The organism is Arthrobacter sp. lap29, assembly GCF_032458965.1.
In the GTDB taxonomy this organism is placed as follows: Bacteria; Actinomycetota; Actinomycetes; order Actinomycetales; family Micrococcaceae; genus Specibacter; species Specibacter psychrochitiniphilus.
Map to the genome: position 1 here is coordinate 114240 of NZ_JAUCEK010000007.1, position 115343 is coordinate 229582.

General features: G+C 57.9%; 85 protein-coding genes, 1 tRNA gene and 1 pseudogene (2 of these 87 cut by a window edge). 38 read left to right on the plus strand and 49 right to left on the minus strand.

The features are described 5' to 3' along the window. Together RY113_RS13095 and RY113_RS13100 are read left to right on the plus strand one after the other, a co-directional pair. Window positions 1–2236 carry the 3' portion of a phosphoketolase family protein gene (locus RY113_RS13095; RefSeq protein ID WP_315914908.1) on the plus strand. 221 nt of this gene lie to the left of the window's left edge, so only the last 2236 of its 2457 coding nucleotides appear in the window; its start codon lies beyond the left edge, outside the window; the stop codon is at window positions 2234–2236. After that, window positions 2236–5529, plus strand: a complete 3294-nt coding sequence (locus RY113_RS13100; RefSeq protein ID WP_315914909.1) for a beta-phosphoglucomutase family hydrolase — start codon at window positions 2236–2238, stop codon at window positions 5527–5529. The genes RY113_RS13095 and RY113_RS13100 overlap by 1 nt, the downstream gene beginning before the upstream one ends. 524 nt (window positions 5530–6053) lie before the next feature. Here the strand turns inward: RY113_RS13100 and RY113_RS13105 are convergent. Together RY113_RS13105 and RY113_RS13110 are read right to left on the minus strand one after the other, a co-directional pair. Then, window positions 6054–6848, minus strand: a complete 795-nt coding sequence (locus RY113_RS13105) for a hypothetical protein (protein ID WP_315914910.1) — start codon at window positions 6846–6848, stop codon at window positions 6054–6056. Then, a complete protein-coding gene (locus RY113_RS13110; RefSeq protein ID WP_315914911.1) occupies window positions 6841–7536 on the minus strand; it encodes a helix-turn-helix domain-containing protein in 696 nt (231 codons plus the stop codon). Before RY113_RS13110 ends, RY113_RS13105 begins: the two co-directional genes overlap by 8 nt. Window positions 7537–8400: 864 nt before the next feature. Here RY113_RS13110 and RY113_RS13115 point away from each other — a divergent pair. The 3 genes from RY113_RS13115 to RY113_RS13125 all read left to right on the plus strand — a co-directional run bounded on the left by RY113_RS13115 (window position 8401) and on the right by RY113_RS13125 (window position 12325). Next, window positions 8401–10815 (plus strand): TOTE conflict system archaeo-eukaryotic primase domain-containing protein, encoded by a 2415-nt coding sequence (locus tag RY113_RS13115; RefSeq protein WP_315914912.1) that lies wholly within the window; start codon window positions 8401–8403, stop codon window positions 10813–10815. A 126-nt stretch (window positions 10816–10941) separates the two neighbouring features. Continuing rightward, window positions 10942–11610 (plus strand): helix-turn-helix domain-containing protein, encoded by a 669-nt coding sequence (locus tag RY113_RS13120; protein WP_315914913.1) that lies wholly within the window; start codon window positions 10942–10944, stop codon window positions 11608–11610. Next, entirely contained in the window at window positions 11600–12325 is a 726-nt protein-coding gene (locus tag RY113_RS13125) for a hypothetical protein (protein ID WP_315914914.1), read from the plus strand. Before RY113_RS13120 ends, RY113_RS13125 begins: the two co-directional genes overlap by 11 nt. 1300 nt (window positions 12326–13625) lie before the next feature. Here the strand turns inward: RY113_RS13125 and RY113_RS13130 are convergent. The 4 genes from RY113_RS13130 to RY113_RS13145 all read right to left on the minus strand — a co-directional run bounded on the left by RY113_RS13130 (window position 13626) and on the right by RY113_RS13145 (window position 20949). After that, window positions 13626–15422 (minus strand): P-loop NTPase fold protein, encoded by a 1797-nt coding sequence (locus RY113_RS13130; protein ID WP_154604946.1) that lies wholly within the window; start codon window positions 15420–15422, stop codon window positions 13626–13628. A 792-nt stretch (window positions 15423–16214) separates the two neighbouring features. Continuing rightward, window positions 16215–16904 (minus strand): hypothetical protein, encoded by a 690-nt coding sequence (locus RY113_RS13135; protein WP_315914915.1) that lies wholly within the window; start codon window positions 16902–16904, stop codon window positions 16215–16217. A gap of 1086 nt (window positions 16905–17990) precedes the next feature. After that, window positions 17991–18476, minus strand: coding sequence for a hypothetical protein (locus RY113_RS13140; RefSeq protein ID WP_154604945.1), 486 nt, complete (start codon window positions 18474–18476; stop codon window positions 17991–17993). A 1273-nt stretch (window positions 18477–19749) separates the two neighbouring features. Then, window positions 19750–20949: an ROK family protein gene (locus tag RY113_RS13145; protein ID WP_315914916.1), complete on the minus strand. Its 1200-nt coding sequence runs from the start codon at window positions 20947–20949 to the stop codon at window positions 19750–19752. Between the two features lie 144 nt (window positions 20950–21093). Here RY113_RS13145 and RY113_RS13150 point away from each other — a divergent pair, with 144 nt between their 5' ends. The 5 genes from RY113_RS13150 (at window position 21094) to ppgK (ending at window position 26943) form a co-directional block, all read left to right on the plus strand. Next, window positions 21094–22374, plus strand: coding sequence for an ABC transporter substrate-binding protein (locus RY113_RS13150; RefSeq protein ID WP_230085456.1), 1281 nt, complete (start codon window positions 21094–21096; stop codon window positions 22372–22374). Window positions 22375–22437: 63 nt separating this feature from the next. Then, window positions 22438–23376: a carbohydrate ABC transporter permease gene (locus tag RY113_RS13155; RefSeq protein WP_110502032.1), complete on the plus strand. Its 939-nt coding sequence runs from the start codon at window positions 22438–22440 to the stop codon at window positions 23374–23376. Then, the gene (locus RY113_RS13160) at window positions 23376–24326 is read left to right on the plus strand and encodes a carbohydrate ABC transporter permease (protein ID WP_154604943.1); all 951 of its coding nucleotides are present in this window, start codon (window positions 23376–23378) and stop codon (window positions 24324–24326) included. The genes RY113_RS13155 and RY113_RS13160 overlap by 1 nt, the downstream gene beginning before the upstream one ends. A 67-nt stretch (window positions 24327–24393) precedes the next feature. Continuing rightward, window positions 24394–26067: an alpha-amylase family glycosyl hydrolase gene (locus RY113_RS13165; RefSeq protein ID WP_315914917.1), complete on the plus strand. Its 1674-nt coding sequence runs from the start codon at window positions 24394–24396 to the stop codon at window positions 26065–26067. Window positions 26068–26172: 105 nt separating this feature from the next. Further along, on the plus strand, window positions 26173–26943 hold the full coding sequence (gene ppgK / locus RY113_RS13170; RefSeq protein WP_154604941.1) for a polyphosphate--glucose phosphotransferase: 771 nt from the start codon (window positions 26173–26175) through the stop codon (window positions 26941–26943). Between the two features lie 355 nt (window positions 26944–27298). Here the strand turns inward: ppgK and RY113_RS13175 are convergent, their stop codons facing one another. The 8 genes from RY113_RS13175 to RY113_RS13210 form a co-directional block, all read right to left on the minus strand. After that, window positions 27299–28345: a LacI family DNA-binding transcriptional regulator gene (locus tag RY113_RS13175; protein ID WP_170133202.1), complete on the minus strand. Its 1047-nt coding sequence runs from the start codon at window positions 28343–28345 to the stop codon at window positions 27299–27301. 643 nt (window positions 28346–28988) lie between these two features. Further along, a complete protein-coding gene (locus RY113_RS13180) occupies window positions 28989–29153 on the minus strand; it encodes a hypothetical protein (RefSeq protein WP_154604940.1) in 165 nt (54 codons plus the stop codon). 365 nt (window positions 29154–29518) lie between these two features. Further along, window positions 29519–30781: a glycoside hydrolase family 32 protein gene (locus tag RY113_RS13185; protein WP_315914918.1), complete on the minus strand. Its 1263-nt coding sequence runs from the start codon at window positions 30779–30781 to the stop codon at window positions 29519–29521. 47 nt (window positions 30782–30828) lie between these two features. Next, a complete protein-coding gene (locus RY113_RS13190) occupies window positions 30829–31722 on the minus strand; it encodes a carbohydrate ABC transporter permease (RefSeq protein WP_315914919.1) in 894 nt (297 codons plus the stop codon). A 9-nt stretch (window positions 31723–31731) separates the two neighbouring features. Next, complete coding sequence (locus tag RY113_RS13195) at window positions 31732–32676, minus strand: carbohydrate ABC transporter permease (protein WP_110502040.1); 945 nt, start codon at window positions 32674–32676, stop codon at window positions 31732–31734. Then, entirely contained in the window at window positions 32676–34070 is a 1395-nt protein-coding gene (locus tag RY113_RS13200) for an extracellular solute-binding protein (RefSeq protein ID WP_110502041.1), read from the minus strand. Before RY113_RS13200 ends, RY113_RS13195 begins: the two co-directional genes overlap by 1 nt. Window positions 34071–34623: 553 nt before the next feature. Beyond that, window positions 34624–35289 (minus strand): hypothetical protein, encoded by a 666-nt coding sequence (locus tag RY113_RS13205; protein ID WP_211320874.1) that lies wholly within the window; start codon window positions 35287–35289, stop codon window positions 34624–34626. A gap of 216 nt (window positions 35290–35505) precedes the next feature. Continuing rightward, window positions 35506–38763: a hypothetical protein gene (locus RY113_RS13210; protein ID WP_315914920.1), complete on the minus strand. Its 3258-nt coding sequence runs from the start codon at window positions 38761–38763 to the stop codon at window positions 35506–35508. Between the two features lie 601 nt (window positions 38764–39364). Here RY113_RS13210 and RY113_RS13215 point away from each other — a divergent pair. Next, entirely contained in the window at window positions 39365–40681 is a 1317-nt protein-coding gene (locus tag RY113_RS13215; protein WP_110502044.1) for an RES domain-containing protein, read from the plus strand. Between the two features lie 334 nt (window positions 40682–41015). Then, a complete protein-coding gene (locus RY113_RS13220) occupies window positions 41016–42002 on the plus strand; it encodes a hypothetical protein (RefSeq protein ID WP_110502047.1) in 987 nt (328 codons plus the stop codon). Between the two features lie 261 nt (window positions 42003–42263). On the opposite strand, the gene RY113_RS13225 is transcribed toward RY113_RS13220, so the two are convergent. From RY113_RS13225 to RY113_RS13260, 8 genes are all read right to left on the minus strand, one after another. Further along, window positions 42264–43103: a hypothetical protein gene (locus RY113_RS13225; RefSeq protein ID WP_110502048.1), complete on the minus strand. Its 840-nt coding sequence runs from the start codon at window positions 43101–43103 to the stop codon at window positions 42264–42266. Between the two features lie 1081 nt (window positions 43104–44184). Next, window positions 44185–44257 (minus strand) — tRNA-Ser (locus tag RY113_RS13230). Window positions 44258–44427: 170 nt separating this feature from the next. After that, window positions 44428–44892, minus strand: coding sequence for a hypothetical protein (locus RY113_RS13235; protein WP_315914921.1), 465 nt, complete (start codon window positions 44890–44892; stop codon window positions 44428–44430). Next, a complete protein-coding gene (locus RY113_RS13240) occupies window positions 44882–45421 on the minus strand; it encodes a hypothetical protein (RefSeq protein ID WP_315914922.1) in 540 nt (179 codons plus the stop codon). The genes RY113_RS13235 and RY113_RS13240 overlap by 11 nt, the downstream gene beginning before the upstream one ends. Before the next feature lie 84 nt (window positions 45422–45505). Next, the gene (locus RY113_RS13245; RefSeq protein ID WP_315914923.1) at window positions 45506–46162 is read right to left on the minus strand and encodes a hypothetical protein; all 657 of its coding nucleotides are present in this window, start codon (window positions 46160–46162) and stop codon (window positions 45506–45508) included. Window positions 46163–46829: 667 nt separating this feature from the next. Continuing rightward, window positions 46830–46976 carry a hypothetical protein gene (locus RY113_RS13250; RefSeq protein ID WP_315914924.1) on the minus strand — a complete coding sequence of 49 codons (147 nt, stop codon included), beginning with the start codon at window positions 46974–46976 and terminating at the stop codon, window positions 46830–46832. A 291-nt stretch (window positions 46977–47267) separates the two neighbouring features. After that, window positions 47268–47894 carry a hypothetical protein gene (locus RY113_RS13255; protein ID WP_315914925.1) on the minus strand — a complete coding sequence of 209 codons (627 nt, stop codon included), beginning with the start codon at window positions 47892–47894 and terminating at the stop codon, window positions 47268–47270. Between the two features lie 359 nt (window positions 47895–48253). Further along, window positions 48254–48664, minus strand: coding sequence for an integrase core domain-containing protein (locus tag RY113_RS13260; RefSeq protein WP_396334244.1), 411 nt, complete (start codon window positions 48662–48664; stop codon window positions 48254–48256). Here RY113_RS13260 and RY113_RS13265 point away from each other — a divergent pair. Next, window positions 48588–48900: pseudogene (locus RY113_RS13265) on the plus strand (IS3 family transposase); the annotation flags it as partial. The gene RY113_RS13260 and the pseudogene RY113_RS13265 sit on opposite strands and share 77 nt — an antisense overlap. A gap of 525 nt (window positions 48901–49425) precedes the next feature. Here RY113_RS13265 and RY113_RS13270 read toward each other — a convergent pair. The 5 genes from RY113_RS13270 to RY113_RS13290 all read right to left on the minus strand — a co-directional run bounded on the left by RY113_RS13270 (window position 49426) and on the right by RY113_RS13290 (window position 52029). Further along, window positions 49426–49566 carry a hypothetical protein gene (locus tag RY113_RS13270; protein WP_315914926.1) on the minus strand — a complete coding sequence of 47 codons (141 nt, stop codon included), beginning with the start codon at window positions 49564–49566 and terminating at the stop codon, window positions 49426–49428. A gap of 563 nt (window positions 49567–50129) precedes the next feature. Continuing rightward, entirely contained in the window at window positions 50130–50363 is a 234-nt protein-coding gene (locus tag RY113_RS13275) for a hypothetical protein (RefSeq protein WP_315914927.1), read from the minus strand. 14 nt (window positions 50364–50377) lie between these two features. Continuing rightward, window positions 50378–50929 (minus strand): hypothetical protein, encoded by a 552-nt coding sequence (locus tag RY113_RS13280; RefSeq protein WP_315914928.1) that lies wholly within the window; start codon window positions 50927–50929, stop codon window positions 50378–50380. Between the two features lie 366 nt (window positions 50930–51295). After that, window positions 51296–51541 (minus strand): hypothetical protein, encoded by a 246-nt coding sequence (locus RY113_RS13285; RefSeq protein ID WP_315914929.1) that lies wholly within the window; start codon window positions 51539–51541, stop codon window positions 51296–51298. A gap of 152 nt (window positions 51542–51693) precedes the next feature. Further along, the gene (locus tag RY113_RS13290; protein ID WP_315914998.1) at window positions 51694–52029 is read right to left on the minus strand and encodes a tyrosine-type recombinase/integrase; all 336 of its coding nucleotides are present in this window, start codon (window positions 52027–52029) and stop codon (window positions 51694–51696) included. Window positions 52030–52255: 226 nt separating this feature from the next. Between RY113_RS13290 and RY113_RS13295 the strand changes: the two genes are divergently transcribed. After that, window positions 52256–52882, plus strand: a complete 627-nt coding sequence (locus RY113_RS13295; RefSeq protein WP_315914930.1) for a hypothetical protein — start codon at window positions 52256–52258, stop codon at window positions 52880–52882. Between the two features lie 358 nt (window positions 52883–53240). Here RY113_RS13295 and RY113_RS13300 read toward each other — a convergent pair whose 3' ends face one another. From RY113_RS13300 to RY113_RS13345, 10 genes are all read right to left on the minus strand, one after another. After that, the gene (locus tag RY113_RS13300) at window positions 53241–54317 is read right to left on the minus strand and encodes a serine hydrolase domain-containing protein (protein ID WP_315914931.1); all 1077 of its coding nucleotides are present in this window, start codon (window positions 54315–54317) and stop codon (window positions 53241–53243) included. 427 nt (window positions 54318–54744) lie between these two features. Beyond that, a complete protein-coding gene (locus tag RY113_RS13305; protein ID WP_315914932.1) occupies window positions 54745–55200 on the minus strand; it encodes a hypothetical protein in 456 nt (151 codons plus the stop codon). Between the two features lie 368 nt (window positions 55201–55568). Further along, the gene (locus RY113_RS13310; RefSeq protein ID WP_315914933.1) at window positions 55569–56792 is read right to left on the minus strand and encodes an ABC transporter permease; all 1224 of its coding nucleotides are present in this window, start codon (window positions 56790–56792) and stop codon (window positions 55569–55571) included. A 2-nt stretch (window positions 56793–56794) separates the two neighbouring features. Further along, window positions 56795–57724, minus strand: a complete 930-nt coding sequence (locus RY113_RS13315) for an ATP-binding cassette domain-containing protein (protein WP_315914934.1) — start codon at window positions 57722–57724, stop codon at window positions 56795–56797. A 46-nt stretch (window positions 57725–57770) separates the two neighbouring features. Further along, window positions 57771–58526 (minus strand): CPBP family intramembrane glutamic endopeptidase, encoded by a 756-nt coding sequence (locus RY113_RS13320; RefSeq protein WP_315914935.1) that lies wholly within the window; start codon window positions 58524–58526, stop codon window positions 57771–57773. Between the two features lie 185 nt (window positions 58527–58711). Next, complete coding sequence (locus RY113_RS13325) at window positions 58712–58873, minus strand: hypothetical protein (protein WP_315914936.1); 162 nt, start codon at window positions 58871–58873, stop codon at window positions 58712–58714. Between the two features lie 562 nt (window positions 58874–59435). Next, a complete protein-coding gene (locus RY113_RS13330; RefSeq protein ID WP_315914937.1) occupies window positions 59436–60185 on the minus strand; it encodes a type II CAAX endopeptidase family protein in 750 nt (249 codons plus the stop codon). Between the two features lie 372 nt (window positions 60186–60557). Beyond that, on the minus strand, window positions 60558–62876 hold the full coding sequence (locus RY113_RS13335) for an HAD-IC family P-type ATPase (RefSeq protein WP_315914938.1): 2319 nt from the start codon (window positions 62874–62876) through the stop codon (window positions 60558–60560). Window positions 62877–63169: 293 nt separating this feature from the next. Then, the gene (locus RY113_RS13340; RefSeq protein ID WP_315914939.1) at window positions 63170–64618 is read right to left on the minus strand and encodes a wax ester/triacylglycerol synthase domain-containing protein; all 1449 of its coding nucleotides are present in this window, start codon (window positions 64616–64618) and stop codon (window positions 63170–63172) included. 64 nt (window positions 64619–64682) lie between these two features. After that, window positions 64683–66404, minus strand: coding sequence for a GAF domain-containing protein (locus RY113_RS13345; protein ID WP_315914940.1), 1722 nt, complete (start codon window positions 66402–66404; stop codon window positions 64683–64685). A gap of 193 nt (window positions 66405–66597) precedes the next feature. Between RY113_RS13345 and RY113_RS13350 the strand changes: the two genes are divergently transcribed. The 3 genes from RY113_RS13350 (at window position 66598) to RY113_RS13360 (ending at window position 69009) form a co-directional block, all read left to right on the plus strand. Then, window positions 66598–67080, plus strand: a complete 483-nt coding sequence (locus RY113_RS13350; RefSeq protein WP_315914941.1) for a pyridoxamine 5'-phosphate oxidase family protein — start codon at window positions 66598–66600, stop codon at window positions 67078–67080. Between the two features lie 40 nt (window positions 67081–67120). Then, on the plus strand, window positions 67121–68200 hold the full coding sequence (locus RY113_RS13355) for a zinc-dependent alcohol dehydrogenase family protein (protein ID WP_315914942.1): 1080 nt from the start codon (window positions 67121–67123) through the stop codon (window positions 68198–68200). A gap of 314 nt (window positions 68201–68514) precedes the next feature. Next, on the plus strand, window positions 68515–69009 hold the full coding sequence (locus tag RY113_RS13360) for a VOC family protein (protein WP_315914943.1): 495 nt from the start codon (window positions 68515–68517) through the stop codon (window positions 69007–69009). Between the two features lie 255 nt (window positions 69010–69264). Here the strand turns inward: RY113_RS13360 and RY113_RS13365 are convergent, their stop codons facing one another. Continuing rightward, entirely contained in the window at window positions 69265–70065 is an 801-nt protein-coding gene (locus RY113_RS13365; RefSeq protein ID WP_315914944.1) for a beta-phosphoglucomutase family hydrolase, read from the minus strand. 1208 nt (window positions 70066–71273) lie between these two features. Here RY113_RS13365 and RY113_RS13370 point away from each other — a divergent pair. Both RY113_RS13370 and RY113_RS13375 read left to right on the plus strand, forming a co-directional pair. Further along, entirely contained in the window at window positions 71274–72815 is a 1542-nt protein-coding gene (locus RY113_RS13370; protein ID WP_315914945.1) for a DUF4389 domain-containing protein, read from the plus strand. Window positions 72816–72827: 12 nt separating this feature from the next. Beyond that, the gene (locus RY113_RS13375) at window positions 72828–74459 is read left to right on the plus strand and encodes an AarF/ABC1/UbiB kinase family protein (RefSeq protein WP_315914946.1); all 1632 of its coding nucleotides are present in this window, start codon (window positions 72828–72830) and stop codon (window positions 74457–74459) included. 40 nt (window positions 74460–74499) lie between these two features. Here RY113_RS13375 and RY113_RS13380 read toward each other — a convergent pair whose 3' ends face one another. Further along, complete coding sequence (locus tag RY113_RS13380; RefSeq protein WP_315914947.1) at window positions 74500–74754, minus strand: SHOCT domain-containing protein; 255 nt, start codon at window positions 74752–74754, stop codon at window positions 74500–74502. A gap of 194 nt (window positions 74755–74948) precedes the next feature. Here RY113_RS13380 and RY113_RS13385 point away from each other — a divergent pair, with 194 nt between their 5' ends. From RY113_RS13385 to RY113_RS13405, 5 genes are all read left to right on the plus strand, one after another. Continuing rightward, the gene (locus tag RY113_RS13385) at window positions 74949–75419 is read left to right on the plus strand and encodes a pyridoxamine 5'-phosphate oxidase family protein (RefSeq protein WP_315914948.1); all 471 of its coding nucleotides are present in this window, start codon (window positions 74949–74951) and stop codon (window positions 75417–75419) included. 71 nt (window positions 75420–75490) lie between these two features. Then, window positions 75491–75967: a pyridoxamine 5'-phosphate oxidase family protein gene (locus tag RY113_RS13390; RefSeq protein ID WP_315914949.1), complete on the plus strand. Its 477-nt coding sequence runs from the start codon at window positions 75491–75493 to the stop codon at window positions 75965–75967. A gap of 62 nt (window positions 75968–76029) precedes the next feature. Continuing rightward, window positions 76030–76671, plus strand: a complete 642-nt coding sequence (locus RY113_RS13395) for an NAD(P)-binding domain-containing protein (RefSeq protein ID WP_315914950.1) — start codon at window positions 76030–76032, stop codon at window positions 76669–76671. 46 nt (window positions 76672–76717) lie between these two features. Further along, window positions 76718–78307 (plus strand): heavy metal translocating P-type ATPase, encoded by a 1590-nt coding sequence (locus RY113_RS13400; RefSeq protein ID WP_315914951.1) that lies wholly within the window; start codon window positions 76718–76720, stop codon window positions 78305–78307. A gap of 450 nt (window positions 78308–78757) precedes the next feature. Next, window positions 78758–79456, plus strand: coding sequence for a response regulator transcription factor (locus RY113_RS13405; protein WP_315914952.1), 699 nt, complete (start codon window positions 78758–78760; stop codon window positions 79454–79456). A gap of 220 nt (window positions 79457–79676) precedes the next feature. On the opposite strand, the gene RY113_RS13410 is transcribed toward RY113_RS13405, so the two are convergent. From RY113_RS13410 to RY113_RS13435, 6 genes are all read right to left on the minus strand, one after another. After that, window positions 79677–80615 (minus strand): carbamate kinase, encoded by a 939-nt coding sequence (locus RY113_RS13410; protein WP_315914953.1) that lies wholly within the window; start codon window positions 80613–80615, stop codon window positions 79677–79679. A gap of 3 nt (window positions 80616–80618) precedes the next feature. Then, the gene (locus RY113_RS13415; RefSeq protein WP_315914954.1) at window positions 80619–81557 is read right to left on the minus strand and encodes a universal stress protein; all 939 of its coding nucleotides are present in this window, start codon (window positions 81555–81557) and stop codon (window positions 80619–80621) included. Between the two features lie 31 nt (window positions 81558–81588). Continuing rightward, window positions 81589–82482: a slipin family protein gene (locus RY113_RS13420; RefSeq protein ID WP_315914955.1), complete on the minus strand. Its 894-nt coding sequence runs from the start codon at window positions 82480–82482 to the stop codon at window positions 81589–81591. Between the two features lie 277 nt (window positions 82483–82759). Then, window positions 82760–85249 carry a glycosyl hydrolase family 65 protein gene (locus tag RY113_RS13425; RefSeq protein WP_315914956.1) on the minus strand — a complete coding sequence of 830 codons (2490 nt, stop codon included), beginning with the start codon at window positions 85247–85249 and terminating at the stop codon, window positions 82760–82762. Further along, window positions 85246–87891: a magnesium-translocating P-type ATPase gene (gene mgtA / locus RY113_RS13430; protein WP_315914957.1), complete on the minus strand. Its 2646-nt coding sequence runs from the start codon at window positions 87889–87891 to the stop codon at window positions 85246–85248. Before mgtA ends, RY113_RS13425 begins: the two co-directional genes overlap by 4 nt. Beyond that, window positions 87869–88402 (minus strand): universal stress protein, encoded by a 534-nt coding sequence (locus RY113_RS13435; RefSeq protein WP_315914958.1) that lies wholly within the window; start codon window positions 88400–88402, stop codon window positions 87869–87871. Before RY113_RS13435 ends, mgtA begins: the two co-directional genes overlap by 23 nt. A gap of 247 nt (window positions 88403–88649) precedes the next feature. Here RY113_RS13435 and RY113_RS13440 point away from each other — a divergent pair, with 247 nt between their 5' ends. Both RY113_RS13440 and RY113_RS13445 read left to right on the plus strand, forming a co-directional pair. Continuing rightward, on the plus strand, window positions 88650–91160 hold the full coding sequence (locus RY113_RS13440; RefSeq protein WP_315914959.1) for a phosphoketolase family protein: 2511 nt from the start codon (window positions 88650–88652) through the stop codon (window positions 91158–91160). Further along, window positions 91157–91612 (plus strand): universal stress protein, encoded by a 456-nt coding sequence (locus RY113_RS13445; protein ID WP_315914960.1) that lies wholly within the window; start codon window positions 91157–91159, stop codon window positions 91610–91612. Before RY113_RS13440 ends, RY113_RS13445 begins: the two co-directional genes overlap by 4 nt. Window positions 91613–92051: 439 nt before the next feature. On the opposite strand, the gene RY113_RS13450 is transcribed toward RY113_RS13445, so the two are convergent. Continuing rightward, window positions 92052–92474 (minus strand): hypothetical protein, encoded by a 423-nt coding sequence (locus RY113_RS13450; RefSeq protein WP_315914961.1) that lies wholly within the window; start codon window positions 92472–92474, stop codon window positions 92052–92054. A gap of 145 nt (window positions 92475–92619) precedes the next feature. On the opposite strand from RY113_RS13450, the gene RY113_RS13455 reads away from it, so the two are divergent. From RY113_RS13455 to RY113_RS13510, 12 genes are all read left to right on the plus strand, one after another. After that, on the plus strand, window positions 92620–93159 hold the full coding sequence (locus RY113_RS13455; RefSeq protein WP_315914962.1) for a hypothetical protein: 540 nt from the start codon (window positions 92620–92622) through the stop codon (window positions 93157–93159). Window positions 93160–93239: 80 nt separating this feature from the next. Continuing rightward, the gene (locus RY113_RS13460; RefSeq protein WP_315914963.1) at window positions 93240–95021 is read left to right on the plus strand and encodes a molybdopterin-dependent oxidoreductase; all 1782 of its coding nucleotides are present in this window, start codon (window positions 93240–93242) and stop codon (window positions 95019–95021) included. A gap of 542 nt (window positions 95022–95563) precedes the next feature. Further along, a complete protein-coding gene (locus tag RY113_RS13465; protein WP_315914964.1) occupies window positions 95564–96067 on the plus strand; it encodes a hypothetical protein in 504 nt (167 codons plus the stop codon). Window positions 96068–96338: 271 nt separating this feature from the next. Further along, on the plus strand, window positions 96339–96815 hold the full coding sequence (locus RY113_RS13470; RefSeq protein ID WP_315914965.1) for a hypothetical protein: 477 nt from the start codon (window positions 96339–96341) through the stop codon (window positions 96813–96815). Then, the gene (locus RY113_RS13475) at window positions 96815–97783 is read left to right on the plus strand and encodes a hypothetical protein (protein ID WP_315914966.1); all 969 of its coding nucleotides are present in this window, start codon (window positions 96815–96817) and stop codon (window positions 97781–97783) included. Before RY113_RS13470 ends, RY113_RS13475 begins: the two co-directional genes overlap by 1 nt. Window positions 97784–97807: 24 nt before the next feature. Further along, window positions 97808–98941 carry a DUF4192 domain-containing protein gene (locus RY113_RS13480; RefSeq protein ID WP_315914967.1) on the plus strand — a complete coding sequence of 378 codons (1134 nt, stop codon included), beginning with the start codon at window positions 97808–97810 and terminating at the stop codon, window positions 98939–98941. Between the two features lie 377 nt (window positions 98942–99318). Beyond that, window positions 99319–101856 (plus strand): exonuclease domain-containing protein, encoded by a 2538-nt coding sequence (locus RY113_RS13485; RefSeq protein WP_315914968.1) that lies wholly within the window; start codon window positions 99319–99321, stop codon window positions 101854–101856. 369 nt (window positions 101857–102225) lie between these two features. Next, entirely contained in the window at window positions 102226–102597 is a 372-nt protein-coding gene (locus RY113_RS13490; protein ID WP_315914969.1) for a hypothetical protein, read from the plus strand. Next, window positions 102594–104090 carry a MobF family relaxase gene (gene mobF / locus RY113_RS13495; RefSeq protein ID WP_315914970.1) on the plus strand — a complete coding sequence of 499 codons (1497 nt, stop codon included), beginning with the start codon at window positions 102594–102596 and terminating at the stop codon, window positions 104088–104090. Before RY113_RS13490 ends, mobF begins: the two co-directional genes overlap by 4 nt. Beyond that, window positions 103991–106138 (plus strand): AAA family ATPase, encoded by a 2148-nt coding sequence (locus RY113_RS13500; RefSeq protein ID WP_315914999.1) that lies wholly within the window; start codon window positions 103991–103993, stop codon window positions 106136–106138. Before mobF ends, RY113_RS13500 begins: the two co-directional genes overlap by 100 nt. A 1-nt stretch (window position 106139) precedes the next feature. After that, entirely contained in the window at window positions 106140–106688 is a 549-nt protein-coding gene (locus RY113_RS13505) for a hypothetical protein (RefSeq protein WP_315914971.1), read from the plus strand. A 68-nt stretch (window positions 106689–106756) separates the two neighbouring features. Then, complete coding sequence (locus RY113_RS13510) at window positions 106757–107740, plus strand: GIY-YIG nuclease family protein (protein ID WP_315914972.1); 984 nt, start codon at window positions 106757–106759, stop codon at window positions 107738–107740. Between the two features lie 443 nt (window positions 107741–108183). Here RY113_RS13510 and RY113_RS13515 read toward each other — a convergent pair whose 3' ends face one another. The 3 genes from RY113_RS13515 to RY113_RS13525 all read right to left on the minus strand — a co-directional run. Then, window positions 108184–109335, minus strand: a complete 1152-nt coding sequence (locus RY113_RS13515; RefSeq protein WP_315914973.1) for a TRAFAC clade GTPase domain-containing protein — start codon at window positions 109333–109335, stop codon at window positions 108184–108186. A 252-nt stretch (window positions 109336–109587) separates the two neighbouring features. After that, window positions 109588–114393 (minus strand): type ISP restriction/modification enzyme, encoded by a 4806-nt coding sequence (locus RY113_RS13520; protein ID WP_315914974.1) that lies wholly within the window; start codon window positions 114391–114393, stop codon window positions 109588–109590. 123 nt (window positions 114394–114516) lie between these two features. Next, window positions 114517–115343, minus strand: the 3' portion of a protein-coding gene (locus RY113_RS13525; RefSeq protein ID WP_315914975.1) for an ArdC-like ssDNA-binding domain-containing protein. The gene runs 352 nt beyond the window's last position; the window shows 827 of its 1179 coding nt (coding positions 353–1179); its start codon lies beyond the right edge, outside the window — the gene reads right to left on this strand; it ends in the stop codon at window positions 114517–114519.

The following is a 115343-nucleotide window of genomic DNA, read 5'->3' on the forward strand; positions in this document are numbered from 1 at the left end:
GATCTACGCGCACCTGAACCGTGTCATCAAGGCCGGGGACCTGAACGCCATCTACGTGACGGGACCAGGACACGGCGGTCCAGGGCTGGTGGCCAACGCCTACCTCGACGGAACCTACAGCGAGGTCTATCCAGACATCAGCACCAACGAGGAGGGGCTTCGACGTCTGTTTCGCCAGTTCTCCTTCCCGGGCGGGATCCCCAGTCATGTAGCACCGGAGACCCCAGGGTCCATCCATGAAGGCGGAGAGCTGGGGTATTCGTTGATGCATGCCTACGGTGCGGCCTTTGACAATCCAGATCTCTTGGTGGCCTGCGTTATTGGGGATGGGGAAGCGGAGACCGGACCGCTGGCTGCCAGCTGGCACTCCAACAAGTTCTTAGATCCGGTCCATGACGGTGCGGTGCTGCCGATCCTGCACCTTAATGGTTACAAAATCGCCAACCCCACCGTTTTGGCGCGCATCCCCGATGAGGAACTGATGGCCCTGATGAAGGGGTATGGGCACCAGCCGTATCTAGTCAGCGGTGACGATCCTGAGCAGGTGCATCAGCAGTTCGCCGCGGTTCTGGATCACGTTGTAGCCGAGATCGATCGCATCCAGCACGATGCCCGGCACGGTGCCGTGACGCAACGGCCTCGCTGGCCGATGATTGTGTTACGCACCCCCAAGGGATGGACCGGACCTAAGGTAGTGGACGGGCTGCCTACCGAAGGCACATGGCGCTCCCACCAGGTGCCACTGTCCGGCCTCCAGGACAACCCGGAACACCTGCGTCAGCTCCAAGACTGGCTGGCCTCCTACCATCCGGAGGAACTCTTCGACGCCGAGGGTGCGTTGCGGCCCGAGCTGGCCGATCTTGCCCCTAAAGGTGTCCGCAGGATGAGTGCAAACCCGGTAACAAATGGTGGTCTGGTCCTGGAACCACTCCACCTACCGGACTACCGCGACTACGCCGTCGCGCTTGAATCGCCGGGGACAACCGTCGCAGAGGCAACCCGGGTCTTGGGCACCTACCTGCGTGAAGTCATCGCCAACAACCCCTCCACGTTCCGCCTGATGGGACCCGATGAAACAGCCAGCAACCGGCTCGGCGCCGTCTTCGAGGCCACCAACCGCGTCTGGCAAGGAGAAACGTTACCCACAGACGAGGGCCTAGCCCGGTCAGGGCGGGTGATGGAAGTCCTTTCTGAGCACCTGTGCCAGGGCTGGCTAGAAGGCTATCTACTCACTGGACGGCACGGCATGTTCTCCTGCTACGAGGCGTTCATCCATATTGTGGACTCAATGGTGAATCAACACGCCAAGTGGCTCAAAGTCGCCAACGAAATCCCGTGGCGAATGCCGATTGCCTCATTGAACTACTTACTGACTTCCCACGTTTGGCGCCAAGACCACAACGGGTTCTCCCACCAAGACCCAGGCTTCATAGACCACCTGATCAACAAGAAATCCGAAATTGTCCGCGTCTACCTGCCCCCGGACGCCAACACGCTGCTCTCGGTGGCAGATCATTGCCTGCGCAGCCGCAACTACATCAACCTCATCGTTGCCGGCAAGCAGCCGGCACTGTCCTACCTCACGATGGACGAAGCGGAACTGCACTGTCAGCGCGGGCTGGGCATCTGGGATTGGGCAGGCAACGAAACCCTTGCCACTGGTCCAGGAACGGGCCCTGCCGGGGTGATACCCGATGTGGTCATGGCGTGTGCCGGGGATGTTCCAACCCTGGAAACGCTTGCCGCCGTAGACCTGCTGCGCCAACACTTGCCGGAGTTGACTGTCCGGGTGGTCAACGTGGTGGACCTGATGCGTTTACAGCCGGAGACTGAGCACCCGCACGGGCTCCCGGAGGCAGAGTTTGACGCTGTCTTTACTGTCACTGCGCCAGTGATCTTTGCTTACCACGGCTATCCTGCACTGATCCACCGTCTGACCTACAGCAGGAATAACCACCAAAATTTCCATGTACGCGGTTTCCGTGAGGAGGGCACCACTACCACTCCGTTCGATATTGTCATGCTCAACAGTCTGGATCGATTCCACCTGGTGATGGACGCCATCGACAGAGTCCCGGGCTTGGCCGAACGGGCGGCCGGGCTGCGTCAGCGGATGGTTGATGAACGTGTCCGCGCCCGCGCTTGGACCCGGGCCTACGGAGAGGACGATCCGGCCATCAGCGGCTGGAGTTGGCCCCATGCCCAGACTGCTGCGCCGGCGGTGGATGGCTCCTAATGCACCGAGGGAACTTGCACCGCCTGCCGCCGGCACCAGAGCCTGAGCATGGGCATGGGAGCGCCGGTAGTGTCTGCGGCTATGCAGCGGTCATTTTCGACATGGACGGTGTGGTCACTGACACCGCCGGGGTCCATGCGGCGGCGTGGAAGGCGCTCTTCGATCAGGTCCTTCCTCGGATCGATGACACGCAAGTACCCTTTGACGCGGAGCAGGACTACCGTGCCTTCGTTGATGGGCGGTCCCGGGAGGACGGGGTGAGAACGTTCCTGGCCTCCCGGGGGATTAGCCTGCCTGAGGGCAGTGCTGAGGATACGCCCGAGCATCTCACTGTCAACGGATTGGCTACCCGCAAGCAGGATTTCTTCGCCGCCGAGCTGAGCGAGGGTGGGGTGACGGTCTTTCCTGATGCGATGAAGCTGCTGCAGGACCTGGCCGCGGGGCAGGTGCCCGTTGCGCTGGTGACCTCAAGTCGCAACAGCGCAGGGGTCCTTGATGCCGCCGGGATTACAGACCTATTCCCTGTCCGGGTCGACGGCACGGATGCATTGGTGCTTTCCCTGCCAGGTAAACCAGATCCTGCCATGTTCTTGGAGGCCGCCCGCCGCCTCCAGGTGGCACCGGCCGATGCCGCGGTGATCGAGGACGCCGCGGCCGGGGTCAAGGCAGCCGTCGTCGGCGGCTTCGCCCTGGTAGTGGGAGTGGACCGCACCGGCACCGGTGAGCAGCTGGCCGCCGCTGGTGCGGACGTGGTGGTCCGGGACCTAACCGGCCTACAGTCTGGACTTGCCGGTGCTGCAGCGGACCCGGATGCTTCCTGGAGCGGGGGCGCCAAGACAGGCACTCCAGGGGTGTGGAACCTCGTTTATGACAAGTTTGATCCAGAGCAAGAAAGCACACGGGAGGCGCTGTGCACCCTGGGTAACGGGTATTGGGCCACCCGCGGTTCAGTGCCGGGTAGCACGGCGGATGGCGTGCACTACCCGGGGACTTACTTGGCCGGTATCTACAACCGGCTCATCAGTGACGTGGCCGGTCGGAAGGTCGAAACCGAGCACCTGGTCAACGCCCCTGACTGGTCCTTCCTGACCGCCCGGCCGCAGGACGGGCCCGTCCTCCGTCCAGGCATTGCGGAGATGCTCAGCCACCACCAAGACCTGGATCTGCGCAGTGGGGTGCTGACCCGTATCAACTGCTACCGTGATGCAGCTGGACGGAAAACCCGGATCACCTCCCGGCAGTTTCATTCTTTGGATGACCCACACTTGGCGGCCTTGGAAGTTACCCTCGAGGCCGAGAACTGGTCAGGCGAAGTGGTCGTTGAATCGGTAGTTAATGGCGCCGTGGCCAACCGCAACGTGAGGGCCGACTTTGTTCTTGCCCATGAGCATCTGGTCCCGTCCGGGTCTGTGGTACCGGACGCTGAAACGGTGATCTACGAGGCTGCAACCAGCCAGTCCGGTATCAAGATCGCCACTGCTACGCGCACGCGAATCGGAGCCGACGGCGGCGCCACCCACCGCCGGTTGATCCAAGAGTCAGCGCGCGCCGGGCACCAGATCACGCTGCGCCTAGCACGTGGAATACCAGTAACAATTGAGAAGATTGCCGCGGTAGCGACCTCTAGAGACCGGGCTGTCTCCACTGCTGCGCTCGACGCCGGTCACAGGATCGACCGGGCTCCGGGGTTTGGGGTTCTGCTGGTCGCCCACGCCAGCAAGTGGGAGGAGCTGTGGAACCGGTTTGGAATCCAGCTGCAGACCAGACCCAGGCAGTCGTTGGCCCTGAACCTGCACGTTTTTCACGTGTTGCAGACCGTCGCTGCCGCCAGTCCTGACTTGGATGCTGGTCTTCCTGCCCGGGGCCTGCATGGGGAGGGCTACCGCGGTCACGTTTTTTGGGACGAGCTATTTGTCTACCCGATGCTGACTCTCCGGCGGCCGGAGCTGACCCGAGCACTGCTGCTTTACCGGTTCCGTCGCCTGGACTCTGCCCGGGACGCTGCCCGTGCCGAAGGCCTTGCCGGAGCGATGTTCCCCTGGCAGTCCGGCAGCGACGGCCGCGAGGAAACACCGGCAGAACTCTTCAACCCCCGTAATAGAACGTGGATGCCGGACAACTCTCACCGGCAACGTCACGTCGGCCTGGCGGTGGCCTACAGTGTCTGGCAGTACTACCAGGCCACCGCCGATCTAGGCTTCCTCACCGACTACGGGGCAGAGATTCTCGTGGAGGTGGCCCGGTTGTTCGCCTCCCTTGCCGTCCATGATCTAGGTGATGACCGTTTTGACATCAGCGCAGTGATGGGCCCGGACGAATACCATGATGGCTATCCTGATGCCCCAGGACAGGGACTGCGCAACAACGCCTACACCAATGTGCTGGCCGCGTGGGTATTGGCACGTGCCGCCGAGACGGTGCAGCTGCTGGCTGGCCATGATTGTGACCTTTTCCAGCACCGGCTCGGCGTGGAGCCAGAGGAAGTTGCGCACTGGGAAAGGATCAGCCGGCGGTTGCGCATCCCCTTTCATGAAGGAGTGATCAGTCAATTCGAGGGCTACGAGCATCTGCAGGAATTCGACTGGGACACCTACCGGAGCCGTTACACGAACATCGGCCGGCTGGATTTGATCTTGCAGGCCGAGGGTGACACCACTAACCGGTACAAGCTCTCCAAACAGGCAGATGTCTTGATGCTGTTCTACCTTTTTTCCGCTGAGGAACTACGCGAAATTTTTCTCCGCCTGGGATATCCGCTGCCGCCGGATCTCATCCCGGCGACGGTCCGCTACTATCTGGCCCGTACCAGCCACGGCTCGACCCTGAGTAGGCTCGCCCACGGCTGGGTGTTGGCCCGTACCAACCGTGCCCGGTCTTGGTCACTGTTTGAACAGGCCTTGGAAGCGGACCTGGCAGACACTCAGGGTGGAGCCACCCGAGAAGGTATCCACCTCGGGGCCATGGCCGGGACCGCTGACATGGTGATGCGCTGTTATGCCGGTGTGGAAACTCGGCAGGACGCTCTCTGGCTGCACCCGGTCCTTCCCACCGAACTGACTGCGGTCTCGTTCCAGCTCAGCTACCGAGGTCAACCTGTCAGCATATGCCTAACCCACGACCTGCTGAGCCTGCGGCTAGCTCCATGTGCCGCCGATGCCATCGATGTCTGTGTCCAGGACACCCGGAAAACTCTTCGCCCCGGACAGATTTGGGACGTGATTTTAAGGCCTGTAGCTGCGCGTACCTGGCCCCGCTCTCCCAACGGCCACGGAACGTCGAGCATTGGAGGATGACGCGGTGGCTGGCTGGCAGGGCACCTCCGCATGACGCTGAACTGCGAAGCCATCCAACACAACCGCATTCCGTGGACTAGCCTCAGACGAGTCGCCTGAGGCCGAGCCCGTTGCGTTTGAACACCAAAGCCATTTGAACGCGAATAGACGGGGCTGAAACCGTCCCCGTCACTGCCAAAAGCCCCGTAAATCCGTACTTTTGGTCTTCTAAAACTCCAGGGCCTCCTGTCAGATTCGTACCGACGCCCCCGGCTTGCTGATCAGCGGTCAATACAAACCTGGCCCGCGGGAATTGTGGGATAAACCGCAAATTTCACGGAACGGATCGTCAGCGCACCGACGCGGGATTTTGCTGACCGTCACACCTGACGCTGATCTTGAGCACCTTTCTGCCCTCGATCGCATCGGGTCGGATAGGTGTGACGGCGACGCCACTAAAACGTGGCTTGATTCGCGGGACGGTTCACGATTTGCTGCCAGCTTTACGAGGTGGCCGACAAGACTAGATGGCTTCGTAGCCTGACTCAGGTCGGGCCGCCCAATCGGCCGATCGGAGGCAGCCCAGGCAGTTTGTCGACGGTTGCCAGGATTCGCAGCACGTCGTGTGCCGCTTGTCGGTTTGACTCTTCGAGCTGCAGCCATCCGTGGTGCGTCGGAGACTCAAGCGCAGAAAACAGGGCGTTGAACCTCTGCCTATCAGAGCCCTGACGCGCCTCGACGATGGCGTAGGGATCTTTGATACATGCGCACAGCACGGCTGCGTCGTCCAAGTGCCGGCCGCGGTCCCGTGAATCCGTCATGTAGGCAGCACCTTTAAGAACGAGGGCGCCGTGCAGGTTGGGGATGCTCAGCCGCGTCTGGCCACCGTCATCGCCTGTGATCATCACGTTTACCGTGCGCTGGAGAGCCTGGGTACCGCCCTCGATCTGGAACGGCTCCCTGCCGGCCATCTTCGTGATGTTCCGCGGTGCCGTGTGGTCTGCGATCATGACGTCGACCTGCTGCTTACCGCGAAGGAAGCGGTGGGCTGGTGCGCCCTTGTCTATGGAGTGTTCGATCTCGTAGCCCAGGGCGCCGAGTGCCTGTTGCATCTTGGGAGCAGTGGTCGCCTCTGTCTCGATGTGCAGCACCATGTCCACGTCCGTGGTGGCTCGGCTAACGGGCAGACCAGCTGCTGTTGCGTGTAGCTGAACCATGAGTCCGCCGACAAGAGTCCACTGTTCTGAGGGGATCGCGGCGGCCAACTCCATGCATTGTGGCCAAGGTGACGTCCACCCTCGGACCGGTGTCTCAACAGTCCAGGTTTCGCGGTCAACCACGATTTACTTCTTTCCACTGTGTGAGGATTTCCTTGAGCATTTTCTCGCCGGCAGCCCTCTCCCGGGAGTTCAGTGATTCCATCAGGTCCACGGCAATGGCGGCATCTGGGGTGCCGGACCCCTCGAAGCCGTACCTAACATCGACGACGTGCATGATGATATTCCCGGCAGGGTCCTCCACCAAAGAGAGGCCGTTGACAATCATCGGCGCCCTGATTGTGTCGAGGTAGCCTTCCAGAACATCAGTCCGTCCGGCGGCCAGCCCGAAGCGTTCCGCAACCATTGAATCGTTCAGGGCAGTAGTTCCGGTAGGCAGGAAGTAATCTGCAGCGCGGGAAATGCCAGAAGGTGCAATGCGGTAGCGCTTCACCTGGTCTTTGGTGCCTACAGCGGCGGCCAGTTCGTCAGTGTCCATTATTTTGAGGCGTTGCTTGAGTCGGTAGCGGGCCGTCGCGTCAATCCAGCGCGGAATTCCGCCTTCGATGATGTTGAGCGCGGCCCAAGCCGTCGCGGCATTCCAGCTGCGCCCCTTCAGGGTGCGCCGGTTTTTGTACCGCTGGACTGAGGCGCTATCGATAAGAATCGAGCGTCCAGCCCGGCCAGCGACAAGCAGACCTCCACTCTTCAAGAGCTTATGGACCATAGCCCGTGTGGCCACCAGCTCTTGGGCAGCTTCCTCTGTAGTCATCCACGATTGAACCATAGGCATAATGGTATACCAGCATGAACCATTATGAATAGATGTATTGGTGCATAACGATCTACCAATACGCTCATACCTAAGCGAGGCAGTCGCGCAGTCATGGGCGGCACCATAGAACGGAAGTATGAACGCATGCCTCCTCCACGCCACCACACATCAAGAAAACGTTCCCAGAGTGGTCGCCTCTCAGAACAAGAGACGTAGATCGGAGCTTTCATCCCCGTGGCACCAAGGCCAGGCTATCCACCCGATCAGACCCAGTCAAAATACGTTGTCACCGCGATCAGGCACTTCATTCGAACCGAAACAGCTGGCGTTGGAGGATCGGAATTCCAACCGTGCGCAAACACCAACGAAATCTATAACCGCAAGTCAGAGCATGTTGAGCACTAAAAAACGATCGTCAGTTATCAAAACTTATGAACCCCGCTGTCCTACCAAAGGGCCATTTGGGTCTGTCAATAGGGTGTTTTGGCGTTTTCCTGCATGGCCCGATTGCAACAACGAGTGATACTAAATACTCTCCACTTTGCGCTGATAAGGATGAGTTTTGTATGACGTGGTGGAAACTCCCGGCCTGGCCGCTGAACGTCGTCGAGCAGAGTCAATCAGACGCCAAGGCTGCGCTTCTCATTCTACTCTTAATTCATCCTGCGGTTCCCGGGTGATCTCTCAGTCTCGGATGAATATCCTTTGAAGCGGCACCTATCCAAAGACTGTTCTCAACTGTAAAAGGTCGCTGTCGTTGGTGTCAGCGATCCTGTGGCGGGCAGCTCCAGCCGAGGAAGCAATGCCTGCAAGACGGGATCGGATTCAGGTTTTCGCACTTTGTCACGACAGAATGGTGTTGTGAGTGACGACACTTCTAAGTTGCCGGAACAGGATCCGCTGCCAGGCCTCAACACTGGCCGAGAACCTGCACTGGCCCGTGAGCTGGCAGAGCTGCGGCTGGACAACGCCCGGCTTCGTAAACTGCTGGAGCTGAGTGAGGAGCAAGCCGCGGCGGCCCATGCCGACCAGCCGGTGTTCGCCGCGACCATGCCGTCCGGCCCGGTAACCATGCACTCCACGCCGGAAACCAAGGTCCTGTTCTTTGAGAGCCTGTTTCGCTGCCGCAACGACGTGTACGCAACGCGTTGGGAAAACACCCAGGACGGGCGATCGGGCTGGGTACCCGCCGTCGTCGGTGGCTGGCACAAGGGAAAGCCACGCGACAGCGCCTCCTTCCTCAAGCTCACACCTGCCGTCGTCGCAGACCATCTGACTGGCGCAAAACACATCGGCCTATACCCGCTCACTGAAAAGGACACCTGCTGGTGGATCGCAGCGGATTTTGACGGCAGCGCAGCCATGATGGACGCATTGGCCTACGTCAAGGCCGCCCGGTTCCGAGGCATTCCCGCCGCACTCGAAATTTCCCAGTCGGGCCGTGGCGCGCACGTGTGGATCTTCTTCACGGAGGCCGCTCCCGCAGCATCGGCCCGGCAACTGGGCACGGGCCTCATCCATGAGGCCATGGGACTGCGGGGCAGCATGAGCCTGTCCAGCTACGACAGGCTGTTCCCTTCGCAAGACGCGCACACAGGAAAGGGCATGGGGAACCTGATCGCGGCCCCGCTGAACGGAAAGCGGCGTAACAACGACGGCACCACCCTGTTTTTGGACACCACCACGTTGGAGCCCTTCGAGGACCAGTGGGCGTACCTCTCCAGCCTGGACCGGCTCACGCCGTCGGCCATGAACGGCCACATCCGACGCCTGCCCTCAGTTCGATTGGGCAAGGACGTGCGTCAGCTTGAATTGCCACCGTCGTCCAAAATTGTTCCCCGTCCGGCCATGGTCGTGCAAGCAACGTTCGACTCGCGCCTGACCATCCGAGCCATTGACCTCGGCCCGGCCATGATCTCCGCCATCAAACATGCCGCGTCCATGGCCAACCCCGATTTCTACGACCGCCAACGGCAGCGGCGATCCACCTGGAACATTCCCCGCTACCTGCGCTTTTACGACGAGACCCTCGAAGGGGACCTCATCATTCCGCGAGGCTTGCTGTCCTTGTTGCAGGGGTTGGTGAAGTCCGCCGGCAGCACGCTACGCGTCGACGATCAGCGAGCAGCGGGCACCCCGGAGGACCTTGAATTCCTTGGCGAACTGCGTCCCGAACAGAAACAGGCGATGCATGCCATCGAAAACATCGAGCACGGCATCCTCGTCGCTCCACCAGGCGCCGGCAAAACGGTCATTGCCTGCGCAGCGATAGCCCACCGTGGCGTTTCCACGCTGATCCTGGTCGATCGGAAAGCGTTGGCAGACCAGTGGCGGAAGCGAGTCCAAGAACTGATGGGAGAAATACCCGGCCAGATCGGCGGCGGTAGGGCTAAGACCACCGGAAGGATCGACGTCGCTCTTCTTCCCACGCTGGCCCGCCGCGACAACGTGGCCGAGTTGACGGCTGGCTACGGCTTTGTGATCGCTGATGAGTGCCATCATGTGCCGGCTGCGGCTTTTAGCCATGTTATGAATCAGATGCCGGCCAAGCATTGGCTCGGCCTGACGGCAACGCCCTACCGGCGCGACAAGCTCGATGCGTTGATGTATCACCAGCTCGGCGATGTGGTCCACACGATCACTGCGACGCCGGACCAGCAGCTGCCTCGCCACGAGTTCGAGATCCCCTCCCCCGCTTTAGCACTGGAGCTGCATCGCACCAAGTACGCCTATGCTGGCGACGCCGATCCCAGCGTGCCCGGCGGCATCGCCAAAATCTACCGGGACCTCGTGGCCGATGATGAGCGGCTGCAGCAGATTTACGACGACGTCATGGCCACTTACGCGGCCAACTCACGTATCTTGCTGCTCACCACATGGAAGGCACATTTGGAACAATTCCGCGTCAAGTTTGTCGAGGCCGGCTTGTCGCCGGTGATCCTTTCCGGTGGGATGAAGAAGGCCGAGACGCGCACGGCTGTGGAACTGATAGAAGCAGCCGATCCGGATAAACCACTGCTGGTGTTGGGAACGGGAGCGTTCATTGGCGAAGGCTTTGACGCGCCCAAACTGGACACACTATTTCTTGCTGCACCGATCTCTTTCAAGGGACGCCTTGTCCAATACGCGGGGCGCGTCACACGGCCATTTCCCGGCAAGAACCGTGCCACAGTCCATGACTACCACGACGAGCTCACCCCCGTCCTGGCAGCTTCACTTTCCCGGCGGGCTCCCGGCTACGTCTCACTCGGCTTCCCGGACCCCCGGCGAATGTGACATTGCAGGTTGGTGAGTCAAATCAAGGCCCAACCTTCCATTCCTACTCGGCGGCTTATTAAATTACCCAAGACTGAATCTCGTTTCATGATTTCACAATGATACTGAGCCGAGTACGATTGTGTAATGATCCTTGGAGTGCACGACGTAGCGAAGCGAATGGGCGTCCGCCCGGAGCGGGTACTCAAACTCATTCATGACGGACGCCTGGAAGCTCAAAAAGTGGGCAGCCGTTGGGTTATCGACGAGAGTGCCCTCGCCAGCAAAGTATGGGTCAAATCTCCCGGGCGACCCATGTCAGCCAAGAACGCCATGGTCCTAGCCCAAGCCATAGAAGGCAAAGAGCCTTCTGATCTGAGCGCCGTCGAGAAACTTCGCCTGCAGAAACATATCAGGAACCTCCTTGTCCACAGTGACCCAAAAAGCCAACTTCAGTCATGGTTTGCAGCCCGGGCGCCAGTGCTGAGCTTCTCGGTCAGTGACTCTGACATCTCCGAGCTGCGGGAAGACCCCAGGATCAAGCTTTCAGGCATCTCCGACCCGAGGGCCGGGCTGCTGCCAGGCAACGAACTCGAAGCCTACATTTCAAAAAGCGAGCTCGGCCGGCTCCGATCAGAATGGTTTCTTGTGCCCGCAAACAACCGCCAGAAAGCCAACGTCATCCTGCACGTCCTCGACAAACTCCCCGCAGAGATTCCAGCACTGTTTGCCGCCATGGACTTGGCCGAATACCCAGGACCCCGCGAACAATCAGCCGCCAATTCCATCATCAGGAGCGTCCTCAATGGCAATTAGACTTCCAGCAATGCTTCCCGAACAAGAAGAATCATGGCGCGCCATCTTCGAAATCTACGAAGCACTCCCCCTTGGCTGGGTTCTTGTAGGAGGCCAATCGGTATACCTTCACGCAGTCGAGCGCGGCGCGACAACACCTCGACCTACCAAGGATGCAGATTTTGCACTGGACATCCGCACCTACCCCCACCACCTCAACACATTCACAGCAACGCTCCTTCAGCTGGGATTCACCTCAGCAGGGGAATCACTGACGGGCCACCAACACCGATGGCTACGAGAGAAGGCAGTCGTCGACGTACTCATCCCTCGCTTCACGGGAGAACGCAGCGAGAACCGCCCGGGCGCTACCGGAGGAACCACGATCGCAGCCCCTGCCGTCCAACAGGCTATCGATCAGAGCGAAGTCGTAGAAGTTGAAGCCGGCGAGTCAGTCGGCAAAGTGAACCGCCCCTCGCTCATGGGAACCCTTATCGGAAAAGCCGCCGCCCTAGCAATCATGGACGACCCCGGCCGCGAACGACACGTCACCGACTTCCTTACTCTGGCTACGGTAGTAACCGCGCGCGACCTTCGCGGCTACCACTACCAGCCAGCTTCCCGGAACCACATGGCCAACATGCTAGGAAACCTGGCGACCAAGCCAGAGTGGATGGCACTGCTACCCGAAGCAAAAGACGGAGTCGAACGACTGAAAATGTCACTGCAAGACTGAATCCGGGCATAACAAAGCACTCTCCAACCACGCGTTCCGCGGTGACATCCGGTGTAATAGCAGGCAACTGACACGTACGTTCAGGCCCAATTATTCTCAACTTCACAGCACGCCACTTGACGACGATAGGTGGCAGGCACGTAGCCACAATTCCTATCGACCTCACCCAAATGAGCGCCTCAGCGCCGAAGACCGCTCCTCATCAGGATTTCCCACTTGAATGAGTTACCCCACCGCGGGCTCCGTCCGGCGCCCACGGCGCAACGCATCAGCCCATGTCAGAGCAACATTCAACCGCCGGGAACCACCGAGCATTCGAACCGTTATTGCTTCATGCGATAGACGGGTGAAATCATGCGATCCAGTTCAAGCTGAAAACTATCGCCGCAGGTCAGAGGCATGTTCAGCACCGCACACTTATCAGGTGTTATCAACGTTTATATCCCCGCTTGCGAAGCGTCGATCCATTCGGTGTTGCCAATAAGTCGTTTTGGCCTGTCCCTGCATGATGTGATTGCAATAATGCAAGATACTAAATAGTCGCTGTTGCGTGTTCAAAAGTATGAGTTTTGTATGACGTGGTGGGAACTTCCGCCTGACCGATGGACAACCCGAGCATAGCCAATCAGCCCCAAATGCTGTATCGCTCATTTTACTCTTGATTCATCATATTCAGCTCGCAAGCCGCAATGTTCACGGATCCGTTCGTTGTTGCACCGACGCTGGTACTGACTTGTTGGCACACTACACGCTGATCCTGGCCGCGTTGCGACCGTCAATCGGAACTGTTTTATGGCCCGACGGTCACCCTTGACCCCCTGCCAGCACGGCGGGCCGCCCAAGCCATCGCCGAGCTCTGCGAACACCTCCAGCATCCCATAGAGATAACCAAGAACCAGCCGCACCCTGCGCTACATCATCAGAACCCGCGGCTGGCACCCCACACCAGTTACCTCACCGGTCAAAAGACCTGGTCCTTAGTAAGAATGTGTACAGTGCCCTGAGGGAGCACGGGTCATCAACGTGGACTTTCAATACAAACTGGGGCTATCACCACGCTCGGGCGAAGAATGTCTCTAGGGTTTCCGGTGTACATCCCGGTGAGTCTTCACTGGCGGGCGGCCCTTCGATGACAAATTGTGCATTTTCGTTCGACCAGAGATTTTCGCCAGGGACACCTGCAGGCGCAACGCACTTAACGCCGTCGGGAAGCTGCACCCAGTCAGGGGCCATCCGTACGAGGCAATGGCGGCCATTCGATTGTCACTGTGACCTCATTCCCCCGCCGATGACTCATTGACTATGCTGTAACTTCTTGCGGGTAGTATGCCCTCAATGCTTGCGCGATTAGCGTCACGTGTTCGGCCGCGGTGATCTTTTCGATGGTTACGTAAAAGTACTTCCCGTCCCTCGTTGCAGGTTCACGGATGATTGGTCCAACCAGATGATCCGAACCTGACCGGGCACCCAGTGCTTCTACCAAAGCTGCGTGGATGCCGCCAGCCATCTGCTCAGGCGTAGAGCCGGGGGTGATTCCGTTCTTGAGCTCGACTACCAGCCGCAAGCCCTTGGCCCGGATGGATAGAAGCCCCAATCGCCTCCCCTTCTGGATCAACCGTACGGTCCACTCCAGCGGATTCGTCTGGGCGGCAAATGCGTCGTCCCTGCCGCTGAACTCCCGCTCAAACTGGAAGGCCAAGTCAACCAACCACGGTGAACTCTTGCTCAGGGCGTTGGTTCGTCGCTGTGCGGAGTCGAAGGTTCTTGCATAGGGGCTTTTGGTCATGGTCCCGGCGGCAATACTGGTGATGGTTGACTGGCTAAACGTTTTGTTGAAGGCTTCTGCAGAGAATTCAGTTCCGACTGTAAACGCCTGTTTCAATTCTTCCAAGAACCGCTCCAGCAGGGCAATTTCACTTTCTGGAATTCCCCAGTTGAGGAACTTTCCGTCGTCGTCTCCTTCAAATACCCGGATGAATTCTTCAGCAGGGTCGGAAGTGATGTTCTTTTCTCCCAACGCGCTGTAAGCCTCCGGAAACGCGGTCTGCAGGCACAGCACACCAAAGAGGTGCAGGTACGCATCAGCCTGTGTCCCGTTCTCGGCTTGCCCAGAACCCGTGGAATCCAGAATTGATATGAGAAGCATGAAGGTGTTCAGGAGCCTCTTGGTGGAACGCGGGTTTGAGCCCACTGAAACTTCGGACAGCTGGAGGTAGGTCGCCATCTTTTCCGGCCCAGCATCTATCCCTGCACGCTTAAGTCCCTGCTGGAAAAACTTGGTCATTTCATACCGCGCAACGGGCATGTGGAAGGGCACCTGAATGATCTTGTCAAAGAAGGAACGGGCCTTCCGCTCAGAGACATCCTTGCCATACTTTTCCTGCACGCCCATCTTGACAACGTCGAAGTCGATGGCCAGCACAAAGACACAATCGGGCACATCTAGGAAGACCTTGATGGCTTCCATTACCTCAATGGCTCGGCCTGGGGCAAGCCTGTCTAGGTCATCAATAAAGACCACAAGTCGTTGCCCGGACTCTTTGACAGCCGCCGCAAACTCCTCACGCAGGGAGGACAACACTGCTACGCCGTCGAGCTCTTCAGGCTCCTGTCCTTGGCTTACCATGTCTGTTCCGGTCGCCACGGCCGCACGAACCGCTGTGCCAGCTATGCCGCCACCCACCAGTTCTGCCGCGGCGGGGATGAGATTGATGGCGTAAAGTTTCCCCATTTTCCTAATTGAACTAAGGAAAGGCGCGAACTTTTTTGCCTCCTCCCCCGTTGTTCCCTTGGTCATCCCGTCCGCGATCACCTTGAGCATGCTAATGGCAAGATTCTCACCAAGATCAAATTGCGAGTATTGCCATGTATTGAAGAAGATGGTTTTGATGCGCGAACTCGGATCATCGAGTTTCCGCTTGATCTGGAGCATGGCACTGGTTTTGCCGGTTCCCCAGCTGCCCTGAACAGCAACGGTCATGGGCGACGGGCATTTGTTGATGAATTTGACCAGTCCGTTGATATACGAGGAAATGGACAATAAATCTTCCTCGGCAGGCACATCATCAAAACCATACGCTTCAAGCACCAAAGTCATTCATTCCCCCATAGTTGCAGTCTTCTGCAGCACCAAATTTTTGCTTGGCCACGGCAACGAATATAGCACTCTTGAGCGGACGCCCGTACCCCCAGTTACCGGGCAGATTTGCGGTAGAACGCGGCCAGCTTCGGACCGCTGCTGCTATTCAGGTCATGCAGTGCGCCTGCCTCTGAGGCGAAGATTCCAAGTAGCGGGACGAAAGACACCGTGGCTTCCTCTTGCATACATGCAATTCGTAAGGATTGGTGAAACTTTACGGCCTAGGGAATGACAAGGCGGTGTCAACTAAACCTTGGTCAGACCCTACGCTTCCCAGAAGATTCTGAGGGAAGGGGCTTCGAAGTCAGCGAGTTGAATGATCAGCGTCATAAGCGTCAAGAACAGTTTGTATTGGGGATGTTAAACGCGGCTAGCTACTCGTCTGCCATCAACCCAGTTGCACAAACACGCCCGGTAGCCCTTCCCCCTGCAAGACTTGGTGCGTTCCCATCAGGGTGGGTTCTGTCGCTGTGGAACGACTTAGAGAATTTCCGAGCGAATCTTCCTTGGACCCCGATTAGCGTTCAATCCTGTTCCACTACTACCGAGACCCCTACGTCGTGCCTTGCTTCCGGATGCACCCGAGAACCGTTCAACCGCCAGACCATTTTTCTGGGGCGAATGTTTAGATGCCGACCAAGACATTGATGGGCGCAGCCTCGGCAGCTTCTACACCGGTGTCAGAGACCCTGCAGTTCCACCATACCCCCATTCAATGGTGGCGGGCCGGAGCTGGTCGGGCCAGTTAGTTCATGAGGTTTCGTTGATCTCACTGAGCTTTCCGGCCCAGTCTCGCTTCCATTTTGCACCGGCTGAGTCGCGGAATGTGAGACTAACGACGAGGCCCTTTGTTGCGGGCTTACCGTCCCAAGCAACCCAATCGCCCGGAGACTCTAACGGTGCGCCCGTCATCGTGCCGGCAAGGCTGATTCTCTCACCCTCTCGGATCTGGTCGAGCACATAACCAGGGCTATAAAGCGTTTCCTGCTTGTCCTTTGCGCCAGCCGATTGTGCCGGTGCCACAGCCATACTCACCCACCGATGAATCTCAGCCGTCGGCGTCGAGCTCGTGTCATTAGGCTTGGCTTCTATCAGGCAAGTCACATCGTAGACAGGACCAGCATTGCCGTTTCGAACGTAGATATCCATGGCTGTTCCATCAAAGGCAAGCCAGGCTGATACATTGTCGGCTTCTTCCTGATGACGGGCGGTCTTGGCCAAAGCCAGTTGTGTTGTTGCAGCTTCGAGCTGTCCCTTAGTTGATAGCCAGGTGAGCAAGGCAAAGATGGCCGCGATTATGGCACCAGCCAGCAGTCCGAAGGTTCCTATGGCCAGCCAAAAGGTCCAGTCTGCGGTTCTTTCGGTAGCTACGGCGCTGCGGAGAGCAATCTGGTCTGGGTCGGTTGCTAATAGAAGGCAGCCTTTGAGAATTGTCATCATGAGAATAACTACAACACATAAAATTCAGGCGTTTGCACGTAAGGTCATAAAGCTTCGTCCTGCCCACACGGCCGCAACACGGCTCCCTATACTTCTGCTCGCACTCCTGTCTTTCGCTGCCTAAGGGGAAGCTTGAACTGTTGATGTATGCGTTCTGGCGCGTAATCAAAGACCTACGCAGGACTTTGGTACTGCCGTCTTTAATGTGTGATGTCAGGACATAGTTCCCATATGAGTTATGTGCTTGTCTCTAGTACGTGCTTTTGACCAGAGTGGAGGCGGCTATGGTGCTGGTCTGGCATCTGGTGACGGGCTGCTGCGCCTAAAAGCTTGTGGGGCGCGGCATGGGGATCCAGGACGTGGTCCCTGGGACTTGCATAAGAAGCGAAATCAAAAAAAGAAACACCCCAGTCCGAAGACCGAGGTGTCACTATTTCGTCCCCACAACAAGTGGGAACTATGACCCGAGACATCACAGGATGGAAACACAGAGCATTCGAACCGAAACAGCCCGCTCCTATCGCTCAGAATTACAAACGCACCGAACTAACAACGATAACTATCACCGCAGCTCAGAGCATGTCGAGTTCTCAATACCTCTCGATAGTTATCAACATTTAATAGCCCCGCTTGCCGATCATGGGTCGATATCGAGCTGCCATTAGGCCGTTTAGGCCTATTCATTCGTGACTTGCTTGCAACAATGCAAGATACTAAATAATGGCTAGTCTGCCTTCAAAAGTATGAGTTTTGAGTGACGTGGTGGGAACTGTCATCAAACTGGTGAACATCTTCGTTCATGAACCGTAAATCGTCCTACTTTGCTTTCCATTTTACTCCTGATTCATCGCGGGCAGTCTTCACGCCGCCTCACTCGCCGAAAGGGTGCCCAAGACCCCGATGCGTACATTGGCTAATTGGCACAATTCACGCTGGTCATGGACGTTTTGTAACCGTCGAAAACGTCACTGAGGGATACCCGCGACGCCAGCGATAAGACGCGTCGGTGACTGTTTCAACCTCTGCGCTATAGACACCGAACAGCACATCCTGCGCCGACCGATTTAGTTGATCACCTCCAAGTGACTACGCCGAGCGCAGTTCCCCCAGCCTTTTCACTTCAAGCTCGAGCATGTTGACCTTTGTTGTCAACTCCTGGATGAGAAAGAGCAATTGGTTGCTATCAGGTGCCCCTTCCTGGACAGCCTGACGAGAGGAGCCGCTTTTCTTGGCGCGAGGAGTTACAGAAACCCTGCGAGCCTTTAGTTCATCTCTGAGATTCTCAGTTACCGACACCAGTCCACCGTTTTGTTCGATAAATTCAGACATCGCGGGGATGAGAACTTCGGCGTCCCACAAAAGGCGAACGAAGGGAATACCCTTCCCATCGAGATCAGGTTGCTCACGGGCCAGCCCCATCTCCAATGCAGGTGCCGCACCAGGGCCTTCTGCGTCGCGAAGGCCCATAAATCGTAGGCAGAGGCCGACCTCATTCGAATTCCAGCCAAACCGTATACCCAAGTCAGTCATGACCAGCCAAGACTCCGAGACGTGACTACTTCCATCAACCATTCCTTTTCCTTTCCTTAAACACCGATGAGGTCCCTCTCAACTTATCCGAGCACACCGACATTCCTCCGGGTAGTGGCAGGTAGGACTGTGAATCAGCAGCCCTCTATACGCAGAATCATGCTTGCCATGCGATCCCTTGTCCAGTGACATCAGATGATTGATCCCAGGCGCATCTATCTGAAATACCGCGTTAAACCTGTCATTTGCACAAGGTCATTTGGTCCCCAACCGCGACAATATCTCAGCCGGAGAGCATCCTCTTGGCCTTGAAGGAGCCCAATTTCTGGGATACCACCCCTACTCGCTTCTCAGATAGAGCTGCGGACGCGGGCATGGCCAACTTTGCAGGATGCGGGCAGCTAGACGCAAGCTTCTTCCCTTCCCTCCGGGAAGAGCGATGAAGAATGAAAAGAGCTCCCTCGTGGCCATACCTGATGACGGAGACAAAACATCTAGCTCCAACCAAGGTGATGAAAGGCCAGGCGGCAACCTCAACAGCTAGGACCAACCTAGATTGGCTTGCGGAAGAGTGGATCCCCCTTGCTACAGGAATTCCTTTGCTCTTTCGACGGGACTGCCCCGGGTTTCGCTGACTCTTTAATTCAAACCTTGGGCCGACCCAGCAGAACAACAGAAGTCCAAGAATGTGGCACCAACAGCAAACCGGGCCGCAGGGCATTCGAACCGATACTGCCGCATGGGATAGTCAGTCGATATTGTCCGCTCCAACGAATCTGAAAACTATCGCCGCAGGTCAGCGGTATATTTGGCCCCTAACACCTCCTGACAGTTTTCAGCGCTTATACCCCCGTTGTCGTCTCGATCGCCTATTTCGACTTTTCAAAAGCCATTCCTGGCCCTCATTACCGCGGCAGGAGCATGACAATGCATGCTGCTGAGGAGTCGCCACTTGTCGTCCAATTTAATGCGTTTCTAATGAGTCGGTTACATTCATCGGCCGTTTGAGCCCAAAACCCGTCTGAAGGTCACGGCTTGGATGCTGGCAAAGACTTTTTGTTCTAATCCCGTGTTTTCGAACTCTCAGAAACAGACATACGGATCATCGTGCGATCTGATTTGGCGCAACTGATTCGCGACTGCACTACGGTCCCAAAGTGGAATACTGACTCACGGCTGACACCAAGAGTCAGCTGAACATTCCGCAATGCGCCGTGGGTGCAACTCGTGCGGCGCGCCCGCACGAGTCCACTTTTTCTCTGAGGAAATTCGCGGATCGTCTACAACCAATGGGTGCTGGCGCCATGACGGCGCATCAACGCATGGCGAGCTCGAATGCGAGTGGGTCTAACCGTACGGACGCGAGTCCTTGGTGTATCGCACCTAGCCCGACGGCCTCGCTGCCGAGCGGGGACGCAATGAGCGTCGGCGCTGGACCGTGACTCAAATCCTTCAGGTGCAGGGCGGCGTCGTCGAGTATGCCAGCGGCGGCAGGGGCAACAGCACCTCCGATAATGATGCGTTCTGCGTCCAATATCCCGCCGACTACCACGCAGACACGGGCCAGCAAGAACGCCAAGCGCGCTGTGATGGCAAGAGCTTCGGCGTCACCGGCCCGCGCTGCGGCGAAAACGTCTTCAGCTTCGAATGCCTTCTCGAGAGCTGTGCTCGCCAACGCCCCGGATGCACGAGCCTCTTCAGCCCAGGTTCGGGCGAGCCGCGCGAGCCCGTCGGCGGAGCCTACACCGTCGACGTAGTCCAGCAAATGTAGTTCCCCCGCACCACCGTGTGCGCCTCGAACCAGCGCCCCATCTGCGATGATACCGGCACCAAACCGCTCACCGGCCAGTAGGCACACAAATGACGACGCCCCAACACCAGCACCCACGGCACCCTCGGCGATCGCAGCGAGGTTCGCATCGTTTTCCACGATGACCTTCCAGCCGCGCCGCGCGAACTTCTCGGCGAATCCTGGGTTCATCCGCGCCCAGAAACCATCAGCACCCTGGGGCGAGGCGCCGATAACGTCAGTCGGCGCTGGCACTCCGAGCACAATGATCAGTACTGCATCCACCCTCACACCTGCGGTCGCGAGGGCCGCATCGACGGTCGTTTCAGTCAATGCCAACCGATTGTCTGCAGTGTCTAGCACTGCACCGATTTCGCGACTCTCGCGGGCGAGTTCGGTGCCGCGCAGATCAGTAACACGGGCCGTAACTCTGTGTTCACCGGAGTCAACACCAACGAGCGCGCCTGCACCGGGACGGAAGGCATAGCGCCGCGCTGGCCGACCCAGACTGTACTGGCCAGCCGTGCGGGCATCCGCGAGCTCCTGCAACCAACCACGCTCAACGAGATCGGCACACACGCTCAGCACGGTTGAGCGAGTGAGCCCAGTTTCTTCTATAGCGTCACTAGCGGTGAAAGCGTCAGCTTCCCAAGCGTATTGAAGCAGTCGACCGGCATTGAGAGTACGTACGAGGTGAGGGGACACTGCCGGAGAAATCTGCTGCATGCTCTTGACCATATCGAGGATAAGGGGATATTGTCGAGAACACTAAATCTAGTACCTAAATTTAGTATTGCAGTTACCACTCCACGCCCTCAACCTCGCTCGCATCGGCATCCGCGCGCACCACAACACACAGGAGACAACGACGTGTTCTTGCAATCCCCTCTGCCGCGCGAGCTGACGCGCAGATCCCTGCTCCTTGGAGCGGGGTCGATCGGCCTCGGACTCGGCCTCGGCGCGTGCTCGAGCCCCCGCTCGGGCGGCACCACTGAGATCACTTTCTTCCAATCCAAGCCCGAAGTTATCGGCTACTTCGATGATCTGATCGAGCAGTTCCATGCCTCGCAGGACCGGGTTCGTGTGGTGCATGACTTTTCATCGAACCTGTCGGCAGGCTTCGTGCGCAACAATCCGCCAGACGTCGGCTGCATCAACTACAACTTCGAGATCGCCCGGTTCGTGGACCGCGGCGCTCTGAGCGACCTCTCAGACCTGCCGGCCGCGAAGCGAATCAATCCAGCCCTACAACCGATTATCGATCAGACCGCGAGCTACCCCGATCGGACGAGTGTTCTGCCGTACTCACTCATGGTCGCCGCTGTTCTCTACAACCGCGAGATTTTCGCCGATCTTGGCCTCAGTGTACCCACCACTTGGACGGAGTTCCTCGCGGTTTGCGATAGCCTCACGGCCGCCGGGATCACTCCGATCTACAGCACATTCAAAGACCCCTGGACCATCGCACAGGGCCTGTTTGATTACTCCGTAGGGGGTTCGGTAGACCTCGAGGAGTTCTTCACCCAGTTGAAGAAGCAGGGTACCGATGTCGGACTGAACTCCGCCGCCTCGTTCGAAAAGGACTTCTCCAAGCCCTTGGAACAGATGCTTGCCATCGCAAAGTATTCGCAGCCAAACGCCGCAAGCCGTGGCTATGGCGACGGGAACCTCGACTTTTCAAAAGGCAACGCTGCAATGTATTTCCAAGGCCCTTGGGCCCTGAGCGAGATAGCGAAAACCGCGCCAGACTTGGACGTAGGCGCCTTCCCACTGCCGATGACCGAGGACCCCGACGAGCGCCGGGTGCGGGTCAACGTAGACCTCGCCCTCTGGATCCCGGAGGCCTCACGCAAGAAGGAAGCAGCACGAGAGTTCGTGTCGTTCCTCATGCAGCCAGAAATCATCGATGCCTACAACGCCGACAACAACGCCTTCGGTGTAACGACGGACGCACCAGCTGTTAGTCAGCCCACTCTTGTTGAGCTGCAGAAATTCTACGACAAGGCCTCGTTCTCGCTCGGTGCATCGCAGCTACTGCCGCAGAATATACCGCTTCAAAATTATGTACAGGGCATCGTGCTGGGCTCCGATCCTGATAACACGCTGCGCACCATCGACGCCGACTGGGCACGTCTGGCCTTTCGGTCCTGACCGAGCACCCCAAGAACTTCTCCCTCTCAGTCTGATAAACCCACTGTTCACGAAAGGTCACTCATGGCCATCTCGACCCCCACCCTCCCGGAGGCACGCGGAGTTGCGTCGTCGACGGCGCAAGTGTCGGGTACGACGAAGCGCAAACGCCGCGTCGATCCAATGTTTCATCTTTTCCTGCTGCCGACACTCATCCTCTTCACGCTCGCAATCACACTTCCGGCCGGCATGGGTATCTTCTACAGCTTCACTGACTCCATCGGTTTCGGCGAGTGGTCGTTCGTTGGCCTCACTAACTACGCCGCGATGCTGACCGACCCGGCAATTCTGACCTCGTACTGGTTTACCATCGGATTCGCGTTGGTTACCGTTATTACTGTCAATGTCATCGCTTTCCTGCTCGCTATCACCCTTACCTCAAGGATCAGAGGCAAGATCGCGCTGCGAGCCGTGTTCGTGCTCCCGATGGTCGTGTCAGGCATCATCATCGCGTTCGTGTTCAACTTTTTGTTCTCTAACTCGCTTCCTGCCTTCGCCGAATCAATCGGATTTACACCACTGGCAAGCAGCGTGTTGTCCAACCCCGATCTTGCCTGGATTGCGATTGTGGTGGTCACAGCTTGGCAAGCCGTACCATCGGCGCTGCTCATCTACATCGCGGGAGTCTTGTCAGTGCCTGGTGACGTCTATGAAGCCGCCTCGCTCGACGGGGCCTCCCCGTGGAAGCAGCTGCGCCTGATCACGTTGCCGCTCGTGGCGGGCTACGTCTTGATCAACCTCGTGATCGGTTTCAAGAATTTCCTCAATACCTACGACATCATCGTTGGTTTGACTGACGGCGGTCCTGGCACTTCCACCCGCAGCGTTGCCATGACCATCTTCTCCGGCTTCTCCAGTGGTGACTACGCCTACCAGATGGCCAACGCCACGGTCTTCTTCCTCATCGCGCTCGTGATCGCACTCATTCAACTGCGTATCACGCGCGGAAAGGCGACATTCTGATGACCAACCAAGTACCCAACTCACCCGCCCTACAGGGCAGCCCCGGCGCCGAACATGAGAACACGATTCCTGGCATTGGCAACTCTCGCAACACCGAACTCGGATCCACCACTACCCGGCGGCGGATAGGGCGCCGCCGACCCGGCCTACTTTTGACCATCGTGCTGATCGTGTGCTCGCTTACCGTCATCGCTCCGCTGTTCGTGAGCGTCACTATGGCGTTCAAAACGGGTGCACAGTCAGTCGACGGCAATGCATTCTCCTTGCCGGCTCCTTTCAGCTTGGAGGGTTTCACCACAGCATGGACCCTCACCAACTTCCCACGCGGCTTCACCATATCGTTGGTAGTAACCGCGATCACCGTGGTTGGCACAATCATATTGAGCGCCCTCGCGGCATTCGCTATCGCACGCAATTGGGACCGCAAATTTTTCCGCTGGTCTTTTTTCTATCTTCTCGCCGCAATGTTTTTGCCATTCCCGGTACTCGCGCTTTCACAGGTCAAGCTCACCGGAATAGTCGGCCTTGATAATCCAATCGGTGTAGCTATCCTGCACGTCATGTTCCAGCTATCGTTCAGCGTCATGCTGTTCACCGCGTTCCTTCGCTCTTTGCCACAAGAACTCGAAGAAAGCGCACGGATTGATGGCGCGTCAACGTGGCAGGTGTTCTGGCAATTGGTATTTCCGCTGCTGGCGCCCATGAGTGCAACGGTCGGCATTTTCGCTTTCCTCGTCTCATGGAACGACTTCATGATGCCCTCGCTCATCACCTCCGATGCCGCCATGCAGACACTGCCAGTCCTGCAAAAGATCTTCCAAACCCAGTTCAGCAATAACTACAACGTCGCCTTCGCGTCCTACCTTATGGCGATGGCACCCGCAATCCTGGTCTACCTGTTCACGCAACGTTGGGTGATGTCTGGCGTTACCCAAGGCGCAATCAAGTAGACGCATTTACCCACGTGCACCTTTCCCTCAGCTACCACCTGAACACCATCAACAATAAAAGGACACCATGACCGAGATACTCCATGCCCTACCCGCCACCTCACAGCCCCTGGATGAAGCCACTTGGTGGCGTCAGGCCGCTGTTTACCAGATCTACCCTCGCAGCTTCTACGATGCGAACGCTGACGGACTCGGCGACATCAAAGGCATCACCACCAAGGTTCCCTATCTGACGGAACTGGGTGTGGACGCCGTCTGGCTCAGCCCCTTCTACCCCTCCGAACTAGCCGACGGCGGCTACGACGTGGCCGACTACCGCAACGTTGATCCCAGGCTGGGTACCCTGGCTGACTTTGACCAGATGACAGCAGCCTTGCACGCCGCTGGCATCAAGCTCATCGTGGATATCGTCCCGAACCACTCCTCCGACCAGCACGCATGGTTCCAAGAAGCACTTGCAGCTGACAAGGGCTCCCCCGCCCGGGCACGCTACATCTTCCGTGACGGCCAAGGGGTCAACGGCGAGCTCCCACCCTCCGATTGGGTCTCAGTCTTCGGCGGACCCGCCTGGACCCAGGTTGATGACGGTCAGTGGTACCTGCATCTATTCGCCTCCGAGCAACCCGACTTCAACTGGGACAACCGGGAGATCCGCGACGATTTCCTCAAGACACTGCGCTTCTGGTCAGACCGAGGTGTTGATGGCTTCCGCATCGACGTGGCACACGCGTTGATGAAGGACCTGAGTGAACCACTGCCGTCCCAGGCCCAAATTCTCGAACTCGAGAAGCTGAACAACGGCACAAATCCATTGTGGGACCGCGACGACGTCCACGAAATTTATGCCGAATGGCGGGCCCTGTTCAACGAATACAACCCCCCACGCACCGCAGTCGCTGAAGCATGGGTGGACCAGTCCCGCCGCGCCCGTTACGCCTCCACCGAAGGCTTGGGCCAGGCGTTCAACTTTGACCTGCTCATGGCAGATTTTGACGCAGAATCCTTCGCCTCGATCGTAACGAAAAATCTGGCTGAATCCGCCGCCACCGGAGCATCCTCCACTTGGGTATTCTCCAACCACGACGTGGTCCGCCACGCCACCCGTTACGGGCTACCGAACCTGCCAGATCCAGAAAAGACCCAAGACGGCAAGGACTGGATCCTGGCAGGCGGAGCTGAGACGGAGCTCAACCGCGACCTCGGCCTGCGTCGCGCCCGCGCAGCAACCCTCTTCATGCTGGCCCTGCCCGGTTCTGCTTACCTGTATCAGGGAGAGGAACTGGGCCTGCATGAAGTGGCTGATGTCCCCGACGCCGACCGGCAGGACCCCGCGTTCTTCCGCAACACGGGTATTGAAAAGGGCAGAGACGGCTGCCGCGTACCATTGCCCTGGACCAGCTCAGAGACATCGTTTGGCTTCAGCAACTCCCAGCCACACCTGCCACAGCCTTCATGGTTTGCCCAACACGCCGTGTCCGTCCAAGACTCACATGAGGGTTCCACCCTGAACTTGTACCGCAACGCCCTGGCCCTGCGTCGATCACTACAAACAACCGAGGAACTGATCTGGCTGACCCATCCCGACCCTGACGTACTGCACTTCCATCGCCCCAACGGCTGGAGGGTCCTCACTAACTTCGGCACCACCGCCGTCGAACTTCCCGAAGGGACAGTAGCTCTAAGCAGCGTACCGTTGGAAGGCCGAATGCTGCCGGCAGACGCCACGGCCTGGCTCGTCTAAAACCGCCAACTCATCAGCTACGCACTGCCGCTCACCCAAAATCTGCGCGAGCGGCAGTGCACGTTACCCATCCAATGAAGAACTGCGTCAAGGAACGGAACACCCATGGAGAAAACTAACCACAACACTCTCCGGATCGGTATTGATATTGGCGGCACGGCCATCAAATATGGTGTTGTAGATACGTCTACAGGGATCCTCGTCAGCCCGATTGCACAGCAGCCTACACCCCAGCCAGCCACCCCCACTGCCATTGCTAATACCCTGCGCGCTGTGATGACGGATATTCAATCCTGGGAAACCGCTCCATCACCACTGACTGCCGCTGGAGTCGCTTTCCCTGCCATCATTCGCCAGGGAACAGTATGCTCAGCGGCCAACATCAGCGATGAATGGATTGGCCTCAACGTGGAGCGTCTCCTAAGCACGGCACTCCAACGACCAGCCAAAGTCCTCAACGACGCTGATGCCGCAGGCCTAGCAGAATCGAGTCATGGCGCAGGAAAGGGACAGCGCGGGATGGTCCTAGTCCTCACCCTAGGCACAGGCATTGGTTCGGCACTGGTGGTCGACGGGAACCTTGTGCCCAACCTTGAGCTGGGACACCTGCAGTTGAATGGGCTCAAGGCCGAAACCACAACCTCAGCCCTCGCTCGCGAAAAAGAAGGACTGAGCTGGAACGAATACTCCTCACGCCTCCAGCAATATCTATCGCATGCAGAGTATTTGTTCTCCCCCGATCTGATCATCATAGGCGGCGGAATCTCAGTCCGGCATGGAGAATTTCTACCGCAGATACGTCTAACCACGCCCATCGTCCCAGCACACTTGCACAATTCTGCTGGTGTCATTGGTGCGGCACAGACTGTTGGCTGAAATTGCCGAGATCCGGCGTCTAGAAAGTGACGACCTTTCATACCTGATCGCCCCACACCTGCTAACTAAAGCCCCGTCCAAGCGAATGCAACCCGCGAAGACGAATTTCGCGCTGCCTCTGGCCACGTCAGAGCCTTTGCTTCATCCAACCTGATGATCGCTGGCCCGGCGTTGACCAGCCCCACCGTGCGAATGAACGATCTAGGCCAAGCTGACTCCTTTCGGCGCCAACTGAGCAACGCGCCCCAAAACCAGGGCCGCATTCAGTGGGCTGAGAACCCTGGACATTCAGGACGGCTCCTAGAGCTTAGATCATCCTTGAGCGTGGGCTTCCCAGGGTGAAGGCAGGCCTGGTTTAACGAGCCGCCGGGGGCGCCACTGAACCGCGGATGACCACGGGGCACTCCATCATGATGGGTTCACCATGCTCGGTACTGATCCCCCGGTCAAGATCCTGGCACAAGAGCTCGATGGCTTTCTCACCCATTTCGCTGTGGGGCAGCGCCACCGTTGTAAGACCGGGCACTGCTGTTCTGGCGAGTGGCTCGTCGTCGTCATAGCCCACGATACTCACGTCTTGAGGGATCCGGAGCCCCAGCTGGCCACAGGCAAGCAAGACCCCCATCGCGACGCGGTCATTGGCGCACACAATGCCCGTTGGTTGGAACACGCCTCTCGTGGGCTTAGCACCGGTGTTGAACAAGCGCATGGCGGCGTGGAATCCATCATTGATCTCCCAGCCTGTCACGGTCGTTGCGGCAGGTGGTAGGCCCGCGGCGGACAGGGCCTCAGTAACACCCTGCGTGCGGCGTTCGGTTGCTATCAGTTCACCGCTGCCGGAGAGGTAAGCGATCTGGCGGTGCCCGGCGTTGAGCAGTGTTTGGACTGCAGTCCGACCGCCGGAGACCTCATCGGGAATGATGGATCGAAAGGTGCCGGCAGGATCAAAACAGTTCGCAAGCACAGATGGCACGCTGCCCATGGCTGAATGTGGAGAATGCGCCCGCAGACTCATGGTGGCAAAGACCATGGCGTCGACTTGGCGGTTAAGAAGGGTGAGGAACGCTTTGTCTTCGCGGATCTCGTCACCTTGCGTGTCAATAACGAGCAGCAGATAGCCAGCAGCAAAGGCTGCATTGTTGGCGCCTTGGAGCAACTTGCCGGCAAAAGCACCTCCGGCAATTGAGTCCGTGACTACGCCTATCGTGTGGGTGCGCTGGCTCTGCAGGGAACGTGCCACGGCATTTGGTGTGTAGTTGAGTTCCTTGGCCGCCGCCAGAATCCTTTTCTGCTTGTCCTTGGCGATGTTACCGTCGGCCCGACCGTTGAGAACAAAGCTGACAGCGCTGCGGGATACTTGTGCGCGGTCCGCAACATCTTGAGACGTGGCCTTTCTTGCCATGGCAATTCCTAACTCGTGTGAGGTCATCGTAACCCATTGAAGGATACTCAGCAGCGCTTCCCGTGTATGCAACCAGGGGTCACAGTCTTGCCCAAGTCTGTGCTGCAAAATATGATCGTACACAGTCTGGCCGATTGGCCGGCCAGATCGATGATCTCCAATCAATGGTTTGTAAAATTCACTGCGGCGTTTGCATGGAGTTCGTGAAGGATAACCGTATCCCTACCGGTGAAGATTCGTCTCTGGCATACCTCATATACCCTCCGAAATAGGAGTGTTCGCGGATTCCGTACAAGGAATCACTGGGAATGTCACGGCTGAGGGACCACCCTCAGCAAAACGGATCATCAATAGCGATCTCAGGAAAGCCTTCTCCGCTGACCAAGCGCCAGAAATCCCCCAACGAGCCCTCTGCCGCGGCACCTACAGCAACTCTCGCCCGTGAGTAGGGCATCAACTGCGCCACTGTCACCAGTATTTTCGCCCAAGGCTCCTGGTTGTCTTCTTCGGAGGTGTCCGTCCCCTCAAATCCGCAGTCCCGTTTGGCTCAGCCCTAGACCGCTATTTCATGACTGTGTGAGCACGTGCAATCTTTGCTGCGCGACTTGGACGGCCGCAGCCAAAGCGAGCGTGGCCGAGCGTATTAAAGCACCGTTATTGTGGCCCGACGGTCCAGGACGGTGATGCGTCCGCCTACCACGGTGAACACCTTGGACGGGCTCTTCATCGAGCCGAAAGCGGTGTTCTGTTTCAAGACAGGTAAGCGCTCGAGCATCTTCTGCTCGATGACAAGAACGCCAGCTGTCAAGATAATCGGGTCGGGTCCGGTTCCTGCTTGGCCCCTGTAGTTATGAGAATGACCTCGGCATCGCTTACCAGTCCAACTTCACCGCCGCCTGCGAAGGGCCAATCTTGGACGAACGGCGTGCCGTTGGCCAAGGTCGATTATTGGGTCTCGACCTTGGCCGTAGCGATCTCGTGCAACCCCACGTTGCGCTCCAAACGGCGGACGGTGCGGCCTGACAAAGTGAGCTGTCGACGCCGGCAATATTGGGTTTGGTGTAGCGGACGCGAGTCGTTTCTCTAGCAAACCCGATCTATTTCTGCCTCATGGTTTACTTCTCGTTGTATTGCTGCCCTCTGGCGGTTTTGTTGCGATGCGCGCTGGGGCTGCTACAAGCTCAGGCGGTGGACCGCGACCCGGGTGGATTCAGCGGCGTGGATCTCGAACCGGGACGTTGCCGTGGGATAGACCCGCTCCGTGGCGGGGGCTGCGTTTGTGCCAAATATCTCGATGAGGGAGCCATCCACTAAAATCTGTCCGGCATCCACGGAGGCCACAACAGTCTGCGTCTCGCCGTCGACAATGACGAGCTCCGCAGTGCCGGCAGTGACTACTTCAAACGCACGTTCGTCGACGGGCACGTCTGCACCGCCCTCGTCGTCGTACAAGACGCCCGCACGCAGGCTGGCCACCTCTGCCACGGGCTCGGAGATAAGTACGCCGTTGCGAAAGGAGAGCTGACGGGCGTAGGTAAGCACGCCGGCCCACCCTGCCGCATGGACGTCGGCCTCGGGCCGGGACTTTTCCCAGCTCCAGCCCCACATCAGTGTGCGCGGCTCCGCCGTCGTGGCGGCCACGACCTGTGGGGCGTAGAAGGCGGCACCCGAGTCCACGAAGCCACCAGCGGTGGGGAGGAACTTGAGCCCGGCACCGCCCTCGCTAAGCTCGCCGGAGAGGTAGATCACTCGGTCTAGTGCGTGGTCGTCGCGGTTCCATAGTGAGAGCATCAGGATCCACTGCTCATCGACTTCGAAAAGTTGGGGGCATTCCCATATTTCGGCAGGGGCCCAGTCTTGGGCAATGCCGGCACCGCCCGTGACCAGCGGCCCCAAGTATTCCCACTTGGTCATGCTGTGGCAGCGGTAGAGCAGGATCGCTGGGGTCCCGTCCTCATAGCCGGCACCCTGAATGGCGTATTGACTGCCGTTGAACGTGAATAGGAAAGGGTCGCGCACATCTCCGATGCCTGGCTCATCCGGCATACCTAGAATCCCCTGGGATTCCTGCTTCCACTTCTGGAGCGTCCTGTCAGACGTGGCTGTCATGACCTGTGAATCGTGCTCACTTTCGGCAATACCCGTGTAGAAGGCCGTAGGCACCCCTCCATCCAAGGCCACGACGCCGGACCATGCACCTGCCGCGTCGGCCGCACCCTCGCGGGGGTACAGCGCGATGGGTTGCTGGGTCCAACGGACCAAATCGGTCGAGGTGGCATGGCCCCAGTGAACGTTTCCGTGAATAGGAGCGTCCGGGTTGAATTGGAAGAACAAATGGTGGACGCCGTCCACCTTGATGCAGCCGTTGGGGTCGTTGATCCAGCCCTGGTCCGGGCGGCCGTGCAATGCCGGGAAGGCGGGGTCGATGTTACTCACAGGTATATCTCCTTGATGGTGGGGTGGTATTTTGCGACAGAAGGATGTCACTTGTTAATTCCTGCTGTCAGACCTTCACGCAGGTAGCGTTGGCCAAAGAGGAAGACGACCAAAGCCGGAATCATGGACAGCACCACGCCGGCAAGAACTGTGGCGACAGATCCTGTTCCCATGTTGCCCTGCAATGAGACAAGCCCCAGCGGCATGGTGAAGTTCTCTTCACTGATGGTCATGATGAGGGGTCGGAAGAATTCATTCCAGTGGAAGTTGAAGGCGAGGATGCCCACAATGGCCAGCCCCGGCCAGGCCAGCGGCAGGTAAACGGAACGGAACGTGCGGAAGGGGGATGCGCCGTCGATCGCTGCAGCCTCAGCCAGCTCACCGGGCAGGCCCATGAAGAACTGGCGCATGAGGAAGGTACCAAATGCGGTCGGTATGGCTGGCAGAATCAGCGCCAGCAGGGTGTCTGAAAGACCCATTCCACGGATCAGCATGAATACGGGAACAATCGTGACCTGCACGGGGACCATCATGGTTGCCAGCACCAGACTGAACAGTAAACCGCGGCCTTTGAAGTCGATACGGGCAAACACATAGCCGGCCAGTGCCGCAGTGAACATCTGTCCCGCTGCGATGATTCCGGTGACAAGTGCGGAGTTCCAGATCAGCAGCCACATGTTGACCTGTTGGAACACATCCGTGTAGGAGCTGAAGTCTAAGCCGCCGGAGAAGATGGAGCCACCGGCGCCCAATGATTCGGTGGGTGGACGCATGGAGGTCAATACAGTCCACACGACGGGGCCAAGTGTCACGAACGTGGCGACAACGAGGATGGCGACGCGTCCAGCGGTGCGTCCGGAGACACGGCCCTTCCTGCTCGGAGCCGGTGTTGTTCCACGGCCGCGGGCAGCGGTACTTTCGTTCTCGGTAAGAGTAGTCATGGCACTGTCCTAGTTGTAGTGCACGAAGCGTCGTGAGAGGCGGAATTGGACGGCTGTCACCAGCATGATGAGCAGCGTCAGCACGATGCCGATGGCAAAGGCACGGCCGAAGTCCAGCTGCTTGAAAGCCGTTTCATAAATGACCATGACGGCGGTGCGGGTGGAGTCCCCGGGACCCCCTCGGGTGATGACATACGGTTGGTCAAAGATTTGCAATGCCGAGATGATGGCCATGACGCTCGCAACCAGCAGGGTTGGGCTCAGCAGCGGAAGTGTTATGTTCTTGAACTGCTTCCAGCCGGTGGCACCGTCAATGGAGGACGCTTCATACATCTCGACGGGGATGGAGCTCAGGCCGCCAATGATGAGCAGAAAGGTGAAACCGAAGTTCTGCCACACGTACACCAGGATGATCACCACCATGGCCCCTGCCTGGGATGTCAGCCAGGGCACTGCGGGGATGCCTACCAACCCAATGATCTGGTTGACCAGACCAAAGTTCTGATTGAACAGGTAAGACATGATGATGGACACGCTGGCGGCTGAGAGAACGAGCGGGAAGAAGAACGCTGAACGAAAGAAAGTACGCAGCCAGCTCGGCATCTTTGACTGGATCAGAACTGCCAGCCCGATGGATACCGTCAGCTGTAAGCTCACGGCCACCGCTACGAAGCCGATCGTGTTCAGGAATGCTCTGCGGATGGTGGGGTCTGCACCGATGGAAACGAAGTTGTCCACACCAACGAATTCCGGTGTGCTGATGATGTCCCAGCGGAAGAACGCCAGCGTCAGTGAGGCGACGATGGGGACCAACGTGAAGATCGTAATGCCAATGATGGTCGGTGCCAAAAAGAGCGCGGCGAGACGTCTGCCACCCTTTTCCTTTCCACGGCCTTTTGCATTGGGCACTTGCTGCAACGCAATAGCCGGGGATGATTTGACTGTGGTTGACATTAGTTTCTCCTCAGCGCCAGCTCGAGGTCACGCTGCAGCGTGGACATGGCGGGTTTAATATTGGCTGCGGATCCGGTCACGGCACCCAGGACATTCTTGATCAGTGCACTTTCAACCGCGGCTTGCTGAGGCGGGGCCGGAATGGGCCCGGAACTGGGAAACTCGTCCAATGTGTCGTAGAAGACCTTCCAGTGGGCTGGCCCCTTACCCGCATACAGGGCCTCGTTCACCATGGACCGTCGGGTCGGGGTCGTGGTGGGCAATGGCATGGCCAATTCCATGGCTTCTTTGGTGGCGCAGAACTTGATCCATTCCCAGGCCTCGTCCTTGCGGGTGGAGGTCTTCATGATGGCATAGCCGGCCGCACCGAATTGGTGCCGCTGGGTGCGCCACTTGGGGAAGAACTGCACGTCGAAGGCATCTTCTGCCATACCAGCCTCATGCAGCCCCTCGACCCAATAGCCGCCTGCAGGAGTTGTGCCAATGAGTCCGGAAGCGAACTGCGCCACCAGCTCGTTGCCGCCGCCTTGGGCCGGGCTGGTACCCAGGCCTTCAGCCACCAAGGTACGCAAGAATTCGAAGCTCTCCGCAACACGCGGGTCCTCGGCGTTGGGTTCCAGCCATTGATAGCCTCCGGAGCGCATGCCGCGAGTGGGATCGTTCGCGTAGAACTTGTCCCAAAACCAACTGCCGCCGGTACTGCGGGTTTCCTTCAGGAAGCTCGTGTCATTGACGTACAGCCACGGCACCACTCCTCCGAAGAGCCTGTTGGTCCAGTAATACGGAACAAACTGCTTACCACCGGTTTTCTTCATGGCCGTTAGTGAATTGTAGAAGTCGTCGTGCGTCCAGTGGTCCCCCGGACGCGCCAAGCCTGCCTTTTCAAACGCTCCCGTGTTCATGTACATGTTGGCGCTGTTGAAATCCATCGGGAGTTGGAACAAGCTGCCCTGATACATGAACGCTTCAATCAACGAAGGATGCACATCATCGAAGTAGTCCTGTATTTCTTGCTGGTCCCGCTGTACGAACGCGTCCAGCGGTTCGGCCAGCCGCTCCGCAAACAGCTGTGCACCTTCGGTCGCCACCAACACCACATCCGGGGAGGTCCCTGCCGCAACCATGGTGAGGATCTTCGCAAAGAAGTCCCCCCAGTCAGCACCTTGGATAGCCTGGATCCTGACTTTGATGTTTGGGTTGGCTGCCGAAAACGCCTTCACCAAATTGACTCGACTCGCAGCATCTTGGGCATTGCCAAGGATGGCAACATTGAGGGATTCCGATCCTCTTCCGGGGATGTCAGCCCCAGTCAGTCGGGGCCAGCTTGCCCCGACGGCACCGACCGCTCCAACACCTAGCAAACTCAATGCCAGTCGTCTTGATACGTCACTCATGTTGCCTCCCTGCAACTACCTAACTCGTGTTAGGAAGCATGACAGGGGAACCTAACACGTGTCAAGAGTGAGTCACATCTCAATTTTTTGGTTACCGCCAATCAGCCGGCCATTCCAACCGATATTGCTTCGTCGGATAAGCGGTCTAAATTCTCCGACCCAATACATCCAGGAAACTATCGCCGCAGGTCAGCGACATATTCGATGCCGGACAGTCATCAAGAGTTTTCAACGTTTGTCACCCCGCTGTCGACGTTATCGACCAATTCGAGTTGTCAAAACCCCTTCCTGGCTTTCGTTGTCGCGACACGTGCATGACAATGGATGGTACTGAAGAGTCGACAATTGTCACTCAATTTAATGCGTTTCTAATGAGTCGGTCGGATTCCATTCTTGTGAGGAATCCGTTGCCTCCCGCCTCTGAATAATCTATCTGTCCAGCCAGTTATGAATGGTTGGCCATCGCCGATTGTTAGCGGGCTTGAGTTCCGTGGCAACTTCAACAACGAGAATATGATTTACATTCTTATTCTGCCCCCAAGCTATGTTCCATTCAAGGTTTAGTCTGCAGAGAACGACTGACCTTCTCATTTGCCCGGACCCAGGCAGCAACTTCAACCGAACGCAGTTCAATGAGATCCAGAATCTGCTCCAGTTCGGCGCTGAGGTTTCTGGCGAAAATCGGTTCGTGATGAGCCATGCGATTCCGCAGCTTTCTGATGACTTCCAGATCCGAGTAGATTCGAGCTCGGAGGTCCGAGTCAGCTGTCGCTGTCGAGTTAGGGAACAGCGAGAGTATATGGCCATCCCAAAGACGTGCATCGAACCTTTGCGTGAACATCTTTTGCCAAAACACGAACTTCAGTTCGGCAACGACTTTGCCAGTCGTGGTTTCTCTGGAGCGGACTGACACTAGTTCACTGCGTGGATTGAACCCACGTTGTGGAGACGGGAGACTGAATTCAAAGCTGTGATTCCATGGCCATCTGGTCCCATATACCGATTCCAGTGCATCAGCTACCACGTTCCTAGTCGAGACCTCGGCAAAGTGCATTGGTAACATGAGCGACGACGCTGCGGCCGCATTCCACAGATAGAGCTGCACCGCAGTGTCGGAATCACCACTGCACGCTGCGAGGTAGGTTGAAAGCCTTGGAACGGACAGGACAGCCTGCATCTCAGTCAGGGTGGGTGATGATCCTGAAGTTGCGGAAGGCATAACTCAACCGTACTATGGTTGTACGAGCTGTTGGACTAGTGGGCTTCGGCCTCCCCCATCAGACAATTGAATTCTGGAAGGACCCGTCACTTGGCGGGTCCTTCTTTTGTCGCCGTCACCCCGCATTGGGAGTTCAGGCCTTTACGGTTGACTGTCCGGAATCAACTCTCGGGCAGCTCATCGTCCGCCGTGGCGGCGAGGTCACCTGTGTTGCGGCTAGTCGGTTCGGAAGCCGCGGACAGCCTTTTGTCGTGCCTTGACGAGGGCTTCTTTGAGCAACGGCTCATAGATCTCTACGCCACGTCGGCCCAAACGGGCGATGTCGTCGTCTTTGAAAGTAGCGAGGTCGCGAAGGTTGTCGAGGGTAGCTGCATACCGTTCGTGCTCCTCGCCTGAGAAGGAGCCGGCTTCAAGGGTGCCGAGGAGGTCGTCGGTCTCTGGGCTGAGGGGCCGAAGCATCGTCGAGAGGGTTTCCAGCGGATAGCGGTAACCGAATTGAAACTGGAGAGCGCCGAGGAGGTCATGGATGGAGATGTTGAATGTGGATTCGCTGACCGTTTTGCGGATCCAGTCGGCGTCTTTTCCTGCGATGACCCAAAAGAGTTCGCCTGCTATTTCGGTGTCTGTGACTTGCTGCCAGAGCTCGCTCCGTTCAGCGGGTGTGAGGAGCCGGACCGGCTCTTTCCATTGCCCGAGGTCCCGGTGGCTACTGCGCGTCGGGGCCGTGGCGTGCATGGTAAAGACTTCGATGAAGATCTTTGGTGACGCCTTTGCGAGCGTATTTAACGCTTGGGTGTGGATGTGTTCATGTCTGCTGTTCTCAGGCACGGTGTAGGACTTCATGGCGTTGAGCCAGTCGGGGTCATCCGGCATGGGGTCGTTGTCGTAGAACCATTCGGCAGCCCAGAGCGCTGCCGCGGTCCCGCGAACTCGATCGTTTGGGTGCGTGAAGAGCGCATGTCTAGTCGGTTCGGGGGCTTCTTTGAGTACGAATGCTGACTCGAGTTGCTGGACGTCGCGGGGAGCTAGTTGGTCAACGACCTTTTGAACAAGGGCCGGGTTCGTCGAATCTTCGATGACTGCGCTGATGATTCCGTGTCGGCTGTTCGGGTCCGCGAGTAGTTGGTCGGCGATCTCGGGGGTGAGTTGGTTGGTGCGGACGCATACGTCGATGAGCGGTGTTGTTGATCCTGCAAGGCCATGGTCGATGGCCGCGGTGAGCCACTTGGTTGGTTCCGGGTTCGGCTGGTAAGCGAGACGTCTGAATACTTGCCAGATCCCGGTGGTTGCGTGGCTGGCGGTTGCTAGCTCCGGCTCGTGGGCGGTCAACCACCCCATAAGCACTTCAGGAGCCTGTTGTTTATACCAGGCGAGAGCCGTGTCCAGTGCAGCTTCTTTGCGGCGTCTGTTCTCCTCGTAGCCGGTCACACGCTCGTGTTCATTTGTAAGGGCTGCGAACAGTTTGTCAGGTTCATCGAGTCGGATATTGAGCGTTTTTGCCGTCTTGTTGAATCGGGCACGGGCGCCAGGTGTGACGACGAATGGAGCAAGGGTGTTCGCAATGCTTGCCGCAATGCGTTTGCCGGCGCGCACTTGGGTGCTATTGGCTTTGCCACCGAACGGGAGGGCCCAACCGTTCGCGATCCGCACCCATTGGTCGAGCAGATCGATTAGCTCGAGTTGAATCACAGGACTTAAATCGGGGAGACGCGGTGCGAATGTGGGCTGGATGGCGCCGTACAACTTTTCCATATGGGGAGCGGCCCAAGTGAACGACTGGAACACAACCTGGTTCACGACCTCAGGGCTCATGTAGTTGCCGTCAAACGTCGGTGTGAGCACTTCGCAGGTGAATGCTGCCCAGATACTGTCGGTCAGTTCGGCGTCGGGAACAGACTGGAGAGCTTCGACGAGTTCCATGAGATCAGCGAGCTGGGGTTGGTCGCCGTTGCGCGCGTCTCGGACTTCTTGGACGAGTTTCCTAACCACCGGCTTGATGTCATGTCCTGTAGATTCAAGCGCCGAGAGCGTTTTGACGAAGATATCAACGACACCGGAGACTTGGCGTTTCACGGCATCAGCGACGCGTGCGGCTAGCAGCTTGGCTTCATTCTCGAGGGTTGCGGAATACCCGTTATTGAGTGCTGTAGTGACGCAGGCTCGATGGATTTCTACGACGGCTTTCGCTTGTTCAGGGCCGAGCTGACCGAAGCTTCGTAAGAGTTCGACGTCCTTCTTGGTATTGGGCAGCACGGCGATAAGTTCGCTCGTGGTCGGCACTCTTGGGCGAGTTGCGCCAAGGAGTTTCGTGTAGATCTGGGTCTGCATGATGTCGGCAGCTAGTTCAGGGAATGTATCTTGGACATCACGCAGTCGCACAGGTGAGGCTGCCCCGGAGAAATAAACCTCGGAGGCAACGCTGGCGGCGATGAGTCGCGGTTGGACCCGGTAGGTCTGGGTGTGCTCGATTTGTTCGGACTCATAGTTGTAGAGCTTGTGGTCCTGAACATCGATGAGACCGGCGATCGCGACAGAACTTATAAGGCGCATCAGGTCAGGCTGCCGGATCTCGAGGAGGCCGGCCAGGCGGCGCAGCTGGTCATCGCTGACCTGGCCAAGCAGTGCCAAAGTGCCAAGCACATAGACTGCATCTGCCGATGCGTTGGACCTGCGCAGGAAGGCGAAAATGTGGCCTCGCAGTGCGTTACCCGTCATTACGGAATCCCAGTCACCGTCGCGTACGAGCAAGTCGGCAAGGTTCAACGCCCAAGCTGGGCACCCGTCTGCTTGTGTAAGGAGATGCACGATCACCGAAAGTCTGGTGATGCCGTGTTCGCGGAGCAACGCTCCAAGTTCCTCGCGGGTGAGGAGGTCGACCTCCAGCTGGATTGAATTTGGGAGATGGTCCGAGACCTGGTCTCTTTCGTGCGGCCAGCACGTTGCGACGATGCGGTAGTTCAGTTTCTCCGCGTCGCGCAGTTGTATGAGCAGGTCAACGTCTTGGGGTCGTGTACCTGAGTCGTCGACCACGACCAGTGCAGGCCTAGCTTCGATGAGGTCGTCAAGAAGTCGTTCCGGCGTAGGATGCTGTTCGAGGAACAGGGCGCCGTCCAGTTTGCTGGCTACGTGGCTCTTTCCGACGCCTGGAACTCCGAATAAGATCACGTCGGAGTCAGACTCGTCAATGTCGGTGATGAGGGCGTCACGTCCGATGGACGACAGTTGTTGTTCGTCAGGGCGAGCTCCACGGGGTTGGCGCGAAAAGCTGAACGGTCCCCCTTCAATGTTGAGGATTTTGCGTCGCCAGTCGGGGTTCTCTCGGAACTGGTTCGCGAACCATGCTCGATCGTAGACCTGCACGAGTTCGCCGTCGAACTCTTTAGCAATACCTCTGAGCTTCTCGCGCTTCGACCTGTTCGCTTCGGCGAGGTTGACCACGACGACGCGCTGGACGGGGACTTGGTTCTTCCGCATCGACCGTAGGCTGTCTCGCAGGCTCCTTTGCGCGCCGCTCCAACTCCGAGAGGACGTGATGATGAGACCGGTTGTCCGCGAGCCTTCAGTGATCTCAGCGTCAAGCCCGAAGTCCGTACCTCCCGTGATCGGTACAAGCCCGGGGTGTATAGGACTGAGTAAGGAGGTCGCACAGTCTTCAAAATCGTGAGGATTGATCCGTGCACGCATATCGGATAGGCGTTGGTCGATACGGTCGAGCAAGTTCACCTCAACCAACTCCGCGCTGACCCGCATTTGAAGTTGTCCTCACGTCGGGCCCGGCCACCAGTTCCTCTCCCAGCCAAGGGAATAGAGCGTCAGTAAGGGCAGCCGATGTCGGCGGGCGCAGGTGGTGCAGGAACATGCGGGGTCTCCATACATCTCATAGGAGTGATGTGCTGTGGTCGTGCCAATGTACGACACACGTCCAGCCTATGTGGCCCCCAGCATGGTTTGTGTACCTCAGCCATTTACGTCCATGCACCAAGCACCAAGCACAATGCTGCAGATGATGACGGCAGGTTCAGGCCCGATATGAGTCCTTGCCAATTGTTCGCTTGCATATGGCAGAATTCAACGAATGAGCCAAATGGACGATATGGAGGCAATGTACGCGCGTGGATACAGAGAAGCCGAAGGTGGCATCTGCTTAATCCATATCTTGGAACCATTCATCGTGGCTGATCTAGAGTCCCAATCCGTCGACGGCAAGTGCCAGATCTGCTCAGAAGTATCTTCAGCGGCAAACCCAATCGTGGAATTTCAGGCCGTCCAGTCCATCGTCATGGAGCTCATAACAAGCCACTACCAGCCCGAAACTGACTCCGGGGCCATTTGGGATGGTCAACGCTACGGACCAGAGGTTTACGACCCCCCAGACATCACATATGACTTCTGTACCGATGTTTTCCAAAGCGAAGTTGAAGACGAAATTATTGAGCTTCTAGTGGAGGCGTTCGTTGTCGATGAATGGACGACGTCAGATTCCGAGTCCTTGGAGACAGCTCAATTCGGATGGGAACAGTTCGTTTCGGATGTCCGGTTCGAGTCCCGATTCGTCTTTCTACGTGAGTTCTCGCTCGACTCCGTTGGCGCTCCGCACAGATCGGCGGATTTCCTGTGGTCACTTCTTCCCTATGTCGACGATCCAAGTCTTTCGCTAGTTACTGAGATTCCGGCGGAAACGGCGTTTTACCGAGGTCGGCTGGTCAAGGACAGATGGTCGACACTTGCGGGGGCCAAAGCGCTGGGCCCTGCTCCTGCTGAGAAAGCTTCGCCCAACCGGATGAGCCCCGAAGGCGTCCCCATGTTCTACGGATCGGCTACACCTGAGACCGCCATCCGAGAAATCGCGGCGCATGGAACTCTCGAATTTGCGCGGATTGGCGCATTTCGAAACCGCCGGGCTCTCACCGTTCTAGACCTCACAAAGCTGCCAGTGTTGCCAAGTCTCTTCGACAAGAGTCAGCGAAGAACCCACGGCGTAGCGCGGTTCTTCAAACAATTCACGGAAAATGTTACCGAACCAGTTCGACCCGATGGACGCGCACACCTCCACTACGTTCCTACACAGGTAGTGACAGAATTCTTCCGATGGGTTCCCAAGACGAAGATTGACGGCATCAAGCTACCTAGCGCCCAAGATCAATCTGAAACGTTCGTACTTTTTCTGACGGCCGACCATGTCTCAGATTTCGAAAATGTTGAGCTCGATGGCGCCCCAAAGATCGGCGTAAATCCGGGAATCGACAAGTCGCGGAAGCCCTTTATCAATCTCACGGAATTGCCCGTAGTAACTCCGCTACTGACTCTGAAAAGCGAAGAAGTTCACACCTACAAGGTCCTCCGCCACATCGAGGTCGAGCGCGTTGAACCTGGGACAACGCCATTCAACTAAGGCATTCTTTCGGCACGACCGATTCCGGCTGACGCCTCAGACAAACTTGCGCGGCGAATTACCCGGCTATTGTGTATCCGGTTAGCTCAGGTTCGCCGGGTGGTGCCGGGCCCTTGTGCCATTACGGAATCAAACACCTCTCGAATCGAGAATTTGCAACGGCTGCTCCTGGAGGTCTCCACCGTGGACTTCCAGCACAGCTGGATGCTAATAACCTGCCTATCTGTGTAATGCCAGAAACCATGCCATTGAACAAGCCGATGAACTCCAGTGGCCAGGCTGGCCCTGGACGCTTCCACTGCACCAAGTCAGGCACTTGTCATAGGGTCTGGATATGACAAACGAGAATGCACCCGAAAATATCTACCCCTGGGTGACTGATGAGCTGCTGCCCGTAGCTATGCGGTTGGCGCGCGTCGATCAACTTGCCTACGAAGCGGGGGCGTTAGCCACACACTGGTCAAGGCGCGCACCGCTGACGATCAAGCAGGTACGGCGCGACGGAATGAACCACCTCATCGCCGAAGCGGTGAGTCCGATACCGCCACTTGCAGCGCTTCTTTTCAGCGAGACCATCAACCATCTGCGTGCAGCCATCGACAATGCGCTGCTGATCAAGCTGGAGAGCATCTGTGCGGAGCCGTTGACCGAAGCCCAAATCAAGAGCGTGGCTTTTCCTATCCACACAGACTCTGACAAGCTCGCAGAGTGGACCAAGGCTTCACGCAAAAAGGGCCCCAAAGAGCTGACCGAAGGATCATTGGCGGACACCATCCTGAAGCTCCAGCCGCTCAATGACAAGGAGTCATCAGCGCCGATCTACTCGCAACTCATGGCACTAGGATTCGACTCCGCAACACGGGGCGAGCATCCATTGTTGCTGCTCCAGGCCTATTCCAACGCGGACAAACATCGCCAGCTTCGGCTGGCGGCTGCGGGCGCTTTCGTGATGGACGCCAATGGGGACTTTGCGATGAGCTTGGACACTGCACTGGAAGCAGGACAGACGCTACATTCGCTCCCTGTCGGAGCCCGCGCAATCATCGACACGTACCCCTATGTCGCCATCCAGAGAGCGACATCCGGAGAATGGGCCGGAATAGGAAAAGAACTGAATGCCCTCCAGCGTTACGTCGCTGACACTGCCATTCCCATGATCATGACTGGGCTCGCCCACCCAAAGGGGCTACCACCACAAATAGACCTCGACGACAATGTCCAGGACCTGCGCCAGCGACTGAACGAGGGGCAATGGACATACGCCCACGAACGCATTGGGGAGCTCGCACTGTCGCTGCGAACTGAGGAAGATTTCGTGTAGCCGTCCTGCGGCTCAAAAGCCAACCGTTGCCACGAACCGACGAAACGAGCTCCAGCTCAAACCGCCAAGGTTTTCACCCACCCCCCGGACGCTTCCGACCTGCAATAACGAAACAGGCAACGTAGAATATTCAGTGGCGTCTTGTAACACATGCATTTTGCGACACTTCGGTTTTGCGACACCTTGACTGCTTCGGGAGCGACAAACGGGTGTCTTTTTTGTCGTTAGGGAATGCACGTAGACCGATCCCTCAACGCGCGATCACGCATCGTTGGGGAACGGAAGACCGATCTCATAATTAAGCTGCGGCAGCCCTGCATTGCTTCGCCGCAGATTCTCCTGAATGTGCGCCATGCGCTCGGGCCAGTCTTTCCCGTCCGTCGCCCCGCCTGTCAGATGAAGATTTAGTTGGCGAACGAGATCGTTCGCCGCGTCTAGGTCGGGCTGAACTACCCGGTAGAACTCAATGTTGAACCAGTCGAAGAGTGCCACCATGCCCGCCTCGTAAGGATCGACAATGCTGATCAGACGAACTGAATTTCGACTCTTCAGATAAGCCCGTGAACCGGCGTTCCACCCCTTCCACTCGACTAGTCCATCACTATCCAATCCGACCTCAGTCGTTTGAGTGTCAGGGGTAATCCGGCCGCTGAAATGCCAAGGGGCGGACCGGTAATGAAGCATGTAGTTCCGCAAGTCCCGAAGCACAGTCACCCCCTCGATTGCTCGAACGAGCATTGACTGCTTGTTGTAGCTCTCTTCGAACGGGTTTCCAAGCGTTTTGGCAACGCGACGCGCCACGTCGATGACTGTTCCCATGGCCGCCAAGTACGCGCTTAGCGTACTGTCCAGGGCGCCCACATACTGCTCACGAGCGTCCAGCGGGGGGATGTTTCGCATCAACTCGTTTTGCATGTTCTCGTCAGTTTCGCCGTGATGAAGCAGTGCTCGAAGCTCGACCGACCGCTGGTACCAGGGTCTAAAGGTCCGTTGAACATCGGCCATCAATTGGTCGGCCTTCTTGCCCGGATGGTTCTTCAGCGACAACTGTAGGCGCTCGTACTCTGCCCTGTGGGCCTCTTGCTCGTCGGTCGAAGTCATGCCCCAATTATGCCGCAGCATACGAAATGGCTTGTGGGAACACAATCTGCGGTAGTGATTTCATGAGAGCAAGGTCTCGCCCCTAGAGAACACCTCGACCCAGTCGATCAGCTCAGGCTTTGAAGCGCATCTCGGTGGCGGTCGACCGAGTAGTCAATCGCAACACTTGGCGACTCCTTGAATCGGGATCAGGTGCCCAATTGCCGGTCGACCAGCGTGCGACCTCGCCGCGGTCGGGGTGCCGCATCAGCACAGTTGTTGGAATGACCGCTTACCCCGCACAGGTGCCCCATACTGGCGTCCTGCGGTTTCTCGTAACCCTAGGGAAATAGGCCGTCTCGACGGCTCGATATCCGGGCAGCGAGAACAGCAAGATTTTCCCTGACGCGCATACGATAATTCACCGTGAGCGATTCTCGTAACTATGTCTCGCAACCTTTTCGCAGAAGCTGTGCACTCACTGTTAGTTATGAGACACCTCTGCGCAGCCCTGGCAAAGCTGAACCGTGACGCCGCACACACACTCGCGGCGGCACTCCGCGAAACGGCCCCAGGCGGGGCTCCTGACTGCCGGGATTGTTGCGCGCCGCAGTGGATACCAGCGGGTAGTTCCTTTGCCTGACGACGGGGCCTGGTCAGACGGGACAACGTCAAAGGACGCCCCCGCAAGGGCCAAGCCCGATACGGTCCGGGAATCAATTTAATGAGTTTTTAATGAGCTCTGCCAGAATGTCGCAGCTCGAGGCCACTCCCCCACAGCAAAGCCGCAGGTCAGCGGCATGTACCCCACGCTAATGACCATTTCCAACCGACGACCGTTGTATTCGAAGGGGACAACCGTCTGGGCGCCGTCCGGAAGGACACCGCTGGCATTGAGCAGCGACCTGCACCGCCCAATTCCCTGTTATTCCGCGCATCTTGGATGCCCGCCGGCCGTTTGCGAAGGCCGTGCAACTCAGGGATTCGGACCGACGAGGGTTCCGTTCTAAGACACCCACCGCGTTGAAACACACCCTAAAACGGCCAAAAATCCCCGCAATTCCAGGATCTTTGAGCAGTTCCGACAACTACCGACCACCAATGGGCCTCCTATGGGATTCGAACCCATGACCCCCGCTTTAGAAAAACAGGTTTATTAAAGCTTGTCAAGACCCCATTTTGACCTTTGTTCTAGATGGGGAAACACAACAACGGAAGGTACTAAATAGTCCTCAGTTTCCGTTCATTCTGGAGGGTTTATGGCGCGTCGGTCGGAACTGCAGCACCGGTGTGGCGCCATGCGGATTGCCGTCACGCTTCTTAGCGCCACATGGAGCTGTCATGGTTACTTCCAGATCGTTACCGAGCGCGCCGCATTTGCATCGGCGGCATCGCCAGATTCGAAAGGATCGCCCTTTGATACGACGCTTTCTGACGCCCCCATTGGCTTTGGGCCATCGGGATCTAGCCTAAGGGTCTCGGCTTTTTCGACGATTTTTGGTGATGCGAACATGTTCGTATATCCAGCCATCATCCCAGAGCCTCCGATGTTCACCGTTTTTGTGCGGAAAGTCTGAGCTAGGGTTATTCGCGCGGCCACTTCAACAGCGACTACGGTGATCTTGATTCTTTTGATGCCGCCAAGGTCTTCGCCGGTGTCAGGATCCTTGATGCCAATACTGCTTGGGTCAAGGATGTTGAAGTACATGCCTCTAGTGATGCCGTGTTCGGCTCCGCGATTCAGGATCAGTTCACGATCGCTGACAATCTCCGCTACTTTTCCGGTGATCTTTTCAAGCTCAGTCGACATTCTCTGTACTTCCTTCTTCTACTAGGTGTTTGAAGCGGCGCAATCCGGCGTTACGTCGCTCCACCATTCGTTCCACAACGCCGGGTGAGACGACATTCCAGTCCTCGACGGCTCGGGCGACGTATTCGTCGTGTTGTATCAGCCGGTCTTGGGCGGCAACTAGCTGAATACTTCGGATGCCCGTGTTTGATGTAGTCGCAGCCTCGGATATGAGAGCCTGGGCGTGTGCGACATTATTCTTCATGTCGAACAGGCCTTGCACAGAAGAATACGCAGTCTCGTCATGGTTGATTGGTTTAGGATCCGGCGAAAGAACCAAACCAATGATGGCGCTTGCCACGATGAAAATGCCGTTTAACGTGCCAACGATCCATTTGGGCAGACCAACGACGTTGACGACGATTGCCGCCGCTATGACGACTGCCGCTATCGCGATGCCGATCCAGAACTTCTTGTCTAGATTGAGCACCGAGTTGCGGAAGACGATCCGTGATCTGTCTTGTTTAGGATGGGTAGGTTCGGTGGGCACAATAAGATCATCTCATGTCAGCAAATCTGTTTAGCCAAGATGGGATCAGTTGCCGGACCATTGGCCTGGTGCTCCCTTACACAGTTATCTTTTCTTCCCTGATCCGGGTGATCCTGCCGGCATAATGCTGGTGATCTTGGTTGTTCGTCGCGCATATTTGCTGATCGTCGGGACCGGTGGCATGTCACTAAATACCCAGTCAGGGGTGACCGTCCGAATTGTCCGGCGAATAGTCCAGAGTTCAATCGAATTTGCGCCTTTGGGGGTGTTCAGGTCAGCGTTGACTGCATCAATAAGCCTACGAGCGAAGTCCCAAAACACTTTTCCCTGAGGTTGTGAGAGCAACATCAGCATGGCTGATTCCCGGTATCTTGGCAGTCGCTCTCCAATCGACTCCGCCGCGTAATCTTGGTTTATGGCAGCTTCGATTTGTCGTGCTGTCGGCTTGCTGTAGTTGAGGGATTGATGGCGTAGGAACATCAATAGGCTTTTGAGTCTGTCTACATCTTCAATGAATTCGGCTTTATCCTCGGAATTCATCCACCCTGATTTTGCTATCATATTCTTGGTGGTGATGAGGTTATCAAGTTGCGTCTCGACCCTCCAAGCGGGGATCGATTGAGTGGCCTTAATGGTGGACCTGATTGAAGCACACACCTTTTCGTGCCCCGTCACGCGCTCAGAGATCGGGTCCCAGAGCTCGTTATAATCTTCCCATGACAGTTTCTTGTCAATTCCCATATTTCCGACCCCAGTTCTCTACGCCGACCAATGACCTCATGCTAGCCAATACCTCTGACAAGGTTGTCAGCACCGACGGACTTCCACTTCGTTTTCCATTTCTGCCCAGATGCGTTGGTTGAGAAAGATTGTTCGGTTTGTTGTGGTGCCGCCGGGGATGTACTCGATACCGCAAAAGGTGGTGTTGTTGATGACGGATGCTGTTAAGCGTCGCAGTGGATGACCGTGGTGCCGGTGAGGTGCTGGCCATGATGTGTGTCTGTTCGAGTGTTTTGGGTTCGGTACTGCTCCAATGCCGAGAAACATCGCCTCCTCGCAGTTCGTTCTCAGGCCTGATCATGACTCGAAATTGCGCCTATTGGTGAGCGCAGCCCAGACGCGATTCATGGATGCCATCCCACCGTTTACCACCGAAATGGCCAAGTACCCGTCAGCATGCTTTCAGCCCAATCTGCCAAGCACACCTTGGACAGACCCACGGCTATGACCTTGAAGGAGAGCCTCACAAGGTAAGTCACAGCTGATGATACAGATATCTTGCAAGCTAACGGGTGTTGGCTCCGTAGAGTTTGAGCACGGCTTTTGGATCGCGATCCCCAACATGAATTTCTTGTTCAGGAACGACAGCGATGAGGTCGCTCGACACTCCTAGGTCGCGGCGCATGAGTCAATACAGATCACCGGGCCCCCTGCCGCTGACGATGTAGCTGAACTTGCCCGCAATGATCTGCGGGCCAACGGCAACACCTTGGATGTCGCCGGGAACATCACCATCACCGGGAACGCTAAGATCAATCCCGACATTTAGCACCACAAGAGCCCGCCCCACCACATCACCGTCGTGGGGCGGGCTCTCTGCGTGATTAGAAGTTAGGGCTCGACACCAACCACAAGAACCCACTCTTCATGCAACTGGTCTTCGTCTAGATCCCCCGTGAAGATCCATCTGTTTCCGGCTAGCAAAGACTTGCATCTGACGATTTATCGCCCCGCAGAAGATGCGCCCGTCCAGAGCCTGCCCCGTGGCGTAGCTTGCCGCACCCGCGTTTCCGCTCATGGCAGCTCCGCCTCAGCCTGCCCACCCAACGACAACAACCACTTCAAATCATCCGCCATTGACAGCCACCATTACAGCAATAACAGATGCAACCGCAGCCACTGCGCCGACTACCATCGCGCCAGCCATCAACGCGATGCTCCAGTTCGACCGATTCCGGTCCCCCTTGGCCCTTGCATCATCGTTCTTAGCGCGCACGTCTTCGCGGGCCTGTGTCGCCTGTTCCTGGTCCCGCAGCGCATCAAGAGTCGCCTGCTGCACGTCAAGAGCTCCTTCCTGGGCCTCGATCAGGCGTCCCAGTTGTCCCTCCTGTCGGCGCGCCGATTCCAACTCTGGCCGCGCAAACACAACGTCTGGTACTTGGTACGCCGACGGGGATTGCTTTGCCGCAGAGGCGACCTCCTTCGCGGCCGCGGCCGGCGCGTGCAGCGGCTCCACCATGCGCCTAACGGCGTCCAGCTTGGCGATGGCCTGATCGTAGGCGGAGGGCTTGATGAGTGGGCCGTTGACTTGATCCATCACCCGGTCGAACCTAGTTGTGGCATCGCCGCCGGCTGGCCCGTTAACCTGCCGGAGTGCCCGGCTCAACCGGTCCGAGTCCTGTTGGTGCTTGGCCGCTGCAGTTGGCGGGTCGGGGATCTCTACAGGCTTCTCTGGTGTTTCGTCAGTCGTCATGGTTCAAGCCTAGTCAGGCGCACCCACACTCCTATGCTGTTTTTTGCCGAACATGTTGGCGAGGACGTGATGGAGAGCCGGTGGCCGGGCGGGCGCACCTTCGGGCACCTTTCGTGGTGACGTCGACGCATGTTTAATGGTGGGTTCTGTGTTGGCCCACCACGTAATGCCGTGAGGCACCAAGCAAAGGAAGTACGATGGCAAAACAATCCAGCCCCAGGGGCGTACCGGCCGAAGCACAACCCTCCGGTTGGCGGTGTGCGGAGCCCAATTTTGTCCTGCCAGTCCGTCAGGACAAGGACTGCGAAGACGACTGAGGTGTGTCAATGATCTGGGACAGTTCGTTAGTTTCTTTTTACTTAGGCAGCTACGAGTTGTTGCTGGTTTTGGGTGTTGAAGTTGGCCATCGCTGTTGCCGGCGGTAGACCGTCATTGTGGGTGTGGGGCCTCCATCGGTTGTACAAGACCTCAATATATCGCATCGTCGCCCGCCTGGCGTCTTGTCGGGTTTCGAAGCTGTAGTGGTGGTAGAACTCGTTCTTCAGGGACGAGAACGCCGACTCTGCCACGGCGTTGTCCCAGAAGTGGCCGGCTTCTCCCATCGATGGGCGGATGCTGTTGCCAGTGCACCAAGCACCGAGTTCTCGGGATGTATATTGCGTGCCACGATCGCTGTTAAGCCGAATTCGGCTTAATTCCGATCGGGGCGCGCAGTACACCTCCGGCGACTTCCAAAAATGGTGTGCTGGAAACAATGTCACGCAGTCCATGGGAGAGGTCGGGGTCTGCTGGGGCTGTCGTCGAAGAGTCGTTTTTCTCGCATTTGAAGACCGAGATGTACCACCACGATTTCCCCAACCACATGGCCGCACGTACCGCCGTAATGGAGTACATCGAGTCCTGGTACAATCGGCGCAGGCCCCATGCTAACAACCAGGGACTGCCACCTGCGAAGGCCTTGGCGGAATACCAGAACAAAAATCAAACCGTACAAGCAGCAGCGTAAGAAGAAAAATCAATCAAACTGTCTCAGAAACTTGACGGCCGCAATCCATACTCTCATTGACTTCGCCGCTTTTGTCACCTCGAGCGAGGCAGAGGGGAGCGAACTATCAACCACCGACGTAGTCGTCAACGCGGCATACATCCTCGCATTCGTTGCATACGGACTATTCATGATGCGATCGGCTCAGCGGCTCTGGAATGACTCGCCGCACAAAGACCCAACGCCACGGATTGGCCCAAGCACGGAACACACTGCGTAAGCTGACACCTCGGTGGTGCGGAATTTGGAAGTATCTGCCTATGGGACAAAAGGACGCTAACATCAGTCTCCGGTGAGACCCGGATTCAGCTTTCCTCATGAAGGCTTCCATTGCCGCTGTTCCCCGCAAGCGCATTTGAACTCCGATGAGAGATGATAAGGAGCCCCTAGGCGCAGGACAGTGACCACGTGGATGATTCTTGGAACCTGTCCAGACGAGTTAGGAACATACCCGGTGAAACACAAAAAAGATTGCTCACCTCAATGTCACGACTCCCGAGACCACATCCACACGATCGATCCCGCCACTAGGCCCAGCCCCGCGCCCATGGCGAGGCCTGGAACGCCGGCAAAGACGAGCCCCAGCCCAGCACCCATGGTGAGCCCTATGCCGGGCATAGAATCCATTAAGCTTCGGTAGCCTGGTTGCTTTCTTTCTTCCGTACTCATCATTCACCGACCATACCCCTGGGGTACGCGTTTAGCGATAGGCGGTCCCTATTACTGGTCTTAACCGAAATCATGTGCTGTGGTTTTCAATCCTCAGTGCCGTCCCCTGACACATTTAACTGTGGAAAAGGGAGCCAGCGGGTTGGGGTGTCCCGATTAATGATCGAAGTCGCGTTCGGGCTGAGAGGTCAAGCCGGCGAACTGCGACCAAAGCCCGTCCTGGCCATCTCCCCGACACGGCGTGGTTAGGTCTCCAGGATTGCGGCGGAGACGCATTTGCAGGACAGACAAGGAGGGTCAGTGAAAGCTCACGTGGTTTGTCTTGGAATGCCAGGGTCCTGAGTGAATAAGCGAAAAGCTGTAGTTCCGGTTATCGGCAGAGTTGTCAATTCGGAGGTAGCCTACTCGACGCAACGGGAGGCATGCCGCAGGACGCGGGCGGCCTACAGCATGTAGCTAAATGATGAGCGCTACCGACAGACAAGTAAGCACAATGCCGGTGAGCCCAGGGGAAGTGCCCGTTAACTGCCGAAGTCCTTGAGGGTAGTGCTGTGCTTCCTTCGGCGCTTGTCATCTTCTGCAAAAACCTCGGCCATCGCCACACCGATCCCACCACCGAGCGCTATGCCGATACCGATGTTGCCCGTCGCGATCCCCAACATCGTTCCGACTGCGAGTCCAACGGCGAATCCGGCGCCCCACTTTCCAAACACTTTCCGGTTGCGGTTATCTATGCTGTTCGAATCCTGTGTCATTTTTCTCCCTGTGCCTATGCGCTGGTGCGCTTGTGTGGCATGGAACTGCCGATTCGCCAGAGTCTTGCTCCCACGATGAAGGTGCCAATGATGATGACTGCCGGGACGATGAGCAATGCCCCCTGGCTGGTCCATCCGATACCGATCCCATCTGCGTTCGAGGATGCCGAGACATCGACGAACAAGTACCGTGCGTGTGCCTCGGCGATCCCACTATTCTTGACCGCAGCAAGCAGACCCGCAGCAAAGGATAGTAAGAGACCACAGTAAACAAAGAGGACCACGCCGACAGCGATAATCCCGATGGACCATAAGGGACGAAGCGTTCCTTCTTTAGCCCAACGCGCTGCGAGGGCAGCGGGCGGGCCGAGGGCACGGACTGTAACACTGATGTCTCGCGGGTCTGCGAGAAGTTCTTTGCGCAGTGAACTGATAGCAGTTTTACGTTCCTTGATTCGCAGGAATCCTTCGAGGTGCCATTCGAAGCGGGCTAGATAAATGGACATCCGCCAGCGCTCACGCAGCGAGCGTCGAGACGTATCCAGGGTGCGTGGGCTATCCCTCACGAGCTCTCTCCTTCCTGACTGAAAACATTACTCATGGTGCCTTCACTGTACGTCTGAAGCACGGCAGTAGCGATACATGCCATGTAGTCCCCTATTTGCATTCGCTTCGCTGAGGTTGGTACTTCAGATGCTGGCATGCTCCACGACTCCACCTGATCATGTTGGGGCGTATCGCTTGATCCGACTCCCGCCAATCTGAAACGAATCGTACAGTTCCAACGGGTGGCCAAGACATTCTTCACGAAAGGGTCGAAGGTTCGGTCATGTTGCCTCAGCGGAACATCTCCCAGGCAAAGCTCCAAAACCATCATTTTGCGTCCAGCTGCCCCGACTGCCGACCGGCTTGCGGGCGCTCGTTCTGGTCAATCACAGGGTCTGGAGCTCGGCTATTTCGAAACGGAAGAATTCGCCCTTGTGCCAGCCGTCAGTGCCGAATTTGCAGCCGAGACGACCGGAGCTGGGTATGGTCAGCCAGACGAACGTGCGATGACCGGTGATCTCACCGCCGAATAGGTGCCAGTCGAACGTTCCGGAGTTGTCCGGATCGACCCAGCGGTCAAAGACCAGAGATCGGATGCGGCCATCCGGATGAAGGTTGTTGTTGACGTCCACGGACGTGTCTCCGATGGGGAGATGGACTGAGATACGGCAACCACCGTATGACTTTGAGCCGGCGGGTTCTAGCGATCGTTGCGACTACGCCTGGAATTCAAGATCGAGAGTGTTCACCGAAGGTCAGCATCAAAGTAGCAGCCAGCAAGTCGCTATTCTTTCCTCATACTGGATGATCGTTGCATAGCATAGGCGGCGTCTTGAAGAGCTTGGGGCATGAGATGGCCGTAGATAGATTCGGCCGTGCTCGTAGAAGCATGACCCAATCTGCGGGAAATGGTGAAGAGCGGTACGCGGTCGTGAATCGGCCAGGACGGGTTCGTGTGTCTGAGATCGTGGATACGCGGTGTCTTCTTCAAGTCAGCAGTCTGGACTGTCTTCAATGCTGGTAACCACGCCGTCTGCCAATACACACTTTGAGTGCTCCGCCCACCATCACCGTTGGCCGTGAACAGCAAGTCGCTCTCTTGTCTGCCTGATGTCGCGATCGGCTTCGGGGGACCTTCGACTCTATTACCGGCACCAAGGGGCTGCTAGCCTCGTGAGTCAGCGCCCGCCCGAGCCTCGAACCGGCGTTCAACCTGTACGCCCGCCATGGGACGCACCTCGATCCCTCATCGAAAGCTCATCATGACTCCACGACGACCGAGCACCGCGCCCGTCCTCGCGCAAGTCCGATCATCGACTCGGCCAGGGACCTACCTAAACCTCGCGTTGATCGCGTTCGCGTTATTGGGCCTGGAGTTGGCGTTCCTGATCGTCGAGCCGTTATTCCCCTTCACCGTAGGCAGCATCGAAGCAGCGGTAGCGCACCGGATGCTCACGAGTGTCGCCTGGGTCAGCGGCTCGATCGCTCTTGTGATGTGGGCACGCAACCGCACCGATCTCAATCAGATTGGACCCTCGCGCCCACGAGCCAGTGCCGCGAGGTGGTCGGTGATCGCAGTCCTCGTCCTCATCACGTTGGCTGGGCAGTGGGTGCTTCGGGGTGGCATCCTGCCACCGGTTGCGGAGTATGCGGCACTGTTGGACCGCTTCGGGGATGCGGGCACGCTGGCCTGGCTTGTGCAGGTCGCCTACTACATCGCCGAGCTCGGACCGATCCTCTTGATCATCCGGTTCGGGCAGCGCGCCGGCGAGCTCTGGTTGCACAACCTTCAGATCCCCTGGGGCGGCATCACTCTCGCCATGAACTGGGGATTTGTGCACTTCCTGACTCAGGATGCAGCTACGGGCGTGTACGGCATCGTGCTGTCCCTGGTGATGGGAACCATCTATATCTTGACGGGTCGAAGACCGATCTTCGCCGCCCCGATCATCGCGGTTCTTTTCATCATCTGAGGCACGGCTCTCGCTCGGGGCCCCTCAGCCCTGTCCAAGGAGCACAGCAGTGAGAACTCACCCGCCGAGCCTCACTCCGCGGCAAGAACCCTTGGGTGGGCCGCGCGGCCGCCATGCAGTAACAACCACTGCCGCCCCTGCGCGGTCCCGTTACGGCTGCCTGGTGCAACGCATATACGAGGCGTTCAACATCCCCGATAACATCCATGAGTACATTCACTGATGGATCCCCTTCGGCCCGACCAAGACACCGTCGCAAGCCGCGCCGTGAGCAGCTGGAACCCTATTCCGATTGTTCCCGATGAACGGGTCAACCCCGCGCCTCGCGGACGTCGATCAGCAGCACCGAAAGGAATCATCAAGCGTCGTGCCAAGCGCGGAGGACCGCCTCGATCACGGCGGCGCCGTTGTCGCCGTTCGTGAGCACGACTAGGGCCACGTCGTCCGCCGGGTCGACTAGCAGCTGAGCGTGGAAGCCCCGATTGACTCCCGGATGACCCGCGGTCGTCGTCCCGTCGTGCTCGTATAGCTCGACACCCAGGCCATACTGTCCGTTGGTTCCGTCGGCGGCGGTGCGCATACGTTCTGCGCGTGCGTCGTCTGAACTCAGCCAGGCGGCGAACCGGCCGAGATCGTCCGCGGTGGTGCACAGCCCGGCCGCGGCCAGTTCGGGGTACCGGTAGTGAACAGTCAGTTCACCTTGGGTGTCGTGGCCAGCAGCCCAGGCCGAACCGGCGCCCGCGTCCTGGGTGCAGGCGTAGCCGGTGGAATCCATACCAATCGGTGTAAAGACGTACCGTCTGGCCAGTTCCGCGAAGGGCTCGCCGGTGGCGTCCTCGGCCACCAATTGCGCAAGTGTGTATCCGCCGCCGGAGTACGCATAGGAGCCTGACGGTTGCTTCTGGGTGACGGCAGTGCCCGTCGTAGCCCCGTTGAGAGACTCGGCAGTCGTTGGGAGCGGCCGCCCTGGGTCCAGGCCGAGGTAGCCCCGCTGGCCGATACCGGCCGTGTGGCTGAGCAGCCGACGCACCGTCACTCCGTCGGCGTCGGGCCAGTCGCTGGGGATTCTCCAGCTGCGCAGCAGCGATCTGACGGGAGCGTCGAGATCCAGCACGCCGTCATCGGCAAGGCCCAGCAAGGTCGCCGCCGCGATCGGCTTCGAGATCGAGCCCACTTGGAAGACCGTCGAGGCCGTGACAGCCTCACCACCCGGCACTGCCACGCCATACCCCTGGCTCCACACCACGGCACCGTCCTCGATCACTGCCACCGCCGCGCCGGGCGCCCGCTCTGCTGCAAGTACTCCGGGGACCGCCGAATCAATCGCGGCGGTGGTCGTGGACAGCTCAGCCGCACGGGACAGCGACATGTCCACGCCATTGTGGACCACCATCACCACCCAGACAGTGGCGATACCAATGAGTAGCGCAGCCACCCACGCAGCGAAGCGCCTCTTCCCAGTCACGCGTTTCGTACTCATCATCACTATCCCCTCTTTAGTCTGAGGTCTGCGGTGCACCACTCGACTGGCCAACGGTAGTTGGCGCAGCTTAGGGGCAGCGCCTCGATTGACCAGCGAGGGACGATCATGTCCGACCCGAACCAAGCCGCCAGAACAGCGCCCGAGACGGCCACAAATACATTGCCGGGTGCACCGCAGACGTGTGCCGGTGCACGCAAACTTGCGCGGCTGCTACCACTTTTCTGAGTGCTCGCTGGGTTCACGCTCGGTGCGGGCCTCGGATAGACAATCACCGGGGCGGTCAATTCGGCACAAGCGGCCGCCGCGGAGGAAGCCGCCATCGAAGCCCCTGAGAAGGCGAAGTCTTCGCTCGTCGTTGACGCTGCCCGCAAGTGCGGAATCAGGTCCGTAGTCTCTCCTGGCCTCGAACGCTTCGAGAACCCCAGGACAATGCCACTGCCGGCACGATCCCCAGCAGGGCAAGAACGAGGATCAGCTCCAACGCGCCAAGCCCAAAGTAGACGCTCTGCAGCCAGGAATAGCCAACAATGGCCAGTTCGATATAGATCCATATCAGCATTCCGAAACCGGCAATCGCCGCCATCAGCAGCGCCCAATTCCGTCGTACGAGTAAGGACACCGCGGCGACCAACTGGGTTCCGCCGACGATAACACCCAAGATGAGTCCGGGGACCAGAAAGGTCGAGAACGGAGTGCCAGCCAGATGTGCCAACGGGACCCCCGCTCCGTTGAAGACAATCGCCAGCACGGCGCCACCGAATGCCGAAACGGCACCGAAAATAAGAAGTACGACGAGTGCGCTCGAAAATATCCTGCTGGAAATCGGGAGCCTCACGATTAACGACCTTCCTATGGTTTCTGGCTCTGGGCCATATGTGAGTGGTTAGAGATAGTTCGTGGCGGTGGTCCCAATATGAATCATTGAGAAGAGAGTTGCCGGAATAAGCGACGGATAACTCTCCAGATAGAGCCCCACACAGATGAAATAGGCAGAAGGCAGGACCGCCATCATCACCAGAAATGGGCAGAGTCGCCAACAGGGCGGCCGGGGGCCGTCACAGTACCGGCCGGCGAGGGCGGCCGAAGTTGAGCCATTCCATTGAACCTCGCGGAGGCAATCAGCTGCACGGTTCCTCCAGCTGATTGTGGAACCCGCCGACCAAGACGCTGGCGAACATCGCGTTGAGCTACGCATCTCGACACCTACCCGGCTTTTCTGGACAGGATGGATTTCAACGGGACCTTTTTTGTGTAGGAGATGGATCCGTACTGGAAAATGCTGACGGCCAGCCGGAGCATGGCTGCAGCGCAGATGAACAGGATGGCGATGACGATGACGGACTCAATGATCCCCAGCGTGCCAAGCCCGTTGCGGATGAGAGCCGTGGTCGGTGCAGTGAATGGGAAGTAGGTGAAGATCTGCACGATGACCGTATGGGGGTCCGAGACGACCAAGCCGACGACATAGAACGGCACGAAGATTAGTGCCATCATGACGCCAATAAAACTGCCAGCCTCTTTCGCGGTGGGCATGGCCGCCCCTACGGCAACCAGGGTGGTGGTGTACAGGGAGAAGCCGCCGAGCATGATCAAGAACCCCACGGTCATGCGCACCGGGTCAAAGACCAGTTGTGTGAGATCCAAGGACGGCAGGTTCAACTGGTCACGAAAGAACACGTAACCGATGACGACAGGCAGGGCGAAGACAAGGGCTTGCAGCAGTCCGATCATGAACAAGGTGATGACCTTGCCGGTAATCAGGGTTGTTGGTTTCAGTGTTGTGAGGATCATTTCCGTGACGCGGTTTTCCTTCTCCTCGAGCGTCGAATTAACCATCTGTCCTGCAAGCAGCATGATCAGCCCGTAGAAGACCAAGATGAAGAGCAGAGGTGGGACTACAGAATTGAGGCCCCCGGCCTCGGTGAATCCTTGATAGGTCGTGACGTTGATTGTCGCGGGATGTTGGGCAATGCTGGCCAGTTGGGGTGAGCCGATCTTTTCCTGCACGGAATGGCTGAGCATCTCCTGCGCGACGGCGGCGTATTTTCCATTCTCGAAGATCCCCTGATCAACTGCATAGACTTGGATGGGTTCCGTGGCCGGATCCGCGGGGAAAACAAAGTAGGCATCAGTTGTTCCCGCCTTGACGGCGTCAATGCCTTGGCCGGGACTGCTGGCTTGAACGGCGCCGAACATGGTTGCGCTCTGGTCCGTGACAAGGCCAGAATCATCCGTGTAGGTGATGCTGAACTGGGCGCTCTTCTGGGCGTCGCTGGTGCTGCTGGTGGTGGTGTTGCTGATGACGGTCAGCACGAGAATCACGGCAATGGCTGCCGGGAAGGCCAGGGTCCCCAGCCAGAACTGTTTCCTGCTGATGGTCCGGAGGAATTCAAAGGAGATCACGGTGCCCAGATTGTGCTGTGGCATGGTCAAACTCCCGCCATTTCGCGTTGGTATGCAACGTTCTGGTCCCCGTAGATCCTTATGAAGATATCGTCCAGGGAAACCTTGGTGACGGTGAAGCCGCGAACGCACACTCCGGCGTCCAGCAGCCCACGCAAAATGAGGGACTCATCTTTATCACCGACCAGGGCCAGTTCCGCATAGTTCTTTTGTTCCAGCTCCACCGAATAGTGTGGTGACACTGGGATCTGGCCGGAGTATTTGAGCCGCACCATCCTTCCGCCGTAGCGGTTCTGCACCTCATCGATGGTGCCGTAGGCCTCGGCCGTACCATTTTTCAGTAAAAGAACACGGTCGCACAGCCGTTCGACCTCTTCCATCTGGTGAGTGATCATGACGACGGTGGCCCCGGCCTTCTTCTGGTCGGCGATGATGTCCATGAGCAGGCGCCGGTTGACCGGGTCAAAGCCCTTGGTGGGTTCATCCAGAATCAGCAGTTCCGGATCGTTCATGATCGTTACCCCCAGCTGGATCTTTTGCTGTTGGCCGCCAGACAGCTTGTCGAGTCGGAGCTTGGCCTTGTCCGCTAGGGCCACGCGTTCCAAGTAGTCAAGGGACCAGCCCCTTGCCGTGCGACGGTCCATTCCCTTGAGTCGGCCGAAATACGTCATTATCTCGATGACCGGTTCTTTCTTGTAAAGGCCACGTTCTTCCGGCAGGTAGCCCAGACGGCTGCCGTCCTCAGGGCTGAATGGTCTGCCATTGATATGCAGTATCCCGGAGGTGGGCTGATAGATGCCCAACAGTGCGCGAACCGTCGTGGTCTTGCCGGAACCGTTGCTGCCCAGGAACCCGAAAGTCTCACCCCGCCGGACATCAAAGGACAAATCGCTGATAACCCTGTTATCCCCGAAGTCCATCCTGAACCTGTCAATGTGCACGAGCGCTTCGTCCATGGTTCACCCCGTTCTGCTGTAGTGGTGTTTTTCGTGCCCGCAACATTTAGGCCACCTGGGCCGAAGCCGGGACAGCCGTGACAGCAGCTCCGACCTTCGCGAGGCGATTCCGCAAGAACAGAATGTAAGGGATCATCACGACCGCGATGATCCCCACCGTCACGGAATCCCACAGCACGGAGTGAGCGGTAATCGTGCCGCTGATGTTAAACAAGATATGGAAGGCAACGCCAGGCATGATGCTTCCGGTGAGCGCCACGCAGTATGCCAGCGCGATACCGATGAGCACTGCCGCGACCACCTGCAGGGCCTGGTCGGTGAGCGAGTACCCGCGCAAGAGGTTGACGATGTGGCCGAGGCCGAAGGTGACTCCCGAAATGAGGATCGCGCGAGTGAGGTTGCCGCGCCTCCTCAGTGCCTGGAGCAAGAAGCCGCGGAACAGGAGCTCCTCGATGAATCCGACGGCCGCCATTAGGAGAATCGCGTACAGGATGATTTGCAGGTCCAGGTCGGGCGCGATTCCCTTGGCGTACTCCAGAAAGGCGATCGCGAAGAGAGGGAGGTAGAAGAGCACGGGAGGCAGTGTGCCGGGCGGCACGGACCGGACTCCGTAGAACGCGAGACGGCCACCCACCCGTAGGTAGATGATGAGCACGGCCGACAGCGCAACGAGCACGATGCTCGTCAGCTCGGGAAACTGCACCATTTCCCCGAGGAAGTCGCCGATGTTGACGGCGACAATGTAGATCGCAATCCAGATCAACGCGTGCCAGATGGGCTTGGTGTCCTGCAGCTTGCGCATGTGACTCCTTCAATGGTGACCCGCAATTGCAGGTCTTGGTCAAAATCGGTCTCTTGAACGGAAAATGGGAGCCGCTCGGGTATACGTCGAGAGATTTCACGGCAGCTTGTGGAACCGCCGACGAGCCGCCATATCCTGTCAGCGAATCGTTCCGAGACGATTCAACAAGTGCAGCTTAGGAGTGATCAGCGCTTCCGAAACAGCACCGGGTACACGGCAACGGACAACACCCCTGCGATCACACCTGCAGTAGTGCCGACAGCCCAGGAATCAGTAATCCAGTGGGCAACCCCTATGACTACGGTGGTTCCTCCCACAACCGCGGCAATGAATGCGAATATCCGCATTGGGGTGTTTTGACGTCGAGGCACGGACGTCACGCTACGGCCCTCTTCCCCACACTGACGCCAGTGTAAGTTGTGGCAACGTCGGCTACCTGTCGATGTTGGGTTTCGGCGGTCATTTGGATGCGCGAGTGACTGGCTGCGTTGGCTGTCATACTAGGTGCCTTCCGTTGGCGTGCTGGGTGTCTCGCCTTCATGCGATGCATCCTCCTCCCAGTACAGGTCCACTATCGGTAATCAGATAGAGGCAAAGGTCCCCCCATGACGGTCTTCGATGAAGAGACCACTCATGGTTGGCGGTTGCCACGTCTCATTCGTGACTTACGACCAGGCTGGCAGGAAAGGTGAGGCGTACGACGGCCTCCCTTTGCGGCGCCATAGACATGGGCACCCACCCCGTAAACCGGAAGGCGACCGTGACCGTCAGTCACAACCACCTCACGATTACGGCCCAATGGCGCGGCGATGAGGCGCAATGTAAGCCACGCGTTCGTTGAGTTGGCGGCTTTGGTGGCGGAGCCTCTTATCATCGAACGGGTGGTATCCAGCACAGCAACGGGCCGGCCTAGCCCGCGCGAATATTGCCCACGTCTGGTGGCTCGGGTTTGAATCCAAGGCGTCCACGCGTGGCCAGTGTGAGGCAAATCGCGGAAGCGATATAGACCCCGAGGATCACAAGATCGATCGAGTCGGCCAGACCTCCGCCGTTGGAATCTTCCGGCGCGACGGCGAGGGTCAACAGGTTCTGTGCCGGTGTGAAGCTGGCGTGCAGCAGGAGACAGACAAGAACACTGCCGCTGCGGTTGTAGAGCCACGTGTAAAAGAAGGCGAGAATCAGCGGCACGACGAACCCAGCTGGACCATAGAGCGGAATGTGCCAGACGCCCCAGGCCAGGCCGAGGAACAACGTAGACACGAGGGGAGAACGTCGAGCCTGCAACCGTGGGAGAGCGAAGCCTCGCCATCCGGGTTCCTCGAAGCCACCTCCCACCGTCGCGACCAGCAGGAACGTGCCGAGATAGCTCGGGGCAACGCCCAACAGTAAGGCGAAATCGAGTTCGTGGCCGAGAGCGAACAGAACCAGGTTGATCACGGCAAATATGACGGCGGGAAGCAACAGGGCAATGACGTAGTAGCCCGGGGACACCCGCCACACCAGCAGGGAGCGCAGCCATTCGCGCACGGAGGTCCCAGAAAGACGAGTGATCACGAGGGCAGAAAGGAACGGGCCTAATCCGCCCAGGAGAAACACGACCCGTCCTCCACCCAGGGCGGCGACGCCCCAGAGAGACCAAGAGATCGCGTAGGTCAGCACGAAAAAAGACAGGATCTGGTGAACTGCGATCCAACCCCGCAGCCTCCCGTTCCCCAAAGCACCCCGGTCCAAGCTCACCTCAGACAGCCTCTAATGTGAGTTGTGTTGCCTTGTTCGCCGAACGCCCCTCTGACCCGCCAGCCGGAGGCACCTGCCGGTTCGATGCCCGGCAGTGCCAGACCGATGATCACTCCGGAAACGGGTCGAGAGAGTACCGAGTCAGTCACGGTAGAAGTCCTTTGAACGAAGGCTGAACCACCCGGCATTCGGATGGCCACTTCCACTCTCCCGCGCCCAAACGGGCTCACATAGAGGCGAAAGACCCGCGAGTGCTGTGCAGCCGCCAACTGGTATCGCATTGGTCGATGGATTCTAGCGGCGGGCCTCAGCAAGTGCGTTGACCCGGGCTCGGATCCGCCCCAGGATCTCGACGGCCAGACAACCTCCGACCGAGGCGATCATCGTTACTTGCAGCAGTGGCGGCGGAGGCACTGCAAGGTTAAAGAAGTCTCTCGTCAGGGGAATCGTCAACAGTCCGAAAAGCACTACGTACATGGCTGCCACGATGGCGACACGCGTCAGGTTCAGTGGTCGGGCTACTACAACGAGTATCCAGAGCGCGATGAGTGAGAGGGTGATCACAGATGCACTCTGTACGTCCTGGGTGGAGAAACCATCGACAAAAGTCGTATACGTCTTCACCGCCACAATGCTGGCAGTGAGGATGAGTCCCGCCGGAATCGCAAAAGAGAGAGACCGTTTCAGGAATCCTTGACGGTAGCGGCGGTTGTTGGCCATCAGTGCGAGGAAGAAGGCCGGGATTCCGATGGTCAGTCCGTCGGTCACGGAGAGCTGGCGGGGCAGGAAAGGGAAGCCCCAGATCAGTGCGCCGAAGAACACTGATATAGCAACGGCGTATGCGGTTTTGCTCAGGTACAGCATGGAGACGCGTTCGATGTTGGCGATCACCAGGCGACCCTCAGCCACGACGCTGGGGAGCCGGTCGAATCGCCCGTCAAGCAACACCAGCCTGGACACCGCCTTGGTGGCTGCGGCCGCCGTGTTCATGGCAATTCCTATGTCGGCGTGTTTCAGCGCCAGTGCATCGTTCACGCCGTCGCCGGTCATGGCGACCACGTGACCGCGTCTCTGGAGCGCCTGAACCATTTGCTTCTTCTGTGTCGGGGTCACCCGGCCGAACACCTGCTGCTGGTCCATTACGTCGGACAGTTGCTCGGGGTCGGCGGGGAGCCTTCGGGCGTCATAGCCTTCTTCGACGTGAATGCCAACCTCCCGTGCCACGGATGCCACCGTCTGAGGGTCGTCGCCAGAGATGATACGCACTCCCACGCCCTGGTCGTGGAAGTACGAGAGTGTGCGAGCCGCGTCGGGGCGCACCTTTTCGCGGAAGGTTAGCAACAGCACCGGCGACAACCCGGGCGGGAGTCTGGTGCCGACTTCATCGCTGGCCGCAGCACCCGTTGCGAAACCGGGCCCGGCGGCGGCATCCGTTGCATTCATCTCGGGACTGTGTGCAAGCACGAGCGTTCTCATGCCGGCCTGGGCCAGTGCGTTCGCTTGGGTCAGCACGGCGGAGACCGACCCACAAGGTGACATAGGCCGCGGTTCGGGGTCCAGAACAATTTCGGGCGCGCCCAACACCCAAGTTCCCGGGGCGACTGCGTCGGGGCCGAACTCGACTGCGCTCCACTTGCGCTCGGACGAGAATGGGATGGCGGCGATGGCCTGAAGGGTTTTGGTGGCTGGGAACTCTTCGGTGAGGCACCGGGCCGTCGCGTTTGCGTTGGGATCGGCCCCGAACCAGCCTAGGCTTTGCCGCCACCCGGGTTCTTGGTCAGTTCCCCACCTGGACGAAGCGGCGAGGGGGTGCACGGCGTCGAACATGATAGCCCCCTCAGTGAGTGTTCCTGTTTTGTCCAGGCAGATGATGTCTACGCGGGCGAGCACCTCCACTGCGGCTAGTTCCTGGATGAGCACCTTCTGCCGGGCCAGCCGTACGCCGCTGACAGCGAAGGCGACGCTTGTCATGAGGACCAGGCCTAGCGGAACCATGGCGATGATGCTCGCTACGGCGCCGACTGCCGCGGTTCGCCAGCTCCCGTTACTGATGGCCAGTTGCCACCCGCCTGAAGCCTGCATTTGGCCGTTTGCGACGATGAGCATGATGGGCAAGAGCGCCCAGGTGATCCACCGCAGCACTCGGTTGAGTCCATTGCGAATCTCAGAATTGACCAGCGAAAACCGCTTGGCCTCGGCCGTTAGGCGGCTGGCAAAGGACTCGGCACCAACGCACGTGACCCGGACCCTGCCATTTCCGGCAACGACACTTGATCCAGAGAGCACGCTGTCGCCTGGGGACTTCAGCACTGGATCCGCCTCGCCAGTGAGCAGCGACTCGTCGATCTCGAGGCTCTCGCCGTCGAGCATCGTGGCGTCGGCCGACACCTGGTCCCCGGCACGAAGTACAAGGATGTCGTCCTGCACCACGGCTTCCACAGCAATGTCCTGTACGGTGTCGTCTCGAAGCACCCGGGCGTTCGGGGTGTTGATCACGGCGAGCCGGTCGAGTGCTCGCTTGGCGCGGTATTCCTGCACCACCCCGATCACTGCGTTGCCGACGGCGGAGAATCCGAACAGCGCATCTCGCCACTGGCCCAGGACGAGGAGCAATATGAAGCTCCCGGCCACTATCGCGTTGAACAGCGTGAGTACGTTCGCGCGAACGATGTCCCACAGACTTCGGCTGGAGGCCTGTGAGATCCGGTTCGTCAGCCCAGCCGTTTTCCGGTGGGCTACCTGTTCACTGGACAGGCCCCGGTGCGCTGGTCGGCGTTCGACAGCATTGGCTCCCCTATTCACCACAGGTCAGGCCGAAGCTTCAACATGATTGAACCCTACAGGAGTGGCACAGCTCGGGCCCTGCAGCTTATCTGCCAAGGGGAGACCGCTCAAGCGCTGGAAATTCAGACAGCCAGCGACTCAAGGTCTAAGAACTCCTGCGCCAGTATTTCTCCCAGCACGGCCACGTCGGGGCACGCGTCCGGGTCCGCGGCGATCGTCACTGCAAGCTCGCCAGCATAGCTGAGCACCACGAATGACACCGTGATGTTGCCGGTTGGCACGCTCAGCGGCAAGATGCCGGTAATCGGACAGCCAAACAGCGCCTGCCCGATCTCAGTGCCGCGTATCGTGCTCGCAAAAGTATGGATCAGCCGCTGGGAAGTGATGAACCTCCGGTATAGCCCCACTCGCGCTAACAGCCGGAACAGCGGGCTGAGCACGGCAGTCGAAGCCCCGGGTGGCTTCTGCTTGGCGGCGCGCGTTAGCTCGGCGACCGCATTGAGCCGAGTAACCGGGTCACCCACGGCCGGGATGGTCAGCGGGATCACACCACTATGGTTGCCGAGGTTCCCGCGACTGTCCTGGCGGCGGTCTGAAAACGGCACGGAAATGACGATCTCATCAACATGCTCTCCACGCCGTTCCAAGAGACGCTGCAGCGCACTGGCGACGGATGTAAGCACGACGTCGTTCACCGTGGCACCGTGGAGGCGGGCAACCCGGTGAACCATGTTGACCTCGGCCCTAACGATAACAAAGGTGCGTCCGGGTCCCGTCGGCCTATTGAGCGATGTGGGTGCCGCCCTTACCCTGACCGCCGGGTATAGTTCGGCCGCCGCGTTACCGATCCGGCGCAGTGCCGCAGGGAGCCGACGGAGTGAACAGATGCGTCCCAACGCGGCATCGACGGCCAGCTGTGTTCTCGACGGGCCCGGTCGCGGAAACCCGGAGTCGGCCACCTCTGGTGTAAACCTCATCAGGGTTCCCCTCCCCTGTGTGACGGGATTCTCCCCCGCACCATCGACGAGTCCCGCCAGGACCGCCAACCCTCCGATCCCATCGGCGAGCACGTGGTGGAAGACCAGAATCAGGGCTGCCTCCCCCGGTGCAGTGTCTGTAACAAGCGTTGCCGCCCAGAGCGGGCGATCACGGGGCAACCGGCGTCCGATCAGCTCGGCCGCTATTCCCAGCACCACCGACTCACCCCCGGGAGCTGGGCACGGGAGCGTGGTCACGTGGTTGGCGATCTTGAACGAGGGCTCATCAATCCAGACCGGCCGGCCGCACCCGAATGGCGTGTTCACCAGACATTGACGAAGCTGTGGGACCGACGTGATGCGCTGGGCAAGGAGGTCGAACGCCCACGCCGGTTCTAGACCGTGCCCTGCATGGAGAAGCAGCACTGCGCCGATTTGCTGAGGAGTCGACCCGCGCTCGGACACCAGCGACATGAGATCGTCGGTGGTAGCCCGGAAGATCGACTCGGCCTGGTTCATGCACCAACCGTACATCTGAACACTTATCCCGAGGATGGTCGCACCCAACGGATCAAAGGAAGCATTCCTACTCAAACCCACTTGGCATGGAATGACCAATCAGGAAATTGGTGGTTCAACGATGCTACCGAGAAGCCTGTCACTGAGCAACTGCAGCAGGAACACGCCATATCAGACGAGTTCCATTGCCATCTGTACTTTCGAGCTCAAGAGTCCCGTGGAGTAATGCTGCACGTTGGCCCATATTGGCAAGACCACTGCGATGCTCCGGAGTCCCCAGACCAACTCCGTCGTCGTCAATAATGAGCGTCACGTGCTCCACGTTCACATCGACAGAGACCTCGATAGCCCCGGCATCGGAATGTCGAACAGCGTTGCTTAGCCCTTCGGATAGGACCGCCAGAAGATGCTTGGCCGTCTCATCCGAAATCTCAGAGTCGATGGGGCCAGCCAAATTCAACCGCGGTGCGAAAGCAAGTGGTTTGGCAGCGTTGCGAACGGCTCTTAAGATCAAGTCGCTGAGCAGCTCTGTTTCCCCGGAACTGACTCGCAATGAATAGATGGTGTTACGCAGATCCCGAATGGTCTCGTCGAGTTCTGTGGTGACGGCCCGGATGCGCTTGGACGCCGTCTTGTCTGTAATAAACCGCTGCAGGCTCTGGATACTCAGACCTGCGGCAAAGAGCCGCTGGATGACGACGTCGTGCAGGTCCCTAGCAATCCGATCCCGGTCTGTGAAGATCATGATCTGTTCGCGCAATCGGTGAGTCCTAGCCAATTCCAAGGCCAAAGCAACATGGGAGCCAAAAATGGCGCTCATCTCCACTACTACCTTGGAATAGCTGCCAGATCCTTGACTCCGGGCCAAGATCAACAAGCCTTGATTCTCGCCTTGGGGCCCCAAAGCAATGACAATGATGGGCCCAAACGCTGTCCCGTCCTCGGCACCGAGCAGATCAGTAGCGTCATCGAACACCGTAGGCACACCCGTCCGCAATACCTCCGCGATTGCCGGCGAATCCAAAGCCAACGAGCGGCCAACCAAGAGGGGCGCTCGCTCGCCAGCGGCGGCGGCAACATATAATTCAGGCCCTCCGTCTGAGGAGACCCCGATCATCGTCAGAGTAGAATCCGACTCCATCAAAGCGGTGGTAGCAATCATATCCAGACTGCTTTCAGTGATGTTGCGTTCATCATCCATCATCTTGCCAGTGACATCCATGCACGCTTCCAGCCAACGCGAACGGTGCCTAGCATCCGCAAACAAGCGCGCATTTTCAATGGCGACCCCTGCCGCGGCGGCCAGTGCCACCGCCAGTTCCTCATCCTCAGCAGTAAAGTCTTTACCCCCATCCTTTTCAGTCAGATACAGGTTCCCAAAGACCTTTCCCCTGACACGTACAGGGACCCCCAGAAAGGTCACCATGGGTGGATGGTCTTCCGGGAACCCATAAGAAGAGGGGTGCTCATGCAAATCGTGCAGGCGCAACGGGTGCGGGTCGCTGGTCAGCAGTCCCAGAACGCCGTGCCCGGTGGGCAAGGGACCGATCTTGCGGGTGAGTTCCTCGTCTATACCAACAGTAATGAAATGACTCAGTGATTGGTCTTCACCGATAACACCCAGGGCCGCGTAACGGGCATTCAGAAGTGTGCAGGCAGATTTCACAACCCTCTCCAAAACCGCATCCAGACTGAGGTCTTCTGATACGGAAACTACGGCGGCCAGCAAGCCGCGCATCCTTTCCTGTATGGAGAGCAACTCTCCCGCCCGGTCTACAAACTCCCGCAGCAAGTCCTCAATCCGGATCGTGGCTGCGTTTGGCAACAATGGAACAGTCTCATGCGCATCAGATTCGCTCATAGACCCACCTTCGAATGAACATCGGATATCGGTCATCGTGCCAAAGCCCCCAAATCCAGGGCATTATTGACAGCCTACGCCCGATACCAGCATTCCTGCCGTTAACGTGAGTCAACACAGCACTATTGAGGTATCCCAAGCCGGGGACTTTGTACCCTATGCTCCAGAGGATCAGGGGCCTAGTGTCGATCTCATGACTACTAGGACGCCACCATCAGGTACCGCGCCGGTGATTGAGCTTCTATCCGAGGCTCAATGCTGGGAAATGCTCAGAGGACAAGTAATCGGACGACTTGCTGTTGTCGTTGAGGACCATCCCGACATTTTTCCCATCAACTACGCCGTCGGCAATGGTTCACTAGTCTTCAGAACAGCGGAAGGCACTAAACTGTACGGCTCAACGAGCAACACCCCTGTTGCCTTTGAGATTGATGGTTATGAGCCTAAGTCAGAAGAGGCGTGGAGTGTAGTACTTCGGGGCACGGTCATGGCTATCCGTGCCGGCGCTGAGCTTGCCGCAGCAGAAAAGCTCACACTTGAGCCGTGGCAAGGCGGCACCAAGAATCACCTGATGCAGATCATGCCACTGAACATCAGTGGCCGGAGATTCCACGTTACCAAGCCCGACATTTGGAGAACACCGTTGGCTGATGCACGGCGTGCCTCTTTTCAGTAGCCCCCTGTTTGACAAGCCGCCCCAATAGTAAGGACACGTAATGAAAGCACTCGTCTACAACGGGCCAGGACACATCAGCTGGGACGAGGTCCCTGATCCGGTAATCCGCCACACTACCGATGCCATAGTTCGCGTCGATACAACGACTATTTGCGGCACGGATCTTCATATTCTCAAAGGCGATGTTCCTGCAGTGCAAAAGGGGCGCATTCTGGGCCACGAAGGAGTCGGCACGATCATTGAGCTTGGCTCATCCGTCAGCAACTTTGCGGTGGGCGACCGTGTCATCATCTCGTGCATTAAGTCATGCGGCCACTGCACCAACTGCCGAACCGGCTTATACTCCCACTGCCTTGGGGACGAAGGGGAATCTGGCATTGGCTGGATCTTCGGCCACCTCATCGATGGGACCCAGGCAGAGTATGTCCGCGTGCCCTATGCGGACAATTCCCTGTACAAGTTGACTGCCAACGTCAGCGACGATCAAGGGGTCATGCTTTCAGACATCTTGCCGACAGGATTTGAAATAGGTGTACAGGCCGGTCATGTCACCCCAGGAGACGTCGTGGCAGTGATTGGTGCCGGACCTGTGGGTCTTGCCTCCATTGCCACAGCTGGCCTCTACGGCGCAGCGACAATCATCGCCATAGATCTGGATGAAAACCGACTCAACCAGGCACGCGATTTCGGTGCCACCAACATCGTGGTGTCCGGCTCCCCCGGCTGGGAGGCTGAAGTACTGGCCCTTACCGACGGTGCCGGCGTCGATGTGTCAATCGAGGCCGTAGGCATCCCACGAACACTCACCATGGCACTGAAGCTGGTCCGTCCGGGCGGCCGCGTGGCCAACGTCGGGGTCCACGGGCAAGATGTCACACTCGAAATGGCGGAGTTGTGGATTCGAAACATCACCATCAGCATGGGACTGGTCAATGCCAACACCACCCCCATGCTCCTCAGGCTCGTGGCCCAAGGAAAAATCCCTGCCGACAAACTGGCTACGCACCACTTCACCTTTGACCAGTTCCTCGACGCGTACGACACCTTTTCCCGCGCTTCTGAAACCAAGGCTCTCAAAGTCATCCTTAGTCGTACTACCAACACGGGCACTGCCATCTAGTCAACACGGTGCCTCGTTGGGGAATCGGTCGCGTAGTCTATGCCCAGCCTCGAGCCGCTGGGCCCATAGAGGATCAGCAGCTGGTTGTCGATGCGAAGCCCTTGGTTGGTTCGTCCAGAATGAGCAGTCCGGGTCGTTGATCTACGCTACCCCTCACTCGAATTCATTTCCCCCACATGTCGCAGTACTTTGCATGGTGTCCTTTCGGTACTGGCGGATTCTCTATACTCTGCGTAGTCCGAACAGCTAGTCTGATGAAGCCTGCTGTCAGCGTCCTGGCAGGTCTTCAATTTCCGGAGAAAGTGGTTTTTCACATGGGGTTAGATAATTCAGAAGCGCCCGGCGAATCGCCGGGGAATGGTTCGAGCGACGGCACCCCTCCCATTCAGGGGCTCAGCTATCCTCTGCAACTGGCCTCAGCCGTGATGTTTGTAGCCGAGCTCGATCGCTCTGTGGCCTTCTACCGGGAATTCCTGGACTGGGATGTCACGGTCCACAATGAGTCCGTGGCCCTGCTGGTCAGCCCGGACGGCTACCAGTTGTATCTGCGCACCAGGGGCAGGCGTGCTCAGCACCCGGTGGGCACTATTGGTGTCCAATACCTGGCCTGGACGGCCCGGAATGTTGCAGATTTGAGACGATGTGAGCAGATGCTCCGGAAGTACTCCACACAAGTCACCTGCCAAACTGTCGACGGTTTCACCTTGATCGAGGGGTACGGTCCTGACCATGTTCCGGTGATGGTCACCTATCCGGGGCCAGCGCAGGCACCACGGCATGAAATCCTGCAACGAATATATGGCTGGTAACCAATTACTCGAGAGTAGAGCTTGCCGCAGTTGGCAACGTTGAGGACGTGCTGCCCTGATCTGAGGCAACCTTACTCGGGTTCCTCTTAGGGCAGCATGCGCAGACCAAGCATCCCGTTGAGCTATCAGCCGGGCAAACTAGGCGGCGCACATTCATGCATTTTTCCCCGCCACCAATATTTCCGTTCGAGAGCGCAAACAACAATTCCGGCTGGCCCAGCAGTTCAGTCGCTACGCCCTAATGCCCGATCACGATTAGCCAAGCAGTTCGGCCAAGTCAGAGACGACGATGCTGGCTCCATGGTCCATCAGGGCCTGAGGCTGCCCGGCCCGGTCCACCCCGATGACCTGGCCAAAACCGCCGGCCCGGCCCGCCTCCACACCGACCAACGCATCCTCAAAGACCGCACACTCGCCCGGGTTCATTCCCAATGCCCGAGCAGCTGCCAAAAACATGTCCGGGGCAGGCTTGCCCAGCAGGTTCTCGTGACGGGCCGTTAGCCCGTCGATACGTCGGTCAAAGAGGTCTTCAATCTTTGCTGCGGCCTGCACCGCTTGGCAGTTGGTGCTGGAGGACACGACCGCGCAGCGCAGACCCGCCCGGCGCACCGCATGCACATACCGCACCGACTCTTCAAAAACCTCAACGCCGTCTTCGTTCATCCGCCGCAGCATCATCTCATTCTTGGCGTTGCCAAGCCCATGCACGGTCGCGGTGCCGACACTGTCGCGTGGGCCGCCATCCGGTAATATGATGCCCCGCGAGGCCAAGAATGACCGGGTGCCGTCGTCGCGGGATTTGCCATCAACGTATCTGGCATAGTCGGCACCAGCATCAAAGGCCACGAAAGGTGCACCGGTGTGGCGGGCACACTGGTACAAGTAGACATCGAACATTTCCTTCCACGCCGCTGCATGTACGGTGGCCGTCTTGGTAAGTACGCCGTCCAAGTCGAACAGGCACGCACGCAGACCCCTGTTCAAACCCACGGAGACCGGATCGACCAGCCCGGCCCCTCCCGCGTTACCAGGACCCTGACCAAATGTGATGATCATGGCTGGATCCAGGCCCGCCCGGTGTCCGCGATGACGGCTGCCGGGCAGCAAGAACGGGCCGCCGCAAGCTGTCTCACTGAACACCTAGCAGCGGTCCGACGAATCCGCAGCGGCCCCGGGCCTCCCACCACGCCCGCGTCCGTCTTTGCACGAACAAGAACTTCTCCTGGGCGCCCCTCAAAGGCTTCCGACGTGATCATCAAGGCCTGGCCCGCTCGGAAATCAGTCCCGAGCCGGGCGACTCCAGTCTCCGCCCATTGCTGCGAGGCCAGCGATCCGTCCGAGCCGTCGACCCTGACTGCGATCCTCTTCCCGTGGAAACTCTTCCTCACGCGGTACAAGTGAGTTCGTCCCGCCTGCGCAGTGTTGCCGTCCGCAGTCATTGTCCTGTTCCTTCCATAAAGAGATTTTTGGTGGCGCAGGCATGGATGGGTGGGGTTACCGGAGGCGCAGGTGACCGACTTTCACACCGAGGATCGTATCTACATACCACCCCTATATGCAGCCATCGTCAAGACAAGGCACCCAGCTACTCGGAGAGGAACAGCGAGTAACCCGAATTGCCAAAACAGCTGTGTTGTACCTGCTTCCAAGCGCAAGAACGGGGAACGCCTTCGAATTTGTCTGGTTGCCAGTGGTTGTCGGCGCACAGAATCCTCAGGACTATCGAGGTCTTTCTTGAAATCATCGCCGGCACCGGCACCGTGGCGGTATTTCGAGCTTGGTGACTCTCGCTTCCACCTTCCCTGTCTGGCGAACCCCCACATGGGAGGGCCCTACCATTCCCGAAAAATGGGAACTGTGGACACAAGGGTTGCCCCACGGCTGATGGGAGCAGGGACTACCCTTTCGTGACTGTACCGGTCGGAATGCAGGTTGGCGCGATTGCCACAGTGACACACCAATAACGAATCAGCACATTCCCGGCGCGGATCGTGTGCTGGGGCTGGCCAGCCTATGTGCCCTGCTGGCCAAGATCAGGGGCACCACAGCAGTCATCATGGCCACGCCTGTGATCGATGCCAGCCCGAGAGCATCTCACGACAAGATCGCGACACCAAACTGCTGACAATGCCGAAGAGGCCGTCCGAGCGACATGAGTAGCCTCAGCCGACCCTGTGCAGTGATCGAGTCAGCGGGGACCTTCGCCTCTAGTGCTGCCAGGTCTGGACCCGCACAGTGGTAAGCAACGAAAGCGGTGTGATGACATGACTAACAACTCGGTAATTGAGAGTAAGAACCCGCCCTCGGGCAACGCGCGACAAGGAGGAGGTGCAGGCGCAATTGTTGCCTTAGTACTGGGTATACTGCTTGCGCTGCTCGGTGTCGGCGGGATCGTCGGCGGCGTTGCCTCAGCAGTGGTCAATTCCCAGCAGAGTACGGACGGCTATTTCAATTCCCCGACGCGTGGGCTCTCTACCAATTCCTACGCGCTCTCCTCTCCCCCGGCCCAAATCGGGGTCGACAAGGTTCCCTTTGACCTTGGCAGCATCCGGTTTGACGCCACTTCCACTGCCCCCGGCGGCGAAGTGTTCATCGGTATTGGCCCAAAGGTTGACGTGGAGAACTATCTAAGGGGTGTACATACAACCGAAATCACGGGTATCGAAACTTCCCCGTTTCGGGTGAGCTACGCTGACAGCCCTGGCTCGGCACTACCAACGCCACCGGCGGCGCAGAGCTTTTGGGCTGAATCCTCTTCCGGCGCAGGTCCGCAGCAAATCACCATGGACCTACGCGGTGGCGATTGGGTCATGGTGGTCATGAACTCCGATGCCACCGCTGGGGTCAGTGTGAACATGCAGGCCGGATTCCACTCGGAGTTGCTTGGTGCCCTCACACCAGCCTTGTTGATTTCAGGCATAATCTTCCTGATCATTGGGGCGGGATTGATCGTCGTAGCTGCCATCGGCTTAGGCCGGCGAGTCCCGTCAGCCAAGCCAGGAACGTTTGGGCCACGAACCGAGGAACAGGACAATTTCGGTCCCGTGCCCGTCGAGGAGACGCTGAATCTCGACAAGAACGACGGCGTGACCCCCGCCGGGATTCTTCCGGTGCGTCACTATCCCGCAAGACTTTCCGGGCAGCTGGACCCCCAACTGTCCCGAGGGCTCTGGCTGGTCAAATGGCTCTTGGTAATCCCCCATTTGTTTATTTTGTTTTTCCTGTGGTTCGCCGTCTTGATCAGCACGATCATTGCCGGGTTCGCCATCCTCTTTACCGGGCGTTATCCACGGGCTCTGTTCAACTTCAGCGTTGGTGTCCTGCGATGGAACTGGAGAGTTACTTTCTACTCCTACTCGGCCTTAGCCACCGATAAGTACCCACCATTCACTTTGGCGTCGACCGATTATCCCGCCGACTTCGAGGTCGACTACCCCCAGCGGCTCTCCCACGGACTCGTCCTGGTCAAATGGTGGCTGTTGGCCCTACCTCACCTGCTGATAGTTGCCCTATTCACCAGCGCAGCGTGGTCGGCTTGGAGTCAGGGGGACCATTGGTCATCGGACTACTCCCGTGCAGCCGGGTTCTCCTTGCTTGGCATTCTGGTACTCATCGCCGCCCTCATGCTCCTGTTCACTGGCCGATACCAACTCCCACTCTTTGACCTGATCATGGGAATCAACCGCTGGATCTACCGTGTAGCCACCTACACACTCCTACTGCGGGACGAGTATCCGCCGTTCAGACTGGATCAAGGGCCAGACGAACCAGCCCGCATCGAACACCAACGAATAGTTCACCAATGATGGGAGCTATCCATGAGCAACCATTTTGAACGCTACGCCGAGGTCGCGGAAATCTTGGCACGGCATGGTTTCGGCTCCCTGGCCACAAGAATGGGGTTGGGACGGTTGCACCTTCTGCCAGGAACGTGGCCAGTTGACGATCTTTCAAATCCAGAGCGGTTGAGACGGGCATTGGAAGAGCTTGGACCGACGTTCATCAAACTTGGGCAGGTACTTTCCACCCGGCCAGATATCCTTCCGTCAGACTTCCTCACCGAACTATCCAGACTTCAAACCGAGACACCCCAAGTACCTCCAGAGATCATCCGTTCCCTCATCGAGCAGGAGCTCGGGGCAACACCCGAAGAGCTTTTCAGTACTTTTAGTGACGTTCCACTGGCAAGTGCCTCTATTGGCCAGGCACATGCAGCAACACTGCATGACGGCACCGCAGTCGTGATCAAGGTTCGCCGCCCAGGAGTCGTCGCCCAAGTCCAAGAGGACCTAGAGATTCTGACGAACCTCGCCCACCAAGCAAGTCGAAACTGGGCGGCAGTGGCAGATTACAACCTTGAGGCGATCGCCAGTGGGTTTGCCGCAACACTTCGCGCGGAACTCGATTACCTACAGGAAGGCCGAAACGCGGAACGTTTCGCCAAGAATTTTGCCAATGATCCAAGCATCCATATTCCGAGAATCTTTTGGCCCACCACCACGTCCCGGGTACTGACAATAGAACGAATCTATGGACTAAAGATCGACGACGACGAGGTCCTAGGCATGCCGGCCGCCGACAGGAACCGCTTGGCTGACCTGGCAGCAAAGGCCGCAGTCAAAATGATCTTTGAGGACGGCTTTTTTCATGCAGATCCACACCCAGGTAATCTTTTTGTTGAATCAACTGCTCGCATAGGATTGATCGATTTTGGCATGGTGGGTGAGGTGAGCCAAGAGCTAAGGGGCCGGCTCGGGAACTTGTTGATGGCATTTAACGTCAATGACCCGGATCGAATCGGCCGTGCACTGCTCGAACTTTCCGTCAACCGTCCCGTCGCAGATCGTGACCACCTAAGGCAAGACGTTTTACGCTTCATGGAGCAATATCAAGGACGTCAACTAGGCCAAATCGAAATCTCGCCCCTGATCAGGCAAATACTGGCCATTCTGCGCAATCACCATGTTCAACTCCCGAGCGAAATCGCCATGCTGACGAAAATGATCTTCATGACCGAAGGAATGGGGGCGCGACTGAATCCGAACTTCAACCTCGGGACAGTGATTAAGCCCTATGCCCGCAAGATGACCTTCGAACGGGCAATTCCCCGCAATCTCATCCGCAACCTGTCTCAATGGGGGTTGGAGGCCGCGGACCTGGGCGCCAATCTTCCCGACAAGATACGGCGATTACTTGACGTTCTTGACGACGGCGTCGAGGTCCACTTGCGGTCAGAGGAATTGGTCCCGCTGGTGAGCCGAGCTGAACGAATCGGCAACCGTCTGGTCGCAGGGATGATAGTTGCGGCATTTGTTCGAGGGATCGGCGAGCTTACAGCGGCAGATCAGGAACGACTGCGGACATGGCAAAACGCCCTCGTTGCCGGCGGCTCTGGTGTCGTGACGGCCCTAGGCAGTTACCTAGTCTGGACCGCCCGGCGACGGAAGTGACACTGACTACCGTTTGAGCTCCTAAGGTTCCGCTATCACTTCAGTCCCGGCCGCTGAGCACCGCACGTCGGGATGTGAATTCAGCTTCATCAATCTCACCCTCAGCGAAACGCTCATTCAGAATGGCCTGAGCATCCGCCCTCCAAGGTGTGTGTCCAGCTGCTGGTCGCCCCACCTGCTGACGAAGCGCCACGAGGAGAGCGGCAGCTGCCACTCCCCCGAGAAATAAAGTCTGCAGTCCCAACACACCAAAGGCCACAGCGAACCATCCGTTCCCATACATGCCATACATCATGGCCACACCCCTCTTCTTGACAGAGACCGTTTCTCTTTCTTGATCGAGACTACGGTTGCCCAGCAAGACGCAGCAGGGTCTAAAGTCACTTTGACCTCGCTTTTCGCAACAAGAACTAAAGAGCGAAACATCCACCCGAGGTTCGGGTCCTTGTACCCTGTTCCATGGAAACCCCGAGCCATAACGTCATGGGTATGACAAACAGCAATGTGGTGCCAATGCCAGAGATTCTTGACCCCCAGCAATGCTGGAGCCTCCTTCACCAAACGTCGATTGGACGATTGGCTTTCACTGTTGAGGGGCGTCCTGATGTGCTTCCCGTGAACTACAAGGTGGACCAAGAGACAATATTCTTCCGAACAGGGAATGGAACAAAATTCAGCGCCTTGGAGGGTAGTTCCTACGTTGCTTTGGAGGCCGATGCCGTGAGCGCGGAATTCGGCACAGCTTGGAGTGTGGTCATCAAGGGCCGTGCTGTGCTAGCCCGCTCCACGAACGCCAACCTTGAAACAATCAGCCGAGCCCTTTTCCCTTGGCAAGGCGTAGAAAAGCAGCACTTGATCCATATTGTTCCTGAAACGGTAACGGGCAGGCGCTACACCCTGACGGCTCCGATGTCGTGGAGGATTTCCCTCGAAGACGCAATCCGGGCCGGACTCGAATAGCACCCGATGGGCGGCTACATCAGGTCTTTGGACTCTATTGGCACTGTGCCAGCCCACCTAGGCTCGATCATATGACGAACAATCCAGCCCCAGCCAGTGCCCCCACGGCCGAACTACCTGTCCACGAGTGCTGGGCAATGCTTCGTGGTGTTTCCGTCGGAAGACTGGCCCTCTGGGTCACCGATCATCCCGATATTTTCCCCATCAACTACACAGTTGACCACGGCACGCTCGTCTTTCGTACGGGCCCAGGAACCAAACTTGCTGCAGCACTAGGAGAAGCTCCTGTGGCTATGGAAGCTGACGGAGTCGACGCCACCAGCGGCGTCGCCTGGAGCGTTGTCGTGAAAGGCATTGCAGCACTTATAGATTCAACCGAAGACGTCCTAGACAGTTTCTCGCTGATGCTCTTCCCCTGGCAATCGGGATGCAAAGACACGTTCGTCCGTATCACTCCAACCCTGATCACGGGACGCAAGTTCAAGGTGGCCCCTCCGACACAGTGGTGGACCACTCAAGCAGATTCCCCCCACGCTTCGCCTGAGTGAAATTGTTTGAAACATTCGACTTTGCCAGATACCCACATCCCCCTCTGAAAGGCCTCAAAGCCATGGAACAGATCACTATTATCGGCAGCGGAAATATGGCCAAGGCCATCGCCGTTCGCATGCTCAAGGCTCGGCACTCCGTGCAGATCTTGGGACGCAACGGGGAAAAGACCCGCGAGCTCGTTGAGATTCTCGGAGCAGGAGCACAGGGCGGCGGGGAAGGTGCCGTCATTGAAGGCGGCATTGTTTTCCTTGCGGTCCCCTTTGAGGAGGCCAAAAAATCGGTGATTTTCTACGGCGAGGCGCTGGCAGGAAAGGTAGTTGTGGATATCAGTAACCCAGTGGATTTGGCCACCTTCGACCAGCTCCTGACTCCCGCTGGAACTTCAGCGGCCGAAGAGATCGTCCGTCATACGAGCGCTGAGGCGTTCGTGGTCAAAGCGTTCAACACCTGCTTTGCCAAGCCGCTGGAGTCGGGATCAGTTTCCGGGGTACCACTGGATGTCTTCATCGCTGGCGACTCTGAACAGGCAAAGGTTAGGGTCAGCGCCGTTGTTGCAGCCGCGGGACTTCGCCCCATTGATGTCGGACCACTGCGCCGGGCACGCGACCTCGAGGCCATGATGCTCTTGATCATGGGTTTGCAAGTCAGCCCGGAACACAAGAACTTCAACTGGGACACCTCATTGAATCTTCTCCCGTAAAAACTCCACAAACACAGCCGTCCCCTAGGCGAACTGGAAAGCGGCCATGACCATAATTCGCAACCACCTCATGATTACTGCCACGCTGGTGGTGGGGTGCGTGGTGCTGCTATTGCTGGCCGTGGGGCAGGCTGACGGCGCGCAATTACTCGCGAGTGTTTTTGCTGGCGCTGCCGCCGTCTCGCGAGGAGCCTCCATGATCCGCGACATGGTCCACGGGCGCTGGGGTGTTGACTTGCTGGCCGTCACGGCGATTGTCAGCACCATCGTCGTCGGAGAATACCTCGCGGCCCTCATCGTTGTACTGATGCTCTCCGGAGGGGCAGCCTTAGAAAAGTACGCGTCAGGTAGAGCCCGAGCGGAACTCTCCGCACTGCTGGACCGTGCCCCTCAAACCGCACATCGCGAAGCTGAGGGTGGGTCCCTAGAAGATATTGCCGTCACCGAAGTGGCGGTCGGAGACGTCCTAATCGTGCGCCCTGCGGAGGTCGTTCCGGTCGATGGTCGACTGTTGTCTTCATCTGCATCATTTGATGAATCAGCCATCACCGGAGAAAGCCTGCCCGTCGAAGTACAGCGGGGCGGAGGCATCCTCAGTGGATCGATGAACGGGCCGGAGGCTACCCGGATGGAAGCCACCGCCACTGTGGATGATTCCCAATACAGTCGCATTGTGGCACTGGTGCAGGACGCTTCCACTAGCCGGGCACCCGTGGTCCGTCTGGCTGACCGTTATGCGGTGCCGTTTACCCTGCTTGCCTTAGCCATCGCAGGTGTTGCTTGGTTGCTCAGCGGCGATGCCCTGCGTTTCGCCGAAGTACTCGTTGTCGCGACGCCGTGTCCGCTACTTATTGCAGCTCCTGTTGCCTTTTTGGGCGGCATGAGCCGGTCCGCGCGAAATGGGATCATTGTCAAAAATGGCGGCACGCTCGAACAACTTGCCCGCGTCAAAACAGCGGTCTTTGACAAAACCGGAACCCTCACCCAGGGCCATCCCACGCTCGAGGAAGTAAGAGTCTCACCCGCGAATCAGGGTTTTCCCGACGCTAAGGAGCTCCTGGCCCTGGCAGCCTCTGCCGAACAGTATTCAGCCCATGTTTTAGCTTCATCAGTGGTCAACTCCGCACTGAATCGCGGGCTGGAACTTTCTCGCCCCAAGGAAGCTTCTGAACATGCCACCGATGGGGTCAGCGCCCTCGTCGGGGAACACTGGGTGGTGGTTGGCAAACGATCCTTTGTTTCACAAACCGCCGGACGGATCCCGGATCAGGAGCCAACAGGCGGCCAGCTCGCAGTTTATGTGGGTGTCGATTCTCGCTACGCGGGAGCACTGATCATGAGCGATCCACTGAGGGAGAACGCGGTGGAGACGCTTGCAGAACTGCGTCGTTTGGGCGTGAAACAAACCCTGATGGTGACCGGTGATGCCCAGGCGACGGCACAGCATATAGCCATCCAAGCGGGGATCACCGAGGTGCGGGCCGAGTGTCGGCCATCAGATAAAGTCTCGATCGTGCAGAATCTGATTCCAAAACCGGTCATGATGGTCGGCGACGGCATCAATGATGCCCCCGTGTTGGCCGTAGCGGACGTAGGCGTCGCCATGGGGGCCAAAGGGTCCACTGCAGCAAGTTAATCTGCCGATGTGGTGATCATGGTGGACGACTTATCGAGGGTCTGCAGAGCAGTCCTCATCGGCAAGGATACGACCCGAATTGCCGTCCAGAGTATCTGGATAGGAATAGTACTGAGCCTTGGATTAATGGTGTTTGCCGCCGGCGGGTTGATCCCAGCCGTTGCTGGGGCCCTTAGCCAGGAACTGGTGGATCTGGCTACGATTTTAAATGCGCTTCGGACGCTCAAATGGAAAGAACGTCTCCCGGTTGCCGAAAGCAAAGGGTTGCAGCATGGGCCCTCCCACGTCATGGTGCAGAGATGACGCTGACGAACGAGAGGACTTTGTGCCCTTGTTAATCAATGATGCACACGAAAGACTGGCAGGACTAATACAAGAGAAATGCGGGATGCCATTGCCGAAGGGCGATCCCCTAAGCGGAAATTAGGACCAAGGAGGGGAACGAGAAACATGGATGGACTAGTTGCCTCCGATACAGACGAGACAAGCGCGCTCATGGAGCCGATCACCGTTTTTATACTCGATGACCACGAACTTGTGAGGCGGGGACTCAAAGAACTACTTGAAGGTGAGGGGTTCAAAGTCATCGGCTCCACGGGTTCCGCGTTGGAGGCAGCGCGCCGGATTCCGGCCTTGCATCCAGACGTTTCAGTGTTGGACGCACGTCTACCTGATGGGACGGGTATTGAGGTATGCCGTGATGTTAGGTCAGTGGATCCTTCCCTGCGATGCCTGATCCTGACTAGTTACGACGATGAACAAGCCCTGCGTGGTGCTGTCCTAGCCGGAGCTGCCGGGTATGTTTTGAAGGAAATCGATGGCACGGACCTGCTAACATCCCTGCGTCGTACCGCCAAGGGCGAATCACTTTTCAATCCGGACATCATGGAGAAAGTGGTTCAAGGTCTTGCCGAACCTGAACGGGTGGATCCACGCATCACTTCTCTCACCCCCCAAGAAGCACGCGTGCTCAAACTCATTGGGCGTGGATTGACCAACCGGGAAATTGGCAGTGAAATGTTTCTTGCCGAGAAGACAGTCAAGAACTACGTCTCCTCACTTCTGGCCAAGCTGGGATTTGAACGACGCACACAAGCCGCCATCTTCATCACCGACAAGGGCTGGATGTCCCCGCCAAAGCATTATTGAGGATCGGTGATAGGAATATCGGGCCAATTCCAACACCAAAGAGCGACCAGCCAAGAGGGGAACTCGCTCGCCAGCCACCACCGCAACATACAATTCAGGTCCCATGGCCCGAAAGAGACACCGATCATCAGCAGCAGCAAAGCCTTCACTCCCATCCTTTCAGTCAGAAACAGGTTCCCAAAGACCTTCGCCCCTTTCCCGTATAGGGACACAAGCACGGTCACCATGAGCGGATGGTGTTCCGGGAATGCGTCGTAGATCCGAGGACTTCGGTGCCGTCTGTGCCGGACATAATTGCATCCAGTCGGTCGAGGGATCCAATCAAGGCTCTTCCACCAGTTGACGTAACGAAGTCCGCTGCTGCTCTCACTTTGGGGCCGATGGATCCCTCAGGGTAGTCGTTACTGTCGATGTCCTCAGTTTTGAGGGTTTTGAGGATTTTTTGGGAGGGTGTCCCAAAGTTTGTCATGATGCCACGCACATCGGTCAGGATGACCAACATGTCGGCGGCAACGTCGACGGCTACCCTCGCCGCAACGTAGTCTTTGTCAACAATCCCCTCGATCCCCCGGAAGCCCGGCCCCTCGGGAACAACCGCGATGCCACCTCCGCCACCCAGGACAACCGTTGCGCCTGCGTCTAGCATTCTGACGGCGTTTGCGCTCTCAAGAATGCGGACAGGGAGAGGCGAAGCTACCACCCGGCGCCATCCGGATCCGTCGGTCGCGACGGTCCAACCGCATGTTTTCGCCAGGGAATGAGCACGTTTTTCGTCGTAGACGGAGCCGACGAACTTGGTGGGGACCGACAGCCGCGGATCCGTGGGGTCGACAAGAGTTCGCGAGACAAGAACGACGACGTCTTTGTCCAAACCCGCATTCCCCAATGCTTGCTGTAGCCAGAAGCCGATGAGCCCCTGGCTTTCGGCAACCATGTCCCACAGCGGGTAGGGGGTGCTCAGCGAGCGATCGTCGCCGTTCTCCAGTGCCAGCAAACCAACCTGCGGACCATTGCCGTGAACAATCACTACCTGCTGTTCTGCGGCAAGTCTCACCAAGGCCGGGGCTGCTTCTGCGAGCCTAATGACTTGGGTCTTCGCATCGGGAATCTCCCCTCGGCGGAGGAGGGCGTTACCGCCGATCGCAAGTACGATCCGCATGCCCTAGAAGCTCTTTGGAAGTGTCGGCAAATGAGCGGGCGGGGCCACGCCGTCGTCACTGTCTTGAACCTCAGGGTTGTTTGCGTTGTCCGGTCGAGTCAAAACAATGGGACAGGGCACATGTAAAAGCAGGTCTTGTGTGGTTGAACCCATGAGTGCGCGTTGTACGGCTCCCCTGCCACGGTTTCCCACCACGAGCATCACGGCAGTCTGCCCGGCATTGATCAAGGCCCTCGCCGGCACATCATCGTGCTCGTATCGTTCACATACTGTTAGATGAATATGGCGGGCACGTAGTGCGGCCACGGTAGATTCCAGAATCATGCGCCCCGCTGTTTCACCCTGCATGACGATAGTGGGACCGAGCGCACTGTTGCCTAACCACCCCGCAACAGCAGATGAAACGTAGATGACAGTCAGTTCTTGTTCTGTGCTTGCAGCTTCACTAGCAGCAAAATAGGCAGCGGCCGTGGACTGGGGGGAACCATCAATACCTACGACAACTCCGGCATTCACGGCGCTCTGGCGCGCGGGGATGACTGCCACGGGACATTGCCCGATCATGGCGAGCTGCAAATTGACCGCACCAAATCCCTCACCATGCGCATCGGCTGTTCTGTCGGTCCCGACCACAACCATTGCGGAACCAGAAGAAACCTCAGCCAGCACTTGGGCAGGTTCCCCGAAATGGAGGCTGGTATGCACGTCCACGGCAGGTGCAAACTCGCGCGCTCTGCTAGCTTCACTATGCAACAAGCCCTCGAGAACATCTCGCACACTTTGGTATTCAATGCGCCCGGGAGAGACCAAATAATCCGGGACGGAGTGAACCAACTGAAGGGAAAGCTTTAGCCGCCGGGCCCGCCGTGCGGCCCACTCGAGCGCTGCCCTGCTAGAGGGTGAGCCATCCACACCCACGACAATCTGCGGTGCTACAACCATGGGTCATCGACCTTTCTACGTCCGCACAAAGTTACGTTGTCCGGACTATCCCGTAGGAGTCTGCCCGCCCCTGCTCCACGTCGGTTGGGCGTGGCTCCGTGACTCCGAGTTGTGTTCCATTGTGGACTGCCGCCGGATCCGTTGCAGCCTTCGCTGACGCAGTTTCACGGGCCAAGAAAGCTCCTAGCTCACTGATGGTGCTCATCAGTGGGGCTGGAAAGACAACTGTCGTGTTCTTATCAACGCCCAACTCCACCAGTGTTTGGAGATTTCGCAGTTGAAGAGCCAAGGGGTGAGCCATCATGGTGTCCGAAGCCTCACCCAGCGCCGCAGCAGCCAACGACTCACCCTCCGCGGCAATGATCTTCGCTCTCTTTTCCCGCTCGGCTTCTGCCTGGCGAGCCATGGCACGCTTCATGCTCTCCGGAAGCTGGATGTCTTTAAGTTCCACCAGCGTCACCTCAACACCCCATTCCAAGGTTGTTTTGTCCAAAATTTCCCGGATACCTGAGTTGATGACATCAGTCTCGGAGAGCGTTTCATCGAGAGTGTGCTGGCCGACTACTTTTCGCAGCGTGGTCTGGGCAATTTGGTCGATTGCCGAGTAGACGTTTTCGATGGCCACAACAGACTTCACAGCATCCACCACACGAAAATAGGCGACGGCCGAAATATCGACACTGACGTTGTCACGGGTAATGATGCCCTGGGACTGGATTGGCATAGTGATGATGCGCATCGAGATTTTGGGCATCCTATCGATCACCGGGATGATCACAGCCAGGCCAGGACTCTTGACGCCTATGACTCGACCCAGCCGGAAGACCACTCCCATCTCGTACTGATTCACCACATGGATGGCCAGTGCTGCCGCAAGTAATAGCACAACAACGATGACCACAATGCTAACGACGAGAAATGTCATGGCGAATCCTTAGAGATGCACAAGGCTCGTGAAGAATCACGAGCTACCTTCAACGCTAGATCCCGCTGCTTGTTCAGTGGAGGGTCCAAAGACCCTAAATTTCGCCCGGCACTGACCTTCAGATCCGGCCGATGCGATGGGTGAGGGAGGACAATGAACGCCAAGCACGACGGCGACCGCTGTCACCAGGGTCTCGGTAAAGGGCTACTCGCAAGACTCCTCCATCGCTGAAGTTGGGTCTGTTCCGAAAGGACTGAGAACCGGGCACTATCCAGATTTAATTACGTAATACCGTGCATTCTCCCGACGCCAGCAACAAGGACAAGCTGTCTCCCGGCGCAAGGGTTCGCTGGACATTTTCGACTCGGACCTTGATAGGTTCGGCCCGTCCAGCGGCCAGGTGCAAGGCGATGCTGTCGGAGGTGATGTGAACTTTGATAGCTTGGCCGCGGAAGTAGAGCCGAAAAGTGACTGCTGACAGCTCGAGTGGCAGGAGTGGATGCAGCCACAAAGTGTCGTGGCGGGTTTCCACCCCGCCGTAGCACCGAAGCACCATGTCAGATGTTCCAGCCATGGCGCCCAGATGCACGCCCTCGTGCGTCGTTCCACCCGGAGTATCCGCGATATCGCATTCCAAGACTCTCGTGAATAGCGACCAGGATTGTTCCCGGTCGCTGCGTGCCAGCACCCAGCTGTGCGCCAGCCTACTCAACGTGGAACCATGACTCGTCCGGGACAGGTAGTAGCTGACGGTCTGAGGAACAATCTCTGGCGCTAAGGGGTACCCCAGCCTGTGGAACACTCCCCTTAGCTCTTCTGCGGATAATAAGTAGAACAACATCAATACGTCTGCTTGCTTGGAGAGCTTGTACCCGTTGGTAGTGTCCCCCTCGGCCTGGAGGATCAAATCGAGCCGGCCAATGTCACCATAGCGGGCACGGTACAGGGGCCAATCAAACTCCTTCAACGCTTCGTAACCCTCAAATTGGCTGATCACGCCATCGGCGTGGAACAGCACCCGCAGCCGCCTGCTGACTCGGTCCCAGTGGGCAAGTTCGGCCGCAGTTAACCCCATGCGACGGCGTAGTTCCCCACCATCGCCGGCGGACACCAACGCGACTGCCTCGGCACTCTTGGCCAAAACCCACGACGAAAGAACATTCGTGTAGGCATTGTTACGCAAACCCTCACCAGGATGGTTGGGATAACCGTCGTGGAACTCGTCGGGGCCCATGACACCGCTGATACTGAACCTGTCATCGGTCGGATCATGTTTTGCCATCGCGGCGAAACAGCGAGAAACCTCAACGAGGAGCTCCGTACCGTACCGTACAAGAAACTCGAGATCACCGCTTGCCTGATAGTACTGCCACACACTATAGGCCACCGCCAAGCCAACGTGACGTTGCCGGTGGGAGTTGTCCGGCATCCATTGCTGGTCCCGGACGTTAAAAAGTGCCGTGGGTGTTTCCTCCTGGCCATCACTGCCGCTTTGCCAAGGAAACAGCGCCCCTTCCAGCCTTTCGGATCGGGCCGCAGCTCGCGCCGCACCCAGCCGGCGATACCTGTACAGCAACAGCGACCTGGTGATATCCGGACGTCGCAGGGTCAGCATGGGATAAATGAAAAGTTCGTCCCAAAAAATGTGCCCGCGATATCCCTCACCGGACAAACCCCGGGCTGGCACCCCGGCGTCCAGATCTGTTCCGACTGTCCCAACGCACGCCAACACATGGAAGGTGTTCACGTTGAGTGTCTGGCTGTGGCGCCGCCCAGAGCTCAGTTGGATGTTGAACCTGTCCCACAGATCGTCCCAGGCACGCACATGTGCGTCCAGCAGTGTCGCTTTTTCCGGCGCGTCGCGAATACCCTGACTTGCGCTCAGTGCCGCCGTCGACAGCGCACGATCACGTGAGGTTGCCACCGCCACTGTCTTTCCAATAGTGACGGCTCGGCCCCGTTCAAGAGGAAGTGTTATCGCGTAACCCGACCGTCCGGCCTCGGTCGTTTTCCTATACCTGCCACACATTTTGTCGCCGGCGTCGTCGAACAGGAGAGTACGCATGGCCATGGCGATGCTGATACCTGATTGATTGGTTCGCGATTCCCAGAGGACCGTTTCCTCGTCGAGGATGCTCCCGCCCATCGGCGTCAAGTGATCAGCGACAAGATGACTGTCTCCGGCCGAGTTCCGGTTCGCTACCGTCCCGTTGACAGCGGAAACAACGGCAACCTCTCCTGACCAGTCTTCGGCTACCACCGTGGTTTCAAGGGATCCCAAGTGGGTGTGCGCCAAGGACAGGAACACCCTGGAGTCGATGCGCGTTGTCCGTCCATGTGAGTCCCGGTAGCGGTTGGTACGCGTCAGTATCCCGTGGCGCAGATCCAGTTCCTGCCGATGGCTGAGCATTTCCGCCGCTCCGGGATGCAGGATAGGCCCATGCTCGGGCGCAATGCTCAGAAATGTCCAGTCAGGGGCATTGACCATATGTTCCGACTCATCTCTGCGTCCTACGAAATCGGTAACGACTCGGTTATAGACCCCGGCAAAGTACGTACCCGGATAGTGCGTCTCGTCCGCCACGCTGCCCGGGGCGGCGCCGCGCGTGGCCCAGTAGCCGTTGCCAACAGCACAGAGGGTCTCGCGGCGCCCTTCATCTGCCGGATCAAAATCGTTGTAGACCAACACCCACGGATCTATCATTTTCTTCAGGCGTTCTCGCTCGATGTGTGTAGTCCAAGGGGTAGCGTGCGGCGGCGTGCTCATGGTGAACCAAGGAGATCCGGAACGCTGAATCGGGCGGCCCGGCGGTGAACGTGGTGGGCGAGCCCACGCCGCCGAACGGTAGGTGCGCGTTGGACGGGGCGGGAGAAGAACCATCCCTTGGCAACTTCAACGAGCACCAAATAGACCACTGTCATGGCTAAGAGGGCCAGAAAGAACGGGACGGGCAGCGGGTCAAATCCCAGTATGGCGCCAACGGGTGAAAGCGGAAGATAGATACCAACGGCCACCACGCCTAGGGATGCCCACAGGAGTCCGGCGGAGGGCCGGCTGCGCAGAAACGGCACGCGGCGGGTTCTGATGGCAAAGATGATGAGTGTTTGGGTGGCTATGGATTCAATAAACCAACCAGCCCGGAACTCCCCGGGAGCAGCGTTGAAGACAAACAGCATCAGGCCAAAGGTGGCAAAGTCGAACAGTGAGCTGATGGGGCCGAACAGGAGCATGAAACGGCGAATGAATGCGATATCCCAATGTGAGGGAGCCTGCAGCTGTTCCTTATCGACGCGGTCCCCGGGGATGGCCAGTTGCCCGGTGTCATAGAGCAAGTTGTTGAGCAGGATTTGTCCCGGCAGCATGGGCAGAAAACTCAAAACCACTGAAGCTGTGGCGGCGCTGAACATATTGCCGAAATTACTTGAGGTCCCCATCAGGACGTACTTGATGGTGTTGGCAAAGATTCGACGCCCTTCCCTGACCCCTTCAGCCAAAACGCCCAGGTCCTTATCCATCAGGACAATGTCCGCAGCATCCTTGGCCACGTCCGTGGCGCTCTCCACGGAGATGCCAACATCAGCATGGTGCAAGGCCAGTGCGTCGTTGACGCCGTCACCGAGAAAGCCGACGGCACGACCTTGTTGGCGCAGTTCCTTGATGATCCTTGCCTTTTGTTCCGGCGAGACGCGCGCAAAAATGCTCGTTTTCGTCACCGCAGTCCCGAGTTCGGCATCGCTCAAGTCATCGATCTGGACCCCGGTGAGCGTTCCCCCAGAGACCAACCCCAGATCCCTGCATACTTTCTCGGCAACCTTGGCGTTGTCACCTGTCGCAATTTTGACAGTGATGCCCAGAGCCGCCAGCTCCTCCAACGATTCTTTGGCATTGGCCTTGGCCTTATCCAAAAACACGAGGAAGCCATCCAACGTCAGCCCCCGCTCATCGGCGGGTTCTATTGCACTCATACCCACCACCGGACGTGAGGCCACAGCGATAACCCGCGCTCCGGCGTCGTACTGTCCATCCAAGAGCGACTGCGCATGAGGCGGGATGTCTCTGCACAAGGCCATGACATCCTCGGGCGAACCCTTGGTGATGATCTGCTGGTGTCCGTTGGCATCTGTCACCAAAACGCTGGTCATGCGACGTTGGTGGTCAAAAGGAATGATATCGAGCCGCTTTTCGCTGCCAGGGACAAAGTCACGCGCCTCGGATGCAACCCAGAGCGCAGCATCCAGAGGGTTCGCACCCACGGTGGTGACGGCCCCATGCGAGTAGTCGGCCTCCGTTGATATAAGCCCCAAGGCAAAAAGTTCGGCCTTCGACACCTCCAAACGGACAGGCAGTGCGGAGGTAAAACTGATGTGCCCTTCAGTCAAGGTACCAGTTTTGTCCGTGACCAGCACGTCCATGTCCCCCAAATCCTCAATGCAAACCAGCCGCTTGACCAGCACTTTCCTCTTGGCCAGTGCCCGGGTACCAGCGGCTAGACAGGTACTCACGACGGCGGGCAGCAGCTGGGGCGTGATGCCCACGGCGATCGCTAGGGAGAACAGCAGCGACTCCAGCAAGGGGCGGCCCAGAAGCAGGTTGGCGACGAAGATCAGGGTGGTTAGCACAACTGCCACCTGCAAAAGCAGGAAAGAGAATCGTTTCAGGCCCTGCTGGAATTCCGTTTGCGGCTGACGTTCCCCCAAGCCCAAAGCGATCTTGCCGAACTCGGCACGACCGCCGGTGGCGACAACGACGCCGGTGCAACTACCAGCCTGAACAACAGTGCCCATAAAGAGGCAGCACGACATCTCGCCCAACGCGACCTCTCCCAGAATGGGTGCGGGGTCCTTATCCACAGGAAGGGACTCCCCCGTGAGAATGCTTTCATCACACAAGAGATTCTTCGCATCGAGCAATCTGATGTCCGCCGGGATAATCGCTCCCAACGCCAAACGGACCACATCACCGGGTACTAGATTCACCACGTCGATTTGGCAGGCGGTGCCGTCCCGAAGGACAACAACCGTGTGCGTGACGCGTGAATGAAGAGCCTCGGCAGCGCGTTCGGCGCGAAATTCATTGCTGAACCCCAAACCAACACTCACCAGCAAAATGACGGCAATGACTATCGAATTCGTCGCGTCCCCGAGAAAGAGAGACAGACCGGCCGTGACAATCAAAAGGATCAAGATTGGACTGCGAAGTTGCCGCCCCAGCACCAGCCATGGGCTGGCCTTGTGAGTACGCAAGGCATTGGGGCCAACTGCGGCCAAGCGCCGGGCAGCCTCGCCGCCGCTAAGGCCACTGTCCGTTGACTGAAGATCACTGAGAACTTGTTCAACCGTTTGGTGGATGGTGCTGGCGATGAATCGCTGCGTGAAGTTAGGTGCCTCAGCTGCTACGGACAGGCTCATCGGTGTCCTCATAGCTCGCACCCACAGCCACCGGCACCTTCTGAGCCTCCTTGGAACTGTGAACGACGAGCACCGGGCAGCTTGCATGTTCCGCACAAGCCGAACTGACGGAGCCCAACAACATCCCCGCGAATCCTCCATGGCCACGGGAGCCGACAATAAGCATCTGGGCCGACTTGCTGTATTCCATCAAGACTTGGGCAGGCCTGCCGCGGACGCACTCGGCGCTAAATCCATCGGGCGCGTTGTCGCCAAAAGCCTCCTGGGCGGCGTCCTTGAGTATCTTCTGTGCATCCTCGTCCGGATCCCAGTCGGGGACTATGTACGAACCAAAAACGGTGTCCATATGCCAGGCCGTGACCGCGGTGATGGTTGCATTGAATGCGCGTGCCATCGTTTGGGCCCATTTGAGCGCCAGCACTGACTCAGGAGATCCGTCAACGCCTACCACTATTCGCGAACCCGTGAGCGTTGTCTCTTGTTCCATGGCTTCAACCAGCTTTCTTTCCATTCGCGTTAGCTTCCTGCAGCTCATGCCACAAGATGCCACCGGGTCCGCTCGTATGCCGACCCGGTCCTTCCATTTCAATGATCAACGCACGGGCACAGACCTGCACAGGGCCAAAAGTCCCTAACCATCGAGTCCGCACAGTGACACTCTTAAGATCACGGGCGTGTTATTTCTGCGTCGGTGAGTCAATCATTTATGCCCGGACCATTTGGGCCGAGACCCAACCAATGAGCACACGGAGTGAACCTTGAAGAGCCAGCTGAACCAAAGCAGCACTAAAGCGCAGAACCTTCCCGATTCCACAGAGGAGCCGGAAGAGTTTGAGCTCCTCAACCGATATTGGGATGCTGCCAACTATCTGACAGTGGCGCAGATCTACCTTCAAGAGAATGCCCTGTTGCGTTCCCCCCTCACGGCGGAACTGATCAAACCACGGTTACTGGGTCATTGGGGAACCAGTCCCGGCCTGTCCCTGATCTATGTTCATTTGAACCGGCTCATTCGCAATACTGGGGCTCGAATCCTCTTCGTGGCAGGTCCCGGACATGGCGGTCCAGCCGTGATTGCAAACCTCTATTTGGAGGGGACCTACTCCGAAATCTATCCCCGCGTCAGCCAGGACGCGGAGGGCCTCCGGCGCCTGATCCGGCAGTTCTCCACCCCTGGAGGCATCCCCAGCCATGTTGGTCCACCGACCCCTGGTTCCATCCACGAAGGCGGTGAACTGGGCTATTCACTGGCCCACGCCACAGGAGTCGCCATGGACAACCCGGAGCTTATCGTGGCCTGCGTTGTTGGCGATGGGGAAGCCGAAACGGGCCCGCTGGAGGGTGCTTGGAAGGCTCCTGCTTTCCTCAACCCGAGCCGGGATGGAGCAGTGCTGCCGATCCTTCACCTCAACGGTTACAAGATCTCCGGCCCCACTGTCCTTGGCCGTCAGTCAGACGAGCAGGTTGTGGCGTTGCTGTGCGCGCACGGTTGGGACCCCGCAGTCGTCTCCGGCACCGATCCCGACGTCGTCCATGTTGACCTTGCCCGCGCACTGGACAACGCTCACGCCCGCATTCTCCAGATCCAGCAGCAGGCGCGCCACGACGGCGCCAACGGACCCGCACACTGGCCGGCGATCATCCTGCGCACGCCCAAAGGCTGGACCGGGCCCGGCGTTGTCGACGGTATCCAGGTCGAAGGGACGTTCCGCGCCCATCAGGTCCCGTTGGCCAAGGTTCGTGAAAACCCTGCCCATCTGGCCCAGCTTGAGGCCTGGCTGCGCTCCTACAAACCCGAAACACTCTTTGACGCTGACGGCCAACTTCTGCCAGAACTAGCTGCCCTCGCCCCACAAGGAGACTTGCGCATGGGCGCCAATCCTTGGGCCAACGGCGGCACGAATATGACCCCATTACCTCTGCGGCCCCTTGAAAACTACGCCCTTGACGTGCCCGCCCCTGGGTCCATCAAACACGAAACCACCAGACCCTTGGGTGAAATGCTCAGGGACATCTACACTGACACCTCCCACGATCCCCGTTTTCGGCTTTTCAGCCCGGACGAGACCAACAGCAATCGGCTGGGCGCCGTCTTCGAGGTCACAGACAGGTGCCAGATGGAGCCGATCCGGGACGGTGATGACCATCTGTCCCCGGATGGCCGCGTCATGGAAGTCCTCTCCGAGCACCTTTGCCAAGGCTGGCTCGAGGGCTACGTCCTCACCGGACGGCATGGGCTCTTTGCCACCTATGAGGCGTTTGCCATGGTGAGCGCCTCCATGACCATCCAACATGCCAAATGGTTACAGCATGCTCGCGAACTGGCGTGGCGAAACCCCGTGCCCAGCCTCAACATTTTGCTCACCTCAACATGTTGGCGCAATGACCACAACGGTTTCAGCCATCAAGGACCGGGTCTGATCGACACCGTCCTCTCGCTCTCCGGTTCTGTCGTCCGGGTCTACCTTCCACCAGATTCCAACACCTTGTTGGCCGTAGCCGAACATGTCCTGCTCAGTAAGGATTACGTGAATTTGGTGGTGGTGGACAAGCAGGCCCACCCTCAGTATTTAAACCTCGACGACGCCCTCCGACACGCCGCTGCTGGTGCCTCGATCTGGCACTGGGCTGGAAATGACGACACTCCCAGCGGAGAAATTACCCACCGGAGCGCCTTGTTTGGCACCGAATCCTCTATCACCACACCAGACGAGCCAGTGGGTGCGAGCCAACCGGACATTGTCATGGCCTGCGCCGGCGACGTCCCAACTGAGGAAACTTTGGCCGCTTCCTGGCTGCTCCAACACTATGTCCCAGAACTGCGAGTGCGGGTGGTCAATGTGATGGACGTGCTCGTGTTGCCTCCACGGGACGCGCACCCTCATGGGCTCTCCGACGTCGACTTTGAAACGCTTTTCACCCCTGACCGCGAGGTAATTGTGGCCTGGCATGGGTATGCCCGTGCCTTCCATCAATTACTGCATGGCCGCTTGAACCCGGGCCGATTCCATGTTCGTGGTTACAGCGAACAAGGCACCACGACAACACCGTTCGACATGGTGGTGCTCAATAAGATGAGCCGATATCATTTGGCGTTGGAAGCCCTGCGCCGGGTAAGCGGTCACTTTGACGGAGCACAGGAGTTGGCCGACCACTGCCAACAGATGCTGGCGAAACATGACACCTACATTCACGAGCATCTGGAAGACCTGCCGGAGATTCGCGACTGGGTCTGGACACCGCCGGAGGACCGAAAGGCAGAATCATGAGCACCCTAAAAGAACCAGTCACCATCATCGTGGGAGTCGACGGATCAGAATCCTCCATTGCAGCGCTGCGGGAGGCCGTGAGGTTGGCGAGACCCCTCGGCGCACAGGTCAAGGCCTTAACCTGCTGGAACTACCCCAGCGCCTATACTGTGCCCTACGCCTTAGGAAACTTTGGCTTTAAAGAGGCCGCACAGAAAATACTCGATGGGGCCGTTGAGAGCGCGTTTGGCTTGGACTGGCCAAGGAATCTCACAACTCAGCTGGTTCAAGGATCAGCCCGGCCAACCCTCATTGAAGCCAGCAGGGATGCCGCGCTTCTGGTTCTGGGGCGGCGCGGATTTGGTGGATTCAAGGGATTGCTGATGGGGTCGGTCAGCTCGGCATGCACTGCGCACGCTCATTGCCCGGTCATGATTGTGCACACAGCTGATGAGCAAGGGGGCACTGTGTGAGCTGATGCTATCGCTCTAGGTCAGCGAAGGAACCCACTTTGCGCAGTCATGTTGCACCCATTCTCTTCAGGTCTCCTCTGCAACGGCTGCCGTCGTTACGGCTGCCCCCGCCGTGACGAAGAGGGGCCGGTACAGGAAGTACGCGAAAACTGATCCCGCGCTGGCAAGTGCCGCCATGCCAGCAGAACGTAACCACCAAGATTCCCGTACGCCAGCTTGCAGGACCACAAGGACCGTCGAAGCAGGCCTAGGCCGACGCACAGTGCGACCGGAGCGACTATACCCGAATCGTAGAACTTAACCACCCAAAAGGTCACCGGGGTGGCGAGGTAGACGGCCCCGGCCGGTTGTTCACTCATCGCGTCGATCAGTGTCCGCAGGTGGAGCCCGAGGACAACAAACACCGCCATGACCACCAGCAGGATGCCGCTGCCCCCTCCTAAGCCGTCCATACATCGGATGAAGATTCTTGGGCACTGCCTAGTTCCAACCAAGGGGCCACCCCCGCTGCGAGCAGAAACATAGCTAGCAACAAAGGGAAGACCTGCTCAACGTTTCCTGGTAACTGCAGGTATTCATTGCCTAGGATCAGCTGGGCATAGGTGTACACCGAAAAAAGTGCCGGCGCTAGTGCCAGTACCGGCGCGGCAGAACGCCCACGCCATGCCAGGGCGCCAACCACCAGGCAAACAGGGGCGACGACGACCAGCGCCGCCAGATCCCCACCGCGGATCTGATTGAGGCCCGAACTCGAAGTTCGGAAATGGATCTGGTTAAGCATGAGTGGACCCAAGATGCCATCGGTGATGATCAGTGCTGCGAGCAGCATCAGGCTGATGCCCAAGATTCGATTGCTTCTCATATCCCGAACCTACCCCCGAGCATTACTCGGAAATAGAGCCAAACGTCCCCTGGACAGGGGCGTTAGACCCTAGCGGAAAGCAACAGGGGCAGCAATTCTTGAAGGAGACCCAGCACCATTCGCCACCTTATGAGAGGCCATCAAGATGGGCATCGTCGTCGTCTATGAATCCATGTTTGGCAACACCCGCAGAATCGCTCTGGCCATTGCCGAAGGGCTAGCACCCTTTGGACTCGTGGTAACGGCAAACGTCAACGACTCGCGAGCCAAGGAAGCCACACGTTCCGCCAACTTGCTTGTTCTCGGCGGACCCACCCATGTGCATGGCATGACAAGGCCCTCCTCACGCGAAGAGGCAACAACCTGGGCCAACGACAAATCAAAGAACTTGACCCTCGAACCGCTGGCCCGTGGGACAGGAGTACGCGAATGGATCAAAGACCTCGACCTCGTACCTGCCCTCTCGGCGGCCTTCGACACCCGAGTGGACATGGTGCAGATCCTCACAGGAGCAGCCTCAGGGCACATCGAGCACGCTCTCACGAAACGAGGATCACGCGCAGTTATTTCGCCAGAGAGCTTTCTAGTGTCCAAAGACAACACTCTTAAGGACAGTGAGCTGACCCGGGCTCGTAACTGGGGCACCAGCGTCGGCAAAGCCATGGAACAGTTCATCCACCACTGAGCCACGCCGGACGTTCAAGAGTCCCAGTTACATCTTGATTCTCTGTTCCTAGCTGAACTAAGAGGGCTACGCTCAGGACCATGGACACTTCATCTGAAGACCAACACTTTCCCGCAGCTGACATTGGAGCCGGAGGAACACAATCAAGCTTCCGTGCCGAACTGGACAGCAAGCACTACACCGCCGTCGATGAAGACTGGGCTGGCGGTGTTCCTGCCCAATATGGTTTGGCTCCACGGGTTCGGATCAGTCACAGCAAGTGGTTCAACCTGCTGTGGCTGATCCCCATCGGATTGTTGCTCCTGATCGTCGGCATTGCCGTCGCCAAGGGAATTCGTGAACTCCCTGCCGTGGCGGACTTCATGCACCGCTACCCGGGCACCTCGGAACTGCCGGAGAACGCACCGGCAGGGTTTCCGGCGTGGCTGGGCTGGCAGCACTTCCTGAACCTGTTCCTGATGATTTTCATCATTCGATCCGGGGTGACCATTATGGCCGATCACCCCCGTCTCTACTGGACCAGGCACTCCACACCGGGCAAAGACTGGTTCCGCATCCAAAAACCAGTGCCAACCGATCCTCTCTACACCGCCAAGCAGGACTCAATCACGCTGCCCAACGGCGTAGGGCTTCCCGGGCGGCGCCACTCCATCGGTCTGGCACGCTGGTGGCACTTGGGAATCGACACACTGTGGCTGCTCAACGGCATAATCTTCTACATCCTGATCTTCAGCACAGGCCAATGGATGAGACTGGTACCGCTGAGTTGGGACGTCTTCCCGAACTCCCTCTCCGTTGCCATCCAGTACCTTTCCCTGGACTGGCCGCTGGAAACGGGCTGGGTCAACTACAACGGCCTGCAGTTGATCGCCTACTTCATCACCGTGTTCATTGCCGCACCGGCCGCCCTGGTCACCGGGCTGGGGATGTCTCCCGCACTTTCCACCCGGTTCCGTGCCATCAGCACCGTCTTCAGCATCCAGGTTGCCCGTTCACTGCACTTCCTGGTGCTCTGCTGGTTCATCTTGTTCATCATCATCCATATAACGCTGGTGCTGACCACAGGGGCCCTGCGCAACCTCAACCACATGTACGCCTCCCAGGACAACGAGTCCTGGACGGGCTTCTGGATTTTCGCAGCCTCCATGGTCGTCGTGATCGTTGCCTGGGTGGCAGCCACACCCTTTACCTACCGGCACCCGCGGGTTGTCCAGAAAGTTGGCTTCGCCCTGATCGGCCCGGCCCAGCGCCTTTTCGAGCACATCGATTCCAAACCCGGCCAGTACACGGAGAAGGATATTTCCCCGTACTTCTGGCACAACGGAAAATACCCTGAAACCGAGGAATACAAACAGCTCGAAACCGGCAACTTCATCGACTACAAACTGCGCATCAACGGTCTCGTCGAGAACCCCGTGGAGCTGGACCTCAACGAGTTGCGGGCACTGCCCCACCATGAACAGATCACCCAGCACTTCTGCATCCAGGGCTGGTCGGGTGTCGCAAAATGGGGCGGCATCTCCATGCAGACGATCCTCGACATCGCCAAGCCCAGGCCGGAGGCCAAATGGGTGATCTTCTACTCCTTCGCCGCTGGCCCGGACGGAGGAATCTACTACGACGCCCAGCCCATTGAGCAGATGAGCTACAAGCTGACCATGCTGGCGTACGACATGAACGACGAAACGCTCTCGTTCGGCCACGGCGCACCGCTCCGGCTCCGCAACGAGACCCAGCTCGGATTCAAACTCGTCAAGTGGATCAAGGGCATCGAATTCGTCGAGAACTTCGACGACGTCGGCGGCGGACTGGGCGGATACAACAACGATCACGAATTCTTCGGCTACCGCCAATCCATCTAAGTCCATGAATGCAGCCGCCCGGGCTGGACCTGTTCAGCACTGCGCAGCTGCAAGATGCGGCCGTGGACACCTGTTCCGGCGTCAGAGGCTACGGCGGCCTCATAGCCTTCGACCAACCCACTTTGGGGAGGAGATCCCGGGAACGTTCCAAGGGGGAGTCCAGGGTACGCCCACATGACGACCTCGTTACCCCGGGGCTCACCGCCAATTTCGACGGCGATCGAGCCGGTGCCAGCAGTGGCGACGCGCCAAAAGCTGTCTGTCTGTTAATGGCGGGGTAGGAACCATTGGCATCCAGCAACGGAAGAAGGGCTTCTGCGGCGCGGTAATGCGAGTAGAGCGGGGTCTCGCGATGACGTTCTTGGAATCGACAAAGCCGGCACCAAGCACCGAATGACTCTGGCGCCTGCTCGCGGCCACGACACTCACCGTATGCGATTTAGCGGCTAACTCCCGCACCCGAGACTGCAACGCCACTCTACCTAGCGCTTTTTGAGTGGCGAAGTAGTCCACACGGACGCTCCCCGTGCAACAATATCCCCATGACTGCTCGACTCTACGATCTCACTTCGTCATGGACGTTCCCAAACACTCAGCAGGAAGTCTGGGATGTGATTGCCGATCCGAGCATGGCCTGGCCAAACTGGTGGCCGGGTTGCACTTTGGCTAAACCGCTGGAGCGGGAATCAAACACCGGCGCATCAGCTGAAGAGCTGCTTCTTGCAACCACTGCCACCCTGAATTTCAAGGCCTCACTCGGGTACACACTGTCAGTTTCCTACCATCCGACCATTGTCGACAGCCCACGTGAAGTCATCTTTGACGCAGGTGGAGACCTTGCTGGCAAAGGCCGCGTTGTCCTCTCAGCACCAGACAGCGGACAGACCCAAATGGATATTGAATGGCGGGTGAGGCCCACCAACCGCTGGATGACTCTGCTCAGCCCCGTTGCCGCACCCGCGTTCACCTACGCCCACGCAGCCCTCATGAAGCGTGGTGAAACGGGCCTCAGAGAATATTTGGCACGACAGAGCAATAGGAAATAACAAGTAAATTTGAGCCCCGCCCCTGTTCAGCCGCCGTACACGGATTTAGCATGAATTACAGAGCGAATCGACACAGTCGCTGAAACTAGTCGAGGGGTCTACGCATGAACGTTTGCGAGCACCATGCTGCGAAGTTCGCCGACACGGCCAGCAATATCGCGGCCAAGCAGGCGTCATGGACGAGTCCCGCGAGCCAACACGCCCTATCGCCTAGAAGTCAGCAATGTGGCAACGGAAAGTGTTTGAGCGAGAACCGAGTGAAGGCTCTGCTGTGAGCAACAGGAAGATCCGCCACGAAGCACGAGAAGCCAGCCGTCAGTTAGATCTCGGAGCCCACCCCGACCTTCACAGCATCCAGACATGGCTCGAGGCCAAAAATGGGCGGCCTATCACCATCGTTGAACTGCCCGCACTAAACGGGGAGGACCTCTGCGGAATGTACGTCTCCTACGAACATCTCGACGTCGTCGTGCATGCCCCGCCACGCTCAGCCTGGCAGCGGCAGCAAATCATCCTGCACGAGTTCTCCCATATGATCCTGAACCATCAGCTCACCGCCACGTCCCTAGAACTTGCACGCCTCCCAGGGTTCCCAGAAACCCCGTTGAAAGTGCTCGGCCGAACCAGTTTTGACGACGATGACGAAGCCACGGCAGAATACTTGGCCGACCTCCTGACCGCACGTATCCACGCCCGCCATCAGGATCCTCCCGATGACCCCTCGGGTTTCAAAAAGGTCTTTGGATAATGGAGTACGTACCGGCAGCAATGTTGTGGCTACTCACCCTCATCAGGATTCCCACGGCTACAGATACGGAACGGGCCTCCGTCCTGCGCGCCACATTCTTCGCCGCCCTCGCCTGCACACTATTCATTCCCGCCGTCTACAACACGGTAGATCCCCTCCTCGGCGGGCACAACCACGTCGGTCTACTTCTGGTCCTGACGATCATTGTCGGCTTCTGGCAATTCCACACCGCCACGATGCTTGCCGTTTTTACCGATCAAGCACGACGGCGCCACCACCTCGTGCGCGGACGACTGGGTTCCGCCGTGGCCAGCATCTGCGTCGTCGTCGGCTTCTTCGCTAGTCGTGTGGAGGAGACCAATCAAAACTTACCCATCGCCTACGGCAACCAGCCAGGCATGCAACTATTCCTCTGGGTAGGATCGGCATTCATCATCTGGGTCTGCGCCGACATCGCACTAAACTGCCTGAAATTCCTGCCCAGAATGCTGGGTAAATCTTTCAAGTCCGGAGTCATCTGCTTCGCGGCCGGATGCACTCTGATGGCCTTGGCACTGGGTAACCGACTAGCGCTGGGGCTCGTCGAAGAATCGCCCACCCATACTAGTCCCTTCATTGGGGGACTCAACTGGTCCTTTACAGTTCTCGAAAGTTTGGCCGTGTTCTTGGTCAGTGTCGGGCTGATGCTGCCTCGCTTCCGCGAATCTAAACACAATCTCCAACGCAGCATTCGATCCCGCTGGCTCATGGTGCTCTTGACTCCGGTCTGGCGCCGGAGCAGTACCGAGCGAAAATACCTTCTCCGAAACCGCTGGACCCCACTCCTTGACCCTGTCGCTGGCCACACCACGCCCCACCTTCACCGTCGTGTAATCGAGATCCGCGATTGTCAGCTACGCGGCATGAGCCTACTCCCCCGCGACCGCATACTCGTCAACCAGGCCGAACAACTCCTCCAAGGACACTGAAAGAGGCACCTCCCGTATACGGTCATGGATTTTTCACCCCTGCGAACCATGAAGGTGTGTAACTGGCATCTGCCGGCGGCACGTGTACGCGGAGGCATCATGGAAAAGCTCAGCATCAAAACCCCAGACGACTTCATTGCCCTCATGGGCCACAGTCTGGGATTCTGGCCCACCGAAAGCCTGGTCTGCGTCATCCTGGACGACAAACGCATCGGCGCCACACTCAGGGTCAACCTTCCGGCCCCCCACACCGATACCAAACACTTCGTTGACCAGGTAGTGCATCATGTCGGCACAGACCATCAGGCCACCGGCATCGTCTTCGGCATGTTCACCAACAAGACCTGGCCCCTAAACGAATCGCGTCCACACCAGGGCGTCGTGGAGGAGCTGACAGGCAGGCTCAGCCAACAGGGAGTGATCGTCCGTGACGGCTGGCTGATTGGAGAAACCACCTTCACCAACTACCTCCGTATGGGCACCGCCGACAGCACCAACTACCCACTGGACGGAGTGCTGTCCAGTGAGCTAAATGCAGAATTGGTCTTTCGCGGTTCCAGCATCGAGGCCTCTCCCGGGTTCCGCATCCCAGTGCTTGCTCGCCCGGCACTCAGCACCGAAATCATGCGGCACTGCTTCCGCATCGAAGCAATGAACCCACAAGCTGCCATCACCCGCGCGCGAATGCTCTGGAACACAATGCTCGACGGCGGCGGCGAACCTACCGACGACGAAGCCGCGGAACTCATCGCGAACCTAAAGTTCATCAGTGTCCGGGACCGGCTCCTCGCCGACATCCCAGGCATCGACGACAGCATGCGCGACTTACTCTTGGGACAAACCAAACAGAGTCCACACTGGAACCGCGTCGACCGTGCCTCCGAACTCCTATTCCAGCTCTACATGCGCACAGACGGCACCGATGCCGCGCCCGTACTCACGAGTCTGGGCGTCATCCAATGGTGGGAAGGCCACGGCAGCAAAGCGCACGAGTGCTTTCAGCGTGCCCTCGAAGCAGACCCCGAATACCGACTCGCCCAACTCACCGACCACCTCGTCCGCGAAGGAATTCTCTCCGATTGGGCCACAGACCGGCAGACCGCATACCAGCCACCCCACACCCGCGGCCCAGAAATTGGCGGTTTGGGCATGGCGTAGCCGGGTGGCCTCTGCCACGTAAAGAAATCGCAATTTCCGTATCCTCGGAAATCTGTTCTAGGTGGAGCCAGGCTCAATTCTTCAAATTCCGGAGGCGTCCGAAGCGGTCAGTGACAGTGTCCACGTCCGATTCTCGACACAATTATCGGAGAGCCAGGCATCACGTGGAGAATGAATCGAACCGCAGCACTTAGCAGAAAGGTAAACTTCGACCCTTCAGGTCGGGGTTGGCGATACTCCTTCCATCACATCGTGAGGCTGAAACTCTGAAAACCACAAGGAACTTAGGCTTAACCGGCTATAGTCGTATGAAATAGTGTGGCGAATCTAGAGCTCGTTTGTTCGAGAAAATGTAAGACAAGGGACCAATTTGACGCATGACATGGACTTTCGCCGTTCCAATCCGCAGCAATCTCCCCGCACTCAGGAATTCGGATATCTTTATCGGACCGCGGATACTCATGAACCCTAAGACACGTACCCTGTTTCAACGTCGGCAGGTATGGGAAATTCAAACTTTAGAGGATCCATCACTTGAATTGGTTGCGCTTGATCTGGAAACCACCGGATTCAGCCCTCGAATAAGTCGCGTCATTGAAGTTGCAGCAGTGAGGTTCAACCTCAATGGAGAAACGCTTGATTCCTATTCGAGCGTGGCGCTTCCTGACGGAGAATACGTGCACGCCGCTGAAGAAATACACGGCATCACCGAAGAAGAAGTACTAAATGCGCCACCCTTAGGCGATGTCCTAAATGATCTTCTAGAATTCATCGGCAATAGTCCAGTTGTCGTTCATAACCTAAAGTTTGAGGACCAGTTCCTTACAGCAGAATTGCTACATTACAACGTTCCCCTACCGAGAATCGACGGTATTTGCACGCTTCAAGCAGCGAAGCACGTCTTCCCAGGATTGCGAAAGTACAGCCTTGATGAGCTTGTCAAGCATCTCCAACTGGTCCGAGTAAACCCGTCACACCGCGCCCTACCGGATACACATGCATGTGTCGAGCTATTCTGTAATACAGTGAAGGTTTGGCGAGCCGATGGATGTTTGGTATCGGAGATAAAGTACGAGGAACCAACGCTACCGGGATTCGAAACGGCCCTGATTGGGGTCGAGATAAAAACTGCACGCCATCGTACCAGGAATACAGTTCCTTCACCCTCGGGAAAAAGTTCGACATTCCATAGGCCGAGCCACCCATCCAAGATGGTAGCGGCACCGACCGCAATAGATTTTCCAATGGCAAGCGCATCCAAGATGACAAGCGGCAGCCATGAACAGCCGTTGTTTCCCCAAATAGAGGCGTCAACAAAATTTGGGTTTCGCCCTACTTCTGAACAAACCAACATATTGGACGCTTTCCATCAGGGAGGTGACCTTAAGATTACGGCCGGTGCTGGCACTGGGAAGACCAGCATCCTTCGGCTGATCGCGGAATCGTCCAAATCAAATGGAACTTACGTCGCCTTCAACCGTGCAATTGCCATGGAGGCGCGGAAGTCTTTCCCTTCGAACATTTCTTCCTCCACCGCACATTCACTCGCTGTGCGCATGCTACGAGCGGATGGCAAGGGAGCCGTCATCGACAAGCTTTCCCGCCCGCGGATCCCGTTGCGACATGTGGCGGGATTTCTCGGTCTCAAAGGGCTGAGGTTGTCTGAGGTCCGCGGACAAGCCATTCATTTCGATGAACTGGACCTTGCCCGGGCAACACTGGACATGGTTCGCAACTTTTGCCAGAGTGCCGATGTGAGCATCGATCTCCGGCATGCCGAACCGATTCCCCAAGTCGACGCAGCCGGCGGGAACAAAAACAACAAGGTAATTGCAGACTATATTCTCCCATTCGCAAAGATGGCCTGGCGAGACATCACCGGGCCATCCGGCACTGGAATCGAGTTTGAACATCACCATTATCTGAAGCTTTGGGCCCTCAGCTCGCCCAAGATAGGCAGAGAAGGCGATATGTTGCTTATTGACGAAAGCCAGGACCTCAACCCCGCTCTGGTGTCTGTCGTTTCTTCCCAGAACCATTTGCAAAAGATCTACGTCGGTGATGCTAACCAAGCTATCTATGGATTTACCGGCGCCATCGACGCCCTCTCGACATTCGAGGCAGCGCATTCCCTCTCGCTGACACAGTCCTGGCGTTTTGGGGACCCCATAGCCCATCTAGCCAACGGTTGGCTGCAAGACCTCGGCTCAACCCTGCAGCTTTCTGGGAATCCGTCAAGGATATCGAAACTTACAGGAGATGAGGGATCTGACGCTGTTCTTTGCCGAATGAATGCGACCGCAGTCGCGGAAGTCATGCGCGCCTACGAACAACACCAAAGTGTTTCTCTCACCGGTGGCGGCGACGACGCACTGTGGTTCGTCCGAGACGTCCAAAAATTCAAAGACGGCCACCGACCAACACATCGAAACCTCTCAGCATTTTCAAAATGGACCGACGTCATCGAATACATCCAACACGCAGGCCAATCAGCCCACGAGATGAAGACTTGGGTGAGCTTGATCAATAGCTTCGGTGAGCAGTCGTTAGAGCATGCACTCACGACATTAAAACCCGAAAAGAGCGCACGGGTAACCGTCTCCACAGCTCACAAGGCTAAAGGTAGAGAGTGGGACACCGTTCGGATTGCGTCAGATTTCGCAATCAAACGCCATGCCGAAGTACCGACAGAAATCGATAGCGCCAAGTCCGTCCGGGCGGAACAAATGCTCGCTTACGTAGCGGTAACTAGAGCGCGCATAAAAATCAACCCAGGCGTGCTTAGCGATGGTCCACTGCCTGACCAAAAAACTGGATCAGCTCCAATAACGGTAACCTTGACGCCAGATCAACAAGAAGCTTTCACCGCACGACTGGGCATTGATTTCGAAACCTGGCTGTCCCAACAGACCTAGATCGAATTTGATCGCATACATTGCCGCCCACGGCAATATGACGACAGCAGTAGTCCCACTTTCGACCCACGTCCATGATCTAAATTGCAGCCTTACACGTCTGGCACCCAAGGGCTTACCCGAGGCGGGAAGTCCCACGGGCAGCAGTCATGAGTGAAGACGACCCCGCGACCATGAGTCTGTATGTCTACGCAAAAGTGCCCCCAATGTCACGTCCTTTTTGACCCGCGTCGGTCCACTCAGCTGTACTGTTCAGCCGAGTGCTCCGGGCGATACCGCGAGCGCCGTCGTCGAGATAAGCGACGTGCCACGGCGCGAGTAACTTCTCAAACGCTTGTCGCCGTGGAGCGTGCGGATGGGAACGCTCGCTTGCTGCTTGCTGAGAAGCGGCATGAGCGCAGCCTGCACTCCGAGACATCTCTGGTGGTGTCAAAGTTTCAGGAAACGGTCTTGGCCCGAGACAGAGTCATTGATGAGCAGCGAACTCGGCTCCAACTGTTGGGTGCCAAGTATTTTGATCAGTCCGGGCAGCTTGCTGAAGCCAAGGCCGAATGTGTCGAGTTGACGTTGGAAGTCTCGCGGATCTTGAAGGACCGGCATGCTGACGTGCAGGACCTAATGCAGATCGCGGTTCGCATGCTCCAACTCACCGACCATCTCGGTATCCCCCTCGACCGTCCGACGGCGGACATCTTTCGCCGCCGCGGCTGGAACACGAAAATCCCGGCAGGCTCACGGTGACTGTCTCCATCGCCCGCCTCACCGCTCACAGCGGGGTCAAGTACCTACTGAAGACCACCATGTCCGACGACGTCCCCCTCGCCTCGGGTGATGCGACCAGTTACTACATGAAAGCTGGCACCCCTCCCGGCAGGTGGCTCGGCCAAGGACTGGCCGGCATCAGTCGAAAGTCGTTGGATCCAGTGAGCTCACGTGATGCCAACGCAGTCTTCACTCATGCCGAACATCCTGAAACCCATGAGCCTCTGGGGCGCCATCATGGCCAAACGACAGTGGCCCAGCGCAATGGCGAGGAGGTTCAGCGCTATGCCGTTGCTGGTTTCGATCTAACCTTCAGCGTTCCTAAGTCTGTCTCGACGTTGTGGGCGCTGGCCCCACAAGCTGTCCAACGGCAGATCCTCGCCGCGCACCATGAATCCGTCAAAGAAGTCCTGGCATGGTTAGAAGAATCTGCCATTCATACTCGCACTGGAAGAGGCGGCGTCGCCCACGTCGGAACCATCGGTGCCGTCGCTGCGTCCTTTGACCACTGGGAATCTCGCGCCCGCGATCCTCAGCTCCACACGCACGTTGTCATCGCCAACAGGGCTCAAAGAATCACCGACCAAGCGTGGGGCACATTAGATTCGCGAACCCTCTATAGAGCCACTGTGGCCGCCAGCGTGCACTATAACGGGCTTCTCTTTGACCGGCTGCAAGACAGGCTGGGTGCAGTGTCCGGTTTTCGACCTCCGGCTGGTCATGACCGGAATCCGCGCCATGAGTTGGTCGGTGTGGATGATGCCTTAATTCAGGAGTTTTCCAGCCGTTCGCAGGGCATCAATACGGAGACTGATCGCTTGATTGCCGAGTGGGAGAATACCCACGGGTATACCCCGTCAGCCACCACCATCATTAAATTCCGTCAACAGGCGACTCTCTCCACCCGGCAAGCCAAAGAGACGAACCCCCAACCGCTGGACAGTCTTTCTGCGGGGTGGCGCGGCCGTGCCGAAAAGTTGGGTTTCGATCCAACACAAGTCCTGCGACACACCATCGATCGGTCCCATGAGAGGCCCGTCACCGTCGCCGACCTGACGGCTCCTTGGGTGACCGCTGCTGCGGCCGCATCACGGGAAGCGGTGGCCAGGCGGAGGGCCACGTGGAGCCGCTGGAACCTTCTGGCCGAGGCAGAACGCATCTGTGCCGAAATCCGCTGCGCCACCTGCGTCGACCGCCGCCACATGATCGACGCCGTGACCACCGAAGCGGAATCACAGTGCGTCGCCCTCAACGCTACAAGATCCCGCTCAACGCCGGGAATGACATCGCCTTCGCCGGCCACAGCGTGTTCGAATTCCCCGGGGCCCGCCTCTACACAGACGCAAATATTCTCGCCAACGAACAACTCATCATGGACACCAGCAAGAACGACGCCGGACCCTCCATCGCGCCCGACCTCGCCGACACCCTCCTCATCACAAACAGTGCTCACCCCGGCAGTCCAGTGCTAGCTGAGGACCAGGCCGCAGCAGCGCACGAGGTTCTTTGCAGCGGGAGGTTCCTGGACGCCGTCGTTGGTCCTGCAGGGTCGGGGAAAACCACCACCATGGCTGCGATCCGCCAGGGCTGGGAAAAGGTTCATGGGGCGGGCAGCGTGATTGGGCTTGCGCCGGCGGCTGCGAGCGCCGATGTCCTTGGGCGCAAGATGGGGCTGGCAGCGGAGAATGTCTCCAAGTGGCTTTATGAGTCCGTTGGTCAAGGTGCGGCCATACGGGCTGAACAGTTCCATGATCTCGAAGGCGCCGCGGCACCGCTGTCCTGGCAACGGACCAGGAGTGCCCAACGCATGGCTGGTCTGGCTATGCGTCAGCAACAATGGTGTTTCCGGCCAAACCAGTTAGTCATCATTGATGAGGCGTCGATGGTTTCCACTGCGCAGTTAGCTGCGCTGGTGCATCAGGCCCAGGACGCCGGTGCCAAGATTGCGTTGGTTGGAGACCCTGCCCAGCTGGATTCGATCGATGCAGGCGGGATCCTGGGTTGGCTGGACAGGAAAGGCCAGACGGTCCAGCTGACCAGCATTCGACGCTTCAACCACCTGTGGGAAGGGCCAGCGTCGTTGCTATTGCGTGCAGGTGATGTTGAGTCGATCCAGAGCTACGCCGCCCATGGTCGGTTGCGTCATGGCGACCACCCGGACATGATCGATCAGGCCTACGAGAGCTGGGCTGCAGATACCAGCAACGGCTTGGAGTCGATCTTGATCGCTCCTGACAATGACGCCGTGACGGCGTTGAATGAACGCGCGCATGCAGAACTCGTAGACCGGAGAGTGGTTGATGCGACACATGTGGTCCGCCTCAGCGACGGGCTCAGCGCGGGCCGTGGCGACACCGTCAATGCACGCAAGAACGATCGCCGCATCAAGGACGATGCCGGCGATTTCATCCGCAACGGCACCCTCATCAAAATTAGTTCCAAGCCAAGTCGCGACGGCGCCATCCATGGTCGCCGTCTGGATACGGGCCAACGCATTCGTTTGAGCTGTGAGTACCTGGCGGAGTCTGTGGAGCTGGGCTATGCGACCACGGCACACCGTTCCCAAGGCATTACCGTCGACACCAGCCACACCGTCCTCACACAGGGTTGCCTGACACGCGAGCTCTTCTATGTAGGCATGACACGAGGGCGGGATTGCAATACCGCGTACGTCTGCGAATCCGACATCGCACAGGACCATGTTGCCCTCGATGCCGCCGAGCCCACGTGGCAGGAGATCATCGCCGAAGTACTAGCCGCACAAGGTGCTGAACGAACGGCCCACGAAGTAGGAGAAGAAGAACGGGAAAGTAGCAACTCCCTGCACCAGCTCGCCGCTGAATACGACTACCTCGCGCAAATCGTTGCAGCCGACCAACTACGCGCCGCCGTCGAACGCACCCAACCAGGGCTTGCGGCCAGCCTCGAAGTATCCCCGTCGTGGGGCGCAGGAGTGGCTGCCTGGCGCAGCGCCGTGGCCGCTGAGCCCCTCGCCGCGGCAGCAACGCTGGACCATGCCATACGACGTCCTGGCGACACCAAGGACCTGATGGCAGTCATCCACGCGCGACTCCGCCAGATCGGGAACGCCAAGAATTCCGACGGCGACGAATGGCTGATTGAAGACCTCCATACCAACCGTGCCGACTTGGCGGAGATGGTCAAGCAAGTGCGCCACCTCGGCATTCGCCGGGTTCAAGAATTGAACGCTAAGGCAGCTGCCGGGACGGAACCGTGGACCCGGAAGCTGGCAGACACCATTCCTAGCATCATCTCGGTAGCCGATCGCAATACATTGATGGAACGCATTGCCATCTATAGAGATCGCTGGCTCATCGGCACCGATCCTGATCCATTGGGCCCTCCCCCGGCAGACTACGAATGGGAACGCGCCCGGAACCGGGAGCGCCTCAATGCCGAGCTGAAGCGACTACAGAGCATGCCCGCGAACACCGACGAATCAAGTGCCGCTCAAGTTGCTGTCCATGCCACTCTTACCAATGTCGGATGGGAAATTTAGAATGAAAGCGGAGGTGGTTCCGATGGAGGACAATCCGATGGTAAAGCCGGCGCTCAACAGCGCACCGCTCGTGGTGCTGACTACATTGACCGGCGTGGCTCTGCTGTATGTTGTCGCCATCATCGCTCTCGCATGGCTACCGGCCTTGAGTGTTTGGATCGTGCTTGCTGTAGTAGCCGTCGCTGCTGGACTGGTCACTTGGCGTTGGTCCCTGCGAATTCAGAAAAGGCGGCTGTGGCAAGAATTCGCCGACAGGCAATGGGAGTACTTGTCTCGCCTCAAGAATGAACACTCCACCACAACCGAAGTCACTGTTCTCGACTTCCAGGAGCTTCAGCCGACGGGAGTATGGGCCACGATCCGGTGGGAAAAGTTCGGCTACGTCCAACCAGCATGGATCGAACCGTGCAGCTTCTCTATCTGGCCGCAAACCGTTCTCCTTATCCGCCCTGACCCGACACAAATTCAGGTTGGGGCTCCATGGCCGGCAACATATCACCTCCGATCACAGGCATGCCTAGCGATTGCGCCGGCACTGGCCCGTATGTGAATCCCTCCGAAGTACCTTTGATCAAACGATGTAGCATGACGACCAAGCAAACAGATTCTCGGAGGAACATGGAAAACGACAATCTTGTCCTTGATACGTTAATTTTCCGCAACTGGCCTGTCATGGGTGTGGAGTCGTTGGCTTTCCGATTCGAGCCCGAAGACAGCCGGACAGGCATCTACGTTCTCTCATTCGCCAACGGTGACCGTTATGTCGGCAAAAGCCTGAATGTCGTGAATCGGTTCGCAAACCACCGGCGTCGATGGAGCGACATCACATATATAGCCTTCCGACCGTTCCAAGCGGCGGAACTCAACGCACGAGAACGCCAAGTTCTTGGAGCCGTTGAACGTATTAACTACAGGGTCCGCAATATAGACCTCGCCGGTCGAACCGGAGGAGGCGGCCTACTAGACATTGTCATGGAGGAAGAAGCCCAGAAAGAATGGCTAGCTTCAGCCATCCCAGAACCAACAGATTCGTCTCGGTATACGGTCGCATCACGCCGCGCGGGAGGTCTACCCCGATTCCAACACCTTCTGGGACGAACCGACGCCCAGGAACTGATCGAAGTAGCAGCCCGGTACATTGGCTCTGCCATCCCATGGCCCAGCCAAACAGAGGGACGATTCTGGGTTGTCAGCGCCATGGCTTCGACGGATAGAAGCAGCAACTGGCAGCGGCTAGTCAGCATCAGCGCGCAAAATGTCGAGGTACTGGTCATTGGCGAGGCCACAACAGTAATTGGACGGGGCATCGAAGGGTTCATAAACGTGGACAACGACGCTGCTGATATCGAACACTGGATTCAAAACCAAGGACTCGACGCCTACTCCGAGGCTGGTAGCTACGGCCCCGTTGGAAAGGTCTGTACCATCCACTTCACAGGAATTGCGGCGCTAAACAGGCTCCTCAGTGACGATAGCCCAGTGACCCGACCGGCCAAAGCCCTCGCTCTGAACCTCATGCGCAAAGGTCCTTCCATGTACACCCGGTTTCACAACGACCATCTAGCAGACGCAATCTTTAGCCGGATAGCGAATCAAAAATAGAATCTAGGGCCTCGTCTGACTTTTGACGCTGGACTTATGCGGAGGACTCATACGGACTTGCGGTATCAGGTCATGCGTCCCTTTCCGCCTATTCCTGTCAAGTCATCATTGAACGGAAGGAGGCCGCGGCTGATCCCAGACCCGATCAAATTCCTCGGCGACCAGAGGCCAGACAAGGCGAAGACCGTCCTCGATCGACATGACCTCAGTGGATAGTGGCGGGAATACAACGAAATCGTGTGGGATGACTCGACCTGCTTGGTCTTTTCTCCCCAACGGGTCAGGGAAGCGAAGCGCCACCTTGTTACTGACTTGACTCCAGGCTTCTGACCCATCTCCCACGCCAGAGAAGACGTTGTCGTATTCCGTAAGTGGATCTGGGAGCTGCCTGTCGCGAAGGAACCGGAAGCCCCAGGAACGCCCCCGTGTCGCCCAGATAATACTCACTTTTTGCTCCTAAGCAGGACGTCCTCGTCTTCGCCTTGCTTAAGATCCAACCGGAATCGAGTCAATGTTGCTGTCAGGTAGTCCTTCTTGGCAAGCGCGTCGGAGTGGGCGTCTGTGAGTTTCTCCGTTGCCATTTTGACAGCATCGTTCATCAATTCGGCGCCAACCACGGCAAATATCGCACCCAGCGGACCAGGCAGCTTGATTTTTCGTGAAACCCAAATGGCTGCCAAGGCTCCTGCTCCGCTCAGCAGAGACTGGACCACTTTCACAGGGAGTTGCTTCGCTTGGGCCCACCGCACATGTCTCTCGAATGGAAGCACGGACGCAATTGGAAGTACTAGGTCTAGGCCCACGCGCTTCGTCATCTCAATCTTGTCAATTCCGAACTCCGCTGATGAAAGAAGGACAAAGTCTTCCCCCACGGAAAGGGCGTCGTTTCCTTCTACAAGCCCCGCCAGCACCTCCCGCAATTCATCAAGCTCGCCACTGGCCTTCTCAATGAGAAGATCCCTGAATTTGTAGACGTCCAGATTCGGCAGGAGGTCCGACTTGGACAGTGCCATGATCCAAATACGGGGGAACTCAACGAGCGGCTTACCATCAGACATCAGGTCATCCCTCATTGACAGCAGGCCATTCTTGAAATTCCCAAGCAACAATTTGAGGTACCGCTCTTCCTCCCCTGCATTGTCCAGCAGCAACTGACCATCCACCATCATGAGGGCAACATCAGAACTCAGCAAGGACTTGAAGGTGTCAACCCTGCGTTGCGCCTCTTCCGGTCCACTGACGTCCTCCTGGAACCATTCCCCCGGGTAGTCGTGCCAGACGAGACGAAGGGCGTCGAACGACTTTCCCTTGGCAATCTTGGCGTTGGCTCCATCCTTCATTCTGATGGAGAACGAGTACGACGTGGCCAAGAACTTGTCGGCTGCAGGAAGCCTCGCCGAATCCCTCATGCCAAGGTAGTTCTGATGCAACCGATTGCCCTGACCTGTTTGGTCTGCAATGACGTGGAACAGATTCTTTTTGAGATTATTGGGCTCTTGTGCAGCGCCGTAAAACGAAGAAATCATGACGGTCTTGCCACTGCCGCTCTCACCAAAAACTGCGATGTGCTGCTCTAGGGCCCTGTTCAGTTGCATATGGGAAGCCTACACAAAAGGACTCTCCCACCCTGTCATTTCGCAACTTGCCGAGCGATGAAGTCGGTCTTGTTCCCGAACATCGCAAGTTGCCAGATTGAGATCCCTTGAATTCACGCCAGCAACTCGTGCGGATTTGCGTTCCACGTGCTGCACGCCTGTGACATTGTCATCCCGATGACAAGGCCCCAAGCTGCGGACAGGAAAGATCGCCTCCCGCCGACTCCAATTGGTCGGCAGCGTCCCCTGCGCTCACACCTCAATTTCCAGCGCCGGCAGCCCATCAACGATCCGATTCGTTTCCAGACTCACGGCGACAATTCGGCCGATCAAGTCGATGATGTACCGTGGCTGTTCATGCTCGCGGGACCAGTCGTTGGGATCGTTGACGATTCCGGAAGCCTTGTCAGTCTTCACCTGGTATCTCTCTAGAATCCAGTCTAGGCCCGACCTAGCGCCCAGCATGTAGCGCTGCGCCTCCACTGGCAAGCCTTCGAGGGTGACCTTGCTGTTGTACAAGATGCGGGTCTTGTCCCAGGCACCGGCCTTGCCGCCGTACTTCATCTTCTTCACCGCATACTTCTCATAGTCGTCGCCCACAGGCACGACGGAGGTCCCTACCTCCGTGAGCGGGAATGGCTCTTGCTCCTCGTAACCAATGTGTAGAGCTGAAAGATCCCGGCCCGCTTGTGAGAATGCCATGAACTTTTCCGCGCCCGGGACTTTGGGGATGCGCGGCAGCATCTTCTTCAAGTCTGCCGCAAATTCTGTGCGGTAGTCAGGCGAGTGCAGCAGCCCATAGACGTAGAAAAAGATGTCGTCTTTGCAGACCGCCGCACCATACGCTGTACGATAGTCTGCCAACGTCCCATCGGTAATGTTGTCCACCCGCTCCGAAGACGACGGCGCACCAGCGGCGGAGAACAAGTCGTCACCGACCGTCGGGGTTGTGTAGGTGTAACGAGGGAAGAATTGGCCTTGACCTGATCCCCAAAGTGACAGATCTGGAATCGCGTCCACCATCAACACCGAAAACGGCTTGTCATTACCGCTGCCAACGACATAGAATCCGTAGTTTTTGCTGTCTGGTTCAGGGAAGAGTCGGGTCATGATGGCTGGCCGGTGGATGAGATCGATCTGGCTTGTGACGTGCCGCTTGTTGAAAGGCCGATAGATCGATAACCGGCTGGGTTGAAGCTTTGCATCGATGAGCGTGCCGTCATCAAAACGCTTTTCCAACCCTGAAGTCCAGCTGATCAGTCGGGGATCTAAGCTGCGCTTTCCGTCGGTCAGTTGTTCGTTGAACGCTCGCGTTGTCATTTCAATATTCGCGTTGAGTTGGGCTTGAGAATCGTTGTACACCCACGCATCACGGTTGGTCTGGAGTCCGGCCGAGTATGCGTTAGCAACACCCGCCCCAGACCTCTTGTCGCCCAGGGGCTGAAAGGTGTCGAACACGTCGTCGCGTTGGTTGATCCAGTCACCCTCGGCGTTGGGAGTTATGGTGTCCCAGTCAAGGGTGCCGATGCTGGCGGCGTCGACGAGGGCGAGTTTTTCCTTGCGGTCCAGATAGTCGCCGATGTCCTTGTAGTGCAGGACCGCACCCGGAGTTGCACCGGGCTTCTTGACCAGGATGAGCACGGCGACAGTATTGCGACTGCCAGAGTCGAAGATCTTCCCGCCTTCTTTCCGGCTCTGTTCCCCAGCCGTACGCTGGTTTCCGCGGAGATTGTAGACATAAATGTCGTGGAATTCGCCCACGAGTGTTTTGCGCAGGCCATCTGCAGTGTTGCCGTCGATGTAGCCGCCGTTGGAAACGTAGGCAACGACTCCGCCGTCGGATGATTTCAGGATGCGATTGGACGCCCATCGGATAGCCCGAATGTAGGAGTCATATAGTGAGTTCTTGTTGGTAGCAGTCGACCGGTCTGCATACGTGGAGCGGATGGATTCATCCAGGGTGGGGTACTTCAGGTTCGCGTTATTGTCGTTGCCGCTGGACTGGCCCACGGAGTAGGGCGGATTGCCGATGATGACGCGGATGTCGAGTTTGTTCTGCGCAATCAGCCTGTCATTGTTAGAGGTGAACACGCGCTCGTCGAGAATGTCGCCGTCCTCCGACATTTGGAAGGTGTCTGTGAGGACCATGCCATCGAATGGTACATATGCCACGGTAGAGGCGTATGTACCAGCCTCAGTGGCCTGGTCTTCGATCATCCCGTGAAGCGTCGCTTCGATGTTGATCGCGGCGATGTAGTAGGCCATGAGCAGGATCTCGTTGGCGTGGAGTTCTTGGGTGTACTTGCGCAGAAGATCTTCAGGCTTGATCCGGCCGGACTGCAGCAGGCGAACCGTGAAGGTGCCGGTCCCAGCGAACGGGTCCAGGACGTGCACGCCAGGCGCGGACAGAGATGAGTTGAAGTCCTTGGCTAGTACATCGTCAACGGCGCGGATGATGAAGTCAACCACTTCCACCGGGGTGTAGACAATGCCCAGTGATTCGGCTGCGCGAGGGAAGGCAAGCTTGAAGAACCGCTCGTAGAGCTCGGTGATGATCTTCTGCTTACCTTCGGCGTTGGTGACGCCTTCGGCCCGCACCCGCACGGAACGGTAGAAGTCCTCAAGGTTTTGCACCTCGGAGTCGAGGTTGTACTGCTCAAGCACACTGATCATGGAGTCCATGACCTGAGAAACGGGGTTGTGTGCGGCGAAGGAATAACCGTCAAAAAGGGCCTCAAACACGGGCTTGGTAATCAGGTGTTGGGAGAGCATGTCGATGGCATCGGCTTCGGTGATGCCATCATTGAGGTTGCCGCGCAGTCCTTCGAGGAAAACGGTGAATTCTTCTCGGGCGCGTGGATCCGGACCATCCAAGATGCTGCGGATTCGGATCACGTGCCGGTCCGCAATCTCCTTCACATCGGTCGCCCAGGACTCCCAGTACCGCCGGTCGCCGACCTTGCGAACCATCCTGGCGAAGATCGCGTTGCGCCAGTCCTCTGCCCGCGCAAGGGCGAACAACGTCTCCTGGGTTCCCGCATTGTCGGGGCCGTTCTTCTCCCCGGCCGGGGCACCGCCGTCGTCCTTGTCAAAGGTGCCAGAGACTGCGATGACATCAATAACGTCATTGGCGTTTCGGTTCAGATCAAGCTTGTTGATCATCGCCTCGAAGCGATCATCGTGGGCACGCAGGGCCTGCAGTACGTCCCAGACAACCTTGTACTTCTTGTTGTCATTGAGTGCGGTCTCAGGATCTTGGGATGCCGGCACCGCGATGGGCAGGATGATGTACCCGTATTCCTTACCCTCGGCCTTGCGCATCACGCGCCCTACTGATTGCACGACGTCGACCTGGGAGTTACGCGGGTTCAGGAATAGCACTGCGTCCAGGGACGGAACGTCGACGCCTTCGGAGAGACACTTGACGTTGGAAAGGATGCGGCAAACGTTGCCGTCGGCCTGTTCCTTGAGCCAGTCCAGTTTCGCGGAGCGCTCAAGCACGTTGAAGGTGCCGTCCACGTGGCCAGCTTCCAACTTCAGGGCGTCCGCTGCCTCCTCATCGGCTGCGTTGACGAGGAGTTGTTTGCCGATCAGCTCAAACTCGTCGGCAAGCTTTTTGGATTCCTTGATATTGCGAGCAAAAGCGACGGCACGACGCATGGGGCTGACGTCGCCAATGTCGAGACGTTGGCCATTGACTCCGCGCTTGGAGAGCCCGTTCCAACAGCCCACGATGCGGGCGACGTCGTCGAGCTTGAGATCACCGTTTTCTTCAAACATGCCCTGAAAGGAGCGTGAAACGGCTTCTTCGTCCACTGCCAGGACCAGGACCTTGTAGTCAGCCAGGTGGCCCATTTCCACGGCCTTGCCGAAGCCTAGGTGGTGGAACTCCGGGCCGAACACTGCCTCGTCATCCATGGAATAGACAGCCACATTGTCCTCGGCAGCTTTGGCTTTGGACTCCTGGACGTATATGCGCGGCGTCGCCGTCATGTACAGGCGCTTGGCCGCCTTCAGGTACGTCTCATCGTGGACGCGAACAAAAGTAGAGTCGTCGTGGTCAGCCTCGGTGATGCCTGTGGTCCGGTGCGCCTCGTCGCAGAGGATCAAATCAAAATCGGCAAGACCCTGCTGCTGCGCCTGAGCGATCACGTCAATGGATTGGTAGGTGGAGAACACCACCGTCACCGCATCCTGGCCGGTGCTGATCCGGGCATGGTTCAACAACTTCACCGGATCCGTAGTGGCCGGGAACGCCAGGTCATGGACACTGACGTCCTCGTTCTCCTTGCGCCCCACCTTCGTATCAGAACAGACTGCGAGCGCCCTAATGGGCACTGTGGCCTGAGCGGTCCATTCGTTGAGAGTCTGTTGTAGCAGTGCGATGGAGGGGACGAGGAAGAGTACGGTCCCTCCGATGGGGACCTGCTCCTCGACGATCTTCAAGGAGGTGTACGTCTTACCCGTACCGCAGGCCATGATCAATTTGCCGCGGTCACCGGCTTGGAAGCCTGCGGCTACGTCGTCGATGGCTTCCCGCTGGTATTTTCGGGGTTCCTTTCGGTCCAGCTGGGTCATCTGCTCGGGCACATCGACGTCGAACTCGGCCCAGTCAATGGTGGATTCCGCCAAGTCTTGCAAGCGGAGCCGTGTCATTTCTTTGGACTGGCCCTCCAGCGCGTCCTCCGCGTGCTTGGACCATTTGTCGGTGGTGGAGACGACCATGCCGTAGGAGAAATCAATCTTTCCGGCAGCCGTGAAGAACGAGTCGATCTGCGCTTTCTGCAGCGTCGACATCGGATCATAAAACTTGCACTGGATGGCTGTTAGTTCACCCGTGTAGCGGTCCTTCGCGACAAGGTCGATCCCCGTATCCACTTTGCCGTCACGGCCAGGGTATTCCTGCCACATCCACACGTCTGAGAACTGGTCCGCGTACTTCGGCTCCAACTCCAAATAACGCTTGATCAGGCGCTCAAACTTGCTGCCCTTGTCCTTCTGGTCAATGGCAGTAAAGTACAAGCGGTCAAGAACATCTTCGAATGTTGCAAATCCCATGCAATCATCTTGCCGTATCTATGCGCATTCCCTTGAACTACCGGCTGATGTCACCTTGAGGCGTCGCCCATATCGCATATGCACCATCATTTTGTTCTCCAGAGCAGCAAGAAGTGAAATCGATCAACCCTCAACCGCGAGGCCACGGCCAGCTGCGCGGTTTTGCTGCGGCCCAGGCTCCGTGTGGATGGAAGTTTCATTTCGAGAAGTTTGATATATGGCTATCGGCTGCGGGTATCCCAGCCTGCCACCCAACCCCTGCGGGCTTGTCGTCTCCAGAACTGTCTTGGCAACCGACGTCACCCTGCCGAGCACGGACTTGGCAATGTCCACACGAGACATCGGTTTCCTCTCCAGGGTGCAGCGGAGTATCGAGTCAGCTTCTGCCTCCAATACTGCATCGGCCCACCCTGCTAAGTAGGCAGTCGATTGGGGTCCACGGTCGATGCCATGGGCGCGAAGAACCACGTAGGCGACGGATTCGGCCTCTATCTCGGCCAGACCCCGGTGTTCGGTACTGCTGCCGTACAGTGCGCCGATGGCGTCTCCGGGAACGTGCAGTGAGGCGTGGGCGAGTTCGTGGGCCAGCGTTGCGATGCGGTCTTCAACATCCAGCCAAGATCCAACGCTGATCAGACGACGAGAGTGGTCGGTATAGCCATCGGCCAGTCCCGCCTGCGCATCCGAAACGATAATGTTGTAACGGGCTTTTCTGGCCACTGCAGTGAGAGATTCCCACAGCCCGTTGTAGACATCAACATCGAGTGGCGTATCCTGCTGGCTCGGGATTGGGACAAGCAGCGGCTCCCCTTCAGTTTGGGAGACATCAAAGACTGCTTGTCCACGCCATCCAACGATGCGGGACCGATTTATCCCGTCGCCTGGTTCGGCCAGCGCCCGCTCGCCTTCTGCGGGGCCGTGCTCAGCTTCTTCTGTATTGGTGATTCGGG

What these genes read in the sequence shown, in the direction of transcription:
- RY113_RS13100 (WP_315914909.1), top strand. Translation starts at nt 2,236, where the DNA reads ATGCACCGAGGGAACTTGCACCGCCTGCCGCCGGCACCAGAGCCTGAG.
- RY113_RS13110 (WP_315914911.1), bottom strand. Translation starts at nt 7,536, where the DNA reads ATGACTACAGAGGAAGCTGCCCAAGAGCTGGTGGCCACACGGGCTATG.
- RY113_RS13120 (WP_315914913.1), top strand. Translation starts at nt 10,942, where the DNA reads ATGATCCTTGGAGTGCACGACGTAGCGAAGCGAATGGGCGTCCGCCCG.
- RY113_RS13125 (WP_315914914.1), top strand. Translation starts at nt 11,600, where the DNA reads ATGGCAATTAGACTTCCAGCAATGCTTCCCGAACAAGAAGAATCATGG.
- RY113_RS13130 (WP_154604946.1), bottom strand. Translation starts at nt 15,422, where the DNA reads ATGACTTTGGTGCTTGAAGCGTATGGTTTTGATGATGTGCCTGCCGAG.
- RY113_RS13135 (WP_315914915.1), bottom strand. Translation starts at nt 16,904, where the DNA reads ATGATGACAATTCTCAAAGGCTGCCTTCTATTAGCAACCGACCCAGAC.
- RY113_RS13140 (WP_154604945.1), bottom strand. Translation starts at nt 18,476, where the DNA reads ATGGTTGATGGAAGTAGTCACGTCTCGGAGTCTTGGCTGGTCATGACT.
- RY113_RS13145 (WP_315914916.1), bottom strand. Translation starts at nt 20,949, where the DNA reads ATGCAGCAGATTTCTCCGGCAGTGTCCCCTCACCTCGTACGTACTCTC.
- RY113_RS13155 (WP_110502032.1), top strand. Translation starts at nt 22,438, where the DNA reads ATGGCCATCTCGACCCCCACCCTCCCGGAGGCACGCGGAGTTGCGTCG.
- RY113_RS13160 (WP_154604943.1), top strand. Translation starts at nt 23,376, where the DNA reads ATGACCAACCAAGTACCCAACTCACCCGCCCTACAGGGCAGCCCCGGC.
- RY113_RS13165 (WP_315914917.1), top strand. Translation starts at nt 24,394, where the DNA reads ATGACCGAGATACTCCATGCCCTACCCGCCACCTCACAGCCCCTGGAT.
- ppgK (WP_154604941.1), top strand. Translation starts at nt 26,173, where the DNA reads ATGGAGAAAACTAACCACAACACTCTCCGGATCGGTATTGATATTGGC.
- RY113_RS13175 (WP_170133202.1), bottom strand. Translation starts at nt 28,345, where the DNA reads ATGGCAAGAAAGGCCACGTCTCAAGATGTTGCGGACCGCGCACAAGTA.
- RY113_RS13190 (WP_315914919.1), bottom strand. Translation starts at nt 31,722, where the DNA reads ATGACTACTCTTACCGAGAACGAAAGTACCGCTGCCCGCGGCCGTGGA.
- RY113_RS13195 (WP_110502040.1), bottom strand. Translation starts at nt 32,676, where the DNA reads ATGTCAACCACAGTCAAATCATCCCCGGCTATTGCGTTGCAGCAAGTG.
- RY113_RS13200 (WP_110502041.1), bottom strand. Translation starts at nt 34,070, where the DNA reads ATGAGTGACGTATCAAGACGACTGGCATTGAGTTTGCTAGGTGTTGGA.
- RY113_RS13205 (WP_211320874.1), bottom strand. Translation starts at nt 35,289, where the DNA reads ATGCCTTCCGCAACTTCAGGATCATCACCCACCCTGACTGAGATGCAG.
- RY113_RS13210 (WP_315914920.1), bottom strand. Translation starts at nt 38,763, where the DNA reads ATGCGGAAGAACCAAGTCCCCGTCCAGCGCGTCGTCGTGGTCAACCTC.
- RY113_RS13215 (WP_110502044.1), top strand. Translation starts at nt 39,365, where the DNA reads ATGAGCCAAATGGACGATATGGAGGCAATGTACGCGCGTGGATACAGA.
- RY113_RS13220 (WP_110502047.1), top strand. Translation starts at nt 41,016, where the DNA reads ATGACAAACGAGAATGCACCCGAAAATATCTACCCCTGGGTGACTGAT.
- RY113_RS13225 (WP_110502048.1), bottom strand. Translation starts at nt 43,103, where the DNA reads ATGACTTCGACCGACGAGCAAGAGGCCCACAGGGCAGAGTACGAGCGC.
- RY113_RS13235 (WP_315914921.1), bottom strand. Translation starts at nt 44,892, where the DNA reads ATGTCGACTGAGCTTGAAAAGATCACCGGAAAAGTAGCGGAGATTGTC.
- RY113_RS13245 (WP_315914923.1), bottom strand. Translation starts at nt 46,162, where the DNA reads ATGGGAATTGACAAGAAACTGTCATGGGAAGATTATAACGAGCTCTGG.
- RY113_RS13255 (WP_315914925.1), bottom strand. Translation starts at nt 47,894, where the DNA reads ATGACGACTGACGAAACACCAGAGAAGCCTGTAGAGATCCCCGACCCG.
- RY113_RS13260 (WP_396334244.1), bottom strand. Translation starts at nt 48,664, where the DNA reads ATGGACTGCGTGACATTGTTTCCAGCACACCATTTTTGGAAGTCGCCG.
- RY113_RS13270 (WP_315914926.1), bottom strand. Translation starts at nt 49,566, where the DNA reads ATGGATTCTATGCCCGGCATAGGGCTCACCATGGGTGCTGGGCTGGGG.
- RY113_RS13275 (WP_315914927.1), bottom strand. Translation starts at nt 50,363, where the DNA reads ATGACACAGGATTCGAACAGCATAGATAACCGCAACCGGAAAGTGTTT.
- RY113_RS13310 (WP_315914933.1), bottom strand. Translation starts at nt 56,792, where the DNA reads ATGCCACAGCACAATCTGGGCACCGTGATCTCCTTTGAATTCCTCCGG.
- RY113_RS13315 (WP_315914934.1), bottom strand. Translation starts at nt 57,724, where the DNA reads ATGGACGAAGCGCTCGTGCACATTGACAGGTTCAGGATGGACTTCGGG.
- RY113_RS13320 (WP_315914935.1), bottom strand. Translation starts at nt 58,526, where the DNA reads ATGCGCAAGCTGCAGGACACCAAGCCCATCTGGCACGCGTTGATCTGG.
- RY113_RS13325 (WP_315914936.1), bottom strand. Translation starts at nt 58,873, where the DNA reads ATGCGGATATTCGCATTCATTGCCGCGGTTGTGGGAGGAACCACCGTA.
- RY113_RS13345 (WP_315914940.1), bottom strand. Translation starts at nt 66,404, where the DNA reads ATGAGCGAATCTGATGCGCATGAGACTGTTCCATTGTTGCCAAACGCA.
- RY113_RS13350 (WP_315914941.1), top strand. Translation starts at nt 66,598, where the DNA reads ATGACTACTAGGACGCCACCATCAGGTACCGCGCCGGTGATTGAGCTT.
- RY113_RS13355 (WP_315914942.1), top strand. Translation starts at nt 67,121, where the DNA reads ATGAAAGCACTCGTCTACAACGGGCCAGGACACATCAGCTGGGACGAG.
- RY113_RS13360 (WP_315914943.1), top strand. Translation starts at nt 68,515, where the DNA reads ATGGGGTTAGATAATTCAGAAGCGCCCGGCGAATCGCCGGGGAATGGT.
- RY113_RS13365 (WP_315914944.1), bottom strand. Translation starts at nt 70,065, where the DNA reads ATGATCATCACATTTGGTCAGGGTCCTGGTAACGCGGGAGGGGCCGGG.
- RY113_RS13370 (WP_315914945.1), top strand. Translation starts at nt 71,274, where the DNA reads ATGACTAACAACTCGGTAATTGAGAGTAAGAACCCGCCCTCGGGCAAC.
- RY113_RS13375 (WP_315914946.1), top strand. Translation starts at nt 72,828, where the DNA reads ATGAGCAACCATTTTGAACGCTACGCCGAGGTCGCGGAAATCTTGGCA.
- RY113_RS13380 (WP_315914947.1), bottom strand. Translation starts at nt 74,754, where the DNA reads ATGATGTATGGCATGTATGGGAACGGATGGTTCGCTGTGGCCTTTGGT.
- RY113_RS13385 (WP_315914948.1), top strand. Translation starts at nt 74,949, where the DNA reads ATGACAAACAGCAATGTGGTGCCAATGCCAGAGATTCTTGACCCCCAG.
- RY113_RS13390 (WP_315914949.1), top strand. Translation starts at nt 75,491, where the DNA reads ATGACGAACAATCCAGCCCCAGCCAGTGCCCCCACGGCCGAACTACCT.
- RY113_RS13395 (WP_315914950.1), top strand. Translation starts at nt 76,030, where the DNA reads ATGGAACAGATCACTATTATCGGCAGCGGAAATATGGCCAAGGCCATC.
- RY113_RS13400 (WP_315914951.1), top strand. Translation starts at nt 76,718, where the DNA reads ATGACCATAATTCGCAACCACCTCATGATTACTGCCACGCTGGTGGTG.
- RY113_RS13405 (WP_315914952.1), top strand. Translation starts at nt 78,758, where the DNA reads ATGGATGGACTAGTTGCCTCCGATACAGACGAGACAAGCGCGCTCATG.
- RY113_RS13410 (WP_315914953.1), bottom strand. Translation starts at nt 80,615, where the DNA reads ATGCGGATCGTACTTGCGATCGGCGGTAACGCCCTCCTCCGCCGAGGG.
- RY113_RS13415 (WP_315914954.1), bottom strand. Translation starts at nt 81,557, where the DNA reads ATGGTTGTAGCACCGCAGATTGTCGTGGGTGTGGATGGCTCACCCTCT.
- RY113_RS13420 (WP_315914955.1), bottom strand. Translation starts at nt 82,482, where the DNA reads ATGACATTTCTCGTCGTTAGCATTGTGGTCATCGTTGTTGTGCTATTA.
- RY113_RS13425 (WP_315914956.1), bottom strand. Translation starts at nt 85,249, where the DNA reads ATGAGCACGCCGCCGCACGCTACCCCTTGGACTACACACATCGAGCGA.
- mgtA (WP_315914957.1), bottom strand. Translation starts at nt 87,891, where the DNA reads ATGAGCCTGTCCGTAGCAGCTGAGGCACCTAACTTCACGCAGCGATTC.
- RY113_RS13435 (WP_315914958.1), bottom strand. Translation starts at nt 88,402, where the DNA reads ATGGAAAGAAAGCTGGTTGAAGCCATGGAACAAGAGACAACGCTCACG.
- RY113_RS13445 (WP_315914960.1), top strand. Translation starts at nt 91,157, where the DNA reads ATGAGCACCCTAAAAGAACCAGTCACCATCATCGTGGGAGTCGACGGA.
- RY113_RS13450 (WP_315914961.1), bottom strand. Translation starts at nt 92,474, where the DNA reads ATGAGAAGCAATCGAATCTTGGGCATCAGCCTGATGCTGCTCGCAGCA.
- RY113_RS13455 (WP_315914962.1), top strand. Translation starts at nt 92,620, where the DNA reads ATGGGCATCGTCGTCGTCTATGAATCCATGTTTGGCAACACCCGCAGA.
- RY113_RS13460 (WP_315914963.1), top strand. Translation starts at nt 93,240, where the DNA reads ATGGACACTTCATCTGAAGACCAACACTTTCCCGCAGCTGACATTGGA.
- RY113_RS13465 (WP_315914964.1), top strand. Translation starts at nt 95,564, where the DNA reads ATGACTGCTCGACTCTACGATCTCACTTCGTCATGGACGTTCCCAAAC.
- RY113_RS13475 (WP_315914966.1), top strand. Translation starts at nt 96,815, where the DNA reads ATGGAGTACGTACCGGCAGCAATGTTGTGGCTACTCACCCTCATCAGG.
- RY113_RS13480 (WP_315914967.1), top strand. Translation starts at nt 97,808, where the DNA reads ATGGATTTTTCACCCCTGCGAACCATGAAGGTGTGTAACTGGCATCTG.
- RY113_RS13485 (WP_315914968.1), top strand. Translation starts at nt 99,319, where the DNA reads ATGACATGGACTTTCGCCGTTCCAATCCGCAGCAATCTCCCCGCACTC.
- RY113_RS13500 (WP_315914999.1), top strand. Translation starts at nt 103,991, where the DNA reads ATGGACACCAGCAAGAACGACGCCGGACCCTCCATCGCGCCCGACCTC.
- RY113_RS13505 (WP_315914971.1), top strand. Translation starts at nt 106,140, where the DNA reads ATGAAAGCGGAGGTGGTTCCGATGGAGGACAATCCGATGGTAAAGCCG.
- RY113_RS13510 (WP_315914972.1), top strand. Translation starts at nt 106,757, where the DNA reads ATGGAAAACGACAATCTTGTCCTTGATACGTTAATTTTCCGCAACTGG.
- RY113_RS13515 (WP_315914973.1), bottom strand. Translation starts at nt 109,335, where the DNA reads ATGCAACTGAACAGGGCCCTAGAGCAGCACATCGCAGTTTTTGGTGAG.
- RY113_RS13520 (WP_315914974.1), bottom strand. Translation starts at nt 114,393, where the DNA reads ATGGGATTTGCAACATTCGAAGATGTTCTTGACCGCTTGTACTTTACT.